Here is a 115343-nt window from a genome sequence, read left to right as displayed (position 1 = left end):
TCGGGCCGAGAGAGGGCCCTGGAGACCGTGGACGTGGCGACGCCGGCGAGCTCGGCGACATCCCGGATGGTGGGCGGACGGTCCCGCCGGGCGTTCGCGTCCCCGGCACCCTGCGGAGCGGCTTCCACCGATGGATTAGCCATAGTTGCCGACCTTTCATCGCTGGCTTGGGGAATCCGCCGGCAGCATTCCGACCGGCGTTTCCCCGACTTTGGATGATCCAATGACACCATTCTTGGCAACTTTTGGCAACCGCTTGCCGCAAGCTTTCCAATTTCCTAGACTGACTCTCGAGTCGCCTGCAGTGATTTCCGCCACAAGACGGATGTGGCCATGCGGGTGTCCTAGAGGAGAAAAAACAATGAGGTTTAAATCGACTACTGGGCTTGCGGCGATCGTCACGGCTGCAGCGCTCGCCTTGACCGGGTGTGGATCGAGCTCCGGCAACGGGGGCGGCTCAACCAGCTCGGACGGCAAAGTGGACGGCACCGGCAAGACGCTGAGCGTCCTGGTGAACGTTTCCAGCCAGTACCCGGAACAGCAGAAGCAGTGGCAGTCCGATATTGCCGCGAAGTTCAAGGCCGAGACCGGCGCCGACGTGAAGTTCGAAACTTTCGCTTCGGCCAACGATGAACTCACGCGCATCCAAACATCCGTGGTCTCCGGCCAGGGCCCGGACGTCTACAGCCTGGGAACCACGTTCACCCCCACGGCATATGCCACCAAGGCCTTCGTGACCCTCTCCGACGACGACTGGAAGAAGGTGGGCGGCAAGGACCGCTTCAACCCGGCAACCCTGGGAATCTCCGGACCGGACAAGGACCACCTTGCCGGCATCCCGTTCGTCAGCCGGCCGTTCGTCATGGCGTACAACAAGGACCTGTTGGCTGCGGCAGGCATCGACAAGCCTGCCACCAACTGGGATGACCTGGCCGCGCAGGCGAAGAAGATGACCAAGGACGGCACTTACGGCATCGCCACGGGATACAAGGACAGCTTCGATCCCTGGAAGTTCATCTGGGCCATGTCCGTCCAGGCCGGAAACCCGCTGGTGGACGGCAACAAGCTGAAGATGGATGACCCCACGGTCAAGAAGGCCTACGAAACGTACTTCGGCTGGCTCACCAACGACAAAGTGGTTGACCCCGCATCGATTGGCTGGAGCAACAGCAACGCCGTGGCCGCCTTCGCCAGCGGCAAGGCCGGATACCTGATGATGACCACGTCCAGCTCGATTCCCACCCTGGACAAGTCAGCCGTCGCCGGCAAGTACGAATACGCCCTGATGCCCACGATCGCTCCGGGCCAGACCCAGTCCAAGTCCGACGGCGACGCCGCCAGCATCCTCTCCGGCGACAACCTGGTGGTGGCCGACTACTCCAAGCAAAAGGACCTGGCCTTCGCCTACATCAAGCTGATCACCTCCAAGGACGAACAGCTGAACTACCAGAAAATCTTCGGTGACCTCCCGGCCAACGCCGAGGCCCTCGCCACCCTGACCGATGCCAAGCTCAAGCCAATGGCCGATGCCGCCGCCAAGTCCAAGGCCACCCCGTTCACGGGCGCCTGGGGCGACATCCAGCTGGGCCTGCTCAACGTCACTGTCCAGTCGATCCCGGACCTGGCCGCCGGCAAGGTGGACGGATCCGCCCTCGATACGCGGATCAAAGACGCCCAAAACAAGGGCCAGGCTTCCCTGGACCGGGCCTCCAAAGGATAAGTTCTGATGTCAACCGACGCCTCTCATGAAGTACGGCCTGCGGTGGAATCCGCCGCAGGCCGGGCGCCCCGGACCGCCAATGACGCCGGGCAGCAGCCCGGCCCCAAGGACGGCCCGCGGCGCAAGGGCCTGAGCGAGCGGAACCGTCCGCTCTGGATGCTGATCCCCGGCGGGGTCCTGATGATCATCATCATCGTGGTGCCGCTGCTGCTGGGCATTTACATGTCCATCCTCAACCTGGACCAGTACACGCTGCGGAAGTGGGTCAGTGCACCAATCATCGGAGTCGAAAACTTCGTTGAAGCCGTCACCAACTCGCCGCTGCTGCACGCCGTGTGGCTCAGCGTCAGCTACTCGCTGCTTGCGATGGTCGTGACCCTGCCGCTGGGCATTGCCGCGGCAGTGGCAACCCAGAATGCATTCAAGGGCCGCGCGCTGATCCGCTCGGTGTTCCTCATCCCGTATGTCCTGCCGTCCTTCGTGGTGGCCACCGTCTGGCGGACCATGCTCCAGCCCGGCGGCATCGTGGACGAGGCCCTGGCCACCGTGGGAATCCACGTGGGACTCTGGCTCAACGGACCACAAACGTTCTGGACGCTGGTCCTGGTCCAGATCTGGGCTTCCTGGCCGTTCATCTACCTGCTGGCGTTGTCCGGCCTGCAGTCAGTGGACCATGAGGTGCACGAGGCCTCAGCCCTGGACGGGGCGCTGTGGTGGAACAAGCTCCGCTACGTGATCTTCCCGTACCTGAAGGGCCCGCTGGCCCTGGCCTTCCTGATCGGAATGCTGCACCACATCAACAACTTCACGCTTCCGTTCGTGCTGTTCGGGGTCCCGGCGCCGTCGGACGTGGAAGTCCTCCCCATCCTGACCTACGTCACCAGCTTCCAGAGCTTCCGCTTTGGCCTGAGTGCTGCGATGGCCTTCATTTCCCTGGTGCTCATCGCCATCCCGCTGTTCGTCTACCTCCGCGCCGTGAAGCTTGACGACGCCGACACCCCAGGAGCGAAGAAATGAGCGCCACCATCGCCGGTCGCCGCAGTGCGCCGACCGCGGACGTCGACCGTCCGGGCTCGCACCGCCAGCACGAGGTGCTGCGGCTCCTGCCCGGCCCCCTGCTGGTCATCATCCTTGTCTTCCTGGGTGCACTCGTCCTGATTCCGGTGCTCTATATCTTCCTGGCCTCGGTGAACTCTGACATCGGCGTTGCCAACGGCGAGTTCTGGCCGTCGTCGGTGACCTTCGAGAACTACTCGAAGATCTGGACCAGCGTAGGCCTGGCCACCGGCCTGACCAACAGTGTCCTGGTGGCCGGATCAACCGCCGTGGTATCCGCGGCCTTGTCCGTTTCCACCGCGTTCGTCCTGGTCCGGTACAGCTTCCGTGGGAGGCTCAGCATCCTGCGCGGCCTGCTGGCACTGCAGTCCGTCCCCGGAACCCTGATGGTGCTGCCGGTGTTCGTGCTCTTTTCCTCCGCGGCAACCTACCTTGGCATCCAGGTGATCGGGACCCAGTGGGGCCTGTTCGTGACCTACCTGACCTTCGCAATGCCGTTCTCCACCTGGGTGATGGTCACCTACCTGCGGGGGCTCCCCAAGGAACTGGAGGAAGCAGCCAAGATCGACGGCGCGTCAAACCTCGGCGTCCTCTTCCGCATCGTGCTGCCCCTGAGCTGGCCCGGCATCGTCGTCTCCGGCATCTTCGCCTTCCTGCTCGGCTGGAACGACGTACTCTTCGCCTCGGTGATGACGCGCCCCGAAAGCCAGACCGCCGCCGTCGCCCTGCAAATCTTTGGTGCCTCGCAGGAAGGCGGCGCCATTCCCTACTACGGCCAGATGATGGCCGCAGCCCTGGTGTGTGCAGCGCCAGTGGTCATTCTCTACCTGATTTTCCAGCGTTACCTAGTAGGCGGGCTGACCGCCGGAGGAGTTAAATAACCATGGTCTCGACCACCCAGGTCACGTGGCAGCTGTCAGGTTTCGGCGACGAAATCGACGACGACCCCGCAGTCCAGATCGCCGTGCTGCAGGCCCTCGGCGCCAACCACATCGAGGTCCGCAGCGCATGGGGAACCAACATTGTGGACCTCAGCGACGAGCAGCTCCAGGCACTTGCCGCCCTGCTGGCAGATAAAGGCATGAAGGTTTCGGCCATTGCCTCGCCCATAGGAAAAGTGGACGTCAGCCTCCCGGTGGAGCATGAGGTGGAGCGGTTGCGCCGTGCGGTCAATGCCGCCAAGGTCCTGGACGCGAATTACATCCGCATCTTCTCCTTCTACTACGGCGAGTCAGTCCAGGTGGACAGCATCCGCGATGACGTCATCGAGCGCATGCGCGCCCTGGCCGGCGTGGCCGAGGAAGCCGGCGTGATCCTCCTGCACGAAAACGAGAAGGACATCTTCGGAGACGTCCCGGACCGCGTCCTGGACATCATCGAGACCGTGGACTCACCTGCCTTGAAGGTGGCCTGGGACGCTGCAAACTTCGTCCAGGTGGGCGTCAAGCCCTTCGACGAGGGATACGCCAAGCTGCGCCCGCACCTGGAATACCTCCAGGTCAAGGATGCCCTCTTTGCCAACGGCCACGTAGTGCCTGCCGGCGAGGGCGACGGGGACGTCCTGAAGACCGTCGAGGCGCTCAAGGCTGACGGCTACGAAGGCTTCGCTTCCCTTGAGCCGCACCTCGCCGGTGCCCACGGCCTGGGCGGATTCTCCGGCCCCACGGCCTTCGGAATCGCAGCCCGCGCCTTCGCCAAAGTCACCGCAGAAGCAGGAGTCCAGACCGCATGACCACCTTGAATGCAGCCATCACCGGGTGCGGCGTCATTGGCCGCACCCACGCCGTAGCCCTCCGCGAATTCCCGGAAGTCCGCATCGTCGCCCTCATCGATGCCATTCCGGCGGCCGCCGAAGCACTCGCGGACTTCATCGAACAGCAGGGCGGTACGCGGCCGGCCCAGTACACCACCCAGGCCGAGGCCTTCGCCGCCGAAGACATCCACCTCGTGGCACTCGCGACTCCCAGCGGCCTGCACATCCAGCAGAGCCTGGAGGTGCTGGCGGCAGGCAAGCACGTGGTCATCGAAAAGCCCCTCGACGTGGACCTCAGCCGGGCCCAGGAAATCGAGGCAGCCGCGAAGGAAGCAGCCGGCAAGGGCATCGTTGCCTCGGTCATCAGCCAGCACCGGTTCGACCAGTCCAGCGTCGCCGTGTCCCGCGCCATCGCCGATGGCCGGTTCGGCAAGCTGACCTCCGCCATCGCCTCGGTGGCATGGTGGCGCAGCCAGGGCTACTACGATTCCGGCGACTGGCGCGGCACGTGGGCGATGGACGGCGGCGGCGCCCTCATGAACCAGGGCGTGCACACCGTGGACCTGCTTTTGTGGTTCATGGGACGGCCGGTGGAAATCTTTGCGCACACCGCCCGCCTCGCCCACGAACGCATCGAAGTGGAGGACACGGCGGTAGCCACCGTGACCTTCGAGAACGGCGGCCTGGCTGTCCTTCACGCCACCACTGCCGCCTACCCGGGGTTGACCGTGCGCGTGCAGCTCATGGGCTCCGAGGGCTCGGCCGTGGTGGACAACGACCGGCTGGAGTACTTCCACAGCAGGGCCGCAGGCGGCGCCTCGGCGGACATGGGACTCCAGGGCGGCGGCAACCAGTCGGAGGAAGAACTGGCCAAGTACCCCGAGGAAGACTACAAAGCAGCCGATCCCACCGTGTACCCGGCCGGCCACGTCCGTCAGTACCGGGACATCCTGGCCGCGATCGCCGGTGGGAAGCAGCCAGGAGTCACGGTCAGCGACGCCGTCAATGCCCTTGCCGCGGTGCGTTCGGTATACGTCTCGGCCACCCTCGGCCAGCCAGTCCTCTTCGAGGATGTTTTGGCAGGCAAGTACAACGACCTCGAAGTCCACACCGGCAGCACGGCAGAAAGCGCCTGACACCATGAAGTTTTCAGTATTTACCGCATCAACCCCCGAGTGGACCCCCGAGGAGGCCGTCCAGCAGCTTGCCGGACAGGGCTGGGACGGCGTCGAATGGCGCATCACGGACCAGGGCGACGCCCCCGAGCCCGGCTTCTGGGCCGGGAACAAAGCAACCGTGCCGCTGGCCGGAATGGAAAACCACCTGGACCGGATCGCCGCCATTACCAGCGACGCCGGCCTGGAGTTCTCCGGCATCGGTGGGTACGCGCGGTGCGACAACCATGACGATGTGGACCGCATGCTCGCCGCCACCGCCAAGCTAGGAGCCGGCCAGGTGCGGGTGACCACGCCGCCGCTCGGAACCGCAGCCTGGGGCAACGAACCGGCCAGCGGCACCCCGTACCCGGAACTCTTCGCCGCTGCCCGCCGCGATTTCGAATGGATCGCCGAGCGGGCGGCGCACCACGGAGTGAAGGCCCTCGTGGAGCTGCACCACCGCACCATCACCGCGTCGGCATCATCGGCGCTGCGGCTCCTGGACGGCCTGGACCCCCGGCACGTCGGCGTCATCCACGACCTGGGCAACCTGCTGATCGAAGGGCAGGAGGACTACCTGCCCGCCTTCGAGCTCCTCGGCGACTACCTGGCGCACGTGCACGTGAAGAACGCGGTGTGGGTGGACAGCGGCGAGACCGACGAGTCAGGGGCAGCCATTTTCAAGAACGAGTGGGCGCCCCTGCGCGCGGGCCAGGGCAGCGTCCTGCAGTACTTCAAGGCGCTCGCCGCCTTCGGATACGACGGCTGGGTGACCGTGGAGGACTTTTCCACTGAGCTCCCGCTGGCCGAACGGACCGTCGGGAACCTCGAATACCTCCGCGCCACGGCCGCCTTGGCTGGCCTCAGTGTCGCAGCCGGGAGGCGTTGAGCCATGGCGCAGACCATAGCGGACCACCCGGACCGGCTCCTGCCCGCCGATCCCGCGGTCCGGGACATTGCCCGCTCGCTCTTCTCCCGGGTGGAAGGGCTCCCCATCATCTCCCCGCACGGGCACGTCGACGCCGCGGTCATCGAACAGAACACGCCGTTCCCTGACCCGGCCGCGCTCCTGGTCACTCCGGACCATTACGTCACCCGCCTGATCCACGCCGGCGGGGTGACCATGGACCAGCTGGGCCTGGGCAACCAGCCCGCAGAGTCGCGGCAGGTCTGGCGGCACTTCTGTGAAGCATGGCCGACTTTCGAGGGAACCGCCTCCGGGTATTGGATCCGGCAGGAGTTCGCCCATGTCTTCGGCCTGGCCGAGGAACCGTCCGGCCAGAACGCCGACCAGCTCTATGATGCCCTGCAGGCCAAACTGTCCGAGCCCGGTTTCCGGCCACGGGAACTGTTCAAGGAATTCAACATCGAGGTGCTCGCCACCACGGATGACCCGCTGGATTCGCTGGACAGCCACGCTGCGCTGCACGCGGACCCCGCGTTCGCCGGCCGGGTGCTGCCCACCTTCCGGCCGGACCAGTACTTGAACATGGCACATCCGTCCTGGCAGGAGAACGTGGAACGCCTCCTCGGCTCTGCGGGGGAGGGTGCCACCGGCTACGCCGGGTACATCAAGGCACTTGAGTCGCGGCGCCGGCACTTCGTGGAGCGCGGCGCCGTCTCCGCCGACCACGGCGTGTTCACGCCTGCCACCCTGAAACTGGACGACGGCGAGGCGGAGCGGCTTTTTGAGCGTGGCAGGACGGGTCAGGCGAGCGCCCGGGACAGGGACGCCTTCGAAGCCCACATGCTGTACCAGATGGCCAGGATGTCGGTGGAGGACGGGCTGGTCATGACCATCCACCCGGGCTCCTTCCGGAACCACCACGCACCCACGTTCGAGGCCTTTGGCGCCGATACCGGGCACGACATCCCGGTGGCGGTGAACTACACCGAAGCCATCCGGCCGCTGCTGCAGGACTTTGGCACGGCAAAGGACTTCCACCTGGTCCTGTTCACCCTGGATGAGACCGTCTTCTCCCGCGAACTGGCGCCGCTGGCCGGGTTCTACCCGTCGGTCTACCTCGGTGCGCCCTGGTGGTTCCTGGACGCCCCGGACGCCATGCTGCGCTTCCGGTCCGCGGTGACGGAGACCGCGGGTTTCTCGCGGTCCTCCGGGTTCATCGATGACACCCGCGCCTTCTGCTCCATTCCGGCCCGCCACGACACGGCCCGGCGGATCGAGGCGTCCTTCCTGGCCCGCCTCGTGGCCGAACACCGGGTCACCGAGGAACGGGCACACGAACTTATCGTGGACATCGTGGACGGGTCGCCACGGAGGGTGTTCAAGCTGTGAACGCCGCGCTGCCTGCACTCAACCGCAGCCTGAAGCCGCTGCCCAAGCCTCCGGTGCGCATCGTGCACCTTGGGCTGGGGGCGTTCCACCGCTCCCACCAGGCCTGGTATACCCAGCACGCCCCGGACGCGGCGGAGTGGGGGATCGCGGCGTTCACGGGCCGCCGGCCCGACGCCGCGGCAGCGCTGTCCCGCCAGGACTGCCTCTACACGCTGGTGGAGCGGTCGGCCCGCGGGGACAGCTTCGAAGTCATCGGCAGCATTGTGGAAGCGGTGGATGGCGCCAACACCGCACGGCTCTGCGAGCTTGTCGCGGCGAAGGAGACAGCGGTGGTCACGCTGACCATCACCGAGGCAGCCTACGGGCTGGCCGCGGATGGAACGTTCGACGCCGGCGCCCCAGGCACGGCGGATGACCTCCGGGCGCTGTCGGCAGCAGCGTCCGGGGAGGCCGGAGTGCCCGGCACTCCGCTGGGCCGCCTGGTGTTGGCCCTTGCCAGGCGCCGGGACAGCGGCGCGGGACCCATCGCCGTCGTCAGCTGCGACAACTTGTCCGCAAACGGTGAAGTTGCCCGCCGGGCCGTCCTGGGACTGGCCTCCGGATGGGGTTCCGGGCTGGCCGGATGGATCGAGGCGAACGTCAGCTTTGTCAGCACGTCCGTGGACAGGATTACGCCGCGGACCACCGAGGCGGACATCGCAGAGGTGGAAGAGCAATGCGGTTACAGCGACAATTCGCCGGTGGTGGCTGAACCTTTCCGGAACTGGGTGCTCAGCGGGGACTTCCCGGCCGGGCGTCCCCGCTGGGAGGAGGCCGGCGCCGTCGTGGTCGGTGACATCGAGCCCTATGAGAACCGGAAGCTGTGGCTCCTCAACGGCTCGCATTCCATCCTTGCCTACGCCGGACAGCTCCGCGGGCATGCCACCGTGGCGGACGCCCTGGCAGACCCCCTCTGCCGGAAAGCGGTGGAGGACTTCTGGGACGAGGCAGCCCGCCACCTGCAGGGGGAAGGGCTGGACATTCCGACGTACCGCCGGGCCCTGCTGGACCGCTTCGGAAACGCGCGTATCGCCCACCGGCTCGCACAGATCGCGGCCGATGCCACCACCAAGCTGCGCATGCGCGCGGTACCCGTGATGGCGGCGGAACGGGCCGACGGCCGCAGTGGCGCAGGCAGCGCTTTGATGCTTGCCGCCTGGATTGACTACGTCACCGCGGGAAACGACTTCCAGGACCCGCTCGCCGCCGACATCCAGGCTGCCGTGGCACTTGACGGAACCAATCGGGTACAGGGTTTGCTTCGCCTCGTCAGCGCTGCCCTCGCAGAGGACCCTGACGTTGTCGACCTTGTTTCCCGGCTGCTCGGATCCTTCGCAGCGGCCCCGGCCGCCACCCCCGCACGTACCTGAATCCCGCTTTTACTTCCGGAAGGAACAGTTAGTCCCATGAAAATCATTGCCGCCGATGTCTTCGTTACCAGCCCCACCCGAAATTTCGTGACCCTCCGGATCACCACGGACGACGGCGTGACGGGTATCGGCGACGCCACCCTGAACGGCCGCGAGCTCGCCGTCGCCGCCTATCTCAAGGAGCACGTCGCGCAGCTGCTGATCGGGAAGGACCCGCACCGGATCGAGGACACCTGGCAGTTCCTGTACCGGAGCGCGTACTGGCGCCGTGGCCCGGTCACCATGGCGGCCATCGCCGCCGTGGACATGGCGCTGTGGGACATCAAGGGCAAGGTTGCCGGGCTTCCCGTGTACCAGCTGCTGGGCGGAGCGTCCCGGAACGGACTGCGCGCCTACGGCCACGCGTCCGGCTCGGACATCGAGTCGCTGTTCGATTCCGTGCGGGAGCACTTGGAGCTCGGCTACAAGTCCATCCGGATCCAGACCGCCATCCCGGGGATCAAAGCCGTCTACGGCGTGGCTGCCCAGGCACAGGCATCGGGGGAGCGGTATGACTACGAGCCCGCCGGCCGGGGAGCGTTCCCGCAGGAAGAGGACTGGGACACCCGCGCCTACCTACGGCACCTGCCCACGGTCTTTGAGGCTGTCCGGAACGAGTTCGGCCCCGAGATCCCGCTGCTGCATGACGGGCACCACCGGATGACGCCCATCCAGGCCGCGAAACTGGGCAAGGCCCTGGAGCCGTATGACCTGTTCTGGCTGGAGGACTGCACTCCGGCGGAGAACCAGGAGGGCCTGCGCCTGGTCCGCCAGCACACCACCACACCGCTGGCGATCGGTGAAATCTTCAACACCGTGTTCGACTTCCAGACGCTGATCAAGGAACAGCTGATCGACTATGTCCGGGCAGCGTCCACGCACTTCGGCGGGATTTCGCCGCTGAAGAAGGTCATGGACTTCGCGGCGCAGTACCAGATCAAGTCCGGTTTCCACGGCCCCACGGATATTTCGCCCGTGGGCTTCGCCGCGCAGCTGCATGTGGGCCTTGCCATCCACAACTACGGCATCCAGGAGTACATGCAGCACTCGGACAAGACCAACGAGGTCTTCGAACAGTCCATGACGTTCACCGACGGCTACCTGCACCCCGGCGACAAGCCCGGCATCGGCGTCGAATTCAACGAGCGAGCAGCCGCCGCCTACCCCTACCAGCAGGCCTACCTGCCCTACAACCGCCTGGTCGACGGCACGGTGCATGACTGGTGAGGCTGGCCACGACTGGTAAGGAAAGCACCCGATGAGCAAGATCCGAATCGTCGTGATGGGCGTCTCCGGCTGCGGCAAGACCACCATCGGCGATCTCGTGGCCCGCGAACTGGGCGTCCCGTTCCTGGACGGCGATTCCTTGCACCCGGTGGAAAACGTCGCCAAGATGGCTGCCGGCACGCCCTTGACGGATGAGGACCGCTGGCCCTGGCTGGCCACCGTGGGCAGCAGGCTTGCCGGCGCGGCCGACGGCGGCCTGGTCCTGGCCTGCTCGGCGCTGCGCCGCACGTACCGCGACGCCATCCGTGCCCAGGCGCCGGACACGGTCTTCCTGCACCTGAACGGCAGCAAGGAAGTCCTGAAGGCGCGGACGGAAGGCCGCAGCGGCCACTTCATGCCGCCCGCGCTGCTGGATTCCCAGCTCGCCACCCTTGAGCCGCTCCAGGACGACGAGGCCGGCGTGGTGGTGGACATTGCCGTGCCCGTCGCCGACGTCGTGGGCCAGGCACTCAAGGGGATCGCCGGCGTCGTACCCCCCGAGCGGACGGCCGGGGGCACCCCGCCGCGGCAGTTCGACGTCGACCTTGCGGCCGCGCCGTTCAACCTCGACGCCGGGGCCATCGCCTGGGTGGAGGGCACCCTTGCGGGGATGACGCTCGAGGAAAAGATCGGGCAACTGTTCATCAACCACAACAACGACTACTCGCCCGGCTACCTCGACGGCGTGCTGGACAACTATCACGTGGGCGGCATGCGCTACCGGCCCGGACCGTCAGCCGCCGTGCAGGAACACATCCGCTACGCCCAGTCCAGGTCCAGGATTCCGCTGCTGGTTGCGTCCAACCCGGAAATGGGCGGTGCAGGCAGCTGCGACGACGGCACGTTCGTCTCCACGCACCTGCAGGCCGGTTCCCACCCGGACAAGGACATTGCCCGGCAAATGGGGCAGGTGGCCGGGGTGGAGACCGCGGCCCTGGGCTGCAACTGGGCCTTCGCGCCGATCGTGGACATCCACTACAACTGGCGGAACACCGTGATCTCCACCCGCTCGTTCGGCAACACCCCGGAGATCGTGGTGGAACGGGCCAAGGAGTACTTCGACGGCATCAGCGAATCACCGACGGCTTGCGCCATGAAGCATTTCCCGGGGGACGGCATCGATGAGCGGGACCAGCATGTGGTCACCTCCTACAACACCCTTGGGTACGAGGAATGGAACCGTACCTACGGGCACGTGTACCGGGAGATGATTGCCCACGGGGTCCAGTCGATCATGGTGGGCCACATTGGAGCGCCGGAAGTTTCGCGGCATTTCCGGCCCGGCCTGGCCGACGCAGAGATCCTGCCGGCCACGTTGTCCCCGGAGCTCCTGCAGGACCTGCTGCGCGGGGAGCTCGGCTTCAACGGGCTGGTCCTCACCGATGCCTCGCAGATGGTGGGCCTCACGCAAGCGAAGAAGCGCAAGGACCTGGTGCCTGCCACGATCGCCGCCGGCTGCGACATGTTCCTCTTCTTCCGGAACCCGGCCGAGGACTTCCAGTACATGCTGGATGGGTACAAGTCCGGGATCATCACCGAGCAGCGGCTGCACGACGCGCTGCGGCGGATCCTCGGCCTGAAGGCATCGCTGGGGCTGCACCTGAAGGCTGCAGGTCAACTGGTGCCGCCTGCCGAGGCGCTTGCCGTCATTGGATCGGCTGCGCACCGTTCGGTGGCGGCGGAGATCGCCGACAAGACCGTGACCCTGGTCAAGGACACCGCGGGGAACCTGCCCATCACACCCGAAACCCATCCGCGGATCCGCCTCTACGGCATCTCCGGCGGTGCCGACTTCACGCGGGCTGATCCGCTGGCCTACCTGGATGTGGTGAAGGAGGAACTCGAGGCTGCCGGCTTCCAGGTGTCCTTGTACCGGACGGCTGAACAGCGCGAGGCGGCCGGGGAGGCCGGGGTCAACTTCATGTCCGTCATCTCCGAGGAGGCCACGGGGGACTATGCGGAGAAGTACGACGCCGCCTTCGTGTTCGCCAACGTGAAGGGTTTCGCGCAGGAGGCCGCCATCCGGATCAAGTGGTCCTCGCCCATGGCGGCGGAAATCCCCTGGTACGTCACCGAGGTGCCCACCGTGTTCGTGTCCCTGAACCAGCCGAACCACCTCATCGACGTGCCCATGGTCAAGACGGCAATCCACGCGCACGCCGGGACCCGGGAGGCCATCCGGGCCACTGTGGAGAAGATCCAAGGCAAGTCCGGCTTCCAGGGCACCTTCAACGAGAACGTTTTCTGCGGGTCCTTCGACACGCGGCTGTAGGGGCTTTGGACTCTGGGGGCCTCGGGGTGTCGGTTTGTAGCCTCGAGGCATCCCTGGAACCAGGAGGAGGAGTGCCATGGGTGGCACAGCGGCGGGTCCCGGTGTCCGTTCCGGTCCACAATCCGGGCCTGGCCCCCGGCGGCTCCGGCTTCGCGGTTTCCTTGCCGCCGCCGTCGCAGCCGGTCTGTCCACGCATGGCCTCTTGCCGCGGGTGCTGCGGACATGGGGTGCCACCGGGCCCGAAAAGACTGCGCCGCTTCCGGGCGACGAACTGATTCCCGACGCCGACGACGTCTGGACCATGGCGGTTACCGTCGCCGCACGCCCCGGCCAGGTCTGGCCATGGCTCGTGCAAATGGGAGTAGACCGGGCCGGCCTGTATTCCTACACGGCGGTGGAGAACGGCTTGCTCCGCCTGGGGGTCACCAACGCGGACCGCATCCATCCCGAGTGGCAGGACCTGAAGGTGGGAGACATCATCGCTTTCACACCTGGTGGCTACCCTGGCGGTAGGCGGGGGCCGCGCGTCGTGGACCTGGCGCAGGACCGCCACCTCGTCCTGGATTCCAGCCCGGGAGCCCCGCCCGGAACAGTGACCGGTACGTGGCAGTTCGTGCTGCACGACGCCGGCCCTTCCGGTACCAGGCTCCTGCTCAGGACGCGGTACGGCGCGGGCCGGCCTGCCGGGCTGCGCGTGATGGACTTCCTGCTCCGGCCCGGCTATCTCGTGATGGACCGGGCAATGCTGCTGGGCATCAAAAAGCGCGCCGAAGGGGGAGCCAACGGGCCGCCGTCGTCCGCCCCACACTGAAGGGAACGGCCCGAATGTTGGCCTCTGCGCTACTTCGCGGCCCTGCTGCCCTGGCCCGACAACCAATCTAGGGCTTCGCCCTCGTTCGTGAAGTACGCGGTGGGAGTCAGCGACCGTTGGGAAAACGCCGCCACGACCTTGCCCATGGGTCCGTCGCCAATGAGGGCCACCGCCGAGAATCCCCGGTAAGCATTCATGCCCGCCCTGGCCTCGGGCGTCAACCCTGCCACTCCGTTCAGGTCAACCAGGAGTGGCAGCACCCACCCGTCGCTGAAGCCTTCCAGGGTCCGCGCCGCCCGAACGGCGATCTCGTACGTTATGTGGACGTCCGGGGCCCAACGCAGCCGCAGAACCCCGCGCTCGCAGGACGCCGCGAAAAACTCGTTCATCCGTGCCCCGCTCCGCTCTTAGGCCTGTTTTCCAGGCGCAGATGCCTGATTGAAACCCTATTCTGCATGAATGTTGCACAACGCACATCTCCTGGCGGTTCGCTTCAGTCGCGGGACGCGTACCGGCCGTTGGGAGGGGGCCACAGGGACCTTTGGCGCAACGATGAAGGCGCGCCGGTTCACCCTCGCCCCCACCTAGACTGGGCTGGACAATCAAACCGAAGGAGAGCCCGTGCGTTCCCTTGTCATGCGCCAGATCGCCGGACCGCTGACCGTCCAGGACGTAGACCAGCCTGAGGCCCCGGTAGGAGGCGTGGTGATCTCCGTCATCGCCACGGGCTTGTGCCGCAGCGACTGGCACGCGTGGGCCGGACACGATGACATCGCCCTGCCGCACGTTCCCGGGCACGAGTTCGCCGGCGTCGTTGTTGAGGTTGGTCCCGGAGTAACCGGCTGGGCGGTGGGTGACCGGGTGACGGCGCCCTTCGTGGAGGGTTGCGGGACCTGCGAGTGGTGCCTGGGCGGCAATGCACAGGTATGCCCGGACCAGCAGCAGCCGGGCTTCACGCATTGGGGGTCGTTCGCTGAGCGCGTGGTGATCCATGCGGCGGACACCAATCTCGTGGCGATCCCCGAGGGGGTCAGCTTTGAAGCGGCGGCCAGCCTGGGCTGTCGTTTTGCCACCGCCTACCGGGCCCTGACAAGCCGGGCACGCCTGGCCGCCGGTGAATGGGTCACCATTGTTGGCGTGGGCGGTGTTGGCCTCAGCGCCGTCATGATCGCCAAGGCACTGGGCGGCAACGTCATTGCCGTGGACCGGAACGCGGCCGCCCTTGATGTGGCGGCTTCCCTCGGGGCCGATCACGTAGTGGTCGCCGATGGTTCTGATATTCCGTCGAAGGTACAGGCCCTGACGGGAGGAAGCCATGTCTCCATCGACGCCGTCGGCAGCGAGCAGACCTGCGCCGACGCGATCCTGAGCCTCCGGCGACGTGGCCGGCACGTCCAGATCGGGCTACTGCCGCCGGTTGAGGGCCACCCGCGCGTTCAGATGGCCCGGGTTATTGCGTGGGAATTGGACGTTTTCGGAAGCCACGGGATGGCCGCGGCGGATTACCCTGGAATGCTCGCCCTGATCGAATCCGGCGCACTCCAGCCGCAGAAGCTTATTGAACGCGTCATCGGGTTGGAAGAGGCCGCAGAGATGCTGCCCCGGCTGGACAGCGCAAACGTCGCGGGCATGACCATGATCGATCCGAGCCGCTGACGCTTTTTCGGGGTGCGGAGCTTCAGCTGCCGGTACGGGTGAGTCGTTCCCGCCGGAGGATTTGAACCCCCTCGCGGCCGGGGCAAGCGAAAGGCCCGGGTTCCATTTTTTCCAGGGAACCCGGGCCTTTTTACGTGGCGGTGACGGTGGGATTTGAACCCTTTAGTGCGCCTTTGCTCGTAAGGAGAGTCTCTAGATTTCGGGGATTTTCATCATTCCACGTAACGCCAAATCAGGGTCGTTGTGGGCAGAGTGTGGGCAAAGTGTGGGCGATTGACCGTGGGCTTAGCGTAGTGGCGGAATAGGGTCTGTGTACCTCTGCTCCACTAGCCCGTTCCTGACGTTGTAAGCGTGTGCCCGACGCCTGGCCATTTGAGTGCCGACATGGGTTGGGCGGGCCTGTTTGGTTGGAGGCGGAGTCTCCGCGTTGAGCTTCTGAATCGCGAGCAGGTTCTCCCGAGAAAACCTGAGTTGGGAACCAAATCGGATGCACGGCCAGCCTTGACGCTTCTTCATCCGAAATGCCGTGCTGCGACTGATCTGAAAGTGATCAGCTACCTCGTCAATCGTCATGAGACGCTCTACTGGTTCATCAGGCCTGTCTGTCATGGCCTAGACATTAATCCGTGCTGCCATGCCCGCAAGGCAACCACGCCGCCAGCATGTACTCGTAGTCCGGTTCCATGTCCTCGAACGGGGAACGCAGCACGGCAGCCTGTCGCTCCTTCTCCCGCTCCTCAACCTTTATGCGTGCCATCATCGCCGCGAACCCTTCCTCGTCAAACTTCACCATGACTGCGACACTAGGACTCACCCCCGACATCAGGAGCAAGGAGCCGAGCAGCGCCCTAGGATGTCCAAGTGAAGATTTTCATAAGCTGGTCGGGGACTCCGAGCCATGAAATGGCGCTACTACTTCGTGAATGGCTAGTAAGGGTACTCCAGTACTCGGAGCCATTCGTGTCGTCCAAGGACATCAGTAAGGGCGCACAGTGGCTCGTTACGATCAGCGAGCAGCTCACTGATACAACAGAAGGCATTGTCTGCGTCACGCCATCAAACGTCGAAGCTCCTTGGTTGAACTACGAGGCCGGGGCACTTGCAAAAACAACAGGGCAAACAGCAGTTCGAACGGTTCTGCTCGGCCTCGGCCCGGGCGATCTTCCTGCCGGAGCTCCTTTATCAAATTTCCAGCACACTGACGGGCTGGACCCCGAAGAGATGTGGAGTCTCGTCGAATCCATCCATTTACGGAGTGAAGCCGCGGGAGCAAGCCTGGAGAGGATCCGCTGGGCATTCGATCAGGCGTGGCCCGAGTTAAAAGCAAGCTTGGAAACGATTGAATTGCACCCCGAAGATAATAAGCCCGATAGGAGCCCTGATGAGCAATCACTCATAAAAGACGTGCTCCAGGAGGTAAAGAGCATCTCAATGGCAGTTGCGGCATTAGGCCAAGCCCAACAGCCTCCGCGGAAGGTCGTCATAGACTCGGCAGAACAGTCGTCCAGAGTCGTGCCCGCGAACGACCGAAAGACGGTTTCACGAGTTACCGTCGGCACTAGGCTGCATCATCAAAGCTTTGGCGAGGGAATCGTTCTGCTCGTTGAAGGGGCAGGTGACAAGAAGATCGCTCACACTCAATTCGACAACGGCGAAAAGAAGAGACTGCTTTTGCGCTACGCCCCAGTCGCAGTACTGGACTGAGATGGATTGGCCAACCATCTGACGGTGGTAAGGATAAGAGATCCGCACGAACACCGGGGCCAACATCACAGGACGGAGGGCCTAGCTTTCTAATGTGACATCCGGTAAAGAAAAGAGGACGTTCGCAGTTGCGAGCGCCCTCTTTCTCCAAACCATTTGCTCTTACTAGGAAACTTCGGCCTCTTCATCCGCCCATAACTCGTCAGGCACGGCAGGCAAAAATGTAGGGCGGAGGCCGAGCCTGGAAGTCATGTCAGAAATGAGTTGACGATGATATGGATAGGAGACACGCATGGCCGCGATCCGAAGTTCATCGTCGAGCTCTGCAACCTGTTCATCTTCTGAAATCGCAAAGTTGATCTTGTAGGTGCATTTTAAGGTCACCGCAGAGTCGCCGTCCGAGTCAAGAAGCTCAACCACAGTTTTAGTGAGTCGAAGCAGCGGAAACTCGTCAGCCGTGGCGCCCGAGAATTGAAAACGTACTCTCTTAGTTTTCGGAATCTCAAAGTCAGATGTTTCGACAGACATGTCGTCCAGAAGCACGCTTGTAACGCGATACTTCAAGTCATCCGGGTCGATCACCCTAGCTGGTTCTTGGTTCTCCAACGCGGGCCTCCTTACGGTCACTCCAAGAGAGACTTCTTACTGGTGCGTCCCAGTCAATCTCTTCCCAGTCAATTTCGAGCTTGTCAGGAGCGGGACGACGCGTCGTGGGATGGAGGCTCTGCACGTCGTAAAACGCTCCGAAGTCTTCTTCGGGAACAATGAAATCAAGGGTGCGAGAGTCAACGCCGGAAGAGCCGCCCCGAGTGACTATGACCGTATCGGTGCGCATCTTCTTTTCGCGTTTGGGGTGCTTTCGCACTCGTCGTTCAGGTAGGGGCGGGACGCTAGGGTCGGCAGGAACAGCCCTTAGCTCGATCTTGTAGCCGAGTCCTCGCATAACCTTTGCAAATGTTGAAATCTGTATATTTCCGTTCCCGCTGAATATCTGCGAGACTCGGCTTTCTCCAACACCCAGTCGATCTGCCAACCCTTTTTGGCTCATGCCGGTTGTCTCCAAACCCTGGTGCAATAGGGCACGGACCTTCATAGCGAGCCTCGCCGCAGCCATGCCCTGCTGCCCAGCAGGTGATGATTCCCGCTCTTGAACGAGGGTCCTGCTACTGGTTCGACTTGTCATGTTGCAGATCCTCCTGCCGTACTTGTCTAGTAAATTTCACGTCTGACTCATTCGCCTGTTTTGACGCCTTACCCCAACAGCTCGCTAGACGTATATTCGCGTCAAAAACGGGAAGCTCGTCCCAGTCCGGGTTTTTCGTAAGGCTATATCGCGTGGTCTTGGCCTCATAACCACCCTTGCCATCTGTGTCGTAGAAAGCCGCCCGGAGCCAACTGGCTCGGAACTCCCAGACTCCATAGGAAAGCTGGTTGATGTCCGGCAAAGCCGGAGGCACGCCGTACTCCGCAAACTCTTCGCAAATCACTAGGATCTCATCGACAAGATCAATCTGGTCCAGGTCAGGCAGCTTCGGCGAATTATCGTTTTCAAAACGGCCCTCCTCTAGAAGCTCTAGAGCGGTCGCGGATGGAGAGGTGACCCCGTCCGAACGAACAGCGCACTGGATGAGGTGGGACTCACCCTCGGCTACTGTCCTCCGTTCTACTTTACACAATTGTAAACCCCCCGCGCGAGAAACCTATAGTTTCACCATTATGGAGTACGTCATTGCTGGAAAGCTCCAGGCTGGGAGCTGAAAATTCGCACAGCGAGGAGGCCCCTCTAGATCGGAGGTGCACTTACCGGGCGCCAAGCCTCAAGGTCTTCTCTGCGGAACATCTCCGGGGAACTGGCCTTCCAATAGCTGCTGCCGGAGCCGCGCCATATCCCCAGCTCCTTCAGCTTGAGGCGGTTAACCCGCCCCCACTGGTCGAGAAAGCCTTCCCGCGTGGCCCAAGCGTCAATGCACCACTGACGCAGACCAGGAGGATGCAAAAAGAACTGGGACGGTGGCTGCCCCAGCCCCTCCCGCTCACACCATTTCTCCACCTTCACCCTCGTATCCCAGAAACCGCCCGACTTCGCATACTCGAGCAGCACCTTTGGAATCTCACCGGAAGCCGTCTTACCGGCACTCCGTGCAAGCCTTCTACTGCTCATGACGGACCACCCAGCCAAGCGCAAGCATCCCAGCCGGGGTAAGCCCAAGCTGCCCGCCTAAGTGCCGCATTTCCTGCGCCTGCCAAGCACTAGCCGTACCCTCATAAACGGCCCTCGCATGGCACACATACGCCGCTACAGCCGGCACAAACGAGTCGTCATACTCATTCGCCTGCGGGCTTTTCCAGATATTTCGCCACAATTTCTTATCTTCTGGCGACCAATTCCCAGACTTTGGAAGCGAAGGAACAGGTAAATCACACCCCTCCGCGGGCAGCTCGATAAGCCCAGAACGCGCACCAGGGCTGCGATGCCGCGAGTTCGGCTTACTAGGGTTTGCTTTAGGTCCAGGCAACGCCGAACCTCCTTCCAGTTGGGTCTATCTGCTTAAGAAACATTCCAGCGCCCTCACCGGCGGTGGTTTGGGTGTGTGGGCCGCGGTGGGGATGGGTGGGAGGGGTCAGGGTCTTCCATTGGTGGCTCTGTTGCATCGTTGGTGTTCTGCGCCTCGGTATTGGGTTCGGTCGTGGTCGTCGTGTCCGAGGTCGAACGGTTCGTCTGGTCTGATGAGTTCGCGGCAGCGCCAGCAGATGAGTGTGCCGGCTTGGTGTTCTGGGATGAAGGCTTTGCGGAGTGATCGGTGTGCGTGGCCGTAGCCTCGTTGTTCTCTTGTGCCTCGTGCTTTGTCGGCTTCACTCGCGTGGGTTGGGCAGAGTGAGGCTGTGGTGATGTTGGGGCACCCGGCGCGGGCACATATCTTCTTTGCTCTGGGCATGTCTCATTCCTATTTGTCAAGCAGTCGCCTTGTTAGGGGCGCGCCCAATTAGTTCTAATAGAAGTTTTTTATTGGCAGATATAAATGATTGGGCCTCTAACATATGTGCCTGTTTACACCAAGATTTGCGGAACTTACCGTTGAATGCATGAATACACTTATTACTTACCGTGGTGGTCAGAAGCACGGACAGAAGGCTCGTGTCGATTTGGGTGCCCTTCCGGAGCGTGGTGAAGGTGGCGAGTACCGCCATCTCTTTTCATTCGGGTTCGGCGCTGGCGACCCTGATGGTCCGTATCCCGACAACGCGAGGCCCTCACTGACCTGGGTCGCTGACTCCTAGCGTTTCTTGATGGCGGGTTAGGGTTATGCGGTGAGTGATGATGTGACGCCGAAGCGCCCGAGGTTCTTGACGACTGAGCAGGTTGCGGATGAGTTGGCTGTTGGTCTGCCGACTGTTCGTCAGTTGTTGAAGACTGGTGAGTTGCGTGGGTTGCAGATTGGTAGTCGTGGTGTGTGGCGCATTGCTGTGACGGATGTTGAGGACTACATCGAGCAGGCGTATCGGGTTACTGCTGAGCGGATAGCAGCCGGCGAAGTGGGTGACGACGAACCGGCCCCCTAGTTCTGGCAGTATGAATCACATGGACAATTCGAAAGAACGTGAAGCGGAACGGCTCAAGAATAAGGAAGTGCTGCGAGACTTTGATTCTGAAGCGCCCCAACGCGCTGATGGATCAATCCGAGGTGAGGAACTGGCGGACAAGCTGGCTGCTAAGAACGCGTCGACATCCCGTCTTGCCGAGATGGCAAGGGAAGATGCCGCAAATAACAGGAAGCCTAAGGATGTCCACACGGAATTGCTGATCTCGCAGGACGGCGAGCTTAACTTCTAGCAGGGTAGGTTCATTACGTGACTATTCATCTTGGCAATCGTCTTTTCCGGGACGTTCAGCGTGCGCCCATTGAATTCCATTATCGTGGGCGTGACTTAAAGCTTGCCCCTTATGGTCCGGACCACGTCCAGATCTTGGAAAACGATGTTCCGTTGGCTTTCCTGACTAGATATTCCGATTCTGAGTCAGGAATACTGCGGCTCGGTAGTCCTAAGAACATCTTGGCCCCGTTGTTCCGGACGCTGGATGAGGCACTGGAGTCACTGCGGCTTGACTAGCCAACGCGTAGTGCCCGTAGCCGTGGTTCTGTAGCTACGGGCACAACTATGCGCCCTGCAAACCGCTAACAAGCAGGGTGCCCTTACGTCACCTAACCGTGTCCTATTGGCCGTCAGATCCAGCCCACTAGAAGGTCACGGCATTTACCGCCGGGGCGATGGCCTTAGCTCCAGTCCCTGACGGGTGTGTTCCATCCACTGTGTATACCCCGATGGCGAGCCGTGAACCCGCTACGGTCGTGCCTGGTGCGCGATCCATGACGGCGGTCATCGCATTCGTTACTCCGGTAATGACGGCGGAGTAGGGTGCCCCTGCTGCGCCGGCACCTGCCATGAGGACTGTCCGCCCGATGTCGGCTGACGTGAATGCTGCTGTGGCTGATGTGATGCTGAGATTCCCGGACGTTCCGGTGCCATCCGTGACGAACCTGTTTGCTGGCTTCCAGAGCCCGGCGTTACGGGACGTCTCGGCCAGGTCGGCAGCCTCGATGTACCCTACCAATGGCGCCGGTGTGGTTCGTATCCAGTCATTGAGTTGGGTGCGGACTGACTCTTCCCCGTAGGTGCCCTGACCTCCCGTGGTGCTCCACAAATCGGTTGAGGTTGTTTTGGGAGTCAATGTTGTTTGCCGGACCTTCATTCCGCGCCGGGCTAGGAGGTTCCAGATGGTTGTAAGGTCTGCCTGGATTTGTGCCAGGGTCCGGCCTGCTGAAACGTCGTTGATGCCGTATTCCACGATGGCGTCGGTGCAGCCGCTCAGGTGGGCGATGCGCCTGTAGTGGCCGTTGAGTGCCGTGAACAGGGCCGCCTGGTCGGAGGGGACGCCGATGTTGATCCACCCGTACTTGGCGGCGAGGCCTCGTACGATATAACCGCCCGCGGGGAGGCCGGTGTCGCTGTAGCCGGTGAAGGCTGATGCCCTGCCGCCGTCGCCGTAGTCGTTAGATCCCACGCCGATGCTGTCTCCTACGATGGCTACCGTGGCCCGGTCCCGTGCGGTAGGGGTGCCGAGGATGGCCCGTACTGTGAATACGTACGCGGCCGACTGTCCGACTGCAGCCGAGCCGGGCGCGGTCAGGTCAGTTGTGACCGTCCATCCGCCGGAGCCGGAGTTGCCGTAGCAGGCGTAGTTAGCCTGCGGCGCCGCTGCGGATGTGCTGTAGGTGCGGACGTAGAACTTTGTACCTTCGGCAATCTCGATCCCTAGGGGGTCTGAGATGAGCTTGCCACCAGGGTCAACGGTGCCGGTTTGGAGCCCGCCGAACGTGACGCGGTAAATGACGCCGTTGACTTCAACGGAGGCTTTGATGGTGACCGGGTTGGCGCCGTCCGTTTCGATGAATGAACCGTTGATGTAGCTGTTGCCGTAGACGAGTCGAAGGTCACAGCAGTCTACCGTGGCGACGTGCGGCGTGCGTGCCGTCCCTGTGGCGCCTGCGGCTGCGGTGACCGTGCCTGCTGCCCAACAGTTGGATGCCACAAGCGGGGCCGGCTGTGTGCGGTCGATGCGTTGGAGCGGGCTGTTTAGGGCTTTGGTAGTAGCGGCTTTCGCCATGCCGAGGGTAACAACGTCCATAAGTGTTTCTCCTGGTTTTGGGTATGAAAAAACCCGCCATGAGCGGGCTCTAATGTGTTGACTTGCACGTGCCGAGGAATCGAGCTTTGTGCCTTATTCTGTCTTCGGTCTTTATTTTCGAATTTGGGGGAACCATGCAGTTCAAACCTTCTGCCGGCATCTTTGTGGCCGGCCTGCTGATGTCGATCATTGGCCCGGTCGTCGGGTTCATCGGCATAGGCATAGCCAACTCCGCCAGCCGCTCTTACTTTTACGACAGCGGCTCGGCAGCAGGGGGTGGTTTCGTCGCGTTCCTTGGGTTTGCCCTGGCCTTGGTCGGGATCCTCTTGGTTTACGTAGGCGCCACTCGTGCACTGCGGATCATTGACGCTTTGCCGCATGTCCTTCACTTCCAGGGCCAGGGGCAGGCATCACCTGTACCTGCCCCTCAGCCTCCCGTGCAGCAACCGCAGCAGGGCTACGCGCAGCAGCCACAGCAGCAGCCTCAACCGCCGGCCTACAACCCGCCGCAAACCCCTCAGCACCTCGTATACAACGAGCAGCGCAACGACCAGCAGCCGCCGATTTAGCGCGAGGCCAATCCGTCGGACACTAAGGATAGGTTGACCAGATGAGCAATTGGGTGTGTAAAAAATGCGGCAATACAGCAGTGCTGGGAGTTGCCATGCGCCATGAAAGTACGCCCGCGCCGGTTGCGATCTTCGAGCCAGTGCCCGAGAGTTGCAGCAACTCGCAGTGCCTCTACTCGGACCCATGGGAGGTGTCGGTGGGAGCCTTCGAGCTCGCCGAGGATTAGGCGTCTGAGGCTGCTACTTGTTCGATGACCGTGTCTGAGGCGTAGGAGCTGATTTCGTCGGGTTTGGGTACGTCGAAGGTCGCTGATTCGGTGATCTGCGCCTGCAACGCGGCAGGGCTTGCCGGGTCAGGATCCTGGAGGCCCCACAGTTCTTCGAGCTGCGCACCCTTGTACGGGTTCGCTTCGATGTAGGCGTTGGCGACGTTCACCCAGCCGGCCTCCAAGGCCCGATTGAGCAGAGCCTTCGTCAGGCTGGTGTCACCCGACAGTTCCGCCCGCTTCAACAGGGTCAGCGCCCGGTCCTCAGCGTTGACGGGGATGCTGTCTGCCCGGTCCTGAGCATCCCTGTACGAGATGGCATCCTGCGCCGACGTGAAGCCTTCCTGCCCGAACAGGCTCTTAGTCAGTTCGTTCCGGCGGGCTGCCTTCGCGGTCTTCTCGGCCGCATATAGTTCCTGGACCTGCCGCTTCGTTTGCAGGTACTCACGGGCGATAGCCGCCTGCTTCGCTTCCGAGGTTAGGCGCTTGTCGTTCCGGATAGCTTCGGTACGGGTGCGGAGGGCGGCGCGGGCTTCTGAAGCTGACTGGCCCGCCACGGTTTCGGGGCCTCTGAACAGTGTTGCCATGATGGTTTCTCCTACGCCGCTTTCGCGGCCTTAAAGTGTTCGATGTCTTCTGGGGTGATGCGCCACCGGCCGTGAAGGTTGGTGGCGTGTAAGCGTTTCTGGGTGATGGCGAGGCGCACGGCGCGGTCTGTGATTCCGAGGGCTGTGGCTGCCTCTTGCGTCCCCATCCACTTTGATTGTGCGGGTTCTTCGGGTGCCGGCGCTTGGTCGCTTCCGGTGTCGGTAGTACGCCAGTAAAGAGCCGCGCGGTGCATGGCCTGCAAGACGTTATCTACTTCCGGGTCGTTTCCGCGGGCACGTACCCGCAGATCATTTAGGCCCGCGTACCGTTCCAACCAGGTCGCCACACGGGCAGGAACGATGACAATCGGGGCGGTCACGCCATGGATGTACGACTCAGGTGGGCGACGAACACTAGCCACTCAGCGGCCCCCCTTCCTGTTCTTCAACTGCGTCCACTATCTCGTTGGAAATGCGTATGGCGTGCTCGGGTGTCAGCAGTCCAAGTAAGGCGCGGTCTCGGAATATGGCAATAGCGTGTTCCCGCCCGTAGGGGCCATCCATGAACGCTGCACGGACGTATGTCCTAGCAGCACCCGCCGTGTTGTCCTCGTATCGTTCGGGACGGCCTACGAACGGCGTGTGGTTGGTGAAAGCCAGTCGCTTCATACGTTGGCTTCGAGTTGGCGGAGGAATAGGCGCAGGCAGTGGTGGGGTCGTGAGTGGAACATGATTAGGGTTGTCCTTTTGATGCATTGAGGTCTATTTCCAAGGTCAGGTAGGGGTCTCCGTCGTCGTTCAGTCCGCCCCTGTCCGGGTTGGCGACGGCTCCCAAGGATTTGAAGACGCTGATAGCTGCGGGGCGGGCTTCTAGGGGCTGGACTATGAGGCCGGGTGTAGTTGCCGGTCTGCCGTAGTGAAGCTACGACAGTGGCGACGAGGAACTTTCCAATGCCGCGGCCTTGCCAGCGTGGATTTTCCGTACCAAAAAGCTTGCATTTCGCCGGGTTCGACGCCCGGGGTTACATGGTTCTTTTCGGCTGAGATTCCAATTGCACCTGTGACCTTGCCGGCGACTTCTGCCACTAGTAGGACGTTGTGCTGGGCGAGGATGGCGACGTTCTGGGGCGTGATGAGGAGGGCTTTGTGAAGTGGTGGGTAGTGGGCGAAGGATGATTCGCCGTAGATCCGTGGCAGTTCTTCGAAGTCGTCATGTTTGGCGATGCGCACCTTGATAGGCACCTCGCCGGCTGTGGTGTTGACGAACATTGCTGTCTGTCCTCAGTTGAAGGAATTGGTGAGTGGAAGGACGTACATCTTTGCTTTGCTGCTTGTCTCTCCCGGTATGGCGCCGAGCTTTTCGTACATGCCCTGGGCTGCTGTCATGTTGTGCAGGCTTGCACCGACGAGCGCCCTTACGCCTTGGTTGCGGCACGATGCGGCTACCGTTTTGAGCATTGCCTTCCCGATGCCTCGCCCCTGGTATTCCGGGCTTACGGCCAACCGTGAGACTTCCATCTGGTCACGGCCTGCCATGCGTCCGTAGTAGCTTCCTGGGCCTGCGGCGGTGAGCGTGGCTACTACCTTCCCCGCTTCCTCCACGACGATCACTAGGGCCTCCTGGGCACGTTCTCTGACCGTGGCAGGGCTTTCGCTGATGATCGCTCCAGCGGGTCCGTAAGCGGCGTTTAGAAGCTGCGCCACAGCCGGGTAATCGGCCTCGGTTGCAGGCCTGATGGCGAGGTCATGCGTGGTCATTCGGTGACTGCTTTCAGGAGTGCTTGAACAGTGTTCTGCGGGAAGACGACCTGTGTGAGTCCGCCGCTGGTCATGACTTCCACTTCGGGCACCTCCGACGCCTTCGCGATGAAAGCCTGTTCGGCGTCGTTTTCGTTGCGTAGCCGGATGAACGCGGCCTGCAGGCGTAGGGATGTCTCGTAGTTCATGGTGTTGCGGTCGTGCCCGTTGATGATGCTGCCGTAGGACTCCGGGGCTATCGCCGTGATGGTTTCGTGCATGTTGATGCAAGAGTCCGTGGTCCGGATCCCTGCGCCTGCCATCGCCGTAAGCAGTGGGTGCAGTTCGGCGTCCACGTCCACCGTGAGGTTTTCAGCAGTGACCAGCGTCAGCGCGGGGTGTACTTCCGTATGACGCTTGCAGACTTCGCAGTCGCACTCACGGGCTTCCGGGAGTACCGCCTGGATGCTGCGTAGAAGCTTGTCGGCTTCAGACTCGGACATCTGCCACTTGACCGAACCGGTGTCGATGACATCGTGCGGGTCAAGGATGTCGTCTTTGTTGATGTGTTCAGAGAACCGGAGTTCAGGGCCTACCTCACCGCGTCTGCGGGCTGAGTAGACCATGATGGCTTTCTTGGACATCCCCAAGGGGCGGGCTTCCTTGTACGCGCTGTAGCTTGGTGCTGCGTCCGCTTCGTCCAGTTCGCGTTCGACCATTGCGACCATGCCGGCGCATTCGATCCGGGAACCTACTTCTGCTGGTTTGTGGTAGCCGGCTTCCTTGACTGTTTCGTCAAAGGGGTGCAGGTCCGCGTCCCACATGTGGCAGCCGAACATGCCGCCGTCCTGGGACACGCCGCGCCAGAGTTTGGCGAACTCGCCGTCTGTGTACTGGATCCCTAAAGGATGTTCGCGGTTGCGGTTCTCCTTGCGGAATGGGCATTCTTTGCAGTTGCTGAGCTTCGCCGGCTCCATTGGCCGTTCGGTGCCGTGAGTGGTGTTGCAGGAGTCGTTCACTGTGCGGGGTCCTCTACCTTGACGGGTACTTTGGCGGCGGCTTCGGCTATGCGCTTCCATCTAGCGGCGTTCTCTGCCTGGTGCATTGCCCTTTCACGCCACAGGGCGCATTGCGCCTCCCAGGACCAGTCGAGCGTGCGGGCATCGGTATAGGGGTCATACGCCATGTCAGTTGCCTCTTTCTCGGTCTACTTTTCGGGCGACTTTGTTTCCCACGGGATCCCTGTGGAGTCCGCGGGTGGTGTCTTTTTCGGGGATGTTCTTGGTTGCCTGTAGCTGGTGGTGCAGCCGGCTGGATAGCTCTTTGTAGTAGCGGAGCTGGTTGGTCAAATACTCGATGCGGTCGGCGTCAGTCATGCCGCCTCCCAAGCCGTCGGTTCGGCGGTTCCGTCAGTCCCGTCGGTTCCAGCGGTGGGTGTCAGATTCATCCGACGGAAGGGAACATCAAACTGGCTCCGGAAGTAGCCGCGCTTCGAATCACCTTGTCGTGTGGAGTGGATCTTGAAGGCCTGAACGAGCATCCTGCCGAAACGCTGAACTGTCAGAACTTTCCCGTAACTACTCATCGGACCCCACATGTGCGGATTATGTTCGACAAGTTCTTCGACAAGTACGGTGCTCGCGATAAACACCCTGTCGGCCGGCCATACCTTGGCAATGTCTTGAAGAAGGATCACTGCCGGTGGCAGATTCGTCATTCCGTCTTCTCGGTCCATCTCTACCTCGGCTATGTCCCGGATTATGAGCTTGTCAGCGATAGCTTCCCATTCTGGTGAAGCTGCCGCGGCAACCCGCTTGAGTGGGTTCCAGCGTTCCTTGATCCGCCCGATGCAGCCTGGTGGGAGCTCGGGGCGGATCGCCTTGACGAAGTCCCGTACGCTGTCGGCGGCGGCGCTGATTCGCTCTGCCAAGGCTTGGGCGCTTTCCTCAATTTCTTCCCAGTCCGAAGTTTCGACCGCTCCGTGCAGGTCGGGCATCAGGAGCACCCGGATGCATCGTGATTTGGTGTCGTCTGGGAGGGCTGGCGCGTTCCCTGCCATCGCAACGGGGCTAAATGTGGACATCTCAGCCACTTGCCAGTCGCCACCCTTGCCGGGTATCAGGACGGGCCTTGTTGCTCCCCGCTTGTAACCAGAGTTCAGGACAGCGATTAGTTCTCCTACGCCTTCCTTTTTCGGATCGAGTGAACGATCAACCTCGTCTATCAGGATTGTGCGCAGTCCGTTGTTTAGCATCCGGGTAAGGAGTGCCGGTGAAGACAAGGATGCTGCCTGAATTGGGTTGAGGCAGTAGCGGGACAGGTGTTCTAGTACGGTCGTTTTGCCCGATCCAGGCATGGTGGAGTCGAGCTGCAAGCGGGGCGTTGAGTAGGTTTCGAATGCTAGGTGGGTGTGGAAGGTCCATAGCGTCAGCAGGTCGAGATCGAGGTCATCGATGACGCAGATGTAGCGCCCAAATTGTGCTCGGAGGTCGCGCAGTACTTCCGCTACCGATTCGGGTGAGGGGGTATCCGACGGAACCGACGGAACCGCCTGAACCGACGAACCGACGGGCTCTAGGATCCCGGGTGATGGACTGTCAGCGGATTTTGATAGAGCTTCAAATAGGGTCACGCCTCGGCTCCTTCTGGGCTTAGAACAGCGATCCACGCATTTATTACGGAAGGATCCGAAGCTTCGACCTGAACAATGAGGTCAGGCCTGCACCAAGATGCCCGCTCGCTGGTCGGCTTGTAGTTGTGGACGATGAGCCGGACATTCGTCCCGGGCGGGACCTGCGGAAGGACGTGGAGCATTTGCCGTTCCAGCTCGAAGCAGTCGTAACCCCAGGAATTGGAACTGTTCTTTGCGGTGTAGTCGGCGAGGTCGATGCGGAACACGGGGTTCGTGAGCATGGTGATTTTCCTCAAAGGTTGTGATGGGTTTCTGTTCGGCGGCGCCGGCCCGGGCCGCTCAACTCCGGGCCGGCAGGTTGTTAGCTCTGCACTTCGAACAGTTCGTGATCTGCCTTGTAACTCAGGCGGAACAACTCGGTCCATGAAGAACTAGGCATTACACGTTTGGGGTTGTCGCTCTTGAGCCAGGCCGTATGTGCGGCATCGGCAAGAACCTTCGGTCGCAGCCTTGAGGCGCGGGCCAAATCAAGGACTGTATTGGCGTACTGGTCGATCGTGACGTGTGCTCGGAACTGTTCGAGTTCGGCCGCCGTGACAATTGCCGTTCCGCGGGTTAAAGTTGAAGTAGACATAACGTAAACGAGACCTATCTGGTTGGTTGGTTTTGTTTCGAGGGCCAGGTTCTGCAAGTGCAAATTGCAGGATTTGGCCCTTTTTTGTTGATTCTTACTGTTGGACCGTGCGCAGGTTTCCAGTCACGCGGCGCCCGTTTGCTGCCGCGTTTGATCCTGTAGCCAAGATTCGACATCGCTCGCCCGGTACCGAACGGCCCTGCCGACTTTTACAAACTTCGGCCCAAGTCCCAGATAGCGCCAGTTCGCAAGTGCTGCTGAGCTTTTGCCCAAGCGCTTTCCTAGTTCGCCAGGATCCATAAGTTCGGACGTCACTCGGATTCTCCTTTCGAGTAATGGGAGATCATCTTGATCTCTCATTACTCACGTTACGTCACGAACGATGAAAGTGCAATACGTACTTCCAGAGATCATTTTGATATGCGACACTTGAGTGCATGAGCGACAAGAAGAACCCCTTGGGTCCCACTGGCGAGATAGTTCGCAAAAATGTCATCCGCCTGCGGGGAGGCATGCAGTACAAGGAACTAGCCGAACGTCTCGTACAGATCGGCAGGCCCATCCCCGCCCTCGGGTTGCGCCGTATTGAGGCAGGGGAGAGGCGTGTTGACGCTGACGACCTGGTCGCCTTGGCGGTGGCATTCGGAGTCTCACCGCTGTCCCTCCTACTGCCGGCGGACGGCGCCTACGAACTGGCGTCACCCATGACTGGCGTTCCGGACAGAGAAGTGGCTCACAACACTCAATGGCTTTGGGGGCTCGGAAGGGAACCGCTGAACATCCCCGGATTCGGCAACACCAGCTATGCGCGCCGAGAGATCCGTGAATTCCAGGTTCGGTCGTTGCCCGATGTGGAACCGAGGTCCACGAGGGTTGCCGAGTGGGGCGCTGACACTGAGGAAGAAGCTGGCAAGTCGTCCAGAGCCTTGGCCCGACTTATGAAGACCCAAGGTATGGACTGGTCGCGAGAAGACATGTCGGATGCTGACTGGGCAGCGCTCCGCGCTGAAACAGAAAAAGACTGGGCGAAATCCGAATCGAGCGATCAGGACGTTTCGGTATCAAAGGACAAAGAGGTGGGGTAGTCGTGGCGACTATTGAGCCGTACGAGACTAATGCTGGGAAACGCTACCGGGTTCGATACCGGAAGCCAGACCGGACGCAGACAGACAAGCGTGGTTTCCGAACTAAGCGGGATGCTGAGCTATTTCTAGCCTCGGTGGAAGTCTCCAAGGCTCGTGGGGAGTTCATTGACGCAACGGCAGCACGGGCGCAAATTGGCCCGTTGGGCGCCGAATGGCTGGCACGGCAGACTCACCTAAAACCATCGGCCTTCCGGCCGCTCGAATCAGCCTGGAGGCTCCACGTGGAGCCGCGCTGGGGTGGAGTTGCCATCGCCGACGTCCGTAAGACGGCGGTTCAGCAGTGGGTGTCAGAAATGTCCGTGGGGGATGCAGCGGCATCGCCGGCCCGGAAGCCCAAGGGGGCCACTCTGGTTATCCGTTCGTACGGGATCTTGGCCGCGATACTTGACGATGCCGTGAGCGATAGGCGGGCTTTGAGTAATCCTGCCCGGGGAGTCTCCCTTCCCCGGAAGGTAAAGAAACCCCACGTGTATCTGAGCCATGAGGAAGTGCATGCCCTGGCCGCTGCCAGTAAGTACCCGGCGCTCGTACTGGTGCTGGCTTACTGCGGCATCCGCTGGGGCGAAGCTACGGCGCTGAGGGTTAAGCATCTGGACATGCTGCGGCGTCGGCTGATGATTGAAGAGAACGCCGTCCAAGTCGGATCCGTAATAGAGGTTGGCACTCCAAAGAACCATAAGAAGCGCACGGTGCCCTTCCCTAGGTTCCTGGGGGAATATCTGTCGCAGCAGTGTCAGGGTAAGAGTCGAGACGACTTGGTGTTCCCGGACGAGAACGGGCACTACCTTCGGGGGGCACGCGTGCACGAAGACAACATGAGCTGGTTTGCCTACGCGATCAAGCGGGCTGGCATCCCCAGGATCACTCCGCATGATCTACGGCACTCGGCTGCGAGCTTCGCCGTTTCCGCTGGCGCTAACGTCAAGGTGGTCCAGAGGATGCTCGGTCACAGCTCCGCGGCAATGACGCTAGACACGTATGCGGACCTGTTCGATGGCGACCTTGACGCCGTTTCCGACGCCCTTGATCACGCTGTCTCACAAACGAGTGTGGGCAAAATGTGGGCAAGCATCTAAGCCAGGACAAAGCAAAGGCCCCTACCTCCCAGCAATCGCGGGGGAGTAGGGGCCTTTCTACGTGGCGGTGACGGTGGGATTTGAACCCACGTTGGCTTTTACACCAAACAACATTTCGAGTGTTGCACCTTCGGCCGCTCGGACACGTCACCAACCTCAATAGGGTACCGGAGCGAGGCCGTCATCCCCAAAACGAAGCCGGATCCGGGCTGTTTGCCGGGTGGCCGGGCTTGTCGGTGGTTGAGCCCGCCGGTGGGTGGGCTTGTCGGTGGCCGGGCCTGCCGGTGGTTTGCTTTGTCGAAACCCAATCTGCCTTCTTTGGGTGACCGGTTGTGGTGGCCGGCCCCTTGAATGTCGTACCCCGTTGCCATGATGGGTTTATGGGGAAAGCGGCGGTGGTGGGGGCGTTGGCGGATATTCGTGCTGCCCTTGCGGTGTTGGTTGCCGAGGTGGACGGGTGTGGTGCGGAGCCGTTTTCGGTTGCTGATCCGTTGGCTGGGTTGGCGGATGGTTGCCTTGATGTTCTGGCCGGTGTCCGTGAGGTGGAGGCCCGGGTCGCTGGTTTGAGGGCGCGGGCTGCGGTGGCGTTTGCGGATGCTGCCGGGGTTGTGGCGGGGCCGGGGGTGCCGGTGGTGGCGCAGGAGATGGCGGTCGCGGCGGAGGTCGGGTGTGTGCTGGCGCTGGGTCCGCGGGCTGCGGGGGCGTTCCTGGCCACCTCGCAGGCTGTGGTCAAGGGGTTGCCGTTGACGCTGGCGGCGTTGCAGGCGGGGATGATCTCCTGGCAGCACGCCACGGTGATGGCCGATGAAACGGCCGGGCTGGATGCTGCGGGGGCGGCGGGGTTGGAGGCCCATTTCCTGGACCCCGATGCACCGGATCCGGTGCGGGGGTGTGCGGTGGGGGAGTTGCCGGCGCACCGGTTCCGGGCCAAGGCCAGGGTTTGGCGGGAACGCCACCATGCCGGGAGCATCGTGCAGCGTCACGCCAAGGGGGTGGTGGACCGGCGGGTTGAGTTCCGGCCGGACCGGGACGGGATGGCCTGGCTGGGTGCGTATCTGCCCGCGGACCAGGCGGCAGCGGGCTGGAACCGGCTGACCGCTGTGGCCCGGGGCGTGCAGGGACCCGGCGAGGCCAGGACCCTCACCCAGCTCCGGGCCGATGTGTTTGCCACGTCCCTTCTGACCGTCGGTCTGAGCACGGGACAGGCTGCCGGGAGGAACGCGGGGCCAGGCGAAGGTTGCACCAGCCCCGATGACCTCGAGAGGCCTGCCGATGTCCCGCCTGATGCGGTCCGGGCGCAGGTGTTGGTGACGGTGCCGGTGTTTTCGCTGTTGGGGTTGACGGATGAGGCGGCGGTGCTGGATGGGCATGGGCCGATCCCGGCCTCGATGGCGCGCCGGTTGGTCGCTGAGGGGGCGGGCTCGTTTTACCGGGTGCTCGTGGATCCGCGGGACGGGGCACCCCTGGAGATCGGCAGGACCAGTTACCGGGTGGGCAAGGCGATGCGGAATTGGCTCCGGCTCCGGGATGGTAAGTGCCCGTTCCCGGGGTGCAGCAACTCCTCCCTGGACACGGAGGCCGATCACATCCTGGCCTGGGCCAATGGCGGGACCACCGGAGTCAGCAACCTGGGACAGCCCTGCCCGAAACACCACCGGCTCCGGCACACCACCGGTTGGAAACCCGCCCCGGCCAGCAAAACCGAACCACCGGGCTGGACCTCACCGTCCGGCCGCCACTACACCAGCGAACACCAGGACTGGCAACCACCCGTGTGGCCACCGGGATTCGTCGACCACGACAGGACGGCGCCGGAGCTGGAAAGAGCAGAGCCAAGGCCTCTGCAAAGAGTGCCCTTCAGCGTCGCGGACCTGAGCAGAATCGACTACTCGCTGGCCGAAGCGTGCCTGGACCGCATTCTCCACCCGCCCTCTGCTTAGGCAGCAAGCGGCCCCACGCCCAAGCTACGTTGCGCACTCGGTCCGCCGGGCCGTTCACCCGCATCTTCCCAAACGGAACGGTGACCGGAAACGCCGCCGGCCGCCATCGGACTTTCCCAGCGCCTGCCCGTCCGGCTAGATTCATCAGCAAGATGATGAATCCACAGCCTCCGATCCACGCAACCGCATACTGGACCACCGCAAAGCAGCACGGCGAGCTCAGGCCCGAAGAAATGCCCGCACCCGGTCCCGGCGAGGTGTTGGTCCGTGCCCTCTACTCCGGCATCAGCAGGGGCACCGAAATGGTGGTCCACGCCGGCGCTGTTCCGCCCCGGGTCGCTGAGCAGATGCGCGCCCCGCACCAGGAAGGAGAGTTCCCCGGGCCCGTAAAATTCGGCTACCTCTCCGTTGGCGTTGTGGAGGAGGGGCCCCAGGACTGGAAGGGCGCACGCGTGTTCTGCCTGAGCCCGCACCAGGACCGTTATGTGGTGCCGGTGGAGTCCCTGACGCGGATCCCGGACGATGTCCCGTCCCGGCGCGCGGTGTTGACGGGCACGGTTGAAACCGCAGTCAACGCCCTGTGGGAGGCTGGGCCGCGCCTGGGGGACCGGGTTGCGGTCGTCGGCGCGGGCCTGGTGGGCGGCATGGTCGCCACCCTGTTGCGCACATTCCCGCTGCAGCGCCTGCAACTGGTGGATCTGGATCCGGGCAGGAAGCAGCTGGCCGATGCGATCGGTGTCGACTTCGCCCACCCCGACGAGGCCCTGGCCGACTGCGACATTGTCATCCACTGCTCGGCCTCGCAGGAAGGGCTGGAACGCAGCCTCCAGCTCGTCGGCGACGACGGTGATGTCATCGAGATGTCCTGGTACGCCAACCGGACGGTGACCATACCGTTGGGCGAGGATTTTCACGCGCGCAGGCTGTCCATCAGGGCCAGCCAGGTAGGCATGGTGGCCCGGTCCCGGCGCCACCGCCGCACCAATGCGGACCGCCTCAACCTTGCCGTATCGCTGCTCAAGGACCCCGTGTTCGATGCGTTCCTGACCGGTTCGTCCCGGTTCGAGGACCTTCCCGAGGTGGTCCAGAGCCTGTCCGACGGCACGCTGGAAGCCCTGTGCCACGTGGTCGAATACCCTTCCGGCAACCCGGCCCCCAGCCAAGCAACCCACAACTCCGAAACGTAAGGTAGCCCATGTTCAGCTTGACCGTCCGCCGCCACTTCATGATCGCCCACAGCCTTCCGCGCGAAGCATTCGGGCCCGCGCAAGCACTGCACGGCGCAACATTCGTCGCTGAGGTGAGCTTCCGGCGTCGTGCCCTGAACACGGACGCGATCGTGCTGGACATTGGAGCCGCCGGAACCATCATCGAGGACGTGCTGGGCGGCCTGAACTACCGAAACCTGGACGAGCACCCGGATTTCGAGGGCAAGCTCACCACCACGGAGGCGCTGGCCGAGTACATCGCCCAGAAGGTGGCGGCCAGGATCAAGGACACGGCAGACGGCCCCGAGCTGGCGGGAATCGACGTCACCCTCCGGGAAAATCCGGACGCCTGGGCCACCTACGCCTTGGACCTGTCCGACTGACCATGCGCCCCCTTCGGCTGCTCGTCCCGGGCAATATCCGCCACAGCTCGGGCGGCAATGTCTACAACGCGCGCCTGGTTGCCGGCCTCCAGGCCTTGGGTGCAGGGGTTGAGGTCATTGCCGTGGAGGGCACCTGGCCGGATGCCGGCGCACACGAACGACGCCGGCTGGGCGCCCTCATCGGGGCGTGGGACCCGGAAACACATCCCGGGCAGCCGGTGGCGATCGTGGATGGACTGGTGGCCGTGGGCGCTCCGGACGAACTGGAATTCGCTGCGAAAGCCGGCCGGCAAACATGGGTCCTGGTGCATATGCCCGTGCCGGAAGATGCAGGCACGCAGGCCCTTGAACGCGAAGCCAGGGCTTTGCGCGCCGCAACCGGGGTCATCTGCACCAGCACGTCGGCGGCAAACGTGCTCCGCAAACGGGGGCTCCCGCAAGCGCGGGTTGTACTCCCCGGCGTGGAGCCGGCACCTTTGGCGGCCGGTTCCACGCCGCCCCACCTGGCGGTCGTTGCGGCGCTCCTGCCCAACAAGGACCAGCTGCTCACGGTCGAGGCCCTGGGCCGGATCAGGGATCTTGACTGGACTGCATCGTTCGTGGGGTCGGACCGGGCCGATCCGGTGTATGCGCAGGCAGTCCAGGCTGCGGTTGCCGGGAACGGTCTGCAGGAGCGGGTGTGGCTGACCGGCGAACTCACCGGCGAGCCGCTGGAAGCACAGTGGGCCCGGACCGACCTGACGTTGCTGGTGTCACGGACGGAAGCGTTTGGGATGGCCGTCACCGAGAGCTTGGCCCGCAGCATCCCAGCGCTGGTCAGGGCAGGCACGGGCGCGGTGGAGGCGCTTACCCTCGCCGGACTGGAAACGTCCGACGGCGGGCCAAGACTTCCGGGGGCAGCGGTTCCCCTGCCCGTCGGGGGCCAGGAGAGTCCCGGCCGGCTGGCTGCGGTCCTGCGGCGGTGGCTCGGGGACGCACGGGTCCGCGAGGGCTGGCGCGCAGCCGCAGCCGAGGCGCGGAGGGACCTCCCCGGCTGGAGCAGCACGGCCCAGGGCCTGCTGGCCGTAGTGGCAGCGGGCGACCGAGGGAACGGGCAGCCGCGGCCTGCCTGAAACGGGCCGCGGACTGCCTGAAACGGGCCGCGGACTGTCCGAAGCCGGCCGCGGTAAAGATGCCCGCCGCCGGACGCGCTAAAGGCTGCTGCGGTGCGCCGCGAAGAACTCGCGCAGCAACCGGGCGCACTCTTCCTCGCGGACGCCCGGGTACACCTCAACCCAATGGTTGAGCCGTCGTTCGCGCAGGATGTCGAACACGGATCCTGCGGCACCGGCTTTCTCGTCCCACGCCCCGAAAACCACCCGGGGGATCCTGGCCAGGACGATCGCGCCCGCGCACATGGCGCAGGGTTCCAGGGTGACCACCAACGTGCAGTCGGAGAGCCGCCAGCCGTCGCCCCGGCCGCCGTCGAGCCTGGGCCGTTCCTGCAACCGGGCGGCAGCTTCCCGGATGGCCACCACCTCGGCGTGGGCTGTTGGGTCACCCAGCTCCTCCCGACGGTTCCGGCCGGAACCCAGCACCCCGCCATCGGGCCCAATGACCACGGCGCCGATGGGCACGTCCTCCGTGGCGAGGGCGCGGTGCGCCTCCGCGATGGCAAGGCCCATCCAGGCGTCGTGTTTCTTTTCGGGCAACGGCATGGCTCAATGATAGTTTCGGGGATACTCAGGTTACTTACCGATGCCGGGAGGCACCATGGATACGCTTCGGGACCGCTTGGGGACCTGGTTCAAACCCTACGCGGCGCTGGTCCTCACCATCCTCGTGGGCGGTGTTGTCATCGTCTCCCTCGCCCTGCTGGGCGCCGAGGTGTATGACGACGTGGTGGACTCCGCCGGGCTGGCCAACCTGGACAAGCCGGCGCTGGCCCTGTCCGAGAGCCTCCGCAGCCCCGGGCTCGACGCGTTCGTTACCGGGTTCACCAATATCGGCGGTGGCATCGGAATGCCCATCCTGGCCAGCATCCTCACCGCGTGGCTGACCTTCCTCAGCCGCAACTGGCGTCCGCTGGTCCTGATCGGCGGAGCCGCTGCCGTGTCCATTACCGCCACCACCTTCGGCAAGAAGCTGGTGGGACGCACGCGCCCGGATCACGCAGACGCCGTTCCGCCGTATGAGGATTCCCCGTCGTTCCCGAGCGGGCACACCCTGAACACCACCGTGGTGATCAGCCTGGTGGTGTACCTGATCTGCCTCCAGTTCCACGCCATGCGCGTCCGGGTCCTGGCCATCACGGCGGGCGCGGTGTTCATCATCGCCATGGGTTTGAGCAGGGTTTTCCTGGGCCACCACTGGCTCACGGATGTCATGGCGGGCTGGCTGCTGGGGCTCACCTGGGTGGGTGTGGTGATTATGGCCCACCGGCTGTTCCACATTGTCCGCAGGCGGGAACACGTGGGTGCGGCGCCGTCGTTCGACCGTCCCATCGTCCGGGACGTGGTGGCCGAGGAGCTGCACGACGGCGAACACTACGGACCCGGCAAAGGCAGCGCCGGATGATAGTTTTAGGGGATGCGCACTCTCGTTGTTGACCACCCCCTGGTCGCCCACAAGCTCACCGTCCTGCGGGACAAAAACACGCCGTCGCCGGTCTTCCGCCAGCTGACGGAGGAGCTGGTGACCCTCCTGGCCTATGAGGCCACGCGGGAGGTCCGCACCGAGCCCGTCACCATCCAAACGCCCGTCAGCACCACGGTCGGCACCGCGTTCACCAAGCCCACGCCGCTGGTAGTTCCCATCCTGCGCGCCGGCCTGGGCATGCTGGAAGGCATGACCAAGCTGGTGCCCACCGCCGAGGTGGGCTTCCTGGGCATGGCCCGGGACGAGGAAACCCTGGACATCATCACGTATGCCGAGCGCCTCCCCGAGGACCTCACCGGCCGCCAGGTCTTCGTCCTGGACCCGATGCTGGCCACCGGCGGAACCCTGCGTGAGGCCATCAAGTTCCTCTTCAAGCGAGGCTCCTCCGACGTCACCTGCATCTGCCTGCTGGCAGCCCCGGAGGGCCTGGCCAAGCTGGAGGAGGAACTGGGCGACGCGAACGTGCACATCGTCCTGGCCTCCATCGACGAGAAGCTCAACGAGAAGTCCTACATTGTTCCCGGCCTCGGCGACGCCGGCGACCGCCTGTACGGGATCGCCGGGTAGGTTCCACCCTTTTTCAAAACCGTTCCCGCCGCTAGCCTGTGCGGATGGACTGGAAACTAGAACTCGTCTTTGTCCCTGTATCCGATGTGGACCGCGCCAAGGATTTCTATGTTAACAAGGTTGGCTTCAACGCCGACTACGACGAACGCCCGTCGGAGGCGATCCGCTTCGTGCAGTTGACGCCACCCGGCTCCGCCTGCTCCATCTGCATCGGCGAAGGGCTCACCGACGCTCCGCCCGGCACAGGATCCAACCTCCAGCTGGTGGTCAGCGACATCGAGGCTGCCCACCGCCAGCTCAAGGGCAACGGCGTGGACGTCAGCGACGTGGATGTACAGCAGTGGGGCCACTTCCTGTACTTCGCCGATCCGGACGGCAACAAGTGGTCTGTCCAGTACATCCCCTGGCGGAACGCCGGGCCGGGCGACGTCCAGGGCGCCGGTTAACGCAAACCGCGGGCCGCATCGACATGATGCGGCCCGCGGTTTGCGTTGCGCCCGGTGCTGGTGGTGCCTAGTACCAGTTGTGTGCCAGGTGGAAGTTCAACGCACCGCAGGGCGAGGCGTAGCTCTTCTTGATGTAGTCCAGGCCCCAGTTGATCTGCGTGCGGTAGTTGGTCAGGTAGTCGGCGCCTGCGCTGGCCATCTTCTCCGCCGGCAGCGACTGGACGATGCCGTACGCGCCGCTGCTGGCGTTGGTGGCGGTGGTGGTCCAATCGGATTCCTTGGTCCACAGCGTCTGCAGGCACTGCATCTGGTCCGGTCCCCAGCCAAAGGAGGACAGCTGGCTGGCGGCGTAGGCCTGGGCGCCCGCGGGATCGTTAACCGCGACGGCGGGAGCAGGCTCAGGCGCGGGGGCCGGCGCAGGTGCGGGTGCTTCAGCCGGCGGGGCGGCGGGAGCGGGCGCGGGGGCCGGCTCCGCGGCCTGCGGTGCCACGCTGATGGCGGAAGGAGCAGGATTTGCGGCCGGGTTGGACCGGATTTCGCTCTTCTCGATGCTCATCTGGGCATCCGCCGCCGACGTGGAAGCGCTTGACCCGGTGGACGACGCCTGGGTCATGCTGTTGGTCGCCTGGCCTGCCGCGCCAACGCCAACCAGCACCGCGCATGATGCAGCGAGGACCGCAACACGCCGGCCCACGGTGGTCTTTTTGGCGGGCTGGGGTTTGGCCCGATGTTTTGCCTTGGTTTGCAGGCATGGTTTTGCCATGGATTTAGACATGATTGATCGCCTCTCACACCTGCGGAGTTAGCTGTCGGGTTCGGATGAGGGCATCCGGCCGCACGGAAAAAACACGTGCTGGCTTAACCCCAAGGGCAATCATTGCCCGGGACGGTGGGTCCCCCGCCTCTGCCGTTGCTCAAGCGGAATCCGGGAAGCGGCAGAGCTTGGCGTCAACCCGGGATATGCGGCCCGAACGGGGACCGCACCCAATCGACGGTACAGGAAGATTGCGCATTAGTCACATTTGGGTAACGGAAGTCACGAATCATGGCGCGTCGATTTGCTGCAGGCGGATCCCCGGCGCCGGGTTATCCCGCCAGGATATAGACCGTGGTCCCGCCAATGTTTTGCGCCGGGAACGTGGACTCCACCCACTGTGCAATCCGGGTGGAGGCGTCAGAGCCGCTGCTGGACATCATGGTCCCGCCGGCAATGAAGTAGTGGATCCGGCCTTGGGAGACCAGCGCTTGGAACTGTTCCAGCGTGGGGGAGGGGTCGGTGCCGTTGAAGCCGCCCACGGCCATCACCGGCAGTTCCGTGGCCAGTTGGTAACCTGCGGCATTGTTCGAACCGACTACTGCCGCTGCCCAGGTGTAGTTTGAGGCACCGTCCTTCAATGCGGCCACGAGCCCGGCCGACGGCGTGGGCGCACCCAGGAGGCCGCCCATCCCGCCGGCGCGGCCACCGGTGGCGCCCTGACCGCCCTGGGCTGCCCCGCCCTGGCCGGCCCTCTGGCCTTGTCCGCCCTGGCCGGCACCCTGGCCTTGTCCGGCCTGGCCGTTGAACTGCCGGGACGTGCCGCCCGCGCCAAACCCGCCGGTCCGGTTTCCGCCGAACCCGCCCGGGCCGCCGAACGACGTCGCCGGTCCGGCGCTGACAATGGCCCCGCTGTGCGCCGTCGCCGCCGTCGACATGGAGAAGGCCAGCGGGCCGGCGAGCGATGCCGCAATGGCGAGCGCCGTCGTCGTCCGTTGCACGGAGCGCAGGCGGATGAACCTGTTCAACCCTGTTCCTGCTGCGGCCGCAAGGCCTGCCGCCAGCACCACCCAGCGCAGCCACGGGCCGTAGGCGGATGTGGTTCCCAGCAGGGTGAATGCCATCAGGGCTGCCGCGGCCACTGCGGCGGCCAGGAAGACCGCCGCGGCGGCCTGCCGCCGGTGCTGCCAGAGAAGTACCGGGCCCAGGCCGGCCAGGGCTGCGATCCCCGGTGCCAATGCCACCGCGTAGTAGGGGTGGATGATGCCCGCCATGAAGCTGAAGACCAGGCCGGTCACCAGGACCCAGGAACCCCAGATGAGCACCGACGCCCGGACGGCGTCAGTCCGCGGCGCCCGGCGTCCCACCCACAGCAGGCCGGCAGCAAGGATCAGTGCGGAGGGCAGCAGCCACGCGATCTGGCCGCCAAATTCGCTGTTGAACATCCGCAGCAGCCCGGGAACGCCCCAGCCGTTGGCGCCGCCCACGCTCCCTGTCTCGTCGCCTGTCAGCCGGCCCAGGCCGTTATAGCCGAGGGTCAGTTCCAGGATGGAATTGTCCTGCGAACCACCAATGAACGGACGGTCCGCAGCCGGGATGAGCTCCACGACGGCCAGCCACCAGCCGGCCGCGGCCAGCATCGCGGCACCGGTGGCGAGCAGGTGCAGCAGCCGCCGGCCCAGCCTGGCGGGCGCCGCGACCAGGTAGGCGAGGGCAAACCCGGGAACCACCAGCAGGACCTGCAGCTGCTTGGCAAGGAACCCGAAGCCCAGGAAAACCCCTGCCAGCAGGAGCCAGCGCAGCCTGTCCTCCTGCACGGAGCGGAGCACCGCATAGGCCGCGGCGGTCATGAGCAGCACCAGCAGGGCGTCCGGGTTGTTGAACCGGAACATCAGCGTGGCCACGGGCGTCAGTGCCAGCGCAACGGCGCCCAGCAGCCCTGCCCGGTGGGCGAGGCGCGGGTCACCGGTGGCCGGTGCCGCGGCCCGCCGGACGGCCAGGTACAGCAGCCAGGCGGTGCCGACGCCCATCAGGGCTTCAGGAACCAGGATGCTCCAGGAGCTCAGGCCGAAAATCCGGACCGACAACCCCATGATCCACAGGGACGCCGGTGGCTTGTCCACCGTGATGGAGTTGGCGGCGTCCGAGGAACCGAAGAACCAGGCCGCCCAGTCCTGCGATCCGGCCTGGGCGGCGGCGGAGTAGAAAGCGTTGGCCCAGCCCGATGCCCCGAGGTTCCACAGGTACAGCACGGCGGTAGCTGCCAGCACGGCTGCCAGTTCCAGGCGGTGCCGGAGGGCCGGGGGCTCCCGCCGCACGCCGGCCGCGGCAGCACGGCTGGAGGCAGCAGGGCCGGGGGCAGCGGGTGCGGAGGGAGCCTGCACCGGAGTGGAGTTAGATCTGGCCATGGGGTCCTACTTGGTGAGTTGGTACACCGTGGAGTTACCCACGGTTTGGGCCTGGAAGTTGGCTTGCACCCAGGCGGCCACCTCGGAGTTGCCGCCCCGGCCGCCCATGCCGCCGCCCATGCCGCCTTCGATGAAGTAGCTGATCTCACCCCTGGCCACCATGGCCTGGAACTCGGCGAGCGTGGGATAGGGGTCGCCGCCGTTCCAGCCGCCCAGGGCAATGACGCTGGTGTTCGTGGCCAGTTCCAGGCTGGCGGCCTGGCTGGCCCCTGAGACAATCGCCGACCACTTCGTGGTGGTGCCGGTGAGCAGTGCGGTCACGGCTGCATCGGCGGTGCCTTCGCCGGGACCACCCGCCCCGCCAGCTCCGGGGGCCCCGGTGAAGCCGCCGGCTCCGTTCGCGGGATCAAAACCGCCGGCACCGGCTGCCGCATCCGTTCCGTCGGTCCGGTCGCCACGGAGCGCGGCGTCGTCCCGGAAGCCGGCAGCCCTGTTGCCGAAACCGCCCGCCGACGAACCTGCGGGCCCCGACGTCGGGATGGATCCCGAATGGGCGGACGCGGCGGTGGCCAAGGTCCAGGCAGCCGTTCCAAGGCCCCCGGCCAGCAAGGAGAGGACGACGACGGCAGCCGTCCCGGAGCGCCGGAACCGTCCCGCAGCGCCCTTGCCGTCAAGGCGGAGGAGGATGGCGGCCGCGGCAAGGACACCAAGGACGATGGTGGCGATGCGCAACCACGGCAGCCACGACGCGTCGCGGCCCAGCAGCACCGAGGACCAGATGGAGGTGCCTAAGACCACGACGGCAAGAGTGGTCCGTGCCGGCCAGTGCGCGCGGCCGCGCCAGAGTTCCGCCGCGCCGATGCCCACCAGCGCGGCGATGGCCGGTGCCAGTGCCACCGAGTAGTAGGGGTGGACGATGCCGCTCATGAAGCTGAAGACGCCCGCGGTGACCAGCAGCCAGCCGCCCCACAGGATCAAGGCCGCGCGGCTCCGGGACGTGCGGACTTCGCGGCGGGTGAACCACAAGCCTGCCACCAGCAGCACCAGGGCGGCAGGCAGCAGCCAGGACACCTCGCCGCCGAAGCTGCTCCCGAACATCCGCAGCAGGCCGGCCGCGCCGCCGAATCCCGCATTTCCGCCGCCGAAGCCGCCCGCCGCACCGCCGCCCGGGCCGCCGGCTCCACCTCCGGGCATCCCTTCACCCGAACCGGTGATGCGGGCCAGGCCGTTGTAGCCGAAGGTCAGTTCCAGGAAGCTGTTGGTGGTGGACCCGGCCATGTACGGCCGTTCGGAGGCCGGCGTCAGCTGGAAAAGGGCAACGTAGCTGCCGGCCACCACGATGATCCCGCCCAGCGCGCCGAGCAAGTGGACCAGCCGGCGTCCCAGCGGTGTGGGGGCAGCCCACAGGTAGGCAAGTCCAAGCGCGGGAACCACCAGGAAGCCTTGCAGCATCTTGCTGAGGAACGCCAGGCCTATCACGGCCCCCGCCGCCACCAGCCACTTCCATCCGGCCCGTTCGATGGCCCGGGTGGTGAAGTACGCCGCCAGCACCAGGCAGAGGGTGAGCATGGCGTCCGGGTTGTTGAATTTGAACATCAGCGCCGCCACGGGCGTCAGTGCGAGGGCGCCGCCGGCCAGGAGGCCTGCCACCGGACCGGAAACCCGCTTCACAGCGAGGTACAGGAAGCCGACGGCGGCCACTCCCATGAGCGCTTCGGGCACCAGCATGCTCAGTGACGAGAAGCCGAAGATACGGCCCGCCAGGGCCGGGATCCAGAGCGCGGCGGGCGGCTTGTCCACGGTGATGGCGTTTCCGGCGTCGAGCGATCCGAAGAGGAGTGCCGTCCAGTCCTTGGTGCCCGCCTGGATGGCAGCGGCATAGAAGGAGTTTCCGAAGCCGGTGGCGGCCAGGTTCCAGAGGTACAGGATTGCCGTGGCCACCAGGAGGCCTGCGGCCGAGGGCCGCACCCAGCGGGGCTGGCCGCCGAAGGCGTAGCGGGCCCAGCGCGATCCAGGCTGTGCGGGGCCGGCAGAGGAAACTGCGGAACCTGACCGGTGCTGTGGACCGGCGGTTGATTCGGTGGTCGATCCGGCGCCTGCCGGGGAAAAGGTGGAGGTCATGATGCTGCCGTTTCTGTGGAGGCGGTGGCGGTCGTGTCGTCGGCGGACGAAGCTGCGGGGGTTCCGGCGGATGGTGTTGCCGGTCCAGGGCCTGTCCAAGGACCGGGGCGCGTGGAGGGTGCTGTACGCGGCGCCCGCTCCCGGAAGACCCAGAGCCGGAACAGCAGGAACCGCACGGCGGTGGCGGCGAGGTTCGCCGCCACGACGGTGAGGATTTCCGCCCACCGGTCCGGCGTCGTCGTCCTGTGCACCAGTGCCAACGCACCCGAGGTGAGCACCAGGCCGATGCCGAACACGATCAGCCCCTCAAAGTGGTGGCGGACCGGGTTGCCGCCCTGGATGCCGAACGTGAAGCGCCGGTTGGCTCCCGTGTTGGCCACGGCCGTGATCAGCAGGGCCAGGAAGTTGGCAAGTTGGGGATCCATGAAGCTGCGGCAGGACACGAAGATCGCCAGGTAGGCCAGGGTCGACGCGGCACCGATGGCGGCGAAGCGCACCAACTGGCCAAACAGGCTGCTGCCGCGGGTTTGCTCGGCCGCCCGGGACGAGGCGGGCAGCGGCCCCCGCGCCAGGGCTGCCCGCAGCTCCGGAACCGGGATGCGGCCGTAGAGCAGGTCGCGGGTGAGCCGTGCCATGCCCCGGACGTCCGCCAGCGCCGTCCGCAGCACGTCAACGCTTGAATCAGGGTCGTCGATCCAGTCAACGGGAACCTCATGGACGCGCAGGCCGCACCGCTCCGCCAAGACCAGGAGCTCGGTGTCGAAGAACCAGGAGTTGTCCACGGTGTACGGAAGGATCTGTTGGGCCACGTCTGCGCGGATCGCCTTGAACCCGCACTGTGCGTCACTGAACCGGGCACCCATGAAGGAGTGCAGCATCAGGTTGTAGCCGCGCGAGATGAATTCCCGCTTGGGTCCGCGGACTACGCGGGAGTTGCGGGTCAGCCGGGTGCCGATGGCAAGGTCCGAATGGCCGGAGATCAGCGGCGCCAACAGTGGTGCCAGGGCCGCAAGGTCGGTGGAGAGGTCCACGTCCATGTAGGCCAGGACCGGCGACGGCGACGCCAGCCACACCTTGCGCAGTGCATTTCCGCGGCCCTTTTCGTCGAGGTGGACCACCGCGAGTTCGGGGAACTCCCGGGCCAGGCGTTCGGCGATCTTCAAGGTGCCGTCCGTGCTGGCGTTGTCGGCCACGGTGATCCGGAAGGAGTGCGGAAAGGAATCGAGCAGGTGGGCGTGGAGCCTGCGGAGGCATTCCTCCAGGTCGCGTTCCTCGTTGAAGACCGGGATGGTCACATCCAGGACCGGCGCGGTGGTGCGGGTGTCCACGGGGGCGCGCCGTCCGGCGCGCCCCCGTGATGGAATGCCCACCGGCGCCACCGCGGCGTCCGGCAGGGTTCCTGAAGTGGAGTCGGTGAGCGTCATGAATCAAGAGTGGCGCCGCCGTATTTGAGGGCTTTAGGCGCAACCTGTGACGTGCCTGTGTAAGTGCGGCCGGCGCTCGCAGTCAGGAGGTGGCGGTTGCCGCTGCCGGCAGGCGGACGGCGAACTCTGTCCTGCCCGGCCGGGAGGCGAGTTCCACGGTGCCGCCATGGGCCGCGACGATGGATTCGACGATCGAAAGCCCCAGCCCGGACGATCCTTCGGAGCCTGAGCGGGAGGCATCGGCCCGGGTGAACCGGGAGAAGATGTTGCCCTGGAACTCGGCGGGAATGCCGGGGCCGTCGTCGGTGACCGTGGCCACCACGCTGCCGTCGGCGGAGCGCATGACCCCGGTGGTGACGGTGGTGCCGGCCGGCGTGTGCTTCCTGGCGTTCGAGAGCAGGTTGGCCAGGACCTGGTGGAGCTGGGTGGTGTCGCCGCGGACGGATACCGGTTCATCGGGCAACGTCAGCTGCCAGGTGTGGTCCGGTGCCATGACCTTTTCGTCGCTGACGGTTTCGATCACCAGCTGGGTGAGGTCCACATCGGTGGTTTCGGTCGCCTTGCCTTCATCCAGCCGGGCCAGCAGCAGCAGGTCCTCCACCAGGGCGGTCATGCGCTCAGACTGGCTTTGCACCCTGCCCAGCGACTTTTGGCCGTCCTCGGTGAGGGTTTCGGTCATGCGCATCAGCTCGGTGTATCCGCGGATGGCGGTCAATGGGGTCCGGAGCTCATGGGAGGCGTCCGCCACGAACTGGCGCACTTTCATCTCACTCCGTTGCCGGGCTTCGAGAGCGCTGGAGACGTTGTCCAGCATGAGGTTCAGCGCGTGCCCCACGCTGCCCACTTCCGTGGTGGGATGCGCTGCCGACGGCGGGACACGCACCGCCAGGGCTACCTCGCCGGCGTCGAGCGGCAGCTTGGAAACCTTGGTGGCGACGTCGGAGAGCTGCTCCAGCGGCCGCATGGTCCGGCGGATCAACGCCGTGCCGGCCAGCCCGATCAGGACGAGGCCGCCCAGTGACACCAGCACCATCGTCAACACCAGCGAGGCCTCGGTGCTTTCCTTGGTTGCCAGCGGCAGCCCGGTGATCACCACGTCGCCATAAGGGGTCTGTGTCGCCATGAGCCGGTAGTCGCCGTTGGACAGTTCCCGGTCAACCGGGCTGCCGTCACGGGGGAGGGCCTGCAGGGTGGCCGTGTCCCGGGAAGTCAGCGGCGTGCGGGTGAAATCCGCGGACAGGAAACCCGCTTCCCGAGTGATCTGGCCACCCACCACCCTGGCGTTGAGTGTTCCCACGCTTTGACCCCGCGCGTCGAGCGGATCCGGTCGGCCCGAGGGATTGCCCTCGGGCGGGCGGCCGCGTGAAGCCATGGTCAGCTGCTCGTCCAACTGCTTGGAGAGGACGACGTCCATCGATGCGTAACTGACCACGCCGATAGCACTCGAGATGGCCACCAGGAGGGCCATGGAGAGCAGGATCAGGCGGGTCCGAAGATGCCAGGTGGCAGGGTTGAACCACGAGCGGCCGGTGGGCCGGGGAACCCCGGAAAGAGACACGCGTTTCCTTTGGCTAGTCTGCGGGTTTGATGACGTAGCCGGCTCCGCGCACGGTATGGATCATGGGCGGATGGTTGGCTTCGAGCTTCTTGCGCAGGTAGGAGATGTACAGCTCCACGATGTTCGCCTGGCCGCCAAAGTCGTAGTCCCACACGTGGTCCAGGATCTGGGCCTTGCTCACCACGCGCTTGGGGTTTTCCATGAGGTAGCGGAGGAGTTCAAACTGCGTGGCCGTCAGTTGGATTTCCTCCCCGGCCCGGGTGACCTCCCGGGTGTCCACATTGAGGACCAGGTCGCCAACCACCAGTTCGGCCGTATCCATGGCGGCCACGCCGGAGCGCTGGACCAGGCGGTGCAGGCGCAGCAGGACTTCCTCCATGCTGAAGGGCTTGGTCACATAGTCGTCGCCGCCGGCTGCCAGCCCCACGATCCGGTCCTGGACATCGTCTTTTGCGGTCAGGAACAGCGCGGGCACCTCCGGCGCGAAGGCGCGGATCCTGCCCAGCAGCTCCACGCCGTCGAACCCCGGCAGCATGACGTCGAGCACCAGGACGTCCGGATGGAAGTCCTTGGCAAGCTTGACGGCCGTGGGCCCGTCCCCGGCTACGGCCACGGACCAGCCCGCCATGCGCAGGCCCATGCTCATCAGCTCCGACAGGCTGGGTTCGTCATCGACCACCAGGGCCCGGATCGGAGAGCCGTCGGGATGGGAGAGCTGGGGCAGGTTGTTGGTCATGGAGTGCGGGGATGCCATGGGACAACTCTCCGATCTACCGGTGTGCCGGTGCTTTGCCGTTGCTGTGTTCCAGCTGTGAGCTCCAGCCTAGCCACCTGGACCCGAGGCCAGGAGCCTGCCCGTGCAGGCGGAAGCGTGCAGGTCACAGGCCGTGGTGGCCTGCTGCACAGCCTCTGCACAGCAATTCGGCAGAGCCTGTTGGAACAGACAGCATCACCACCAGCAGTTTCGACCTTCTTGGAGAATGACAATGGACGAGCACAACACCAAGCCAGCCCCGGGCACATCAGGGCAGAACCGGCAGCCTGCCCCCGTCTGGGGAGGCGCACCAGAGGGCAGCGGCCACGGCGCGGCGGCCCACGACCGGGAGTTCCCGGGCAACCAGGGCGGGGGAGCAGACGAAACGGTCGGGCAGGAGCAGCCTTCGCAGGGTTGGGGAACGCCCGTGGAAGGCCCGCGATCGGCAGGGTGGGGTACTCCGCCGGCAAACGGCCAGGTGCACAGCGGCGGCACTGGTTGGGGCGCACCGCAGCAGTACGCTTCCACCTCGGCGTCCCGCGGGCCGAAAGGTGCGTGGACGGCGAAGAAGGGACTCCTGGTTGGCGGCGCGGCCGTGGTCCTGGGCGCAGCGGCCGGCGCCGGCGCCTACGCTGCCGGAAACGGCTCGGGCTCGGCAGCAAACGCCCAAGGCGCCGGCGCGGTCAGCCAGTTCGGTCCCGGCGGGCAGAACGGCATGGCCGGGCCGGGCAGCCAGGCCGGTACCAACGGCGGCACGGCCGGCGGCATGGGCATGGACGGGGGCCCCGGTGGCTTGGGGATGGGGGCGGCAGGCCTGAACGCTGCCATCCACTCCGAGTATGTGGTCCTGGAAGGTTCCAACTACGTAACCATGGCGGGCCAGGCGGGCACGGTGACGGATGTGTCGGCCACGTCGCTGACGGTCAAGAGCGAGGACGGCTTCTCCCGGACCTATGCCGTGGGCTCCGATGTGCAGGTCACCCAGGGGATGAGGCAGCGCGGGGGCACCTCCACTGGTAGCACGCTCAGCTTGTCCAATGTGACGGCGGGATCCAGCGTTCGGGTGACCGCGCTCAAGGACGGCGACACTTACACCGTCCAAGCCATCCAGCTTGCCACCGCCGGTTCCGGTACCTCGGCAGGTGCCGGAACCAGCAGCAACTGATCCCGGCATGCCGTACCACTCCCAGGCAGGTCCTGCCGCCGGCCCACGCCCGCCGTCCGGGCAAAAAAATCTGCCGCCGGCAGGACCGGGACTGGACATGGGCTCCCGTCGTCCAGCCGATTCTATGTCAAGCGATTGAATTTCAGGGAGATTCGGAGAATTGGCATTCCATCGAATTATCTTCCGAGTGGGCGGCTATCCGGGACTTTCCTCCGGATAACGAACGTTATTATTTCCCCATCTCGAAATAGTGATCTAAAGCACAATCGACGGTTTTGTCTCACCATGTGGACGAATTGGTCCATTGTTACTTGCAAGTTGGCATTGTTACGCTGCACACTTCCAATGTGAACAAGAACTCAACAGCACCTGCAGCCGCAGAATATTGGCCCAGCACATCCGCTGCTGCCGACATGCGCTGTTGTCGAATGCACGCCTGACCTTCGCACCCCTGAAGTTCTTAGGCATTCGCCCCCCAGCCCAGCGTCGGGCGTCCCTCCCCGGTCCGCGTTGACGGGGAATCCAGCATTCGAGCCGCGAGCGCGGCCATTCACATTGAGGTAAGCATTCCATGTCAGTTGCATCCGGATACGTCCACATCTCCGTCCGTAACGCCGCCAAGGCAGGCCAGCCCTCCGGCCTGCGCCCCGGTTTCGGGCCCCGCCCGTCGCTCGCTCCCACCTCCGGAAGCGCCTTCCCCGCGCAGGGCTACGCCCCGCAGGGATACAACCCGAACTCCTACGGCCAGCTCCGCGCCGTCCAGCCTGCCGAGGCCGCTCCCGTCACGGCCCCCACGCCCGTGGTGGCCGGTCCGAATGCTGTCCGCCCGGTGGCCAATGACAATGTGGCCCGCGGGTTCGTCCTGTACATGGGGATCGATGAGGAAACCGCGGCAGCAGCCGGCACCTCCATCGCCAAGCTCGCCCAGGAAATCCGTGCCTACGCCCAGTCGCTGGTTTCCGGTGCCGAGAGCTACGCCGCCGTTGCGGTAGCTCCCGCAGGCACCCCCGGGTCCGCACTCGACGTCGTCCGTTCCACGTTCGGCGACCCCACGGTCAACTCCCGCCAGCGCACCGAGGCCGCCCGTCCTGCGCAACCGCAGGAACCGCGCCCTTCCGGTGTCCTGATCGACCTCGCGCGCCGCGAAGTCCACCTCGATGGTGAATCCCTGAACCTCACCTTCAAGGAATTTGAACTCCTCAACTACCTCGTTGAGAACGGCACCCGCACCGTGGGCCGCGACGAACTGCTCGAAGGGTTGTGGCGCAACGCCGAAGAGGTGCCCAATGAGCGCACCATCGACGTCCACATCCGGCGCCTCCGTTCCAAGCTGGGCCGCCTTGCCAATACCGTCCGCACGGTCCGCGGCCAGGGCTACCGGTTCTACGAGCACCCCGAGGTTGTTGTCTGGGCCGCTCCCGAGTACTCCATCTAGCGTCGGGTTCCACCCGTCCTGCCCCACCGGGCGGGGAGCATTTTGCGGGACCATCTTAGGGGCCACGGGATTGGCTAGGCTTGGGCCATGAGTTCGCACCATGTTCGACGCCTCGTGATCATGCGCCATGCCAAGGCTGACTGGCCGGGCGGGGTGGCCGATCATGAGCGGCCGCTCGAGGAACGCGGACACCGGGAAGCGCCGCTCGCCGGGCGGTGGCTGCTCAAGCACAACATCGTCCCCGACTTCATCCTGTGCTCCAGCGCCCTGCGCACCCGGCAGACGTGCACCTGGGTCTGCTCCGAACTGGGGGACAAGGCGCCCACGCCCAAGCTTGAAGACGGCTTGTATGCGGCCTCGGCGCAGCGGATGCTCACCGTGGTCAACCACGTGCCGGACACCGTGACCACGCTGATGCTGATCGCGCACCTGCCCGGCGTGCAGGACCTGGCAATGCACCTCGCCTCCCGGGACTCCGACCACGACGCTTACATGGATGCCGCCACCCGCTTCCCCACCAATGCGCTGACCGTGCTGGAGACAGAGAAACCCTGGGCGGAACTGGATGGGCAGGACGCCAGGATTACCCGGTTCAAAGTTCCCCGGGCCCACTAGCGGCAACCCTGCGTGCGGCAATCTCCCGCAGCAGGCCCGCGACGTGCCTGATGCCGGGGCTGGCCGTCATGGTCTTGCGATGGATGAGCCCAACCTGGCGGGCCTGGACCGGGTTGACCACCGGAACGGCCACCACATCCCGGGGGAGTGCCGGCCGCCCCAGCCGGGGAACAAGCGCCACCGCCACCGCCTGCTCCACCATCGCAACATGCGTCGCGAAATCGGGATCGTACACCCGGATGTCCGGCACCCGGCCCAAATCCGCGAAAATCCGCAGCAGGGCTTCGTTGCAGATTGCCCCCGCCGGCGTGCTGATCCAGCGTTCGTCAACAAGCTCCGCCGGTGCAACCGCAGGGCGCCCCGCCAGGTGATGGCTGCGGTGCACCAGGACGTCCGCCACATCCTCGCACAGCCACTCCAGCGTCAGATGCTCCGGGATCACCAAGGGCACCGAATTCCAGTTGTGCACCAGGCCGAGGTCCGCCTCCCCGTTGGCCACCCGGGCCACGGCTTCCCGCGGATCCTCGGCCAGCACGGAGATACCCAACGGCACCCCTGACTTTTCGAGCTGTGCCAGCAGCGGGCCCACCAGTCCGCGGCAGGCCGTGGAAAATGACACCACCCGGAGGCTGCCGCTGGGTTTGGCCGGATCTGCCAGGAGCGTGGACTGCAGTTCCTCCAGTTCGGCCAGGATGCGCCGGCCGTACGCCGCCAGGGCCAGTCCGCGCTCCGTGAGCAGGACGCCGCGGCCCCGGCGCTCCAGCACCGCGAAGCCGGCTTCCTTCTCCAGCTTCTTCACCTGTTGGGACACGGCCGATGGGCTGAACCCCATGGCCTCCGAAGCCGCAATGACGGAACCGTGCTGCTCCACCGCTGCGAGGGCCCGCAGGGAGCCACTATCAATCATGAAGCAAAGGTACATGATTAACGGTATAAACCAGCGCTGGTGCTTCATCCGCAGTCCTGTCAGAGTATGGATTGTGAACCTGCGCGATTCCCTGCTTGCCGTCCTTGTCGCCCTGCTGTGGGGCCTGAATTTCGTTGCCATCGACCTCGGGCTGCACGCCGGCGGCCACGACTTCCCGCCGCTGCTGTTCGTCGCCATGCGCTTCGTCCTGGTGGTGTTCCCGTGGATCTTCTTCATCAGGAAACCGGACGTCCGCTGGAAGGCCATCCTCGGCGTCGGACTCTTCATGAGCGCCGGCCAGTTCGGCCTCCTGTACCTGGCCATGGCCTTGGGCATGCCCGCGGGGCTCGCGTCCCTGGTCCTGCAGGCGCAGGTCCTGCTGACCGTCCTCCTTGCCGCGGGCTTCCTGGGCGAACGCCCCAGCCGGCGGCAGCTGGCGGGCGTCGTGCTGGGCGTCGCCGGACTCGCCGTCGTGGCGGCAGGACGCAGCGCTGTGGCGCCGCTGCTCCCGCTGGTCATTGTCCTGGCCGCGGCGTTGTCATGGGCCGCCGGGAATGTCTTGGCCCGGAAGGCCAAAGCCGCCTCCGGCCTGGGGCTGGTGGTCTGGTCCGGGGCTGTGGTCCCGCTTCCGCTGGGCGCATTGTCCGTGCTGGTGGACGGCCCGGATACGGTGTGGCAGTCGCTGGCCACCCTGCAGATGCCCACCGTGCTCAGCGCGTTGTATACGGCAATCTTCGCCTCGCTGGTGGGTTACGGCATTTGGAACCGGCTCCTTGCCAGCCACCCGTCGTCGGCCGTAGTGCCCTTCACGCTCCTGGTCCCGGTGGTGGGCATGAGCACGGCGTGGCTGGTCCTCGCAGAGGTGCCGTCGGCAACGGAGCTGGCGGGCGGACTGCTTCTCCTGGGCGGCGTCGCGACCGCGGTGATCACCGGAACGGGCGGGCGCCGTCAGCGGCGCGGGGCTGAGCCGCTGCCGGGCCGTGGTGCCGGTTTGGGGGCCGGAGACGCGGACGACGACGGGCGCTTGGCTGCCGCCGATGTCCCGCGGGCGGGAGCGCGGGAGGCGGACGTCCGCTGACCGGGGGACGCCTGGACGCCGGATGCGTGGGGCCCGGAGGCCTGGCCGGCCCGTGGTGCGGCACCGCGCGGGCTGCGCGGCGGCCCGGACCGCTGCGATGGGTTGCGCTGCGGTGCGGTGCCCTGCGTTGTGGCCCGGGTGCCCGCCCGTGGTGCGGCCGCCGGGCGCCTGGTGGTGCCGGCCGGCCTGCGGACCGGTGCTGTACGCCGCCGGCCCGGCCAGAGCGCGCCCAGGAAGAGGATTCCGAAAGTCGCGACGGCCGCAACCCCGGCGCCCAGGAAGTAGTTGTCCGGGTCGCGGGTGGGCAGCGGGGTGCCCAGGAAGGAGGACTGGTCGTCGTACGCCAGCGTCCAGGTGCTGAGGAACGCCAGGGAAAAGCCGAGGGCCAGGGCAGTTCCGGTCCCCGCGGCGAGCAGGGCGAAGCGCCGGCGGCGGACCACGATTTCGGCCACCGCAGCCAGGTACGCCAGCGCCAGCACGCCAAAGAACGCGACGAACACCGGCTCCGCAAGGGTCATCCCCGTGAGCACCAGGAGCCCGGCGGCGACGACGCCGCAGATCACCGCAAATTTTCCGCTCTTTCCGGTATGGCGCATGTGCTCCATCATCCCCGAGGAGCGGCCTCCCCCAGGACGTAGCCGCGCATGATGGCCATGATTGCTGCAACACTTTGGTCACGGGTGCGCTCAGGATTGTAGGTCTGCCGGTCCAGGCCCACCACGAAGCAGGCGCCGAAGATGGCTGTCTCCAGGCTGCCCCGGGACACCGAGCCATCCACCGGATACGCCGCGGCCACGCTTTCCACGGCCTGGCCGATGACCTCGAGGAGCTCCCCGCGCAGGACCGCAAAGGTGCCCTGCCATTCACTGGGGATCCGCCAGTTCTCGCTGACCCACAGGCGGGCGAAGGAAGGGTATTCGGCCATGAAGTCCATGGCCTGGCCAATCATCGCTTCCATGGCCAGCAGCGGGTCCCGGCCGCTGCCGCCGTCAGCGGCCTCAAGCAGGCGTGCCTTGAGGATGTCCACCCCGTGCCGCAGCAACTGGGCGATCAGCTCGGATTTGCTGCCGAAGTTGTAATAGACCGTGCCCTTGGACACTCCTGCCGCCGCGGCGATCTCGTCCACCGTGACGTTGGCCGCCCCGCGTTCGCCGATGAGCTCCATGGAGGCGTCGAAGAGTTTCTGGCGGGTGGCGTTGGTCCGGGCAGGCCGGAGCGCTTTTGCCCCGGCCTGGGGTTCGGTGGTCATACGGCAATCTCCGGTTTCAGCGTCTTGAGTGTCCAGTACTTGTTCTTGCGCACCCCCAGGGTGGACAGGGCGGCGCCCAGTACCGTGTACCCGAGCAGGCCAACCAGGGTGGGAACAATCATGGACAGGTCCGCGCCGTAGATCAGGTGCCGCATCCCGGTCACCACGTAGCCCATGGGAAGGACCTGGTGCACAGCATGCAGCGGCTCCGGGGTGGTCTGCCACGGGAACGTGCCGCCGGAGGACACCAGCTGCAGGACCAGCAGGATCAGCACCACGAGCTTGCCCGGGGAGCCCAACAAGGCCACGATCCCCTGGATGAGGGCGCTGAACGCCATCGCCGCGGCCAGCAGGAACAGCCACATCAGGACCGGGTGCGCCGGGTTCAACCCCAGCGCCACATCCACCACCAGGGTCAGCAGGGACGCCTGCACCACCGAGACCAGCAGGAACGGCAGCCAGCCGCCCAGCGCGATCTTCCACGAGGGCGCGTTCGAGGCCAGGGCCCGCTGGGTGATGGGCCGCATCGCCTGGATCAGCATGAAGATCCCGATCCACAGGGCGAGCGTGAGGAAGAACGGTGCCAGCCCTGCGCCGTAGGAACCGGCCTTGGCCTGCGAGACATTGCTGACCGCCACAGGATCGGCCATCACCTGGGAGAGGTTGCTCTTTTGTGTGTCGTCCGGGTTGGGAACCTGGCCGGCACCCTTTCCGATCTCGTCGGCCAGGGTACGGGAGCCGGTGGCGGCCTGGCCCGCACCATCGGCGAGCTGGGCCGCGCCGGCGTCCACTTTCCGCGCCCCGTCCGCAAGGCCGGAGGCGCCGTCGACGGCGGACTGCTCACCGGTTGCCAGCGCTGCGGCCCCTGTGTGCAGCTGGTTCGCCCCGGCCGAAGCCTGCCCGATGGCGTCCTTCAGGGCCGGCATCCCGGCAGCCAGCTGGGCTGCGCCGACGCTGACCGCCTGGGAGCCGTCGGCCAGCTGCTGGACCTGTTCGGCGTCCGTCTGGATCTTGGCCTTGGCTGCTGCCACAGGACTGGACGCTGCGGCGGCATCGAAATCAGCCAGCACCTTGTCAGCCTGTTCCTGGGTCAGGACACCCGAGGCGACCAGCCTGCTGTTGGACTCCACCACCCGGGCGCGCAGCCCTTGGTCGGCTGCTTCCAGCTGGGACGCCACATCCTGGACCTTGGTGTTCAGCTGGGCGTTCCCGGCAGCCACCTGGGCCGCGCCGGAGGCAAGCGTTTGGGTATCGGAGGGCAGCGTGGCGGTCTTGTCCTTCAGCGTCGACAATCCGTTGCTGAGCTGCCCCTCGCCGTCGGTCAGCTGGTTGGCGCCGTCCCGCAGCTTCAGCTGGCCGGCGTACAACTGGTCGGCGCCGCTGCTCAAGGCGGTGGTGCCCTCGTGGAGGGTGACCGTTCCGTCCCTGAGGGTGGCCACTCCGTCGGCCAACTGGGCGGCGCCGTCCGCGGCCTGAACCATCTTGCTGTGGATGGTGCCGAAGCCGGTGAGCAGCTGGTTGGCGGTCTCCTCCCCAACCTCCTTGGCCACCGTGGTGTGGACGGCCGTGGTCAGTTTGTCCACGATGGTGCTCAACAGGTAGTTGTTGGCATCGTTCGTGGTGACGTTCAGCATGGCCTGGCTCGCGGAATCAAAGCTGCCCGGCGAGACCAGGTTTGCCGAGAAATCCTTGGGGATCTTCAGGGCGAAGGCGTACTGGCCGCTGCTGACTCCGGCGTCGGCCTCCGTTGAGCTGGACACCGGAACCCAGTGGAACACGTTGCCCTCCACCAGGCTGTCCGCCACTTTGGTTCCGGCCTCCAGCCGGGTGCCGTCGGCAGCGGTGGCGCCGGAGTCCTCGACCACCAGTGCGGCGTCGAGGCTGTTGAGGTGCCCGTAAGGATCCCAGTTCGCGTACAGGTACACCGCACCGTAGAGCAGCGGGACCATGGTCAGCGCCAGGATGGTCAGCTTGGGCAGCAGACCGCCGGTCATGCGCTTGAGTTCGGAGCGGGCCAGCCGCAGGACAGTCACTTGGCAACCTCGGTTTCGAGTTCGGTTTCCTGGTTTTCCCGGTCAGGCGCGGACTCCGCTGAGTGCTTGCCGGCCGGGGCATCGGCTTCGGTTTCGGGTATCCGTTCCGGCGCGGGTTCGGGTGCATCGTTGCCGATGTGGGCGACCGGTCCGTCCCACGAGGCGGGGACGGCACTGACGGCCGCTACGACGGCGAGGGGGCGCCCGGCGTCGTATGCCAACGCCTGGAGGCGCGGCAGCCAGGTGAGGTCATCCGCGCTGTGCCGGTCAGGGGAGTCGACCACCAGCAGGTCGGTGCCCGGGTTGGCGAGGGCCAGCGCCGTGAGCAGCTCAAGCCGCCGCCGCGGCTCGAGCTGTTCGGTCCACAGGTCCGCGATGTCCTCGAACCGGTTGACCTTGAGCCAGGGCCGGCTGAGCAGGGCGCCACGGTAGCGGCGGGGGATCAGGGCCAGGTCCTCGGTGACCAGGTCGCGGACGCTGAGGTGTTCTTCCGGCTCATTGACGCCGGGGGAGTCCACCAGGGCCGCGGCGAGGCGGAGCTGCTTGGTCCGGGAGTTGCCGTCCCAGCTGAGCTGCCCGCCGCCGGTGGCCTTCATCCTGCCGCTGAGCAGGAGTGCCAGCGCGGTGCGCTGGTCCTGCCGGTCGCCGGCAACGAGCAGCAGCTCGCCACGCGCAACCGTCAGGGAAGTGGGAGGAAGCAGCGGGTCCCGGCGTCCTTTGGCCTGGAGCTGGTGTGCTGAGAGCAAGGCTTGCCTTTCGCAGAAGAAGTCTGCATCAAGACTAACCAAACTGACCGGTCAGTTCAAATAAGACTCACAGGCCATACTTCTCCAGCAGCCGCAGCCAGACCTCACTTATGGTTGGGTAGGAAGGGACCGCGTGCCATAGCCGGTCCAGCGGAACTTCGCCCACTACCGCGATGGTGGCGGCGTGGAGCAGCTCGGCCACATCGGGCCCGGCGAAGGTGGCGCCCAGGAGGACTTTGCGGTCTTCGTCAACCACCAGCTGCGCCCACCCCTCGTAGTTCTCGGAGTGCAGGGAGGAACCAGCCACCTGGATGGGCAGCTCCACGGACGAGGCGTTGTAGCCGTCTTTCCTGGCAGTTTCCAGCGTGCGCCCCACGCTGGCCAGTTCCGGATCCGTGAAGACGACGCTGGGTACGGCGTGCTGGTTGGCCGTCTGGGCGCAGCTGGTCCAGTCGCCCGGGGCTCCCTTGAGCCCGCCCTTGGCCCGGGCGGCGATGGCGTCACCGGTGGCGCGGGCCTCGTATTTGCCCTGGTGGGTGAAGAGGTTCTTCCCGGCGGCGTCCCCTACGGCGTACAGCCAGTCGTCGTCGCCGGGGGTCCCTTCCACTAGTCCGGTGGTGTCCGTGGACAGGCTCAGGTGGCCCGATTCTCCGGGCTCGAAGCCGACACTTTCCAGGCCGAGGCCTTCCAGTGCCGGGTGCCGGCCGGTGGAGACCAGGACCTTTTCTGCCGTGACGGTGGTTCCGTCGCCCAGGCTGACGGTGAGCGTACCGTCCTCGTTTGCGCTGATCCGTTCGGTGGCCGTATGCAGCCGGAGGGTCACGCCGTCTGCCCGCAATCCCGCCGCAACCAGCGCCGCCGCTTCCTCCGGGAAGGTGCCCAGCAGGCCGCTGCGCGCCACCAGGGTAACGCTCGAGCCCAGGCGGGCGAAGGCCTGCGCGAGCTCCGTGCCGGCCACTCCGCCGCCCAGGACCGTGAGGCGTTCGGGGATCTCAGCCGCGGAGGTCGCTTCCCGGGTGCCCCAGACCTGCACGTCCTCCAGCCCCTCGATGGGAGGGTTGTTGGAGGTGGACCCGGTGGCCAGGACCACCGCGTGCCTGGCCCGCAGCAGGTGTTGCGCCCCATCCAGGCCCGCCACTTCAACCGCCTTGGGCCCGGTCAGCCAGCCGTGGCCGCGCACCAGCTCGATGCCGGTGTCCTCCGCCCAGCTGACTTGGCTGTCGTCCTGCCAGTTGGACGTGAAGTAATTGCGGCGGGCCAGGACGGCTGCGGCGTCCAGGGTTCGGGTGACGGCTTCCTTGGCGCCGGGGGTGGTCTGCGCCCCATGCAGGGCGGTGCCGGGCCGGAGCAGTGCCTTGGATGGCATGCATGCCCAGTAGGAGCATTCACCGCCAACAAGTTCCGCTTCCACCATGACGGCGCTCAGGCCCGCCTGGACCACGCGGCCCGCCACGTTTTCACCTACGGCGCCTGCGCCGATAACAACAACATCAAATTCGCGCTCAGCGGCCTCGGGCATCATGTGCACAGCCTAGCCGGGACGCGGCGCCTGGAGGGTACAAAAAAGTCCGCACCGGCGAGCCGGTGCGGACCTTGTTGGTGCGCCCAAAGGGATTCGAACCCCTGACCTTCTGTTCCGTAGACAGACGCTCTATCCAGCTGAGCTATGGGCGCATTCCGTGTCCCGGGAGAAGAACCGCTCTCCCCGAACCTCGAATTACTTTACGCGAGCCGGGGCCGTAGTGCCAAATCGAAACCCTTGTAATCTCGGCAACTAGACCGGTATAGGTGACCTTTGTCACTTAATCCGCGATTCTGCGGCAAAAATTCCTTGGATTTCCGCGGAATTCACTTTTCGTGACCGGAGATGTCAGTCAAGCTCCCAAAAAACTCCAGTGGTCCGGACCATAGCATTTAGCTCACACCGATGAACCCGAGGAAGGGAACTGCAATGGGCGATCTGGCGCAGAAGCCGCTGCTTGAGAAAGCACCCACCACACATGCCGGCTTGCTGGCATGGGTCGAAGAGGTTGCTGAGCTTACGCAGCCGGACCGCATCTACTGGGTTGACGGGTCCGAAGAGGAAAACACCCGCCTGACCGACGAGCTCGTCGCTGCCGGAACGCTCACGCGCCTCAACCAGGACCTGTTCCCCAATTCCTTCGCCGCGTTCTCGGATCCCGCCGACGTTGCCCGCGTCGAGGAGCAGACCTTCATCTGCTCGGAAAACAGGCGTGACGCCGGCTTCACCAACAACTGGATGGACCCGCGCGAGATGAAGGACAAGCTGCGCGGGCTCTTCGCCGGTTCCATGCGCGGCCGCACCATGTACGTCATCCCGTTCGTCATGGGCCACCTGGATGCCGAGGACCCCAAGTTTGGCGTGGAAATCACTGACAGCGCCTACGTTGTTGCCTCCATGCGCATCATGGCCCGCATTGGCACGGATGTCCTGAACCGGATCACCGAGACCAACGCCTTTTTCGTCCCGGCCCTGCATTCCCTGGGCGCGCCCCTGGCACCGGGCCAGGATGACGTCCCGTGGCCGTGCAACCCGGACAAGTGGATCGTCCACTTCCCCGAAGAGCGCTCCATTTGGTCCTTTGGCTCCGGCTACGGTGGAAACGCGCTGCTGGGCAAGAAGTGCTACGCCCTGCGGATCGCCTCCGTCATGGCCCGCGACGAAGGCTGGCTGGCAGAGCACATGCTCATCCTCAAGCTGACCTCCCCCGAGCAGAAGACGTACTACATTTCCGCGGCCTTCCCCTCCGCCTGCGGCAAGACCAACCTCGCCCTGCTGGATCCCACCATCAAGGGCTGGAAGGTTGAAACCCTCGGTGACGACATCACCTGGATGCGGTTCGGCAAGGAAGGCGAGCTGCGCGCCGTCAACCCCGAGGCCGGCCTGTTCGGCGTGGCACCCGGTACCGGCTGGGGCACCAACCCCAACGCCATGCGGGCCATCGCCAAGGGCAGCAGCATCTTCACGAACGTGGCGCTGACCGACGACGGCGGCGTGTGGTGGGAGGGCATGACGGACGAGGTGCCAGCGCACCTTACCGACTGGCAGGGCAACTCCTGGACGCCGGATTCGGACAAGCCCGCGGCCCACCCGAACTCACGCTTCTGCACCCCGATCGACCAGATCGACATGTTGGCCGAGGAGTACTTCAGCCCGGACGGCGTGGAGCTCTCCGCCATCCTGTTCGGCGGGCGCCGGAAGACCACCATTCCCCTGGTCACCGAGGCCCGCAGCTGGTCCAACGGCATCTTCATGGGCTCCACCCTGTCCTCCGAAACCACCGCTGCCGCCGCCGGCGCGGTCGGTGTGGTCCGGCGCGACCCCATGGCCATGCTGCCCTTCATCGGCTACGACGCAGGCGACTACCTGAACCACTGGGTAAACCTGTCCGCCAAGGCAAACCCGGAGCGCCTGCCCAAGATCTTCCTGGTCAACTGGTTCCGCCGGAACTCCGAAGGCGGCTTCGCCTGGCCCGGCTTCGGTGACAACGCCCGCGTCCTCAAGTGGGCCATCGAGCGCCTCGAAGGCACGGCGGACGCCGTCGAAACCCCCATCGGCTACGTGCCAACCGGCGAGGCCATCGACCTCGAAGGCCTGGACATGACAGCTGCGCAGGTTGAGGAGGCCGTCAAGGTCGATCCCGCCGAGTGGGCTACCGAGCTGGCCTCCATTGAAGACTGGTTCGCCAACTTCGGGGGCTCGCTGCCCGAAGCCCTGCAGTCCGAACTGGCAGGCCTCAAGGCCCGCCTGGGCTGAGCTGCCCCCTTATCAGTACGACGACGGCCCCGCACCTTTTCCCCAAAGGTGCGGGGCCGTCGTCGTACTGTGGGCCCGGGAGCGGGCCGTGGGGTGGATTCAGCTCGCGAGCCAGATGTCCGGGCCGAAGACCTCATAGTGGATCCTGGTGGCGGGAATGCCCGCGTTGATGGCTTCGTTGCGGATGTTCTTCATGAACGGCAGCGGGCCGCAGAGGTAGAGGGACGCACCGGCCGGGAGGTCCACTTCGCGCAGGGACATGAAGCCCTGCCTGGTGCCGTCCACCGGCTGCTCCAGCCAGAGTTGCAGTTCTGCGCCGTCCAGGCGCTCGACGTCGCTGGTCATCTGGCTGCGCAGGGCCCAGCTTTCCAGGGTGCTTTCCGCGTGCAGCACCAGCACCTGCCGGTCAGAGCCGGATTCGGCCAGCGACCGCAGGATGGACGCGGTGGGGGTGCAGCCGATGCCTGCGGAGGCCAGGACCACCGGGCCTTCGCCGTCCTTGAGCGTGATCTCACCGTAAGGGTTGGAAATCTCGACGACGTCGCCCACCTGGACGGTGTGGTGCAGCACGGGGGAGACCTCGCCGCCGTCGTCGAGTTTGGTGGTGAAGATGCGGCTGGTGCCGGCATCGCCGGAAAGCGAGTACTGCCGCACCTGCCGCAGTCCGTCGGGGAGCGCCACCTTGACGCTGATGTACTGGCCGGGCAAGGCGGGGGTGACGGGGGTGTCGTCGGCCGGCTCCAGGGTGAAGGTCATGGACCCGGTTCCTGCCGGTGCCTTGGCTGCCACCCGCCAGGGCGTCCACATTTTGTCGTTGGCCTGCGCGGCGTAGAGGCCCTTTTCGAGCTTGATCAGGGCGTCCGCCATCAGCCAGTACACCTCGGTCCAGGCTTCGGCGATCTCGGGGGTGATGACCTCGGCGAGGTCTTCGGCGATGGCCGCGAAGAGGTGCTCGTAGACCACCTGGTACTGCGGTTCGGTGATGCCCAGGGAGGCGTGCCGGTGCGCGATGCGGGAAAGGACCGTCTCCGGCAGGGTGCCCGGATTGTTGACCAAGTGGGTGGCGAAGGCTGCGATGCTCCCGGCGAGGGCCTGCTGCTGGTTCCCGGAGCGCTGGTTGGAGCGGCTGAACAGGCCATCCATCAGTTCGGGGTGCGCCGCGAACAGACGGGCGTAAAAGTTCGGGGTGATGGATCCGATCCTGGAGCCGACCAGCGGCAGGGTGGCCTCAATGACGGGGCGGGACTTGTCCGAGAGCATCTGAACTCCTGAGGTTATGGCCGGGGCCTTCGTCCGGCCGCATTAAAACTTGTATTTCAAATACAAGTATTTCCGCCTCAGTTCTACACTGTGTAGAAGTTGGAAATCAAACTGGCAGGTAATGCCCGGATACGTTGGGCTACAAGCCCGGGCGGAGGCCGATCACCTGGAAAACGGGCGCCATCTGGCGGGCCTGGGGAAGATCCGCGATCACCACGGAGTCGAGCTCAGCGTAGAAGGCTTCGCGTGCGCGGGCCAGGGCGCTGCGGAGCCGGCATTCGGTGATCAGTGGACAATTTCCGGCCGGCGATACGCAATCGGCCGGATCCAGCCGGGAATCGAGCTGCCGCAGGATCTGCCCCACGCTGGCGATGCGTCCGGCATGGCTGAGCTGGGACCCGCCGGAGCGGCCCCGGACAACCTCGATCAGCCCCAGGCTCCGCAGCTTGGCCATCGCCTTGCTGACGTGGTTGTAGGGCGTCCCTACCGAGTCCGCGATGCTCTGGGTGGTCAGCAGGGTGCCGTCCGGGACCGCTGCGAGCACCATGAGTGCCCGCAGGCTGACGTCGGCGAAGGCGTTGATCTTCACGGCTGCCGCTGGTCTAGTCCACCCAGATGGCGGGCTCGCTGGCGTCCGCGCCAAGCTCGCCAAAATCCCAGGACTGGGTGCTGGGGTTGGCGGCATAGGGCAGCACAGCGGCGAACAGGGAACCGTCCCGGTGCTCCGCGGCCACGTGGATGGCGTCGGAATCCTCCTCCACCAGCAGGATGTCGCACACGACGGCGGCGGCGCGGAAGTCGTCCCGGTTCTGCCGCAGGAGCGCCTGGAGGTCCTTGATCATGGCCTCGGCGTCGAAATCCCCGTCCGTGTCCTCCCCGGCTTCCGCCGGGGAGACGGCAACCAGCCGCACCTCGCCGTCGTTTTGGACCGTGAGCGCGAAGGGCAGGAAGCCGCCGTTGCGCTGGAGCTGCTCCTGGGCCGCGCTCACACCCGTGCCCAGGAGGTTCTCCAGGTCGGTTGCCGTGGCTTCCGGAACAGAATCGCGCCAGCTCTCCTGGCCGCCGGGGCCCTCCGTTGCTTGCCCGGTGTGGTCTGCCATTTGCTGCTAGGCCCGTACCAGCGAGAGGACGCGGTCGCGGACGCGCTCCATGGTGGCCCGGTCCGTCGCCTCGGCATTGAGCCGCAGGAACGGTTCGGTGTTGGAGGGGCGGAGGTTGAACCAGTAGCTGCCGTCGTTGGCCGTGAACGTGCTGCCGTCCAGGGTGTCGATGGTGAGGTCCTCGTCCGCGAAAGCCTGGCGTACCCGCTCCACCGCCGCCGGCTTGTCCTCCACCTCGGAGTTGATCTCGCCGGAGCTGACGTAGGGCTCGTATTCGCGTGCCAGGTCGGACAGCGGGCCGTCCTGCTCGCCCAGTGCTGCCAGGACATGCATGGCTGCCAGCATGCCGGTGTCCGCGTTCCAGAAATCGCGGAAGTAGAAGTGCGCGGAGTGTTCGCCGCCGAACACGGCGCCTTCCTCGGCCATGACCGCCTTGATGAACGAGTGGCCAACGCGGGTCCGGACAGCACGTCCGCCGTCGTGCTCCACCAGCTCGGCGACGGCACGGGAGGTCAGGAGGTTGTGGATGATCGTGGGCTTTTCCTCGCCCTGCGCCTTGGCGCGGGCGATCTCGCGGCGCGCCACCATCCCGGTGATGGCGGACGGGGACACGGGCTCGCCCTTCTCGTCGATGACGAAGCAGCGGTCTGCGTCGCCGTCGAAGGCCAGGCCGATGTCCGCACCGTGCTTGATGACCGCCGCCTGGAGGTCGCGGAGGTTCTCCGGCTCTAGGGGGTTGGCGGGGTGGTTGGGGAAGGATCCATCCAGTTCAAAGTAGAGCGGAACAATGTCGAACGGGAGTTTGTGCAGCAATGCGTCGCCCAGCACGGCGGGAGTGGTCAGGCCTGCCATGCCGTTGCCGGCGTCCACCACCACCTTCAGCGGGCGGGAGGCCGAGAGGTCAACCAGCTTGCGCAGGTACTCGGAGTAGTCCTTGAGGACGTCGCGGACGCTGATGCTTCCGGGGGTGCCGGCGGCGGGGATGGACCCGGTGTTGAGGTACTGCTCCGCGAGGGCCTGGATCTCCTTGAGGCCGGTTTCGGAGGAAATCGGGACGGCACCGGCCTTGGACATCTTGATGCCGTTGTAGGCGGCTGGATTGTGGCTGGCGGTGAAGGTTGCGCCGGCGCGGTTGAGGTAACCGCAGGCGAAGTACAGCTCATCGGTGGAAATCAGGTCCAGCAGCTCTACGTTGGCGCCCCTGGTTGCGGCTCCGTTGGCGAAGGCCTTGGTGAACTCGGGGGAGGAGGGGCGCATGTCACCGCCCACCACGATGGTCTGGCCTTCGAGCTTGAGGACATCCACGAACGCGGCCCCCACGGCTTCGACGATTTCGGCGGTGATCGATTCGCCCACAATCCCTCGGACGTCGTAGGCCTTGAAGGATGCCGAGAGATCAAATGTCGTTGTCTGTTCGCTAGTCACGGGCTTTATCTTACGTGGGCGGCGGACGCAGCCAAGCTGGTTCCGGGCGCACTTTCGTAACAGCTGCGCGCATTCGGGTGCACCGGCCGCAGCTTTCCACATAGCAGTCCCGGCCTGTGACCGGTGTCAGGGGGTGCTGGGATACTGAATCAATGGCCGATAACCAGTACACGTCCACCCTTGCCACTACCGCCGTTGCAGACATGGAAGGTCCCGGGACGCCGGGCACCGCCACCCACGCTCAAGCCCTCGAGGTCCTTCGCGGCCTGGTGGGGCATCCCGATGCGGTGTTCCACGACGGGCAGTTTGAAGCCATTGAGGCATTGGTCGACGCCGGGCGGCGGGCTTTGGTGGTCCAGCGCACCGGCTGGGGCAAGTCTGCGGTGTACTTCGTGGCTTCCCTGCTGCTGCGGCGCCGGGGCGCCGGGCCCACGCTGATCGTCTCGCCCTTGCTCGCCCTCATGCGCGACCAAGTGGCCGCCGCTGCGAGGGCCGGGGTGCGCGCCGTGGCCATCAACTCCGCCAACCAGCTGGAGTGGGACACGGTCCGTGAGCAGTTGGCTGCCGACGACGTGGACGTCCTCCTGGTTTCCCCGGAACGGCTGACCAATCCCACCTTCCGTGAAAACCAGTTGCCCGAACTCCTACGTCGGACCGGCCTGCTGGTCATCGACGAAGCCCACTGCATCTCCGACTGGGGCCACGACTTCCGCCCCGACTACCGCCGCATCGCCGACCTCATCACGCGGCTGCCGGATTCCGTGCCGGTCCTGGCCACTACGGCCACGGCCAATTCGCGGGTGGTGCACGATATCGAGGAACAACTCGGGGCAGGGGTCCTGACCATCCGCGGCGCCCTGGGCCGCGATTCGCTCCGGCTCGGCGTCCTGTCACTTCCTGATTCCAAAGCGCGCCTGGGCTGGCTGCTGACGCACCTCGCAGACCTCCCCGGCAGCGGCATCATCTACACCCTGACGGTGTCCGCAGCGGAGGACACCGCCAGGCTGCTGGCCGAGGCCGGGCACCACGTGCTCGCCTACACCGGCCGGACCGATCCGGCCGACCGGGAAAGGGCGGAGCAACTGCTGAAGGACAACGAGGTCAAGGCGCTGGTTGCCACGTCGGCACTGGGTATGGGTTTCGACAAACCGGACCTCGGCTTCGTTGTCCACCTGGGCGCACCGTCGTCACCCGTGGCCTATTACCAGCAGGTGGGACGTGCCGGCCGCGGCGCCGCCAACGCAGACGTCCTGCTGCTGCCCGGCTCCGAGGACCGCGAAATCTGGCAATACTTCGCCACCGCGTCCATGCCGTCCGAGGAGAAGGCCGGGGCCGTCCTGACCGCACTGGCCGAGGCCGGAACGGCCCTGTCAACGGTGGCGCTGGAAGCCAGGGTGGACCTGCGGCGCACCCCGCTTGAGCTGCTGCTGAAGGTGCTTTCCGTGGACGGCGCCGTGGAACGGGTGGGCGGCGGCTGGCGTGCCACCGGGCAACCCTGGACCTACGACGCCGAACGCTACAGCCGGATCGCCGAGGCGCGCGTGGACGAGCAGGACTCCATGGTGATCTACCAGGACACCGCGGGCTGCCGGATGGAGTACATCACCTCGGTCCTGGACGATGAGACGGCCCGGCCCTGCGGCCGGTGCGACAACTGCGCAGGCCAATGGTTCCCCGTCGACGTCGCGGCCGAGGCCACGGCGGCCGCCGGCCAGACCCTGAGCAGGGCGGGCGGAGTCCTGGAACCGCGCCTGCAGTGGCCCAGCGGCATGGACCGCCTGGGGGTTCCGGTGAAGGGCAAGCTCAAGCCCGGGGAAGGCCTTGCGGACGGGCGGGTCCTCGCGCGGCTGACGGACCTGGGCTGGGGCGGGGCCTTGCGGGAGCTGTTCGCCTCCGGCGCGGAGGACCGGGCGGTGGATCCCGGCATGCTCCAGGCCTGCGTGCAGGTGTTGCGCGAATGGGGCACCGGGGATGCCCGGAACCCGGGGTGGAGCGGAGCCGGCAGGCCGGCTGCGATCGTCAGCATCCCTTCCCGGAGCAAACCGCAGCTGGTGGGTTCGCTGGCCCGCGGGATCTCGGATATCGGCCGCATCCCCTACCTTGGCGAGCTGCAGTTGGCGCACGGCGGTCCCACCGGCGGCCGTGGCGGGAACAGTGCGTACCGTCTGGCCGGAGTGTGGGACCGGCTGGTGGTGGGGCCGGAACTTGGGGCCACGCTGCAGTCCGTCCAGGGCCAGCCGGTCATGCTGATTGACGACCTCGTGGACAGCCGGTGGACCCTCACGGTCGCGGGGCGCGCCCTTGGGCAGGCCGGGGCGGGAGCGGTGCTTCCCCTGGTTTTGGCCCAGGCCGGCTGACGGCAGCGCCGGCGTGCCGCGGCAGCAGGAGGCTGTCCGCGGTGCTGGCCAGCATCAGGACGGCCATGGCGAGGAACGCGGCCCGGAATGGCCCGGCGGCGTCCGGGTGCCCGAGGGAAACCCCATCAAACGTCCGGATCAACAGGGCTGCGGCGGCGATTCCCGAGCCCGTCGCAAGCTGCACCAGGGTCGCCGACACCGTGTTGGCGGAGGTGAGTTGGGCCGGCGGGATGTCCGCGTACTGGACGGACGCATATGACGAAAAGCCGATGGAGCGGAACGCCCCGCTGCAGACCAGCAGTGCGAACATCAATGCTTCCGGGGTCTCAGGCGTCAGCAGGGCGCAGGCGGCGAACGTCAGGGCGGACGCCAGCGAGGCAAACACCAGCATCGCCTTGAAGCCAAATTTCCTGATCAACGGCGTGGTGGCCGGCTTGATGCCGATGTTGCCGATGAACACTGCGGCCACGAGTGCTCCGGCATGCAGGGGAGTCCATCCGAATCCGGTCTGGAACATCAGCGGCAACAGGAAGGGGACCGAGCTGATGGTCACCCGGTACACGAAACCGCCGGTAGCCATGGCCCGGAACGTGCGGGCGCGGAAGACTTGCAGGTTGAACAGCGGATGCGGGGTGCGCCGCATCCACAAAACGGCCCCCGTGAGCGCTGCGGCCCCGGCGGCGGCGCTGATCCCGGCCCAGGGCAGTTCGGGGTGGCTGCTGGCAAGTTCCAGGCCGGCCACGAGCGCTCCGACCCCGACCGTGGTCAGTGCCATGCCGGGCCAGTCCAAGCGTCGGCCGGGATCGCCCGGCGCCACCGGGACCAGCCGGAGCGAAGCCAGGAACGCAGCGGCACCGAGCGGAAGGTTGACCAGGAAAATCCAGTGCCACGACAGGTAGGTGGTGAGCGCTCCGCCCACCAGCGGGGCGAGGACCGGTGCCAGGAGCCCGGGCCACACCAGGAACGCGGTGGCGCGCAGCAACTCGGACTTCGGTGTGCCGCGCAGGACCACCAGGGTGCCCACCGGGACCATCATGGCCCCGCCCGCTCCCTGGGCAATACGGCTCAAGGTCAGGGAGGTGAGGTCCTGGCTGAGGGCGCAGGCGAGCGACGCCAGGGTGAAGACGGAGATTGCCAGGCAGAAGATCCGGCGGGCACCAAACCGTTCTGCCAGCCAGCCGCTGAGGGGGATGCCGATGGCGACGGTCAGCAGGTACGCGGTCATGGTGATGTTCACGTCCGCGGCGGCGATGGCGAAGTCCGCGGAAATGCTGGGGATGGCGGTGGTGAGGACCGTTCCGTCCAGGAACTCCATGAAGAAGGTCGCCGCCACCAGGAGTGCCAGGCGAGGATTCCATGCCGTCCGGGTGCCCTCGGGCCGGGGTAAGTTGCTGCGTGCCGCCATGGGCCAATCCTGCCACCGCGCCCGCAGGCACCGCTCGCCACGTCCGGCTGCCGGACAGCGTTTTCCAGACGGGCGGGGCGTAACGTCCGCCGTATCAGAAGAGTGTTCGCGACTTCAACCCCTCAAGGTGCGGATGCGCGAACCGGCTTAGGACTGGCCAGGGGCGCCCCCGAGGCCGGGCCCGGAAACGCAAAAGGCCCCGGTCCAGGGACCGGGGCCAAACGCGGAGACGGGGGGATTTGAACCCCCGGTCGAGTTTAACCCCGACCCTTCATTAGCAGTGAAGTCCATTCGGCCGCTCTGGCACGTCTCCAATTGCTATTCCTAGCCCACCAAGGATACGCAGATACGGCCATGCAGTGCAAAACGGTGCCCGGCCGGGCAAACCCGCCGGCCGCAACGGCGCCACCCCTCGCAGCCGGGCCCGGGATGCCGGTGCAGGGAGGTCCTAGGGGAGGCGTTGCTCGGCGCGGACCATCCGGATTTCCGGCAGGTCCTCCCAGTCCGCCAGGACATCCCGTGCGCCGTCAGGTTCAAAGCCGAAGCGGCGGTAGAAACCGATGGCGTTGCTGTTCGCTGCCGCCACCCAGAGGCTCGCCGCCTGGGTGCCCAGCGCAGTGGTCAGCAGTCGGCCGCCAAGGCCGAGGTGCTGGTGCGAGGCCAGCACATACAACCCCCACAGCTCCAGGTCGCCGGAAGCCGGCGGCGGGTGCCCCTCGGGGGAACCCGGGGCGGGCAGCCGCCGCCGTCCGGCGAAACCGACCACCGTTGCGCCGTCGCAGGCCACCCACGCCTCGGCGGGGTCCGGGCGGTCCAGCAGGTGCCGCCACAGGGCAAGCCGGCCTGCGGGATCCACCGAGGCAAGGAAGGCATCAGTCAACATGCCCCGGTACGTTTCCCGCCAGCAGCGGATGTGTACCTGGGCCAGCTGCTCGATGTCCCCGGCCACAGCCCTGCGGACCGCCACCCCGGCCGCCATTCAGCCCGCCAGCGCCTTCCAGAGGAAATGCTGGCTGCGGGCCTGGAGCGCGGCAGCCTGCCGGTTGTCGGAGGCGCCGGCGTGGCCGCCTTCCAGCGCTTCGTGGAACCACACGTTCGGGATCCCCATTGCCAGCATCCGGGCGGCCATCTTCCGGGCTTGGACCGGGCCCACCCGGTCGTCCGAGGTGGCCGTCCAGATGAAGGTTTCCGGGTACTCCACCGCGTCCTTGAGCAGGTGGTACGGCGAAAAGGTCCTGATGTACTCCCATTGCTCGGGAACATCCGGGTCGCCGTACTCGGCGATCCAGGAGTGCCCGGCGGACAGCTTGGTGTAGCGGCGCATATCCAGCAGCGGCACACCGCAGGAGACTGCCCTGAAAAGTTCCGGATACCGGGTGAGCATGTTCCCCACCAGCAGGCCGCCGTTGGAGCCGCCCACGCAACCGAGCCGCCGCGGAGAGGTCACTCCGCGTGAGATCAGGTCCCGGGCCACCGCTGCGAAGTCCTGGTAGGCCTTATGCCGGTTTTCCTTCAGTGCGGCACGGTGCCAGGCCGGCCCGTACTCGCCGCCGCCGCGGATGTTCGCCACCACGTACACCCCGCCGCGCGAGTGCGGCGCCCTCCCGTCGCTGCCGTCCGACAAGGCCGTCCGCCGCTCCAGCCAGGCCCTGCCGACCGTGCCGCTGTACGCGGGCGTCCGGGAGACCTCAAACCCGCCGTAGCCGGAGAGCTGGGTGGGGTTCTGCCCGTCCAAGGCCAGCCCGCGCGGGGCTACCTGGAAATACGGGACCCGGGTGCCGTCGTCGGACACGGCGAAGTGCTGCTCCACCTCATAGTCGGCGTCAGCGAAGAACGACGGCGAGGCCTTGATGGCGGCGTGCCGGCTCACCACGCCGGTCGCTCCGTCGCCCGCCCTGTCCGGGGCGCTCCGCTCCAGGGTGCCACGCATAAGGGTGGTGGGGGTGGTGAAGCCCGTGGCGATGAGCCAAAAGTCATCGCCTGCGCCGCCGTTGGCCGGTTCGTCGTCCTCGTCGTCCACGGCGTAGGCGTTCACGTCGTGCAGCGGCGGGCACGCGTCCAGGGGCGTGGCCGCCCAGCCGCCGTCGGCCGGCCGGGAGGGATCCAGCACCCGGATCTCGGAGGAAACGTCGCTGAGCAGGTTGAGCAGCAGGAAGTTCCGGGTCCAGCTCCAGGACTGCAGCGAGGTGTGGGCATCGGGCGTGAACAGGACCATGAGTTGCCGGTTGCCCGCGAGGTAGTCCTCGAACCCGGCCGCGAGCAGGGCCCCGGACGGGTACGTGGTGCCGTCCACGGCCCAGTCCTGCTGCGGACGGAAGAGCAGCCATTCGCGGTGGGCGCTCACGTTGACGTCCGTGGGCACGTCGATCGGCACCCACTCGTCGCCCCGCAGCACCAGGTTGGTGCGGTTGAAGAAGTCGATGTAGTCCACCGCGAAGGTGCGCTCAAAGCCGGGGGTGGAATCGTGCGCCACGATGGCCATCATGTGGTCCTCGGGCACCTCGAACAGGCGTGGGGCGCCGGCCAGGGAACCGCCGCGCCTGAGGGTCACCGCGGTCCGGGCGTACGAGGACGCCGTCCTGGGCAGGCCGTCCGCGGTGGAGGCAACCAGCAGGGTGTCCGCGTCCAGCCAGGACACGTTGCCTTTGGCGGTCGGGAGGTCGAATCCGCCCTCCGCCGGATCCACGAAGCCGCGTGCTTCGACGTCGAACTCGCGGTACCGGTTCGCGTCGCCGCCGTCGGGGGAGAGGGCCAGCAGGGCCAGCCGGTAGGGCTCGCCCGCGGCCGGACGCAGGAACGTGGCGCCGTGGAACACCCACTCTTCGCCCTCAGCCTTGGCCAGTGCATCGATGTCCAGCAGGACGTCCCACTCCGGGGAATCGGTGCAGTAGCTCTCCCACGTGGTGCGGCGCCAGAGGCCCTTGGGGTTCTGCCGGTCCTTCCAGAAGTTGTAGTACCAGTCGCCGCGCTTGCCCACCATGGCGATCCGGTCGGTGGAATCCAGGACTTCGAGGATGCCCGCTTCCAAGTCCCTGTAGTCAGCGCCCTCGAGCAGGTCCTCGGTGCGGGAGTTCTGCTCTTTGACCCAGGCCAGCTGCTCCTCGCCGTAGATGTCCTCCAGCCAGACATTCTCGTCGACTGGTTCGGGAGCGGAGCCCGGGGACGGGGTAGCGGTGGTGTCCCGGCCAGGACCGGGAACGGACGCTTGATCAGCTGCTGTGGTGGTCATGCGCCCCATCCAAACAACATCCCCCGAGGCTGGCAAGTCAAGCGTGCGGGGCGCCGGTTGCCTTGAGCCCGTACGCTGGATGGCGTGGAATTATCGCAGAGCACCCGGGCCGTCATCATCGGCGCCGGCCCCCGGGGCACCAGTGTGCTGGAGCGGCTGCTCGCCCACACGGCCGCGGCGGGGCGCCCCGTGCGGCTGCGAATCGACGTCGTGGACCCGTATCCTGCAGGCCCAGGCCATGTCTGGCAGCCGGACCAGTCCCGGCTGTTCCTGATGAATACCCAGTCGTTCTATCCCACGCTGATTCCCCAGGACCCGTCGCTGCCGGCGCCGGTTGCCGGTACCACGTTCGATGAATGGCGGCTGAGGCAGCAGAGGGATCCGCTGCCGTCGCTCACCGATGACGAACGGGCCGAAATCGCGGTGCTGGGTTCGCGGGACTTCCCCAGCCGTGCCCTGTACGGCCGGTATCTTCGCAGCACCCTGGCGGACGTGCTCGCCAAGGCCCCCGACGGCGTCACCATCGAATTCCACGAAACGTCCGCGCTGTGGGCGCGCCCCACCGGGGACGGAATGTTCGACGTCGGACTGGCCACCGGGGAGACCATCAGGGCCAACTCCGTGGTGCTCGCCCTGGGGCACATTTCGTCCCGCCTGAACCCGGAACAGCGCGACCTCCAGGATTCGGCCGCGCGGCTGGGTTTGCAATACTTTCCGCCCGCCGCGCCCGCGGATGTGGACTGGTCCCGGATCCCGGCCGGCGAACCTGTCCTGGTCCGCGGCATGGGACTGAACTTCTTTGACACCATGGGACAGCTCACCGAAGGCCGCGGCGGAAAATTCGTCTCCACCGGCAACCGGCTCGAGTACGAACCCTCCGGCCAGGAGCCTTTGATCATCGCGGCCTCCCGGCGCGGCACCCCGTACCGCGCCAAGGCCGCCCTGGACGGCTACTACGCCCCCTCAGTCAGGCTGCGCTACCTCACCGAGGCCGCGATCGGGCGGTTGGCCAAGGCAGGAATCCGGCCCTCCTTCGACCACGACCTGTGGCCCTTGCTGCACCGTGACACCCTGTGGGCCTACTACTCCACGCTGGTGCGCTCGCAGCCGGGAGCGGTCCCGGACGCGCCGGCATTCCTTGCCGCGCTCGAGGAAGCCCTGCAGCCGCATGCGCACAGCGCCGTGAAATGGGAGGACGGCGTGGACAGCGTCCTTGCCGTCCACGTCGGCCCCAGGCACCGCCTGGACCTGCTGGGACTGGCCGCTCCGCTGGCGGGCCGTTCGTTTGGTTCCCGGGCCGAGCACGACGCCGCCGTGGTGGAATTCCTGCTGGACGACGCGCGCCGTTCCGCGCTCGGCGAGGACGATCCGGTCAAGATGGCCATCGGCGCCCTGCACCATGGACGCGCCGTCCTCAAAACGGCAGTGGCCGACGGCGGCATCACCGACGAATCCTGGGTGGCCGGACTGCGCGGCTGGTTCGAGTCCTTCGTGGAAGGCCTGGCCAGCGGTCCGCCGGCGCTGCGTTCCGAACAACTCGCCGCGCTCGCCCGGGCCGGGGTGGTCAGCTTCGTTGGGCCGGACCCCAAATTCGGCGTGGACCGGAAGGCGGCCCGGTTTGCCGCTTCCTCACCGTGGGTTTCCGGGCCGCCCGCGACGGCGCGGACCATGGTGGAAGCGCTGGCCCCCGGCAACCGGGTGTCAGCCAACGAGTCCCCGGTCCTGGAACAGCTGCTGGCGGACGGGCTGGTCCGGTCCAAACTGATGATGACCGCCGAAGGCGCCCCGGTGGAGTCCACCGGACTGGACGTGGAGCCCCACCCGTATCGGCCGGTGGGGGCCAACGGGTCGGTGACGGAGGGCTTGTTCGTCCTGGGATTGCAGCTGTCGTCGGCACAATGGGGCACCGCCATCGCCGCCGAAGCTTTCCAGGAGGGCGGCCCCGCCTACCGCAGCGGCCAGCGCACCCTCCGCGATGCGGACGAAATCGCGGCGGCCATCCTCAACAGGGGATAACCCGGCCAGGGCTTGAACACCGATGCGCCATCACTTCCGGCCCCCAAACCGTAGGAAGGGAACCGGAAGTGATGGCGCATCCTGGTGTCAGCCGCGCAGGCAGGCCCGGTACGCGGCCATGGCCTGTCCGTAGTTTGCCTGGCCCCTGAGGTCGGCGGGCCGGGTGGGCTTGACCGGCGGGACGCAGACCGGTTGCGACGGAGTGTCCGCCGCAACCAGGACCGCAGTCCGGACCACCGTGCCGGATTCGACGGCGGTGAGCACCAGGGTGCCCGTCCCCGCTGCAGCGCCGGCCGGCACGGCAAGGTTCACGGCGGCGGCGCCGGCGGCGACCGGGACCGTGCCCAGCTGGGTCACCGTGCCGGCGGAGTCCGTGAACGAGGCCGCCAGTGCCGTGTTCACCGGGCTGCCCAGCGACGTCAGGTCAAGCCTGGACACCGTCAGCGTGAGCGGTCCGCCGGGCTTGACCTCAGCGGCAGTGGTGTTGGTGACAGCCACTGAACGCCGGGCGAAGTCCGGGGACACCGGGCTGCTCTTCTGGAGGTACCCGATCCAGGCATCCCGGTCCACCAGCCCGGAATCGCGGGTGTTGGTGCCCGCGGTGAAGATCCGGAAGTTGTCGCCACCGGTGGCCAGGAAGCTGAAGGTTCCCACCCGGTAGGACTTGGCCGGGTCCAGCAGGTCGCCGTTCACCCGCACGGACGTGATCCGTTCACCGGCCGGGCGGGCGGCATCGTAGGTGTAGTTGACGTTCTTTGACAGGCCCAGCTGCAGGTAGGCCCGGCTGGGAACCGTGCCATCCGGGTTGGTCTGCCACTGCTGTTCGAGCAGCGTCTTGAACTGCGCACCGGTCAAGGACGTGGTCCACAGGTTGTTCACGAACGGCAGGACCGCGTTGGCCTCGGCGTAGGTGATGGTGCCGTCCGGTGCGTAGTACAGCTCGTTGCGCAGGCCGCCGGAATTGACGACGCCGATCTCCGCGCCGCCAAGCTCGGCCGGCTGCAGGGAAGAGAGCAGGGAATCGGCCACCAGGTTGCCCAGGGTGGATTCGCTGCCGCGGTCATCGCGCTTGGCAGCACCGGTGGCGTCGGTGGTGAACGCCGTGGTGATGTCCTTGGTGACCGAGCCGATGGGCTGGTTGCCCACCACGGAGGCGTCCGCGAGGGCCTTCTTCACGATCGCGTCCACGGCGGCCACGCGCGGGTAGGCGGCCACCAGCCCTGCTGCGGCGTCGGTGGTGCGCTTGACGTTACCGGCCTTGTACCCGGTCACCTGCTTGGTGGCCGTGTCCACGGTCAGCTGGATCTGGCCCACGTTCTCACCGTAGTTGCCGGTCTGCACGATGGGCCGGGTCTTGCCCGCGGCGCCCGGCACCGGGGCGTCCCAGGCGTACTCCTTGTGGGTGTGGCCCGTAAAGATCGCATCCACTTCGGGGGAGGTTTCTGTGACCAGCTTGGCGAAGGGACCCCCGGCTGCCACTTCCTGCTCCAGGGTGGCGCCCTCCACCACCCCGGAACCGGCGCCGTCGTGGTCCTCAACGATGATCACGTCCGCCAGCTTCTCCGCCGTGATCCTGGCGGCCACCCGGTTGATGGCGTCCACCGGGTCGCCGAAGTCGAGGTCGGCGATGCCGGCGGGAGTCACCAGGGAGGGGACTTCCTGGGTGACGGTGCCGATCACGGCAACCTTGATGCCGTTCAGGTCCAGCACCGTGTACTCCGGCAGGACCGGCTCGGTGGTGCCCTTCTTGTAGACGTTCGCGCCCAGGTAGGGGAACTTCGCGTTGGCGCCGCCCGCGATGACGCGGTCGCGCAGGTCCGCCCAGCCGCCGTCGAACTCGTGGTTGCCCACGGCGGACGCTTTCAGCTCCAAGGCGTTCAAGACGTCGATGGTGGGCTGGTCCTTGGCGACTGCGGACGCGAACAGCGAGGCGCCGATGTTGTCCCCGGCCGACAGGAAGGCCGTGGCACCCGGAGCTGCCGCGGCGCGGAGCTTCTCGATGGTCCCGGCCACCTGCACGGTGTTGGAATCGATCCTCCCGTGGAAGTCGTTGATGTTCAGGAGGTTCAGGTCAACGGTGGCAGGGACTGCCGGGAGGTCCAGGCCCACCACCACGGGGTCGTGGTCGCTGGCGCGGAACTGGTCTGGTGCGTAGTAGTCGGTGACGTTGTTGTTGTAGCGGCTGTACTCCAGCGCCACGGATTCCACCGAGTTGATGTTCCAGATGTCCGCACCGGTGACCACCGCGTTGGCCGCCGGGGAGGCGAGGATGTGGTCCAGGGAGCCCACCAGGCCGCCGAAGAGGTACGAGTGCTTGGCCGTGCCGTCGGCATTCCTGGCCTTGTCGTCCTGGTTGACATACCCTGCGCCGGTGAGGACGTTGATCGGGTCTTCCTTGCCGTACGAGTTGAAGTCGCCGATCAGGAACACCTTGTCGGTGGCCTTGGACTTCTGCAGCTCGTCGGCGAAGGCCAGCAGGGACTGCGCCTGGGCGGTACGGGCGAGGTTTGAATTGCCCTGGCCCTTGTCGGTGTCGTCCGGTGTGGCTGCCGAGCCCTTGGATTTGAAGTGGTTCGCGATCGCGATGAACTTCTTGTCATCAGGCGCGCCTACGGGCTTGAAAACCTGGGCCAGCGGCTTGCGGGCGCTGGCGAAGGCGACCGTGTCGTTGTGGATGATGGATTCGCCCACCGGCTCGGCGGCGGCCTTCTTGAAGATGAACGCTGTGCGGATCATGTCCTCGTCGGCCAGCGGGGGTGCGTTCGCGGGGGTGCGGACGTAGTCCCAGATGCCTGGGGTGGGGATGTTAAGGGCCTCCACCAGCTTGGCCAGGGCGTCGTCCCGGTCCTTGCCGAACTGTGCGGAGTTCTCCACCTCCATCAGGGTGACGACGTCGGCGCCGGACTTGGAGATGGCGGCCACGATCTTGTCCTGCTGGCGTTTGAAGTTCTCGGCGTTGGCGGCGCCGCGGACGTTGCAGCCGCCGCTGACGGTAATGGGGTTGCCTGCGCGGTCGGTGTAGAACTTGCAGCCGGCGATCTGGTCACCGGTGGTGGGGAAGTAGTTCAGCACGTTGAAGGAGGCGAGCTTCAGGTTGCCGCCCACGGCCGCGGGGGCCTCGGTGCGGGTGGCGCCGAAGCGGGCCGGCTGGACGGTGGCCTTGTTCGCCTCCGTCAGGTGGGTCAGCGGCTGGAACTTCCAGGAGTTGTTGGCGTAGCCCAGCACCACGTTGGTGCTGAAGCTGACGGGTGAGCCCACCCGGACCGGATCGGCGGTGGTGAGGTAGGGCAGCACTTCGGCCTTTGTGGTGGCGTCCTTGAGGAAGTTGGTGCTGGACCCGTCGTCGAGCTTGATGCCGCGGGCGGCGTTGTCAGCCACCACGGCGGCGTACTCTGCTGAGCCGTAGGGTGCCACGGCGGTGGGCTGTTCCAGCGCGGTGGTGCCGCCGGCCAAGCCGATCTCGCCGTACTGGTTCAGGCTGTAGTTGTCACTGACGGTCATGGGGCCCTGGGGTGCCAGCAGCATGCCTTCCAGCGACTCGCGGAAGGCCTCGCCGGCCGGAAGCGTGAAGACGGTGGGCTTGACCTCGGGTGCGGCCTCGGACAGTTTGGTGAGGCCGGTGGCCGCCGTGACATTCAGCTGGGTCATTCCGTAGTACTCGGCAACCGTGCCCGTGACCTGGACGTAGTCTCCGGCCTGGACCGATCCCACCGTGGCGGGCGAGTAGACGAAGATGCCGTCGGAGGCGGAGTGGTTGGTGGCGCTCAGGTCGCCTCCCGTGCCGGGGGTCTGGATGTAGTAGCCGTTCAGTCCGCCCGTGGGAAAGGCCGCGGTGACCTTGCCCTTGGTGGTGACGGCGGCTCCGGCCAGCGGGCTTTCGACGCCGGTGCCCTGAATTTCGGCGATGGTTTTGTCGACCGGGTCCGGGACCGGTGTGGGGTCCGGTGCGGTACCGCCGGAGGACGTGGGGGTGATGGCGGCGCTGAGCGTGAAGTCAGCGGCATTGCTGTTGCTGTCCGCGCCTCCGGTCCGGTTCAGGCTCTTCACGTCGGTGTTGGAAGCGGGTGCCGCGGCGGCCTTGGTCTCAAACGTGTTGGAGCTGCCGTAGCCCAGGAGGTCGGCCACGCCTGCGGGCTCCACCGCGGACCCGGTGGGAAGTCCGACGGCGGTGGGCTGCTTGGCGAGCACAATGGTGCCTCCGCTGCCGCCGAAGTTGAGCGCCCCGGCCACGAGGTCCGGTGCGGGCAGGTCTGCACCATTGGCGCCGTTGCTCCCGCCCTGAACCAGGTAGTAGCCCTTGGCGGGAATGGACCCCGACAATGCGGCGACTGCGCTGGGAGCGGCCGTTCCGGTGGCGGAGCGGTACTGTACCGACCAGCCGTCCAGGGAGACGGGCGCGTTGGAGCTGTTGTACAGTTCCACGAATTTGTTCTTGTACGCGGCGCCGCTGCTGCCGCCGCTCAGGTAGGCCTCGTTGATGACAACGGGGGATGTGCCGGCCGCGGCTGAGACCTCCGCGGCCGCCGGAACAGCAGTCAGCGGGGCTGCGATGAGCCCCGCTGACAATGCTGCACCGAGCGCTAACTTCCAGGGTGTTTGATGCATCCGCTCTTACTTTCATTGAGGAGTACCGGGTGGGTGGTCCGGTGGGTGCGTCCATGCTTCATGGATCGGACTGGGCAGGAATGTGCCTGGCCTGTTGGTTGTCCAGGCACATGACAACAGCACTGAATGAACGCAAGGTTGCTGGCGCGTGCATTCGGTGGGGCGTTCCCCAGCGGAGCGCCCCACCGTCCGGCCCGGGCTTTTCCCCAAGCCCGTTCCGGAGATGCTGGTGGCGGGAGTGATGCTCGCCGACAACCCGGGGGTGTGCCGGCAGTCACAAACGATACCCGCCAGTAGCATTGCGTCCAGGTGTTTGCGGCGGCTTTATCCAAAGAATTTACGTACCGGCAACACGGCCGGGCACGGGGACTTAAAGCAAAAAGCCCCTGGCGGCCGGTGCCGGCTGCCAGGGGTTCCCTTGCGGAAGGTAAGAGATTCGAACTCTTGGTACGGGGTTACCGCACACTGGTTTTCAAGACCAGCTCCTTCGGCCGCTCGGACAACCTTCCTCAGCTAGTAGTGTTTCATAGGCACTTGCCTGCAACAAAACAGGCCGCGGGCAGGAGTCCGGTGCACACTGGTTGCAGCCAGGATTTGAATCAGGAACGGGAGAGGTCCATGAAAGCCGTCTACATCTCAGAACCGGGCGGCCCGGAAGTGCTGGAAGTCCGCGACGTGGATGCGCCGGTACCCGGCCAGGGCGAAGTGCTGATCGATGTGGTGGCTGCCGGCTTGAACCGGGCGGACGTGCAGCAGCGCCGCGGCTTCTACCCGCCGCCTCCCGGGGCCTCCGAAATCCCCGGGCTGGAAGTATCGGGCCGGATCTCAGGTTTCGGCCCCGGCGTCAGCAAGCCGTTCTCGGTGGGGGACAAGGTGGTGGCCCTGCTGGCCGGCGGCGGTTACGCCCAGCAGGTGGCGGTCCCGGCCGAACAGGTGCTGCGCGTGCCCGACGGGGTTGACCTGGTCACTGCGGCCTCGCTGCCCGAGGTGGCGGCGACGGTATATTCCAACCTGATCATGACAGCGCAGTTGCAGCCGGGTGAGACGGTCCTGATCCACGGTGCCACGGGCGGAATCGGCACCATGGCCATCCAGTTGGCCAAGGCGTTTGGCGCCAAGGTTGCCGCTACGGCAGGCACGGACGAGAAGGTGGGCACCGCCAAGGCGTTCCTCGGTGCGGACATCGCCATCAACTACAAGGAAGAGGACTTCCCCGAGAGCCTGCGCCGCCAAAATGAGGGCAAGGGTGCCGATGTCATCCTGGACGTCGTGGGGGCCAAGTACCTTTCCCGGAATGTGGATGCCCTGGCCGACTACGGCCGGCTGGTGGTGATCGGCCTGCAGGGCGGCACCAAGGGGGAGCTGGACCTGGGGCTGCTGTTGAAGAAGCGTGCGGCCGTGGTGGCCACGGCGTTGCGGCCCCGGCCCGTGGCGGAGAAGGGGGCCATCATGAGTGCCGTCCGGGACGCCGTGTGGCCGCTGATCGTGGATGGCAGGATCCGCCCGCTCGTTGCCAAGACCTTTCCGCTGGACCAGGTCAGCGCGGCCCACAGCTATTTCGACAGTGGGGACCATGTGGGCAAGGTCCTTCTGGTCATGTAGGGACCTAGATACTCAGTATTGCCATGACCGCGCCCTGCCCGTTAGTGTGGTCCATACGCGGTATGCACGAGTCTTGGGGGCTCGTGCATACCGGTAGATGCCAGCCCGGGGGAGCACAATGTCCATACGCCACAGCCTCCTCGCCCTGCTGCAGGACCAGCCGCGCTACGGCTACCAGCTGCGGGTCGAGTTCGAGAACCGCACAGGGGCCACCTGGCCCTTGAACATCGGGCAGGTGTACACCACGCTGGACCGGCTGGAACGTGATGCGCTGGTGGCCAAGGACGGCGACGACGGCGAGGGCCACGTCGTCTACAGCATCACCCCGGCCGGCCAGGCCGAGGTCCGCAGCTGGTTCGCCGCGCCCGTCGAACGCAGCAACCCGCCCCGCAACGAGCTCGCCATCAAGCTCGCGCTCGCCGTGACGCTGCCCGGCGTGGACGTCCAGGCCATCATCCAGGCCCAGCGCGTGGCATCCATCAGGGCCTTGCAGGATTACACCAAGGCCCGACGCGACACCGCGGCGAACCAGCGCGCGGCGGACACCGCCTGGCTGCTGGTGCTTGACTCGCTGATCTTCCAAACCGAAGCGGAGGTCCGCTGGCTGGACCTCTGCGAGGCCAGGATGGTCCAGCAGGCACAGTCCGCCGCGGCGGCCACTGCCCGGAAGGCATCCAACGGGGCCACGGAAGATTCCCCGCTGAACGCGGACGCCCGCCGGTGAGCGTCCAGGGGCCGCAGCAGGTCCTTGAGCTCGCCAAAGTCGGCAGGACCTTCGGTGCGGGCGCGACGGCGGTCGCCGCGCTTCGCGATGTGGACCTCACCATCGGCGCGGGGGAGTTCGTGGCCGTCATGGGCCCCTCGGGCTCCGGCAAGTCCTCCCTGCTGGCCCTGGCCGGCGGCCTGGACCGCCCGACGTCGGGCGCTGTCTTCGTGGAGTCCACGCCCCTGGCGGGGCTGGGCCTGAACGAGCTGGCCCGGCTGCGCCGCCGCGCAGTGGGGTACGTGTTCCAGGATTTCAACCTGGTTCCCACGCTGACGGCCGAGGAGAACGTGGCACTGCCCCTGGAACTGGACGGGACATCGGCCAGGAAGGCGCGCCGGCAGGCAGCCGACGCGCTCCGGCAGGTGGGGATACCAGAGCTCGCCTCCCGGTACATGGACCAGATGTCCGGCGGCCAGCAGCAGCGCGTAGCCATAGCCCGGGCCATCGTGGGCCAACGGCGGCTGATCCTGGCCGATGAACCCACCGGGGCCCTGGACTCCACCACCGGCCAGGGGGTCATGGAGGTCCTGCGGTCCCGAGCCGACGCCGGTGCCGCCGTCATGCTTGTCACCCATGAAGCGCGGCATGCCGCCTGGGCTGACAGGGTGGTCTTCCTCAGGGATGGCCGGATCATCGACCAGGCCACCGCCATGCACGACCCCACCATGCTCCTCACCCAGGCCGGACTCTGATGCCGTTGGACGTGGCTCCGGCGCCCTATGGCCGCCGGAGCAGCCTTCGCGTTGCCGTGCGGCTCGCGCGCCGCGACATCGCCCGCCACAAGGGACGGTCCCTGCTGATCATCGTGCTGATCATGGTGCCGGTGGCCGGGATGACAGGTGCAGCCACCCTTTACCAGAGCTCCCAGCGGACGCCCGCGGAAATCGTGGACTACGAACTCGGCCGAACGCAGGCCCGGTTCAGCGCCCTCCCGGTTCCCGGCGCCGACTCGCTCCAGGACCCGCTCAACGATGCCATGGTGGCCTCCAGTACCGGCCGCTACGACCCGGACTTCAAGCCGGCCGACCCCCGCGATGTCCTGCCGGCCGGCTACCAGGTCCTGCCACAGCGCCAGCTGCAGCTGACCACAGGGGTTGGGGAAGCCCTGGTAGCACTGCAGGGGCGCGAAGTGGACGCACTTAATCCGGCCTTCGCCGGGAAATTCACGCTCCTGGACGGGCGGGCGCCGCGTGGAGGGGCGGAAGTCCTTGCCTCGCCCGGGCTGATGGCCCGCTTCAACCTCGCATTCGGCCAGGAAATCACGACGTCGGCAGGAACCTTCGTGCCGGTCGGCACCATTCGCGATGCCGGGGCCTCGGACGGCAACAGCTTCCTGTACCTGCAGTCCCGCCAGGTGCCGGCGAATCTCGGCGCCGGACCGCAGACCCACCTGTCGGTGTCGTACTACCTGGTGGGGCCCGAGCCCGTGACCTGGGACTACATCAAGGACGCCAACAGCAAAGGCGTGGCCGTGCTGTCCCGCAGCGTGGTCCTGGACCCGCCGCCCCTCGAACAGCGCGTCGTCCCGGGTTCGCAGCCCCACAACGACTCCTCGGCACTGCTGGCCGTCTACGCCACCTTCGGCCTGGTCGGCGCGCTCGCACTCCTGGAAGTTGGCCTGCTGGCCGGCGCCGCGTTCGCCGTGGGAGCCAAGCAGCAGGTGCGGGAGTTGGCACTCCTGGCATCATCCGGGGCGGAAAGCCCCACCATCCGCGCGGTAGTCACCGCAGGCGGACTGTGGCTTGGCGGCATCGCTGTTGCCGCGGGGGCCGCGGTGGGGCTGGGAGCCGCTGCCGTCGTCGTCCATCTGGTCCGACTGGCCGGATCCGTCCGGCTGGCGGGCGTGCACCCGGACGTCCCCATGACCCTGGCCGCCGCGGCCATGGGCCTGGTGGCCTGCGTTATTGCAGCCCTGGTGCCGGCCCGGCAGGTGTCACGCCAGGCGGTATTTGGCGCGTTGAAATCGGGGCGGGCACCGGCTCCGACGGCGCGGCGGTCCACTGTTGCAGGTGCCGTGGCCCTGGTGGCTGCGGCGGTCCTCCTGCTGGCCGGCTGGGTCCTGGGCACGTCCACCTCCGATCCCGATCAGCGGGCCGCGGAGCTGCCCCTGGTGGTCACTATCCTGATCCTCGGTGCCGTGCTTGGCGTTGCCGGCCTGGTCATGGTCACCGGCTGGCTGGTCCTCAGCCTCACCTCCCGCACGCAGTGGATGACCCTGTCCCTCCGGATGGCGGCACGGGACTCGGCCAGGAACCGGGGACGGAGCGTTCCCGCCGTCGCCGCAGTACTTGCAGCAGCGGCGCTGGCCAGCGCCGCCATGGTGCTCTCGGCCAGCCAACAAGCCGGGATGCGGCAATCGCACTGGTGGGGAGGCCTGGAGAACCAGGCGTCGCTGCCCCTGGTGGTGGACCCGCCGACGGGTGCCGGCGGCAACAGGCAACCGCCTGTGCACGTGGACGCGTCCGCACTTTCCGCTGCCGTGGCCGGGGCTTTGGGCACGGTGGAATGGAGCCACCCCATCACCGCCCCGGAAAGCACCCGCACCTGCATGGACGGCCAGGCCGGCCCCGGGCTGCCGGCCCGGACGTCCTCGTCCAACTGCCTGCAGTATTCGCTGGCCCTGCCAGAGGCCAACGCGTGTCCGCGAACGCCGCAGGGGAGGCTGGCGGATCCGGGTGATTGGCGGTGCCGCGGTTCGATGGCCCTTCGGTCGTCCTACGACGGGACGGTCCTGGTGGGCGGCGAAAAGGATGTTCGCGCCGTGCTCGGCCGGGACGCCACGCCGGAGGTCCTGGCCGTGCTGAACGCCGGCGGGATGGTGGTGACCAACCCGGTTTTCGTCAGCGGCGGACACGTGCTGCTCCAGGCACAGGACGTGCGGACCCATGAGGCGGCGGTGCAAGGGCCCGGCACGGTCCCGTCCACGGTCAGCAGCACGCCGCTCGCCGCGGCAGTGCTCGAGCCGGTGGTTCCCGTCCCCTATTACGGCATCGTGTCACCCGCCACGGCGCAGCGGCTCGATTTGCACCCGGAACCAGCGGCCCTGCTGGTCCAGTTGGCCGGCGCCCCGTCGGAGGCGGAAACGGATGCGGCGTCCGCCGCGGCGGCATCGGTCTACGGGCTGCCGGGCATGACCTTCCGGGCTGAACCGGGCATCTCCCAGGGCAGCCAGTGGACCACCTGGGTCATTGTCGCCGTCAGTGCGCTCATCACCTTCAGCGCTGCGGGGATCACCACCGGCCTGTCAATGGCGGACGCCCGCGCAGACCATGCCACGCTGGCCGGGGTGGGCGCCGCGCCCCGGTTGCGGAAGACGCTGGCCGGGTCCCAAGCACTGTTCACCAGCGGCGTCGGGGTGGTGCTGGGAACACTGGCTGGAACCGTGCCCGCCGTCCTCCTGGCGCTCTCCACGGACCTGCGGACCGCCGTCGAAGTCCCGTGGCTGCACCTGTCCGTCCTCGTGGCGGCGGTGCCGTTGACGGGGGCGGCGCTCGCGTGGGCCCTCACCCGTGCCAGGCTGCCCATGTCCCGGCGCAGCGTGGGTTAGGAACCGGAGCCGGCAGCCGCCCACCCCGTTTCCGGCACATGTTTCCCGCTCGTTCGTCGCCGGTTCGCCGCCGCTCACCGCACAGCCCCAAGGCGCGCCGCGCACCGCCGTTCCTGCCCGACGGAGCCTTGGTAGGGTGCCGGTTAGCAGAAGCGGGAACACTCTCAAGGAGGAGACATGGCCGGAATACCGGACCAGCGGAACTACGGATCCCGGGCGGAGGGCGGGCTGGCGACGGACCCGGACCTTCCCCCGCCCGCCGTGGACCAAGCAACGCTCGAAGCCGAAGACCGGAAATGGACGCCCGGAAAGATCGCGCTCTGGGCGGCGATCGCCCTGCTGGGCGGTGTTGCCTGGTTCATGCTGGCGGTGGTCCGCGGGGAAACCGTCAACGCCATCTGGTTCGTGTTCGCCTCCGTCTGCACCTACCTGATCGGCTACCGCTTCTACTCCAAGGTGATCGAACGCTACATCACCAAGCCTGACGACCGCCGCGCCACCCCCGCCGAGTACAAGGCCGACGGCAAGGACTACGTCCGGACCGACCGCAACGTCCTCTTCGGCCACCACTTCGCCGCCATCGCAGGCGCCGGGCCGTTGGTGGGCCCCGTCATCGCGGCCCAGATGGGCTACCTGCCCGGCACCATCTGGATCATCGTCGGCGTCGTCTTCGCAGGCGCGGTCCAGGACTACCTGGTGATGTTCTTCTCCATGCGCCGTGGCGGCCGGTCACTTGGCCAGATGGCCCGCGAGGAACTCGGCGTCATCGGCGGCACCGCCGCCCTCATTGCCACCCTGCTCATCATGGTGATCATCGTGGCCATCCTGGCACTCGTCGTCGTCAATGCCCTGGGCGAAAGCCCGTGGGGCGTCTTCTCCGTGGGCATGACCATCCCCATCGCCCTGTTCATGGGCGTGTACCTGCGCTACCTCCGGCCCGGCAAGGTCATGGAGGTCTCCATCATCGGCTTCGTCCTGCTGATGGCCGCCATCATCGGCGGCGGCATGGTCGCGCACACCGAATGGGGCGCCGCCGTGTTCCACCTGGACAAGGTGACCATCGCCTGGGGCCTCATCATTTACGGCTTCATCGCCGCGATCCTGCCGGTCTGGCTGCTGCTGGCTCCACGCGACTACCTCTCCACGTTCATGAAGATCGGCGTGATCGTGATGCTCGCGCTGGCCATCGTGGTGGTCCGCCCGGAAATCACCGTCCCTGCCTTCAGCGAGTTCGCCGGCCGCGAGAACGGGCCGGTCTTCTCCGGCGCGCTGTTCCCCTTCCTGTTCGTCACCATCGCCTGCGGTGCGTTGTCCGGTTTCCATGCCCTGATCTCCTCCGGCACCACCCCCAAACTGGTCGAAAAGGAACGGCAAACCCGGTACATCGGGTACGGCGGAATGCTGATGGAATCCTTCGTGGCCATCATGGCGCTCGTTGCGGCCATCTCGATCGACCGCGGCCTCTACTTCGCCATGAATGCACCCGCGGCACTGACCGGCGGCACCGTGGAAACCGCAGCGGCCTGGGTCAACAGCCTGGGCCTGAGCGGGGTGAACATCACCCCCGGGCTGCTGAGCGAAACCGCCGCCAACGTGGGCGAACAAAGCATCGTCTCCCGCACCGGCGGTGCACCCACCCTGGCCGTGGGGCTGGCGCACATCATGCACCAGTTCGTGGGCGGGACGGCCATGATGGCCTTCTGGTACCACTTCGCCATCATGTTCGAGGCGCTCTTCATCCTCACCGCCGTGGATGCCGGCACCCGCGTGGCCCGGTTCATGCTGCAGGACTCAGTCGGCAACTTCGTCCCCAAATTCAAAGAGGCCTCGTGGCGCCCGGGTGCCTGGCTCTGCACCGCCGTCATGGTCGCCGCGTGGGGTGCCGTGCTGCTGATGGGCGTTACCGATCCGCTCGGCGGCATCAACACGCTGTTCCCGCTGTTCGGCATCGCCAACCAGCTCCTGGCGGCCATTGCGCTGGCTGTCTGCCTGGCCATCGTCGCCAAACGCGGCACCTTCAAGTACCTCTGGATCGTTGCCCTGCCGTTGGCCTTCGCCGCGGTGGTCACCATTACGGCCAGCTACCAGAAGATCTTCTCGCCCGTTCCGGCCGTGGGGTACTTCGCGAACAACGCCGCCTTCAGCAAGGCACTGGCAGATGGCAAGACCGAGTTCGGCACCGCCAAGACGGTGGCCGCCATGGAAGCTGTGGTCCGCAACACGGCCATCCAAGGGTGGCTGTCAGTGATCTTCGTGGTGCTGAGCATCATCGTGATCGCCACGGCGGTGCTCGCCACGGTCAAGGCGTTCCGTGACCGTGCGTCCGGGGCTGCCACCACGGACAACGAAGACCCTGCGGTTCCCTCGCGTGTGTTCGCCCCCGCCGGATTGGTACCGACAGCGGCCGAGCGCGCGCTGGGTGCGGAGTGGGACAAGGTGCCCGCCGACGCCCGTCTTGAACGGGGCGGACACTGATGAGCGCCGGAATCACGGCGGTTACGAATGGCTTCCGCGGGTTTGCGCGGTACCTGGGTGGTGTCATGGGTGCGGATGCCTACGCCAAGTACCTGGAGCACCACAAGGCCTCCGGGCACCAGGAACCACCCTTGGGTGAGCGGGAATTCTGGCGGGACCGCACGGACCGCCAGGACCGCAACCCGCAGGGCCGGTGCTGCTGATTGAGCCCGCAGCGGACAAGGCCCCGGAGGCGTTCAGGGAGTGTCCCGGGGCCCGATGGCGCATGAGAGTATGAACGCATGAGCGATCCCAATGACACTCAGGCAGCTGAGGACCTCCCGGTAGAAGGCACCCCCGTCGAGGACGACCCGTCGCCGTTCCAGGCTCCGCGGGCAGCGGACGGAAGGCCGCAGCGCAGCAGCCTGCACGACCTCGTTGACGAGCCGGCCAAGGTGATGCGGATCGGCACCATGATCAGGCAGCTGCTGGAAGAGGTAAAGTCCGCACCCCTGGACGAGGCGGCGAGGGGCCGGCTGGCAGCCATCCACAAGCGTTCCATCAAGGAACTCGAGGACGGCCTCGCCCCCGAACTGGTGGCTGAACTGGACAGGATCAACCTGCCGTTCTCCGACAATGCCACCCCGTCGGATGCTGAACTCCGGATCGCCCAGGCACAGCTGGTGGGCTGGCTGGAGGGCCTGTTCCATGGCATCCAGACGGCCATCGCGGCACAGAACGCTGCCCGGGAACACGCTGCGGCACAGCTGCAGCTACGCCAGCTGCCGCCGGGCACCATGATTGCGCCCGGCGTCGTCATCGGTGAAAACGGGGAGCCCCAGCGGGCGCCGGCCGGGGCGCGGCCGCCGGCGCAGGGCACGCCCAACCAGCGTGAAGACCCGGACCACGGTCCCGGGCAGTACTTGTAGGCTGCGCTTGGGCTTTTTCAGCGCCGCCAGGCAGGGGCGCAAAGATGATGCCGAACTTGGCAAGGGGTTGTGGCGCCGTGCGCACGACCGCTTCCACCGGGGTTTGGACCGCTTCCACCAGGTCCTCGAAGGGGTGGAGGATGACCAGCTGTACGGCGAACTGGTAGAGATTGCCAACGAGCTTGCGGCCCTGTTGCAGCGGGTCAGGGCAGTGTGCATGGAGGCCCAGCGCCGTTCGCCCAGTGATGGCCTGGACATCCCGGCTGAACTGGCGGATGTGCACCGGGCCTTGTCCAAGGCGGGCAACTCGCTGGCCACCACCGCGGAGGCGGCAGCCATGCTTCGGCTGGCTGTGGGGCCGGTGCCGGTTGGGGCGGCGTCCGTCCGTCGCCGGGCTGAGGCGGTCCACGAGCAGGTTGACGACGCCGAACGCCGGCTCCGCGGGGAGTAGTCCCGCCCTGGGCACGAAATTATTCCCGGTCAGACGAACGAATATTGCCGTTACGCGTCTGGCTGACAGGGCGGGAAAAAGGGCCGTGTGGGCCTGCGGCTTTGGCAGGATGAACCTATGACTCTTTCACCTACCTTGACTTTCAACGACGGAAACACGATCCCCCAGCTCGGCTACGGTGTGTGGCAGGTTGAGGACGATGTGGCTGAAAAGGTTGTCCGCCAGGCCTTCGAAGCCGGCTTCCGCCACATCGATACGGCAAAGATCTACGGCAACGAGGCAGGCGTGGGCCGCGCCATCGCCAGCTCAGGCCTCTCGCCCGAGCAGATCTTCATTACCACCAAGCTGTGGAACGCGGACCAGGGATACGAGTCGACCCTCGCCGCCTTTGAGGAGTCCATGGACCGCCTTGGCCTCAACACCCTGGACCTGTACCTCATCCACTGGATGCAGCCCAAGCAGGACAAGTACGTCGATACCTGGAAAGCGCTGATCGAACTGCAAAAGCGCGGCCGGGTCAAGTCCATCGGTGTCTCCAACTTCACGGCCGAAGGCCTGCAGCGCCTTATCGACGAAACCGGAGTGGTTCCGGCCATTCACCAGATCGAGCTGCACCCGTACTTCAGCCAGCGTGAGCTGAGGGCGTTTGGTGCCGACAAGGGCATCCTGACCCAGGCGTGGTCCCCGCTGGGCCAGGGCGGCGAGCTGCTGGAGGACCCTGCCGTGGCGTCCATCGCGGCCAAGCACCAGGCCACCCCGGCGCAGGTTGTCATCGCCTGGCACCTCGCGATCGGCAATGTGGTCATCCCCAAGTCGGTGACCGAGTCCCGCATCAAGGAGAACTTCGCAGCCCTTGAGGTCTCCCTGGACGCCGACGACGTCGAGGCAATCAACGCACTGGACCGGACTGACCGCGGCGAGGGCCGCATCGGACCGGATCCCGCCGTTTCCGACTTCCAGTAAGCCCGCGGGTTCCACAGACCCGCGACGGCGGCCCAGGGCCACACCCGGCCGGTGGACTCCCGCCCCTCCAACGTCAGCCCATGCTGCCGGCAACCGCCAGGCCGCATGGGCTGACGCCTTTAACGCGGCCGGCGGCGCGGTCCCGGGGTCACTGCATGGAGTGTTCCCGCGGCCAGGCGGTCAGGCAGCGATTCTGACGTGCTCCACGGTGACGGCATCCACCACGGCCCAGCTGTCCTCGCCCGTGCACTGCCTGCTGGCAAAACGCTCGGCTTCCACCAGGGTGTCGAAGACCTCGGCGCGGGCACGGCCGCAATCAGCGTCGAAGTAGGTGACGTGAAATTCCTGTACGGCTTGGTTCTCCATGAATCCAGTGTGCAACCGGGGTCTGACATTCTTTGGAATCCGGCCCGCGTGTTGCTGTGAGACGTAGACCTAAGTGGAAGAACCAGTTCCTATTTGGAAGTTTCGGGGCGCTTAGTTGGAAGTCTTCCAACTACGTTGGCATCCCCCTATCGCGGAAGTAGGCGAGTTCTCGAGGACTTCGGGGCGCTGTGCGGGCCATTACAAAGCAGTGGATACTCCTGAGCTAGCGGCACATCGAACTGGCCGCACCGGACGCCGAATCCAAACCTTCCATCCGCCCGCTCGGCCCGGCAGACGAACCGCCCGCATGAACAGGGAAGCGCCGTAGTCGACTTCGCGTTCCTTGCGGTCCTGCTGGTGGTCCCGCTCGTGTACTTCGGAATCACGGTTGCCTTGTCCAGAGTGGTGCAAAGTTAACAATTCTGGGACAAGATTTTCCCGGCCTTAACAATTGTTAATGTGTCCGTGTGAGCTCCTCCTAGGAAGGGGACTTTCATACACAAATGAAGAGGTTCCGGAGGGTGCGCCTGAGGTGTTCAAAGTGCCCCGACCCAAGACCGCTGATCGCGGCGGGTGGTACTCGTAGCTCACCGAACCGGCAGACGACGAGCCTGCCGCATAGACAGGCGGCACCCAGGGCCCCTGCTACAGAGTCGTGCGGTGGACGCCTGGGACCGCAGCCGGTGATGCTCATTGGACGACAAGTACTTGGGACACGAACTTCCACCCCGGTTGCCGGTCCGATAACTGCACGTCCTGCGGTTCAAATTCTGGTCGGGGCCGCAGATAGCGGACGGCGTGGCGGAACGCGTTCCCGCTCCGAACGACGTCGGCAGAGATCTCCACGACCAGCGGTTCGACCCGTGTCAGTGTCACCGGACTTTTGCTCTTGCTGAATCTGTTCAGAGCCGTTTCGGTGATGACATCAGGCCACGGGTGGCTGCTTATGGGCGGTGAAGGTGGAGGGCCAGGCCCTGAGACACCTTGGCCGTCAGCGGGGTGGACCTGCCAACGATCCGAAGACTGCCGCTCATCGGCAGGCCCAGCACGAGGTACTCGGGTCGGTTGGTGGAGCCGATCACCGCGGCGGAGACTAATCGGTGACTTCGCGGCGTTTTACCTTTAGCCTTATCTGCACTAAGTCCTCTGCGCTAGAGCGCTCGTAGGACGAAAGGGAGAGCCGGCACTTGAGGGGAGACGCCCTAAGCCTCGACCTGTAGATCACACCAAACCCAAGGGTCTCGAGGACGTTGGGGAACGTATCGGTTAGGGCACCTTCACCGTGCAAATCATCGTGCGGGGTAAACGTGCACATGGGGGCTAGCAACGGCGCCGAGGGGAAGAATCGTGCCTGGCTGCGCGCTTGGCGACCGGCTTACGGGACGCCTTGGAGGAGCGTCTTCCGTCGGCCCGCATCTACGTTCGCGGCTAGACGTCTCGTGTCGATACCGTCGCCGTAGAGTGCCTCCCTTGAATCTTTTTGCCAGAACTTGCTTTACGTGCTTCGCCGATGTTCTTCACATCCGCTTTTGGAAGTAGGCGACGACTGGTGGCACCGCAATCAGGACCGTGACTACCGCACCAGCTGTCATGTAGAAGATCTCCGGCTCTGGAAAAAGCGCCCGCACGACAAAAGTTACGACAACGCCCGCAACTAGTCCAAGAGCGCAGAGAAGTATTAGCTTTCGAAAGCCTGGTTCGCCCGCCACATTAACTCCGCTCTACGTTTTTCCTGTTCAGTATGTTGAGCGAACCACCTTACTGCGAAGAGGCCCCTAAAAACGGCACCCCTTTTGGTTGACGGCTGCCCATGACCTGACCCTAGCGATGAGGTCAATAGGTGTGGTGGATGAACGAGCGGCATTTCCGCCCGTAGGACGATCCTTTACCGGGCACTTATTGGGCGGCGTATGAGCCATTATTGAAACATGAGTCCTTTCATCGCTGCCTTCCGGCCGATTCATTGACTGCTGCCACGCCTTCCAGGGGGTCAATGACGGCCGATGAGCTAGCGGAAGTCAAAGCACGGATGCTTCGGGAAGACCCCGAGTACCGGGCTAAGGTCGAGGCCGTAGAAGCCGCACGCCGTCAGCAGGTGCAAGCCCTCCGGAGTGCTGAACAGCCGATCATTAGGGATCTTCGGGCCGTGGGCTGTGACGTGAACTCCGTATGGGACCTCGTCAATACGACCGAGCCCTACGAAGATGCGTTACCCGTACTCCTCGGTCACCTTGAATGTGGAGGGTACCCGGATCGGGTTATGGAAAGCCTGGGACGGGCGATGGCGGTCAAGCCAGCCGTAGCATTTTGGGACCAGTTAAAGACTCTTTATCTCAGAGCTGAGAATCCGGGTGAGGAAGAGGGCCTGGCCCTTGCTTTGGCCGCTGCTGCCACAGGAGCCCAGCTCAAGGAGCTGACCGACTTAGTTCAGGACGAATCCCGTGGACCAACGCGTATTCACTTCGTGCGAGCACTGCTCAATATCGGAGGTGCAGAAGGGCGGTCCACAGTGGAAACGCTTCGACATCACCCCACAGTGGGCAAGGAAGCGCGCGCACTTCTGCGTACGAGGCGTGTCAGGTAGGCGCTTAGAGCTGCCCGCCCATCACGTGCCGGAACATAGACGATGGCTTCCGCGGTCCCGGTGAGGGATCCACGAGCAGGCGCTCTGTGGCCGCAAAGTGGGTAGCCGCCGGGGTCTACTCAGGTCGGGCCTCGGGCCGTAGACTCCGGGTATTGCAGGGAGATTGGGGCAGCAACGGTGAACGTCTTTCTAAAGCTTGTCATCTCACTTCTGATCATTGCTGCAGTTACTCTTGGTTCGACCTGGCTTTTCGGGCCCAGTTCTACCGGCGGAGCCCTTCTGATGATTTGCATTATTCTCGGCGGATACTTTGGGGTGGCTGGGGCGGGGCGCAAGCAAAAAAGACGGATCAATACCGACAGGCATGGCTTTCGAGGCGAAAGGAAAACGGCCAAGTGCCTCCCGAAAGTTCCTCAAGTCCGGACGATCTCCACTAGGCAGGATCCTCTGGCGCTACTCTACGCAGCCGGATGGGTAGGAACAGGGGCGGCCGGGGCATGACGAAGTGTCCGTTTAGCGATCCCTTACCGGACGCCTTTTCGGACGATTCGCGAGCGGTCACGGAAGCGGGGGCCACACGGGAACCGACGTCGATGCCCGTTGCCTGAATCGACATTGAAGGTCGAAGCTATTTCGTTCTTCATTCCTGTCCGGCTGAATTCGAGACTGATCGCCGCCTCAGGTAGGTGATCCCAATCGCTGCCAGGATCGGCAGGCTGAACACCACCCCAAACGAACTCGGCACAGGAACGCTCCCGTCAAACCATGACATCAGGATCGATAGGAAGTTCCATGACCGTGAGGACCAATCGGTCCCAGTTGGAGTAATGGCTTCGCTGACGAAAACCGCTGGAAAGAAGACCACCACCGGAAACAAAACCCACTGCATGAGGCCCCAACGACGGCTGCTGGCGGTGTCGCGCTCTGAGGTCACCCGGCCATTCCTCTCAACTAACACGCCCCCGTAACTGTCGCATTCGCTCTTCAGAACAATCGGCGGCCATGGACGCCGGTTGTGGCTTCCCGCCTAGGGTGTCTCTTTCGATTCCGCTCGGGCGCGGGAGACGATCTCTTTGAACCGGTTTGGATCCAGGTATTGTTCGCCGGGTTTCCTGATTACTCGTCCCATGTATGGATCTCGTTGTTCAAGATCTATGTGGTTCGTGGGGATGGTCGTGTACCCCGCCTCGACTTCCGCGCTGTCCCTGTTGAATGCCGCCATGATCAGGTACAGCAGGGGTCCGATCGTGATCATCGTCAATATGGTCAGCGAAGTCATCACCCATTGGATCCACAAATCGAAAAAACTGAGGAGGGCCCCGGTGACAGGGAGGATTAGGAAAGACTTCGTGTATGTCGTTCTGGCATTTGCGAAGGCGTACGCCGAAGGGCCGTCCAGAAGGGTCCCCGGAGCTTCGTGATTCACAAATTTAGAATACTCACGAAGGAGTTTCACATGCTACGGACGACCAAGTTTTCCTGCAGTAGCGAATATCAACAGGTCCCTGGCAAGTCGCACCTACGGGATCTTTGACTTCTCACATCCAAGTCCTGGAATGCGCAGGTATTCGAGTGCGGTGAGGGATCCCCTAGCGGGCCCCTGAAGGGCAGCCCTTCATTCTGACCCTGCGACCAGGCTTTGGGCCAGATGTTCATTCAGGTTGAGCAGCTCCTGAAAGGGCACTGCCTTTCTTGCCGCCGCCGCTATGTCGCGGCCTTCCGCTGTGAAGAGGAACGGGTACACGCTGATGCCTTCCTCGAGGGACAGTGCAGAGACTTCCGCTTCCCATCCTGGCCAGCGAAACTCCTGGTAGAAATCCGCGACTCCGCCATTCAGCAGCCACTCGATGAATTCCGTGTGGCGGACCCCCAAGGGCGTCCACTCCAACGTATCGGGACCCCAGTAGCAAACTTCACCGGCTTGGGCGGGAAGATCATCGTGATTGATGGCGAACACTCCACCCAGGACGTCATACCCGACGACGAGGTGACCCGGTGGCGCTGAGCGATCGTCGGGGTCGCCAAGAGCGTTCACTGTGGCGAGATCCTGGATTCCCTCAGAGCCAGCGCCAAGTATGCGTACCCATCCGTGGTCGAGGACGAGGGTCCCGCAGTTTGATGCGATGGCTCCAAGCGTTGACGCTGACGTCACCTGTAGACGGTAGAGCACGTTCCTTCTGGCGGTGTCGTCCGCTGGCAGCACTCTGGCCTCGAAGGGCGCCTTGGACAAGAGCGCCCTCAGTCGCGGCCACGCGGGGACGTCGACATCGAGAAGCTCATCCGCAGATCGTATTGCAGTCATGGTCAGATGCTGTCATGGATTGCGCATGGCAGAGTGGCCCGGCAAGGGATCCCCTACCGGGCGCACTCCTGTGTCAAAGGCATCTCAAAGGAGCCGACTTTCAAGTTGGCTCCTTCTTACGTCCGCTCCTCTGCAGCCTCCCGCTGCTTCTCGCGCAACTCCTGCGCCCGGATTTCAAGGCGGCTTGGAGGCCCTGGGGGGGACGGCTCGTGAACACGGACCGGAAACAAGTCCAAAGTTTCCAGTCTTGTATGTCCCGACGACTGGACGGGGGCGGCTCCGCTGATCCGCCCCCGCCAGCCAACTATGACTTGCGCCCCACTAGGCGGCACGAGCCAGGCTGTGCGCTGGGACAAGTCCGATGGCTATGCGGGTACCCCGCAAGAGTAGCCGGCGTTGAGGTTATCCAGTGGCGATGGCATCGTCACCATCTCGTGCGAGGCGTAGCTGGTATCCTCGTACACCTGCGTATTTTGAGTCGTACTGCGGACCTCGACGTCCATCGCATAGATACTGGGGCTTCCCGGCACCGTGATTTCGAACCCTGTGATCGTTGTCGTAACCCTTGAAAGCGTCGTGGTCAGAAAGTCGATGATGTCTTGAATCTCAGCGAGGTAGGGGTCGCCGATCGCTCCTTCAAGGAGCGACAGGTCAGGTCGCGGGTAGCCTGCATAGTTGCATCGGACATTAGCGACGGCAGAGTAGACCTGCTGGGTCGCCGCAGCCCTGGAACCGTTCGGAGCCGCCACAGCGGCACTGATCGTCAGATCGAGCTTCTTGTCGACGCTGACGGGCTCGAGGAGGCTCAAAACACCCAGGGAATTTGTATGGAACGTCACACCGGGGGCCGCATTTGAAAGGTTGACTGCCGCGTTCGCGGCTGGCATGCCGTTGCTGTACGTGGCCGTCAAGGTGTAGCGGACATAGGCGGCAACACCAGGATCTTGGCCTGGATCGAACGGGACAACCGTTGCACTTGTTTTCAGAACAAGACTGACGCCCTTTGGAATCAGGGTGCCACGGGCAGCGGTGATCTGCGCCGAACTAAGAACCCCTTCAAGGCTGAAATACGACGTCGCCTGCGGGGCCAGGCCGGCACCACTAAAGTCGACTTCCGCCGCGTCGGGCAAACTGGGATCCGTGACCAGGGTTGTCCCCGGTCCTTCGTAGCCGGTAGGCCCGTTCGGGCAGCTTCCCGCGGCAAAGGTGCACAGGCCGTCACCGTCGAAAAGACTTAGTCCCGTCCCTGGTCCTTTGACTGTAATGGCCGGCACGCTCGTGCGGGAATTGTTGACAACCCCTACGAGCGTGTCGTCGGCGCCATCGTAGGGACCCACGGCCGGGTCGCCCATGACACTTATCGTTCGGTCAGCGTTTATGACCAGCAAGATCTGACAGCTGGGCGCCAGACCTGTCGCCGGACATTGCCTGAACGGCGGGCTGGGTGAGATCGTGGCTGCGGTGGCGGGCGCCGGTATACCCAGCGCGATGAGGAAGAAAGTTGCTGCAAGACCTGCGATGGTACGTGGAATGCGGCCTCGGATCATGGCGGTGCCCTTCGATGAGTTGTTCGACTTCGAACCAAACCAACATCCTGCAGCCACCCAGCAGAGTCTCGGACCGAGTTTTGATTCCTTGCGCGATTGTTCCCGTATCGCTTCGCTAACGGTAGGAACGTGCCCTGCGCTTCACAAGGGGGAGTTTGTACTCGATTTTGATGACGGCTCATACCTGTTGATGCCGCAGATACTCAGTGCAAACCGACGATCCACTCCCTCTATAGGGCCATGCCCGGTCCTCTGGCCACCAAAACTCGGGTGTCACATCGGGCATGCCTTGGCGCGGCATCGACGGCAGAAGGTCACTTAGGTTAAAGGAAAGGGCGCGTCGATGCACGACGCTGTCCACGTCAAGAACGCGCCCAAGAGTTGAATCTGTCACGGTGCACAACGACTTCGCACGGGTTCCCTCTCTGATCATCAACCCGGCACTACTTTTGTAAGCAAGGGGATCTCACCCGCCTTAAGTACCGAGCGTCCTAGCCAGACAACGGGCCTACGCCCTCACTTTCGGCAAGCATGGTCAACCGAGTCAACGACCTTCAGGGCACGTGCGTTTCATGGTGCCAGTTCGCCATCCGTGTCACTGCGGTTTCTGCAGCCTGCCTGCAGCCCCTCCCATCGGGCTGCTACCCAGTGAGGACAAGGAGGCCGGGAGTTTTGAATTGTTAATATGTGGCCAGCAAACAGGGCCGTCCGATTGGCAATGTCGGCTTCAAAAGGCCGTGGGACACAGGGGCTGATTGTTAATCACCGTCCCTGCTGGACATGCATCTTGGTCTATCCAGTATGTCCATAGATTGGCAGCTCCGGCCTTATATCTTCAATACCTTATGAATTGTCTATCTTGAACCAGACAGGCCTTCCGCCAGTCCCTGGGCAGAGCTTCCAAGGGAGCGTAACCGGCGGATCGCCGAGGGCAATGCTGGACTGGTGGAAGTGTCGCACGCATCGGGGTCGCCCGTGAAGACTTCAAACGGTCGACAAGTGCAAACGTAGACAGCAGATGAAAATTCTGCAGGATCAGAAGTGAACATCGGAGGTATCTAGTTTGCATTTATGGATCAAAGACCGTGAGGGGAGAAGGGCAGATGTCCGGGAGCAGGGCTAAGTCTGAACGAAGGAAGCAGCAAAGACCAAGCGTGGAGATGCCAGGACCGAACACTGCGGCTCCGCAAATTTTGCCTCCCCCTTCTAGCGCCCGCGCAATCACCTTTTTCTTTGCCTTACCTGAGGCTCTCAGGACGAAACCAGACATGGAAGTCCAGCTCCTGTTCGTCAAGGCGGGCGACGACGAGGCCCCGGCCGAACACGTGATGACGAAGGATGGCCTGGACCTCTACTGTAGATACACGCTGACGCTCCGACATGTCGACCGTCCCGTTTCCGATTCTGACATTGCATTGACAACGCAGGCGGCGATCCGAAAGCTTCCGTCGCGACAAAGCCGCAACACACCCTTGCCGATGAGGTGCCGGACGACGCTGGCGGAGGTGCGCTGCCTAACCGACGATTCAATGGATGAGCCCCAAGAACACGCACTTGAGCAGGCGCTGAAGATTGTGACCGACTTCCAACAGGCTTACCACTTAGCGAGCAAGGAGGTCATCTCGCTGGTAAGCAGGAAATCCCTTCCCCTCGTGCTTCCAGTGGTTACCGAGTTGAAAAACGGCGAGCTTGAATTCGGCTCGATAGTGGGCAAGTCACAGGGCAACCGTGGCCCAGCTGGACGACAATCAGGGACGGTGGAGGCGTCGACACGGCTACTCACCGATGATGAGGAGGTCACCCTCCGGGGAGCCCTAGCTATGCTGCAGACCGGTGTTTTCGGTGAGTTCATAGACGTTCAGCGAGAGGGGTATGTGGCCTATCGGTCGGGGAATACTATCTTGGCGAGCATCCTCCTCGGCGGGGCCGCGGAACTCCTCGTGAAGGAAACGGTTGGAATGCTCCTCTGGGAGGAGGGCGTAGAACTTGGGGAAGCCAAGAGAGTGCTCGGAGTTCTTCGTACGACTCGATACCTAAACGAGGCCACGCCACGACTCAAAAACGCGTTGGCCGATGCCTGGACGAAGGACATGGAAGCCGCCTATCTAGGGTGGCGAGAGGATGTTGCCAAACTCCGCAACGCTTCCATTCATGATGGTCTCCGGCCCACCAATGATCAAGTAAAAAAGGCAAGTACTTCATACGTCCGCTTTCAAAAAAGTCTTGTCGCGGCCTTTGCTGCAAAGCACGAGGTGTATCCCGTCACAGCCTCCCTCTTGGGTGCTTACAACGTCGTCACCCCCGTCGGGGCGGCACAGTTGCGACTCAAGATCGAGCGATGGAAATTCGAAATATTCCGGCATGGACAGGAATTGTCGGGCGACCTCAGCGATTCAGTCCTACACCTGCTGATTGACGAGGCCAGTAACTTCCAATGGTTTGCGGTTGACGAGCGCCGCGGCGTAGCGGCAAGGCTTCCTGATCAAGAGCCGCCCGTGAACATTTCAGAGTTGATTGCTGACATGGCTGCTACAAAGAAGCCGCCATTCCATGTGCTACTGCAGGATGAGAATGTACCCAAAGGAACCGACAGTTCGATGCTTGCCTGGCTGCCTGCTTATCTGGCATTCCCGGAGAGTCAACCTCTCAACTTTCGCCGGAGCTTGTGATACGAGCTCAGTACAGTGACGCCGCGTCGCCGTCGCAATTAGGCTAAAGCGAATTAAGCCTCCTCCGTAGCTCCCTGCCTGTGACGTAGTGCCGTTGAAGGCCTATACCAAGTACGACCAGCACAATCGCCACGAAGGGGTACACCCAGGAGCGTGTGGCGGCGGGCCAAAATAGTGCGCCCGCACCACCCCCGGAACTAATTAGTGCGAGCAAGCTAGCGCCGCGTGTGTCCTGGCTCAATCTTGTTTTGTAGTATGTGAGGGCGTCGTTGAGTGCGTCGTGATAATCCTCCGTTCGAATCAAGTATTTAGCCCGGCGGATGGCTGCGACGGCCAGAAGACCAAGCAAAGCCATCGAGAAGGACCAGGCTTGCACTACTGACACCTCAGTAGTGAACATGGCAATACTGTGTGTCAGGACGCCGAAAATCATGAACTGCGTCAATCCGATGGCGAGCGGGATCAATAGATCCCAAATACTTGGTATGCCAGATGGAAGTGTGAACCCGCCCGTCATAGTTCCTGCGTACACAGCAACGATGGCGAGTACACCCCCAACCCAGAAGAGCCATAGCAGGAGCCGATCATAAGAGGCTTCAGGCGGCGGTGCAGTCAAGCCTGCAGCGGCGTATCCTGCTGCGGCCAGGGTGACGCTTACCAACGTCGTGTGCAGTTGGAGGTAGTGATTCGCCAAATGCGCCCGCAATCGATCATGGAGTTCTGGTGGCGTTAGCGGGTGCGGCCGAGAATCGTCAGTACCTGAACCACTTTGTATGTCATCGTCCATTGCGCCGCCAGATCCTCGCCGAAGCAAGGCATGCCAATGACCGGCCTACCTTGATTCAGCGATTGTGCTCGTCCGCGCGACTGCGGTCAATGCACTCAACCTGAAAGCCTTGCCACATGCGTGTCACTCGTCGAGCAACTTCGCTCTCTGTCGCTCGAATTGGCTCTGCGTCAGCATCCCCTGATCGCGGAGTTGGGCGAGGTGCGTGATTTCGGCAGCAACGCCCTGCATATGTGCTGCGGGGACAGAACGTACGGACGCGGGTATCGAGGCGATCCGGCGGGCGCGATTCGACAGGACGAACCCGAGGCAGAAAACCACGACGCCGGCAGCGATCACGGCCCACCATAGGACCGCCCACTGCGCGGCGGACGCCTTGCATACGGACTCGTAGTCTGTCTCAGGGAGAACGCTGTAGCCCAGATGCATGTCCAACTTCATTGCATTGCTGTAGGCCCGATCCAGGTCAGCCTTCTCGGCAGAATGTTGGTTGGGCGAGAACGCGCTCTCGCAATATGCCCCGACGGGTACGCTTGACCCGCATATGAACCCAGCGACCGCGATGAGGATACCGAGGATGAACGGCGACAACGGCCCCGAGAGCTTCCCTGGTGTTCCCATATTTGTCCCCCAATTTCTGCGTAGTCAAGTATTTTTGTGAACAACCCCTTCGGCGCGCGAAGCGGCACGATGTGCGGCTCATCCTATATCTGCAGTTCAAAGTCGGAATTGCATCTTTTATCAAGTTTTGCTCAGGATTCCGGCCTGCAGGTTCAGAGACGATCCCTTATCAAGATGCGAGGATCTGCTGGTCAAAACGTTTTAAGGCGGCAAACCCCAGGAGCACCTCGACGGCAGCCTGCAGCGGCCGCGCTCGGTAGTCAGGGTAGGCCGGCCGGATGAGTGGCATGACCGGCAGCACGAGCAGTCCCAGACTGGAGATCGGGTAGGTCCCGCCGTCGGCGGGCAGTGCACCGCCGTCGACGCAAGTTTCGGGCCCAACGCTTCCGACCAGACCGGCTCGGCTTTTCGCATTCTTCCTCAACGTCAACTGCTGAACCGGCCCCCATCAGTGCTCGCCGCCGAGTCGCAGGAGCGGAAGCCTTTGGCAACCTGACGCGTGGTAACGGTGTACTCGTTCACGGCGGCCCAGGTTCGGTTTCGAAGTGGTTACCACTCGACCTCCATCTTCTCCTCGAAAGCCCTGAACAGGGCTTCCGGGTCATAGCCCTCGACCAGATGCGCGGCGATGGAAAGTTCATCGCCCAGGTAGGTCGTTGGACTGACGAGGGAAAAACTACGTCTTCGTCTGTCCAGCTCCTTTCGAGAGCGAGTTTCTTCAGCCGCGAAATGAAGGGCCTGATTCTTTGAGCCCCGGCTCCGCCAACCACCGCCTCGAGTTGAAAACCCGGGAAATGGATCTGTTTGCGATATGGGATCGAGAATAGATCCGGGAACTCGCTCTCCGCTGTCAGCGCGAGGGACCGTCGGACATCGGCTTCCGTGAGAAGTCCATACTCCTTGGCTATTTCTCTCTTCACCAAGACCGTCGCAGCAACTGCTCGCGCGAGTTGGGGAGAGATCTTCGTTTCGAAGCTCTCGATGACGTTGGTAAGTGCTGCCACGACCTCGCGCAGTCCCTGTTCTGAAGCCTCTTGCCTCACCGACTGTCCTCCATTGGACGAATATCCTCAATCTAGCTTTGTTCCCGCTAGCTGACGACCGGGAACAGGGCGGAGGCCCGATGGGGGCATTCCCTGGTGGGGACCTAGTATCACGCGGCCAGTTGGAAGGACTCCAACGGAAATCAGTAGAGCCTCCATTCTTAGGCGGTCAGCGGATCCTCGGGGCCCACTTGAGCGGCTGATTATGTTGCCCGCTAGTTCGGGTCCGGCTCTGGGACATTGGCGTGCTTTCCGGTTCGCTCCACCTCATTGTCAAAGCTGCCGTTTTGCGATTTCCTCTACCCACGAGGGACTGTGAAGGCCCTGCTTCCTGTCGGTTGAGAGCCTGAGCCGGGCCGCGCGAATGGCTACGCGCTCTTCCTGTCGGCTAAACCTGCTTGTTGGCTCGCTATCAGTAGCGGACTCCTTTTGCAGCGCGCCGCCCAATAATTCCTTGTCGCGGAGTGGACTCGCCCACGCTGCGCCAATGATCCGGCTTTCTTCCAAGCCGGATAGGTCGCTGGCATTGAGAAGTTCCAAAGCGGAAAGCCCGATCTCGCGTTTCTTCAGATCGTCATCCAGGCTCGCATCGAGCGCCCATTGCGCCCGATCCCACCAGTCAGTTCCGCGCTCAGGATGTCTCGTGGGTGTACGCTGATGCCGCCTGAGCCCTATGATCACTGCGACGAGGGCGGCCGCGAAGACTGTGACGAGTGGTAAGAGGGCGGCAACTATCTGCCACCACTCTCCGTCGGCAATGGGAGTAGGGACGTCGATAGGGCCCCGTGAAGGTGCGAAGTTCAAGTACCCCGGCATATGCGTTGAGATCATGGCTTTGAAGGACTAGGAGTATCTATCCGCACCACGGGCGAGGTTATTCTCAGGGTAACCACGTGATCGGTGCGTACTTGAATCCAATACCTGGCGGAGGACCCGACGGCACACGACTCAAGTAGGAGCAGTTCCAGTGGGTCGTCATCGCGTCGCAGTTTTGAAGGTTTCACGTCCCGATACTCGACAGCCGGCACAGTGGCAGCCATGGATCGGGTGACGGTCCTGGCTGTTAGATCGAGCAGGTACAGGCTGCCTGTAGCGGTGGTCACAATGTAGCGGCCCACATCGTCATTGCGAAGCTCCTGCACCATCAGCTTTCCCTCCTGTCATCTCTCGCCAGTTGAATCCAAGCCGAACTCATATACGGGGGAGGGTTCCCACAACTTCCTCACTGCGCCCCTACAGCAGGAAGGGAGCAACCAGGCTCGTGGCCAAGTCACGCTCCAGGGACACGCATTGGCCACACCTTCCTCCCCCAACAATCGTAGCTCCAAAGGGCAAGATGCGCATGTTACACGTAGAGATGCGTCGTGTCAACCAAAATTTTGGACTAGGTTCTTGTTTTTTCTCTCGACAGGGTAGATGCTGGTGATGTAGCGCGTTTGAGCCAGACGCTACCTGCCACGGGATCAGCCGTTCTGAGCTGACCTGTTCGAAAAGCATTGAGTACGATGCTTCGATCTCCTGTCAGTGGTGCGAGGAAAATGCCGCCTCCATCGGGTTTCGACGGCAGATTCTGCTTCCCACCACCATCACCTCCTGCACGGACTTATAGAGGCGACGCGCTTGTCCATGCCTTAAGGACCCTACCTTCGGCCACCGTCGTGGACCATTGACTACAGGTCGATTTTCCTAGGTTCTAGCTGCATGAACGGAGCCGTTTTTCCTTGCTGCCATTGCAGTTGGTGTAACTGGCGCGCGTCGATAAGCGCGGCCCGCTAGCCGGACTGAATTTAGGGTGCCTTCATGAATAACGGGCCAACAACTCCTACGCCTCCTAAGCTGAAGGCGACGTCAGCTACATCCTCGAATGTGCCGCTCCAGCCCGAGTGGCCGGGTGGCACAGCACAGCTGCCGCTATTGCTTATTCCCACCGCCTACCGGGGCGAAACGCCCGCCAGCTACTGTGGCCGGATTGACGCCTCGACCGCCGCCCGCCAGGGCCACACCTGGGCCCTTGCCGGTGTACTTGACCGCGAACACCGCCAGCAAACGACTCGACGCAACCTCAGCACCGCCGCGGCTGAGCGGGCGGCCATGCTCTTCTCCGTCGAATTGGTGGGCAGTTGTGCTCAACGCTTGGTCCCGCTTGTAAAAACTTCAACTGTCTCGTGGCATAAGTGCCGGCTCTGTACAGCAGGCGAGATTGTCGCGATCCATCCTGACTACGGTCGTCTAGTATGCCCATCGCACGGGACCTGGACAGGACCGACCGCGGGAAAACCCAAGCAGCGGCCTTGGAACGTCCCACAACCTGCTGTTTCACATTCCGCCAAGATCGACGTGACGAGCACCGAGGCGTCTGCACGGATCTATGCAACCGGGGCAAGCCCGCAATTGGTGATGGACGCGATGCGAGGCGCTGCATCAGCCATACACCACCGGTGGAAGGGGATACCGACGGCCGACACCCTGCAGACAGCTGCAGCAATCCTGGAAAGCGTTCTGGATCCCGACGTCGTCCGAGCCGTCAGCAACTACGGGCGGCCCTACCGTGACGCTTATATTCTGTTGACCGAGAGGATGGCGGAAGCCGGGAACCCATCGGGCTACCCGGCGGTCGACCAAGCATGGCTGATGCTTAGATGGACAGCGGCCGCCGCCAGAAACCGCTGGGTCGGCCAGCAGCTAACCGACGACCCGACGCCTCTTATCGAACCCATCAGGCCGGCTTCTCAGCTGACTGAAGCCATAGCACCATTCAACTCGTATCTTGCGTGCGTGCAGACATCCGACCGCACAGACCTTCTGTGGTGGAAAGACCACTACTTCCACCAAACCGCGTCCGGGCCACTATGCATGTGTCCTGAAGGCCACGTGCAACACCTGCGCGCATCCGATGGCACACGACGTATGACTCGCATTCCCCGCTGCGCCATCTGTACCGGAAGGAAGGTCATGCCGGGCGTAAATACGCCGGCCGACAAGGCGCCGCGGCTCATCGCCGAATGGGACTACGAAGCGGACCAGACATACACCCCGTGGAACGTTTGTGCTGGAAGCGGTAGGACCGGGCACTGGATCTGCCCTAACGGGCACCGATACGACGCCAAATTTGGTAACCGCGTGGGGCGGGAGAGCGGTTGTCCTCTCTGTGCCGGGACCCGCCGCATACCAGGCCTGAATGATCTCGCTACTACCCATCCCGACCTCGCGAAGATGTGGGACTCTGAGGCCGGCAATACCAGAACCTGCAGTGAACTAAGTGCCGGCTCCGAAGCGCGGGTTGGCTGGAAATGCACGGAGGGCCATGCCTTCGTGCGGACGCCACTGAAGCTCGTGCGGACGCAGGGGCAATGCCCGGTGTGCAAGGGAACATTGTTGATCCCAGGGGTCAACGATCTGGCGACGTTGAAACCTGAGGTTGCCGCGCAATGGAACGTCGAACGAAACGGGTTGCTCCGACCCTCCCTGTTTCATCCCCGCTCAGGGGTGAAGGTGTGGTGGATCTGCCCGGAAGGGCACGAATTCCAAATGGCCATCGCCTTCCGTTCTATGGCGCGGAATATCACCTGCCCGATTGACACTGGGCGGCGCTTTCTCCAAGGCACAAACGATCTCGCTACCAAGGAGCCACAGCTGGCCACGGATTGGGACGGTGAACTCAATGGCGCCACTGCTTCTGACGTCCTGGCCGGGGGCAACGCGAAACGCTGGTGGACGTGCCCAGCTGGCCACACCCAGCACCAAACCGTTAATTCCCGACGAAAAGCCAGAGGCTGCGCAAAATGCCCCTCAGGCGACCGGGCAGCTTCATCACGGAAAGACTGAGGAACAAACAATGCACCTGCTTAAGGACAATCCCTTCCGAGATGTCGGCAACAACAGCCTGCACGCCATGTTGCTGGCCCTTGAGCAAGACGGTCGCCGGCAGTGGTGGCACCTGGATGAGCGTATTGATGACCTGGACCCTGCGACATTCAGTCCGTGCCGTCGCAGCAAGTCCTATCAACACCGGCGCAACTACGCGGGCCTTTACCCCTTCGGAGCCCGCTACGACATGGTGGCCTTTGAATCGCTGGTAGAGCTCATCTGCCTCATGGAACTCGACCACGGGGGAGAAGTTGACGCCATTGCTGCGCAGCCTTTCGGCATAATCTTCCCGGACCAAAGCCTTCATTACCCGGACTTCGCGGCTCGCCGACACGATCGGCGGATCGTTGTCATCGACGTCAAACCGCGGAACTTGGCCACCGGCGACGAATTCGTGCGGACAGCGGTCATGACGGAGGAAGTATGCAACACCCAGGGATGGGAGTACCGGGTCATGCACGGGTGCGAGGGCTGGCAGGCGGCCAACCTCCAGTGGATGTGCGCGTTTCGACATGAGGAGTATGTGCCCGCATCTGATCTCGCGCGCAAAGTGCTCTCCTACCTGCTTGAACCGCACACGATGGAAGCGACGGCCCATCAGATAGACCCACGACTCGAACTCGGCATCGGTTATCCCACCCTGTCGAACATGCTGTTCCACCGTCAGGTCGTTCCACTTGAGCCGGGCCCCTTTTACTCCGGGCTAATGATCGCGGCCGCTGAACCAGGAGGGGGTGTTGAAAGTGCCAATTGAGGGAGCCCGGTCTGCACCCCTGTACGTGTTTCGTAAAGGAGACGTCGTCGATTTTGCAGACCAGCGGTGGGAAATCGCTGACGTGGACGGAACCAGGATGGGCCTCAAAGCCGTAGATAGCGATGAGCGCCTGGAAGTCTCCACAGCGGAGATAGCGCAGGAGAACCCTGCCCAAGACCGACTTCCGCGGCGGAATGCGGTGCTGGAGACTGCGGAGCTGACGAAAGGAAACAGTAAGGCAGACCAGCACCAACGGAGCATCCTGAAGGACGTCGATCGCGTGATAGCCGATGTCGAGGAGGTCGCTCTTGGTCGCCCGCAGGGGGCACTTGAGTATCGAGAGGGGTATGGGCCAGGGTCTTCTCAGTGGTCCCGGGCCGGCCTCAAGCAAGCTGAGCTGAAAATCCTGGCCGACCAGTTGGATGCGAGAGACCCCGAACTTGCAAAAAAGCTAAGAAAATCCCGTTCAACGTTGTTCCGACTCGCCAAGGCTTACCTCCAGGAAGGCCCCGCGTGCCTTCTGGACGGCCGCCGGATCCGCAACCACAGGGTGACGGACGGACTTCCCAAGGAAGTGCTGGACATTTGTAAGCGGGTCAACCGTGAACATGCGCACCTTCCCAGGGTAACTAAAGCGCAGAGGAGGGCCATCGCACGGGCAAGGATAGAAAAGCTGCCGGACCGCGACTTCCCCATCCCAAGTAGCCGAAGGCTGGGTCGGGTCATGGACGAACTATCGGCGGGAATGTATCTGGACGGTGATTCTGCCAATCGTTGGTCGGCGGCCAGCGTTCCTAACTGGGTCTTTCATTCCCGTCCTGCCTTTCTGCCAGGTTTACAAATGCAGGTTGATTCAACGCGTCTCGACATCAAGCTCATCTTCCCTGACGGCTCAGTTAAGCGTCCTGACGCTGCTTTTCTCAGCGATGTAGCGACCAGATCTGTGACCGCCTTCGCTTTGGCCCTGAATATCTGCGGGGCAGATCTTGCCTTCATGCTCGCGCAAACACTGACGCCCAGACCCCGCTATGATCTGCCCCCGACCCTGAGAAACGAATGGGAACTCAAGCGTCGGGACCTCCCCTGGGTTGAAATGTTTGACGCGGAAACGCGAGAACACTTGGACGGTATGATTCCGTTGATTCGACCGCGGCTCATTGTTACCGACAACGGGCGGAATTACACTTCCCTCGCAGTGGAGTCAGCGTGTCGACAGCTAGGTATAACCATCGTTCGAACGTCGCCGTACGCGGGCACTGACAAAGGAATCATCGAACGTCTTCACGGTGCCATCAAAACGAAATTTTTGGAAAAGCTGCCGGGTTTCACTGGAGGCTCGGTGTCAAGCAGCGGGGACGAAAAGCCAAAAAAGGAAGACCTGCTGACCGTCGGTGAATTCGCTTGGTTGCTGGACCGTTGGATCGTGCATTGCTGGCAGAACACCCCGACCGAGGGCCTGCGTGACCCGCGTATAGGTGGCGGCCCTCTTCTCAGCCCAAATGCTGAATATGCCGCCATGTTTCCCTACGTCGGCTTTATTCCACGCCCGCTGAGCCGAAATGACTACATCGGACTTCTGCCGAGCCTCAGACGGAAAATCAACAATGACGGGGTTCAACTGCATTACCGGATGTACGACGCCCCGGAATTGGAAGGACTACGCCGTCGGACATCAGGAACACTTCTGGACGACCAATGGGAGGTCCATTACCTTCCAACAGACGACCGCGTGATTTGGGTCTACGACCCCGAGACGGGCAATTACATCGACTGTGAATGGAAAGAGGATCGACTTGATAAGCCCTTCGCCAAGGAGATGCGCGATCTGGCGCATCACATCCTTGAAGAGGGAGGCGTTGATACCAAGGCCACTGCAGATGCGGCCAACCGCAGCTTCATAGAGTCGGCACTTCAGGAGCTCAGAAGTGAACGAAGGAAGGAAGCGGCAAGGGAGCTCGAACGTGAAGTGCAGGACGCCAGGGGCGGCCTCTTACCCAATATTGCGACTCTCCGCGGACACGAGGGTTATGTGTCTCCGGACACCGATCCGATCGATGAATATGACGACAGTCCTGACGACGATGAGGACCTTGAGGGCTATGAGGGTGTGAATGGGGTAGCTCCATGACTGACTTTCCACTTCGTGTGCGCAACGGCCGCGACCTTAAGCATTTCCGCGGGTTCACGGAGGAGTTGCTGGAATTCGGGACGCAACTCCCGCCGGTACATCTAGCGGAGTACAAGGAGATGCCGGCAGAGGACAAATCAGCCTTCAATGAGGCGCGGCGCAGGGTGATCACCCGCGGAGTCATTGTCCGAAACGGTTCCTACCAAAACGTGTCCACCGTGCTCTTCGGCGTGATGCGCGAACACCAGTATGGCAGTGGGGGAGGGCACGGCGTGCTGGTTTCCGGCGAGCCATTCATGGGGAAGACCACGGTTGCCAGAATCCTCATGCTCGAACTCCTCCGACAGCGTCTTCACGCTAATCCGGACTGCTTACGTGCCGGGGAAGTGCCCGTCGCCTACGTCAATCTCCCGTCAACCGGAACCCCCCTCGGGCTATACCGAATGCTCGCGCAGTTCTACGGGCTGCCCATTGGAAAACGCGAGACAGAAGCAACCCTGGAGGGAATGGTCCAAAATGCCGTCAACAAGTGCCGTACCGAGATCCTCGTTATCGATGATGTCCACAACCTCAAATACGGCGGACCTCATTCCCCCAAGGTAAGTGCCGCCATCCGGCGCCTGGGAGACGACATCAACTGCCCCATTCTCCTGCTTGGTATTGCCCTTGAAAAAACAAACCTGCTCATCGGCCAGGAAGGAGCTCAAATCGCGGCACGCTACCGCCAGGCTGAAATGGCCACCTACCAGAAAGCTCACATGAGGACGTGGCGAAACCTAGTCAAGGGGCTGGTCGACTCAATGCCACTGCTGGGTGACAACCGGCACGGCATGGTTGCCCTGGCTGACGAACTATACGTTCTCGCAAAAGGCCGGATAGGTAACTTGAACTCGATCGTCAGCCGCGCGGCCCTCGACCTCATCGAGGCCGCAAACCCTGAGCAGGAGGTACTAACAAGCCACCTCGCCGCGGCCAAGGCAGCAGAGGTAGTCAAGGCGGACAACTTCAAGGCGCGGGTCAACCGGCGGCGTCGATATGCTGCTTGAGCCGACGGCCCGCCTGCCTCTCGCGCTTGTGCCGGCTTCCTTTCCCGGAGAAACAACGGCCAGTTATGCTGCCCGGGTTGACTCAGCCATCGCAGCCAAAGGCGAGCACCACCTTTGGAACTTGGCGGCAGCGACGTATAGGAGACGGACAGGAGCGCCATCTCAAAAACGTGTCGCTGAGCGATGCCTGGAACGCGAAGTCCATGCCCTGTGCAGGGCCATCGCGGGTGACAGATGTGATCGAGTGGTTCTCCTCGGAAAACCCTCCAGGACCATCTGGCACACCTGTCTTCACTGCACAGACGGAGAAATCGTGGCTGTTCATCCCGCCTACGCCCGCCTGACCTGCTCAGTCCATTCCGTATGGACTGGACCAATGATGGCGACTGCAAGACATGTACGACTGTCGACGGTTCCGCATCCGGACCCGACGCACTCCCGTCCCGTAAACCCGGCGATAGTAGAGGCGGCCGGAAGAATTCGTCACAGCGGCGCAAACATGGACCTGATCCAGGAGGCTTTAGTGCGAGCCGCCTCTGCCGTCCGCCACGAACGCACTCACATCCCTGCCCCGGAAGACATCCCGGTCGCAGCAGCGATCATCGCGACAGTAACGGACGCTGACGTTATTCGCGCTGTTTGTGATTCCCACACGGATTATCGCCTCACATACCAGCTGGTGGACCAACGCATGCAGCTTGCCGGGAATCGCATTGGCACCTTGGCCACAGATCAGGCGTGGCTGATGCTGAGATGGACAGCTGCCGCGGCACGCCACCGCTGGGACGGCGAGTGGAACTCGGAAGACCCGAACCCCGTCGTTCGCCCAATTCAGCCCCTATACTCTGGCTTAAACCGGTTGCAGCCCTTCCATACGTATATGGACTGCATCTGTGCGGCCCGTGCGGACGAAGCCTGGTGGGATGACCGCTACTGCCAGATGATCAACGGCCCACGCTACCTCTGCCCTGAAGGGCACGTGAGCCGCCGGCGGCCCGGACAGCGAAGCCGGCATGGAGCGTACGAAAGCTCTTGCTCAGTTTGCTCAGGGTACAGAGTGGTCACCGGCTACAACTCTCTTGCAGATGTCGCGCCGTGGCTGCTTGCCGAATGGGACCCGGACGTCACTTCAGGACCCACGCCGTGGACGGTCCGACCGTATAGCAGGAAAACGGGCCACTGGCTCTGCCCAAATAACCACCACTACCAAGCCACTTTTGTGAACCGCACCCTCCACAAGACCGGCTGTATCTACTGCCGCGGGAGCAGAGTCCTCCCAGGGCAAACCGACATGGCAAGAACACACCCTGCACTTGCCCGTCTGTGGGATCCGGAAGCTGGCAACAACACGACGCCGCAGGAATTCAAAGCAACTAATCAGAAGCTACGGATCGGATGGCGTTGTACAAGAGGGCACACCTTCACTCGCACCCCTGCCAACTTCGTCCGGTCCAACGGACGCTGCGGGACCTGCCAAAGCCTTGCCATCCGTCGGCCTGACGTAGCGGCCCAATGGAATGACCAACGGAACGGCTCTCTCACCCCCGAAGATGTCACGCCGAGAGGTACGAAGACCGTCTGGTGGCGCTGCCCGAAGGGACACGACTTCCCCGCAATGATCGTCAGCAGGTGCAAATATCCCAAGCTGACCTGCTCCGTTGAAACAGGCAAGGTACTCGTTCCCGGGGTTTCCGACATCGCCAGCCGTTTCCCCGCTCTGATGCTGGACTGGGACTTCTCGCGCAACACCTGCCCTCCGAACGAACAGGTTCCCGGCGATCAAAAATACGTGTGGACATGCCCTGCTGGCCACACCCAGGAGGCTACCGTGTCCAACAGGAGGAGAGCAGGTGGCTGCACGCTGTGCCCGCCCGGTAGACGGGCAAGCAACGCCACCGTTGCAAGGGATAGTTGCTAGTAGGTTCACATCAAGTGGCAGGGTCGTTTGGATTACCAACTCCTAGATACTCGCATCAGGGCACCTGCCGGCTTCTCAGGGAGCGGACGAATCGGAAAGCTCAAGCATCGGGGGCGCCCATGATCCAAGCGTTCGGTCAAATGCATCCTCGATAATCCGGTTGTTTGTTGCCAGCTTTGCAGGATCTGCGATTTGCCGTATGGCATGCTCCACGCTGAAGGTGTTGGAATCATTGCCTCCCATGATCACCTGCAGGGTTCGAATCATTTCTTCAGTCCCAAGGTGACATAAGATCTCAAGCTCTTTGAGGGATACAACGAGCGTCGGGCAATTTGTTGGCGGAAGACCTTGGGTGAACATTGTTTCATTGGCGCTGTGGACCGGCTCGGCTGTAACGATAAGACCAATCGCTTGGAAGCCCCGATAACCGGTGAACTCAGGTTGTCCATCCTCGATGAGGGCAAGAGTATTTCGGATCTGATCCCGCGCTTTTCCTATTCGCGATGACAAGAAATCTAGCGCTCCAAGGCCGCCGGAGCGTACGTCAAGGCTTTGCTTGGCCGCTTTGCACTCCACGAGCAGGAGGATGTTCTCGTACGTCAGAATCCAGTCAACAGACTTCTTCTTCTCGGGCCCGTAGACGATCTCAGGGCTGACGTTATCGAACCCTGCGTACTCGAGTTGTCGACCAGTGTATGCCTCTACGCGGTATCCCAACTCCTCTGGGAACAACTTCCACTTCTCTGTAGCTCGGTAGAAGATGTTTTCGACCAGCATTGACCGCAAAAGAAGCAAGTACTGTGGGGCCACCAGCGGGCCAGACCTGAAATCGATAAAAGGAGTGCTGTTCAGCTGATTGAAGGCGAACCTTGCTAGGTGAGGGGCCACTTTTGGTACAGCCTGGCTTTTCTCGCGAAACTCTGTGGGTGTGCAAACCAGCCGTTGGAGACATGCGTCGATTACTTCCTTCGTGAGAACCGGATTCAGGGCCTCCCAGTTGTCCCGTTCAGGAGAATTTGCATCAAAAAGACCGAGTGCGCCCTTTGTTGCTGTGGAAATCGCGAACAATGCCATGAGCCACTGCTCGAGTTCCATTCCCAACACCTCCGTCCAGTCGCGGTCGGGGATTTCCTTGGCCGAAATCTGCGTGTCCTTCAGAAGGAGTAGTGTGCGGGATATGTCATGCAGCGGCGTATCTTGATAGTGTCCCTGCTCATATATGAACGCGGTCATCATCAACCACAGCTCTTGTTCTTGAGGCACACCATTTTCGGCTTGGGCAAATAGCCCGAATATTTTCTTTAGCGCCTTCTCATCGGCTGGTGCCGATCTATGTTCGCTTGCGAACAACAGACTGTCTCGTGCAATGGCTGTGGCAGCCCAGGGTGAGTACAAGTTCCACGCGGGATCGAACTCGTACTCTTTTAGTTGGCTCGCGATGCGTGCCACCTTCGGCAGGAGTTCGGACGGAGCATGACGCCTGATGGCTTGCCGATACTCGCCCAGGCGCACCCGCCGGTTGTCTTCCAGACTCGCTGTCACAACTGTCCTCCCAAGTCTTTTAAACCCCCATTGCTCGTCCAACTAGGCCCGGGCCTCTGCAAAGCGCGGCGCCATCGACTCCATCTGCTCCATGACGAGCTTGATGGCCTCCGGCTGTTTGTCCGGCGGATACCCGAACCGCACCAGCAGCCGCTTGATCGAGGACCGCAGCTTGGCCCGGACGTCATCCCGGACAGTCCAGTCAGTGCGGACATCGCGCCGCATGACAGCAACCAGTTCACGGGCAATGTCTGCCAGAATGCCTTCGCCTTGGACCTCCACCGCCGATTCGTTCTGGGCCACCGCATCATAGAACGCGAGTTCGTCCGAGTTCAGCGGGGGAGTGAACTGCTCCCCACGCTTGCCTTCGGCAGCCACCTCACGCGCCAACTCCACCAGCTCAGCGATAACCTCAGCGGACGTCAGCTGCTGGTTTGTGTACTTCCTCATCAGCTCGGTGATCCGTTCGGAGAACGCTCGCTGCCGGATGACGTTGTTCCGGGTGGATGATGCAGATTCGTCGGCGATAAGCTTCCGCAGTGCTTCGATGGCCAGCTGCGGGTTCCGCGCCCTCTGCGTCTTGGCAATGAACTCGGGCGTCAGGTCATCCAGAGACGGCTTGGGCATGCCGGCGGCATCGTAGATGTCCAGTACTTCGCCGGACGATGTTGCGGAAGCAATGAGATTCCACAGCAGCCGCTGGATCTCCTCAGGTACCGGTTCCCCGCTTGCCTGCCGATCGGCGGCGTCGTATTTCGCCATCCAAACGCGGATTTCCTCGTACACCTGAATCTCGGGACGCAGCTCGGCCAGAGTGTTCGAGCCGGAACACAGTGCCCACGCTCGCGACAGCTGACCGGAAAACTTGCGGTATTTCCCGGCAAGTGACTCTTCCCCGTCCTGAGGCTGATTACCGGGAGTGGCAGGATTCCGCAGGTAACTGACAGCTCCGGTTACGGCGTTCAGGAAGGCCTTCGGCCCACCTTTCATCAGCAGGGATTTCCAGTCGTGGCCCGCCAGCAGGGAGCGCAAGGTCTCCACCAGGGAAACCGTCAGTCCCACAGCCTCGTCGATGTTCTTGCCCACAGGCTTGTTCGCCTGGTCAGACTGCGTGTACTCGCTCAGTGCCTTGGCAAGGTTCTCGGCCAGGGGCGCGTACGCCACCAGCAGGCCGTCTTCCTTGCCGCGGAACGTGCGGTTGACGCGGGCAAGCGTCTGCATCAGCAGCGCGCCCTTCAGCGGCCGGTCCAGGTACAGGGTGTGCAGCGGAGGTGAGTCGTAGCCGGTGAGCATCATGTCCTTGACGATCACCAGCTCCAGCTCGTCGTCGACGTCCTTGAGCCGCTCCTTCACCTGGGCATTCAGCGAATCGCGGCGAACGTGGTCAGACACCGGCGGTACATCGGTCGCGTCGCCTGAGTAGACCACTTTGATCTTGCCCTTCGACAGGTCGTCAGAATGCCATTCGGGCCGCAGTGCCACGATGGCCGAGTAGAGGTTCGCGCAGATCTCCCGTGTGCCACCGACGATCATCGCCTTGCCCGGCGCCTCGATAAACTTGAGCATCCGTTCCCGCCGGTTCTCCCAGTGCGTCACCAAATCCTCGGCCAGAGCAGCGATGCGCTGCGGCGCACCATAAACGGCGTTGACGACGGCGACACTCCTCTCGATTCGCGCACGTTCCGTATCATCGAGCCCCAGAGTCAGTTCATCCGCGGACTCGTCCAGGTCCTCTTCCGTGACGCCTTCGGAGAGTCCCACCTTGATCAGCCGCGGCTCGAAGTACACGGGGACTGTTGCCCCGTCCTCAACTGCCCGGGAGAGGTCGTAAATGTCGATGTAATCGCCGAAGACCTCCTGCGTATTCCGGTCATCAAAAGAGATGGGCGTTCCGGTGAAGGCGATGAGCGTCGCGTAGGGGAGTGCGTCCCTCAGGTGGCGGGCGTAGCCGTCCAGGTCATCGTAGTGAGAGCGGTGCGCCTCATCCACGACCACGATGATGTTGCGACGGTCGGACAGCAGAGGGTGGTCAGCGCCGGCTTCCTTTTCGGACTTGCTGCGGCCGAACTTCTGCAGTGTGGTGAAGTAGATGCCGCCAGTTGTACGGTTAGTCAGCTCATCCCGCAACTCGGACCGCTTCTTGATCTGCTTCGGTTTCTCGGCGAGGAGCATGCTGCGGTCGAAGCCTTCGAACAGCTGGCCGTCCAATTCATTACGGTCGGTGATGACTACGACGGTGGGGTTCTTCAGCTTGGGCTGCCGGGCCACCATGTTGGCGTACAGTTCCATCTCCATGGACTTGCCCGATCCCTGGGTGTGCCAGACGACGCCGGCCTTGCCGTTGCTTTCCAACGCCTGGATGGTGCTGGCAACCGCCTTGGTTACGGCGTAGTACTGGTGCGGCTTGGCGATCCGCTTGGCAAGGCCACCAGCCCCCTGGTCGAACGCGGTGAAGTTGCGGACCAGCTGCAGGAAACGTTCCTGGTTGTAGAGGCCGTCCAGTGCGGTGTCGAGGGCGGTGACAGCATCGCCGTCGACCATGTAGCCCTGTGGGACAGGGACGCCGTCGTCGTCTACATTCCAGGGTGAAAAGTGGTTGAAGGGGGTGAATGGCGTCCCGTACTTGGCCTGGATTCCGTCGCTTGCGAGCGTGAAGACGCAGAAGCGGAAGGCCATGGGGAATTCGCGAAGGTACGTCTGTAGCTGGGCATGCGCGCCGGGAAGGTCCGCGTGGGCATTGCCGGCTTTTTTCAGCTCGATAATGCTGACGGGCATGCCGTTGCAGTAGAGCACGATGTCGAAGCGGCGCTTGTAGTCGCCCTGGATCAGGGTGACCTGGTTGACGGAAAGCCAGTCGTTCTGGTCCGGTGACTGGCTCAGCAGTCGGATGGTCGGATTGGCTTCGCTACCGTCGGAGTCGATGTAGGTCAGCCGGTAGCCGTCCACGAGACAGTTGTGGATGCGGTGGTTCTCAGCGACCGCGTCGTTGGACCTGGGCGAGGCTATTTCCGCCAAGGCCTGCTGGAGGTACTGGCAGGGAACCTCGGGGTTGAGTCGCTGGAGGGCGGCAAGCAAGCGTGGCCGGATCAGCAGCTCCGACCACGACTCGCGTTCCCCGGTGCCAGGAGCGATGGCCTGGCCCTCCACGGGCTTCCAGTCCAACTCCCCAAGCCGCTCCTTCGCGGCGCCCTCCCAGTCGGCCTCTGAAAAGGCAACTGCTGGTGCTGTCACTGTGATTCCCCCACAATCGATTTGTTGTTTAGCATACTCAGGCTCCGAGCGACCATGGCAAGGTGCCCACTCCTACCAGGTTGGGCGTTTACACCCCGGCGTTTTCCAGGACCCGCTCCGCATCCTTGACCCGGAGCTTGCCGGACATCAGC

General features: G+C 64.3%; 95 protein-coding genes, 4 tRNA genes and 1 riboswitch (2 of these 100 cut by a window edge). Of the genes, 48 read left to right on the top strand and 51 right to left on the bottom strand.

Going from position 1 to position 115343, the window contains the following annotated elements; genetic code table 11:
* A protein-coding gene (locus C563_RS0112730) for a LacI family DNA-binding transcriptional regulator (RefSeq protein ID WP_043424119.1) crosses the window boundary here: on the bottom strand, nt 1-143 show its start. Its footprint begins 910 nt before the window's first position; the window shows 143 of its 1053 coding nt (coding positions 1-143); the start codon lies at nt 141-143; its stop codon lies beyond the left edge, outside the window.
* A gap of 218 nt (nt 144-361) precedes the next feature.
* Here C563_RS0112730 and C563_RS0112725 point away from each other — a divergent pair, with 218 nt between their 5' ends.
* From C563_RS0112725 to C563_RS21210, 11 genes are all read left to right on the top strand, one after another.
* Nucleotides 362-1720, top strand: coding sequence for an ABC transporter substrate-binding protein (locus C563_RS0112725; RefSeq protein WP_026264769.1), 1359 nt, complete (start codon nt 362-364; stop codon nt 1718-1720).
* 6 nt (nt 1721-1726) lie between these two features.
* Nucleotides 1727-2737, top strand: coding sequence for a carbohydrate ABC transporter permease (locus tag C563_RS0112720; protein ID WP_018762444.1), 1011 nt, complete (start codon nt 1727-1729; stop codon nt 2735-2737).
* Nucleotides 2734-3657, top strand: coding sequence for a carbohydrate ABC transporter permease (locus C563_RS0112715; protein WP_018762443.1), 924 nt, complete (start codon nt 2734-2736; stop codon nt 3655-3657). Before C563_RS0112720 ends, C563_RS0112715 begins: the two co-directional genes overlap by 4 nt.
* Before the next feature lie 2 nt (nt 3658-3659).
* The gene (locus C563_RS0112710; protein WP_018762442.1) at nt 3660-4508 is read left to right on the top strand and encodes a sugar phosphate isomerase/epimerase family protein; all 849 of its coding nucleotides are present in this window, start codon (nt 3660-3662) and stop codon (nt 4506-4508) included.
* Nucleotides 4505-5665 carry a Gfo/Idh/MocA family protein gene (locus C563_RS0112705; protein WP_018762441.1) on the top strand — a complete coding sequence of 387 codons (1161 nt, stop codon included), beginning with the start codon at nt 4505-4507 and terminating at the stop codon, nt 5663-5665. Before C563_RS0112710 ends, C563_RS0112705 begins: the two co-directional genes overlap by 4 nt.
* A 4-nt stretch (nt 5666-5669) precedes the next feature.
* Nucleotides 5670-6575: a sugar phosphate isomerase/epimerase family protein gene (locus C563_RS0112700; RefSeq protein WP_018762440.1), complete on the top strand. Its 906-nt coding sequence runs from the start codon at nt 5670-5672 to the stop codon at nt 6573-6575.
* Nucleotides 6576-6578: 3 nt separating this feature from the next.
* The gene (uxaC, locus tag C563_RS0112695) at nt 6579-7982 is read left to right on the top strand and encodes a glucuronate isomerase (RefSeq protein WP_018762439.1); all 1404 of its coding nucleotides are present in this window, start codon (nt 6579-6581) and stop codon (nt 7980-7982) included.
* Nucleotides 7979-9391, top strand: coding sequence for a mannitol dehydrogenase family protein (locus C563_RS0112690; RefSeq protein ID WP_018762438.1), 1413 nt, complete (start codon nt 7979-7981; stop codon nt 9389-9391). The genes uxaC and C563_RS0112690 overlap by 4 nt, the downstream gene beginning before the upstream one ends.
* Before the next feature lie 36 nt (nt 9392-9427).
* Entirely contained in the window at nt 9428-10657 is a 1230-nt protein-coding gene (gene manD, locus C563_RS0112685) for a D-mannonate dehydratase ManD (protein ID WP_018762437.1), read from the top strand.
* 31 nt (nt 10658-10688) lie between these two features.
* Complete coding sequence (locus C563_RS0112680) at nt 10689-12968, top strand: gluconokinase, GntK/IdnK-type (RefSeq protein WP_018762436.1); 2280 nt, start codon at nt 10689-10691, stop codon at nt 12966-12968.
* A gap of 76 nt (nt 12969-13044) precedes the next feature.
* Nucleotides 13045-13779, top strand: a complete 735-nt coding sequence (locus C563_RS21210) for a hypothetical protein (protein WP_018762435.1) — start codon at nt 13045-13047, stop codon at nt 13777-13779.
* 29 nt (nt 13780-13808) lie between these two features.
* Here C563_RS21210 and C563_RS0112670 read toward each other — a convergent pair whose 3' ends face one another.
* Nucleotides 13809-14168: a DUF7793 family protein gene (locus tag C563_RS0112670; protein ID WP_018762434.1), complete on the bottom strand. Its 360-nt coding sequence runs from the start codon at nt 14166-14168 to the stop codon at nt 13809-13811.
* A gap of 232 nt (nt 14169-14400) precedes the next feature.
* Here C563_RS0112670 and C563_RS0112665 point away from each other — a divergent pair, with 232 nt between their 5' ends.
* Complete coding sequence (locus C563_RS0112665) at nt 14401-15435, top strand: zinc-binding dehydrogenase (RefSeq protein WP_018762433.1); 1035 nt, start codon at nt 14401-14403, stop codon at nt 15433-15435.
* A gap of 619 nt (nt 15436-16054) precedes the next feature.
* On the opposite strand, the gene C563_RS0112660 is transcribed toward C563_RS0112665, so the two are convergent.
* Nucleotides 16055-16228: a hypothetical protein gene (locus C563_RS0112660; protein ID WP_155845163.1), complete on the bottom strand. Its 174-nt coding sequence runs from the start codon at nt 16226-16228 to the stop codon at nt 16055-16057.
* Between the two features lie 68 nt (nt 16229-16296).
* Here C563_RS0112660 and C563_RS22185 point away from each other — a divergent pair, with 68 nt between their 5' ends.
* Nucleotides 16297-17139: a TIR domain-containing protein gene (locus C563_RS22185; protein WP_081624158.1), complete on the top strand. Its 843-nt coding sequence runs from the start codon at nt 16297-16299 to the stop codon at nt 17137-17139.
* A gap of 165 nt (nt 17140-17304) precedes the next feature.
* On the opposite strand, the gene C563_RS0112650 is transcribed toward C563_RS22185, so the two are convergent.
* From C563_RS0112650 to C563_RS23010, 3 genes are all read right to left on the bottom strand, one after another.
* Nucleotides 17305-17745, bottom strand: coding sequence for a hypothetical protein (locus C563_RS0112650; RefSeq protein WP_018762430.1), 441 nt, complete (start codon nt 17743-17745; stop codon nt 17305-17307).
* On the bottom strand, nt 17723-18187 hold the full coding sequence (locus C563_RS23015) for a helix-turn-helix domain-containing protein (protein WP_196803340.1): 465 nt from the start codon (nt 18185-18187) through the stop codon (nt 17723-17725). Before C563_RS23015 ends, C563_RS0112650 begins: the two co-directional genes overlap by 23 nt.
* Nucleotides 18188-19289: 1102 nt before the next feature.
* Nucleotides 19290-19655 (bottom strand): phage terminase small subunit, encoded by a 366-nt coding sequence (locus C563_RS23010; protein WP_442852940.1) that lies wholly within the window; start codon nt 19653-19655, stop codon nt 19290-19292.
* A gap of 793 nt (nt 19656-20448) precedes the next feature.
* Here C563_RS23010 and C563_RS0112620 point away from each other — a divergent pair.
* Nucleotides 20449-20700 carry a helix-turn-helix domain-containing protein gene (locus C563_RS0112620; RefSeq protein WP_231369886.1) on the top strand — a complete coding sequence of 84 codons (252 nt, stop codon included), beginning with the start codon at nt 20449-20451 and terminating at the stop codon, nt 20698-20700.
* A gap of 19 nt (nt 20701-20719) precedes the next feature.
* Nucleotides 20720-20971 (top strand): hypothetical protein, encoded by a 252-nt coding sequence (locus tag C563_RS0112615; protein WP_018762425.1) that lies wholly within the window; start codon nt 20720-20722, stop codon nt 20969-20971.
* A 405-nt stretch (nt 20972-21376) separates the two neighbouring features.
* Here C563_RS0112615 and C563_RS0112610 read toward each other — a convergent pair whose 3' ends face one another.
* The gene (locus C563_RS0112610) at nt 21377-22825 is read right to left on the bottom strand and encodes an SGNH/GDSL hydrolase family protein (RefSeq protein ID WP_018762424.1); all 1449 of its coding nucleotides are present in this window, start codon (nt 22823-22825) and stop codon (nt 21377-21379) included.
* A gap of 86 nt (nt 22826-22911) precedes the next feature.
* Between C563_RS0112610 and C563_RS0112605 the strand changes: the two genes are divergently transcribed.
* Nucleotides 22912-23394: a hypothetical protein gene (locus C563_RS0112605; RefSeq protein ID WP_018762423.1), complete on the top strand. Its 483-nt coding sequence runs from the start codon at nt 22912-22914 to the stop codon at nt 23392-23394.
* A gap of 223 nt (nt 23395-23617) precedes the next feature.
* On the opposite strand, the gene C563_RS0112600 is transcribed toward C563_RS0112605, so the two are convergent.
* The 10 genes from C563_RS0112600 to C563_RS22955 form a co-directional block, all read right to left on the bottom strand.
* On the bottom strand, nt 23618-24247 hold the full coding sequence (locus C563_RS0112600; RefSeq protein WP_018762422.1) for a hypothetical protein: 630 nt from the start codon (nt 24245-24247) through the stop codon (nt 23618-23620).
* 11 nt (nt 24248-24258) lie between these two features.
* Nucleotides 24259-24627, bottom strand: coding sequence for a helix-turn-helix domain-containing protein (locus tag C563_RS0112595; RefSeq protein ID WP_155845161.1), 369 nt, complete (start codon nt 24625-24627; stop codon nt 24259-24261).
* 502 nt (nt 24628-25129) lie between these two features.
* Nucleotides 25130-25516, bottom strand: coding sequence for a hypothetical protein (locus C563_RS0112590; protein ID WP_018762420.1), 387 nt, complete (start codon nt 25514-25516; stop codon nt 25130-25132).
* 12 nt (nt 25517-25528) lie between these two features.
* On the bottom strand, nt 25529-26005 hold the full coding sequence (locus C563_RS21200; RefSeq protein ID WP_043424116.1) for a GNAT family N-acetyltransferase: 477 nt from the start codon (nt 26003-26005) through the stop codon (nt 25529-25531).
* Complete coding sequence (locus C563_RS0112580; protein ID WP_018762418.1) at nt 26002-27003, bottom strand: hypothetical protein; 1002 nt, start codon at nt 27001-27003, stop codon at nt 26002-26004. Before C563_RS0112580 ends, C563_RS21200 begins: the two co-directional genes overlap by 4 nt.
* A gap of 168 nt (nt 27004-27171) precedes the next feature.
* Nucleotides 27172-27360 (bottom strand): hypothetical protein, encoded by a 189-nt coding sequence (locus tag C563_RS0112570; protein ID WP_018762416.1) that lies wholly within the window; start codon nt 27358-27360, stop codon nt 27172-27174.
* Nucleotides 27357-28616: a DUF3631 domain-containing protein gene (locus C563_RS0112565; RefSeq protein WP_018762415.1), complete on the bottom strand. Its 1260-nt coding sequence runs from the start codon at nt 28614-28616 to the stop codon at nt 27357-27359. The genes C563_RS0112570 and C563_RS0112565 overlap by 4 nt, the downstream gene beginning before the upstream one ends.
* Entirely contained in the window at nt 28613-28897 is a 285-nt protein-coding gene (locus tag C563_RS0112560) for a hypothetical protein (protein ID WP_018762414.1), read from the bottom strand. Before C563_RS0112560 ends, C563_RS0112565 begins: the two co-directional genes overlap by 4 nt.
* Before the next feature lie 80 nt (nt 28898-28977).
* A complete protein-coding gene (locus tag C563_RS22430) occupies nt 28978-29307 on the bottom strand; it encodes a hypothetical protein (protein WP_155845160.1) in 330 nt (109 codons plus the stop codon).
* Nucleotides 29308-29373: 66 nt separating this feature from the next.
* Nucleotides 29374-29550 carry a helix-turn-helix transcriptional regulator gene (locus C563_RS22955; protein ID WP_331271251.1) on the bottom strand — a complete coding sequence of 59 codons (177 nt, stop codon included), beginning with the start codon at nt 29548-29550 and terminating at the stop codon, nt 29374-29376.
* Nucleotides 29551-29687: 137 nt separating this feature from the next.
* On the opposite strand from C563_RS22955, the gene C563_RS21905 reads away from it, so the two are divergent.
* Nucleotides 29688-30335, top strand: coding sequence for a helix-turn-helix domain-containing protein (locus tag C563_RS21905; RefSeq protein WP_018762412.1), 648 nt, complete (start codon nt 29688-29690; stop codon nt 30333-30335).
* A 2-nt stretch (nt 30336-30337) separates the two neighbouring features.
* A complete protein-coding gene (locus C563_RS0112550; RefSeq protein ID WP_026264764.1) occupies nt 30338-31471 on the top strand; it encodes a site-specific integrase in 1134 nt (377 codons plus the stop codon).
* A 62-nt stretch (nt 31472-31533) separates the two neighbouring features.
* On the opposite strand, the gene C563_RS0112545 is transcribed toward C563_RS0112550, so the two are convergent.
* Nucleotides 31534-31623 (bottom strand) — tRNA-Ser (locus C563_RS0112545).
* 228 nt (nt 31624-31851) lie between these two features.
* Here C563_RS0112545 and C563_RS0112540 point away from each other — a divergent pair.
* From C563_RS0112540 to C563_RS21190, 4 genes are all read left to right on the top strand, one after another.
* The gene (locus C563_RS0112540) at nt 31852-33411 is read left to right on the top strand and encodes an HNH endonuclease signature motif containing protein (protein WP_018762410.1); all 1560 of its coding nucleotides are present in this window, start codon (nt 31852-31854) and stop codon (nt 33409-33411) included.
* A 152-nt stretch (nt 33412-33563) separates the two neighbouring features.
* On the top strand, nt 33564-34598 hold the full coding sequence (locus C563_RS0112535) for a zinc-dependent alcohol dehydrogenase (protein WP_043424115.1): 1035 nt from the start codon (nt 33564-33566) through the stop codon (nt 34596-34598).
* Nucleotides 34599-34606: 8 nt separating this feature from the next.
* Complete coding sequence (locus C563_RS0112530) at nt 34607-35002, top strand: 6-pyruvoyl trahydropterin synthase family protein (RefSeq protein WP_018762408.1); 396 nt, start codon at nt 34607-34609, stop codon at nt 35000-35002.
* A gap of 2 nt (nt 35003-35004) precedes the next feature.
* On the top strand, nt 35005-36114 hold the full coding sequence (locus C563_RS21190) for a glycosyltransferase (protein WP_018762407.1): 1110 nt from the start codon (nt 35005-35007) through the stop codon (nt 36112-36114).
* A 78-nt stretch (nt 36115-36192) separates the two neighbouring features.
* On the opposite strand, the gene C563_RS0112520 is transcribed toward C563_RS21190, so the two are convergent.
* Nucleotides 36193-36699 carry a nucleoside deaminase gene (locus C563_RS0112520; RefSeq protein ID WP_018762406.1) on the bottom strand — a complete coding sequence of 169 codons (507 nt, stop codon included), beginning with the start codon at nt 36697-36699 and terminating at the stop codon, nt 36193-36195.
* Nucleotides 36700-36754: 55 nt separating this feature from the next.
* Between C563_RS0112520 and C563_RS0112515 the strand changes: the two genes are divergently transcribed.
* The 3 genes from C563_RS0112515 to C563_RS21185 are packed head-to-tail and all read left to right on the top strand — an operon-like array spanning nt 36755 to nt 38652.
* On the top strand, nt 36755-37558 hold the full coding sequence (locus tag C563_RS0112515; RefSeq protein WP_043424129.1) for a phosphatase PAP2 family protein: 804 nt from the start codon (nt 36755-36757) through the stop codon (nt 37556-37558).
* Nucleotides 37559-37570: 12 nt separating this feature from the next.
* A complete protein-coding gene (upp, locus tag C563_RS0112510) occupies nt 37571-38206 on the top strand; it encodes a uracil phosphoribosyltransferase (RefSeq protein ID WP_018762404.1) in 636 nt (211 codons plus the stop codon).
* Between the two features lie 44 nt (nt 38207-38250).
* Nucleotides 38251-38652 carry a glyoxalase superfamily protein gene (locus C563_RS21185; protein ID WP_043424114.1) on the top strand — a complete coding sequence of 134 codons (402 nt, stop codon included), beginning with the start codon at nt 38251-38253 and terminating at the stop codon, nt 38650-38652.
* Nucleotides 38653-38719: 67 nt separating this feature from the next.
* Here the strand turns inward: C563_RS21185 and C563_RS0112500 are convergent, their stop codons facing one another.
* From C563_RS0112500 to C563_RS0112475, 6 genes are all read right to left on the bottom strand, one after another.
* A complete protein-coding gene (locus tag C563_RS0112500) occupies nt 38720-39427 on the bottom strand; it encodes a hypothetical protein (protein ID WP_026264763.1) in 708 nt (235 codons plus the stop codon).
* 5 nt (nt 39428-39432) lie between these two features.
* A riboswitch (cyclic di-AMP (ydaO/yuaA leader) is annotated at nt 39433-39593 on the bottom strand.
* 145 nt (nt 39594-39738) lie between these two features.
* Nucleotides 39739-41814: a glycosyltransferase family 39 protein gene (locus C563_RS0112495; protein WP_043424112.1), complete on the bottom strand. Its 2076-nt coding sequence runs from the start codon at nt 41812-41814 to the stop codon at nt 39739-39741.
* 6 nt (nt 41815-41820) lie between these two features.
* Nucleotides 41821-43935 (bottom strand): glycosyltransferase family 39 protein, encoded by a 2115-nt coding sequence (locus C563_RS0112490; RefSeq protein WP_018762400.1) that lies wholly within the window; start codon nt 43933-43935, stop codon nt 41821-41823.
* Nucleotides 43932-45359: a bifunctional glycosyltransferase family 2/GtrA family protein gene (locus C563_RS0112485; protein ID WP_018762399.1), complete on the bottom strand. Its 1428-nt coding sequence runs from the start codon at nt 45357-45359 to the stop codon at nt 43932-43934. Before C563_RS0112485 ends, C563_RS0112490 begins: the two co-directional genes overlap by 4 nt.
* Before the next feature lie 82 nt (nt 45360-45441).
* Complete coding sequence (locus tag C563_RS0112480) at nt 45442-46917, bottom strand: sensor histidine kinase (protein ID WP_018762398.1); 1476 nt, start codon at nt 46915-46917, stop codon at nt 45442-45444.
* 13 nt (nt 46918-46930) lie between these two features.
* Nucleotides 46931-47671, bottom strand: a complete 741-nt coding sequence (locus C563_RS0112475; RefSeq protein WP_018762397.1) for a response regulator transcription factor — start codon at nt 47669-47671, stop codon at nt 46931-46933.
* Between the two features lie 232 nt (nt 47672-47903).
* Here C563_RS0112475 and C563_RS0112470 point away from each other — a divergent pair, with 232 nt between their 5' ends.
* The 3 genes from C563_RS0112470 (at nt 47904) to C563_RS0112460 (ending at nt 50886) form a co-directional block, all read left to right on the top strand.
* A complete protein-coding gene (locus C563_RS0112470) occupies nt 47904-48836 on the top strand; it encodes a hypothetical protein (RefSeq protein WP_018762396.1) in 933 nt (310 codons plus the stop codon).
* Between the two features lie 571 nt (nt 48837-49407).
* Complete coding sequence (locus tag C563_RS0112465) at nt 49408-50271, top strand: winged helix-turn-helix domain-containing protein (RefSeq protein ID WP_018762395.1); 864 nt, start codon at nt 49408-49410, stop codon at nt 50269-50271.
* Between the two features lie 87 nt (nt 50272-50358).
* Nucleotides 50359-50886 carry a SixA phosphatase family protein gene (locus tag C563_RS0112460; RefSeq protein WP_026264758.1) on the top strand — a complete coding sequence of 176 codons (528 nt, stop codon included), beginning with the start codon at nt 50359-50361 and terminating at the stop codon, nt 50884-50886.
* Here the strand turns inward: C563_RS0112460 and C563_RS0112455 are convergent.
* Nucleotides 50864-51793: a LysR family transcriptional regulator gene (locus C563_RS0112455; protein WP_043424126.1), complete on the bottom strand. Its 930-nt coding sequence runs from the start codon at nt 51791-51793 to the stop codon at nt 50864-50866. The genes C563_RS0112460 and C563_RS0112455 overlap by 23 nt on opposite strands.
* 73 nt (nt 51794-51866) lie before the next feature.
* Between C563_RS0112455 and C563_RS0112450 the strand changes: the two genes are divergently transcribed.
* On the top strand, nt 51867-52871 hold the full coding sequence (locus C563_RS0112450; RefSeq protein WP_018762392.1) for an EamA family transporter: 1005 nt from the start codon (nt 51867-51869) through the stop codon (nt 52869-52871).
* 604 nt (nt 52872-53475) lie between these two features.
* On the opposite strand, the gene C563_RS0112440 is transcribed toward C563_RS0112450, so the two are convergent.
* The 5 genes from C563_RS0112440 to C563_RS0112420 all read right to left on the bottom strand — a co-directional run bounded on the left by C563_RS0112440 (nt 53476) and on the right by C563_RS0112420 (nt 58573).
* Nucleotides 53476-54120 carry a TetR/AcrR family transcriptional regulator gene (locus C563_RS0112440; RefSeq protein WP_018762391.1) on the bottom strand — a complete coding sequence of 215 codons (645 nt, stop codon included), beginning with the start codon at nt 54118-54120 and terminating at the stop codon, nt 53476-53478.
* Nucleotides 54117-56153, bottom strand: a complete 2037-nt coding sequence (locus tag C563_RS0112435) for a YhgE/Pip family protein (RefSeq protein ID WP_018762390.1) — start codon at nt 56151-56153, stop codon at nt 54117-54119. Before C563_RS0112435 ends, C563_RS0112440 begins: the two co-directional genes overlap by 4 nt.
* Entirely contained in the window at nt 56150-56899 is a 750-nt protein-coding gene (locus C563_RS0112430; RefSeq protein WP_018762389.1) for a hypothetical protein, read from the bottom strand. Before C563_RS0112430 ends, C563_RS0112435 begins: the two co-directional genes overlap by 4 nt.
* Before the next feature lie 67 nt (nt 56900-56966).
* Complete coding sequence (locus C563_RS0112425) at nt 56967-58421, bottom strand: dihydrolipoyl dehydrogenase family protein (protein ID WP_018762388.1); 1455 nt, start codon at nt 58419-58421, stop codon at nt 56967-56969.
* Between the two features lie 75 nt (nt 58422-58496).
* Nucleotides 58497-58573, bottom strand: a tRNA-Arg gene (locus tag C563_RS0112420).
* A 277-nt stretch (nt 58574-58850) separates the two neighbouring features.
* Here C563_RS0112420 and C563_RS0112415 point away from each other — a divergent pair.
* Nucleotides 58851-60677: a phosphoenolpyruvate carboxykinase (GTP) gene (locus tag C563_RS0112415; protein ID WP_018762387.1), complete on the top strand. Its 1827-nt coding sequence runs from the start codon at nt 58851-58853 to the stop codon at nt 60675-60677.
* A 99-nt stretch (nt 60678-60776) separates the two neighbouring features.
* Here the strand turns inward: C563_RS0112415 and C563_RS0112410 are convergent, their stop codons facing one another.
* From C563_RS0112410 to C563_RS0112395, 4 genes are all read right to left on the bottom strand, one after another.
* Nucleotides 60777-61937 carry a globin domain-containing protein gene (locus C563_RS0112410; RefSeq protein ID WP_018762386.1) on the bottom strand — a complete coding sequence of 387 codons (1161 nt, stop codon included), beginning with the start codon at nt 61935-61937 and terminating at the stop codon, nt 60777-60779.
* Nucleotides 61938-62076: 139 nt separating this feature from the next.
* Nucleotides 62077-62526 carry an RrF2 family transcriptional regulator gene (locus tag C563_RS0112405; protein ID WP_018762385.1) on the bottom strand — a complete coding sequence of 150 codons (450 nt, stop codon included), beginning with the start codon at nt 62524-62526 and terminating at the stop codon, nt 62077-62079.
* A 13-nt stretch (nt 62527-62539) separates the two neighbouring features.
* Nucleotides 62540-63037, bottom strand: coding sequence for a hypothetical protein (locus C563_RS0112400; protein ID WP_018762384.1), 498 nt, complete (start codon nt 63035-63037; stop codon nt 62540-62542).
* A gap of 6 nt (nt 63038-63043) precedes the next feature.
* A complete protein-coding gene (locus C563_RS0112395; RefSeq protein WP_026264756.1) occupies nt 63044-64462 on the bottom strand; it encodes a phosphomannomutase/phosphoglucomutase in 1419 nt (472 codons plus the stop codon).
* A 152-nt stretch (nt 64463-64614) separates the two neighbouring features.
* Between C563_RS0112395 and C563_RS0112390 the strand changes: the two genes are divergently transcribed.
* Nucleotides 64615-66819 carry a RecQ family ATP-dependent DNA helicase gene (locus C563_RS0112390; protein WP_018762382.1) on the top strand — a complete coding sequence of 735 codons (2205 nt, stop codon included), beginning with the start codon at nt 64615-64617 and terminating at the stop codon, nt 66817-66819.
* Here the strand turns inward: C563_RS0112390 and C563_RS0112385 are convergent.
* From C563_RS0112385 to C563_RS0112370, 4 genes are all read right to left on the bottom strand, one after another.
* A complete protein-coding gene (locus C563_RS0112385; protein WP_018762381.1) occupies nt 66743-68224 on the bottom strand; it encodes an MFS transporter in 1482 nt (493 codons plus the stop codon). The two genes, C563_RS0112390 and C563_RS0112385, sit on opposite strands and share 77 nt — an antisense overlap.
* A gap of 224 nt (nt 68225-68448) precedes the next feature.
* A tRNA-Ser gene (locus C563_RS0112380) sits at nt 68449-68537 on the bottom strand.
* Nucleotides 68538-68672: 135 nt separating this feature from the next.
* Entirely contained in the window at nt 68673-69203 is a 531-nt protein-coding gene (locus C563_RS0112375) for a GNAT family N-acetyltransferase (RefSeq protein ID WP_018762380.1), read from the bottom strand.
* Entirely contained in the window at nt 69204-71453 is a 2250-nt protein-coding gene (locus C563_RS0112370) for a prolyl oligopeptidase family serine peptidase (RefSeq protein ID WP_018762379.1), read from the bottom strand.
* A gap of 84 nt (nt 71454-71537) precedes the next feature.
* On the opposite strand from C563_RS0112370, the gene C563_RS0112365 reads away from it, so the two are divergent.
* The gene (locus C563_RS0112365; RefSeq protein WP_018762378.1) at nt 71538-73469 is read left to right on the top strand and encodes an FAD/NAD(P)-binding protein; all 1932 of its coding nucleotides are present in this window, start codon (nt 71538-71540) and stop codon (nt 73467-73469) included.
* Nucleotides 73470-73556: 87 nt separating this feature from the next.
* On the opposite strand, the gene C563_RS0112360 is transcribed toward C563_RS0112365, so the two are convergent.
* Both C563_RS0112360 and C563_RS0112355 read right to left on the bottom strand, forming a co-directional pair.
* Entirely contained in the window at nt 73557-78074 is a 4518-nt protein-coding gene (locus C563_RS0112360) for an ExeM/NucH family extracellular endonuclease (RefSeq protein WP_026264755.1), read from the bottom strand.
* A gap of 421 nt (nt 78075-78495) precedes the next feature.
* A tRNA-Ser gene (locus tag C563_RS0112355) sits at nt 78496-78583 on the bottom strand.
* Nucleotides 78584-78692: 109 nt separating this feature from the next.
* Between C563_RS0112355 and C563_RS0112350 the strand changes: the two genes are divergently transcribed.
* The 9 genes from C563_RS0112350 (at nt 78693) to C563_RS0112310 (ending at nt 88786) form a co-directional block, all read left to right on the top strand.
* Nucleotides 78693-79676, top strand: a complete 984-nt coding sequence (locus C563_RS0112350; protein WP_018762376.1) for an NAD(P)H-quinone oxidoreductase — start codon at nt 78693-78695, stop codon at nt 79674-79676.
* Between the two features lie 118 nt (nt 79677-79794).
* A complete protein-coding gene (locus C563_RS0112345) occupies nt 79795-80400 on the top strand; it encodes a PadR family transcriptional regulator (RefSeq protein WP_018762375.1) in 606 nt (201 codons plus the stop codon).
* Nucleotides 80397-81134 carry an ABC transporter ATP-binding protein gene (locus C563_RS0112340; protein WP_018762374.1) on the top strand — a complete coding sequence of 246 codons (738 nt, stop codon included), beginning with the start codon at nt 80397-80399 and terminating at the stop codon, nt 81132-81134. Before C563_RS0112345 ends, C563_RS0112340 begins: the two co-directional genes overlap by 4 nt.
* Nucleotides 81134-83989 (top strand): FtsX-like permease family protein, encoded by a 2856-nt coding sequence (locus tag C563_RS0112335; protein WP_018762373.1) that lies wholly within the window; start codon nt 81134-81136, stop codon nt 83987-83989. Before C563_RS0112340 ends, C563_RS0112335 begins: the two co-directional genes overlap by 1 nt.
* Before the next feature lie 177 nt (nt 83990-84166).
* A complete protein-coding gene (locus C563_RS0112330) occupies nt 84167-86464 on the top strand; it encodes a carbon starvation CstA family protein (protein ID WP_018762372.1) in 2298 nt (765 codons plus the stop codon).
* Nucleotides 86464-86667, top strand: a complete 204-nt coding sequence (locus tag C563_RS0112325; RefSeq protein ID WP_018762371.1) for a YbdD/YjiX family protein — start codon at nt 86464-86466, stop codon at nt 86665-86667. Before C563_RS0112330 ends, C563_RS0112325 begins: the two co-directional genes overlap by 1 nt.
* A gap of 78 nt (nt 86668-86745) precedes the next feature.
* Nucleotides 86746-87372, top strand: a complete 627-nt coding sequence (locus C563_RS0112320; RefSeq protein ID WP_018762370.1) for a bacterial proteasome activator family protein — start codon at nt 86746-86748, stop codon at nt 87370-87372.
* A gap of 7 nt (nt 87373-87379) precedes the next feature.
* Nucleotides 87380-87823: a hypothetical protein gene (locus tag C563_RS0112315; RefSeq protein ID WP_018762369.1), complete on the top strand. Its 444-nt coding sequence runs from the start codon at nt 87380-87382 to the stop codon at nt 87821-87823.
* 117 nt (nt 87824-87940) lie between these two features.
* Nucleotides 87941-88786, top strand: a complete 846-nt coding sequence (locus tag C563_RS0112310; RefSeq protein ID WP_026264754.1) for an aldo/keto reductase — start codon at nt 87941-87943, stop codon at nt 88784-88786.
* A gap of 180 nt (nt 88787-88966) precedes the next feature.
* On the opposite strand, the gene C563_RS0112305 is transcribed toward C563_RS0112310, so the two are convergent.
* Nucleotides 88967-89152 (bottom strand): hypothetical protein, encoded by a 186-nt coding sequence (locus C563_RS0112305; protein WP_018762367.1) that lies wholly within the window; start codon nt 89150-89152, stop codon nt 88967-88969.
* A 1993-nt stretch (nt 89153-91145) separates the two neighbouring features.
* On the opposite strand from C563_RS0112305, the gene C563_RS0112295 reads away from it, so the two are divergent.
* Nucleotides 91146-91736, top strand: a complete 591-nt coding sequence (locus tag C563_RS0112295; RefSeq protein WP_018762365.1) for a hypothetical protein — start codon at nt 91146-91148, stop codon at nt 91734-91736.
* A 640-nt stretch (nt 91737-92376) separates the two neighbouring features.
* Here C563_RS0112295 and C563_RS0112290 read toward each other — a convergent pair.
* From C563_RS0112290 to C563_RS21180, 4 genes are all read right to left on the bottom strand, one after another.
* The gene (locus tag C563_RS0112290) at nt 92377-92670 is read right to left on the bottom strand and encodes a hypothetical protein (RefSeq protein ID WP_018762364.1); all 294 of its coding nucleotides are present in this window, start codon (nt 92668-92670) and stop codon (nt 92377-92379) included.
* Nucleotides 92671-92763: 93 nt separating this feature from the next.
* A complete protein-coding gene (locus tag C563_RS0112285) occupies nt 92764-93162 on the bottom strand; it encodes a hypothetical protein (RefSeq protein ID WP_155845159.1) in 399 nt (132 codons plus the stop codon).
* 189 nt (nt 93163-93351) lie between these two features.
* A complete protein-coding gene (locus tag C563_RS0112280) occupies nt 93352-94038 on the bottom strand; it encodes a DUF2625 family protein (RefSeq protein WP_018762362.1) in 687 nt (228 codons plus the stop codon).
* Nucleotides 94039-94403: 365 nt separating this feature from the next.
* A complete protein-coding gene (locus C563_RS21180; RefSeq protein ID WP_018762361.1) occupies nt 94404-95390 on the bottom strand; it encodes a hypothetical protein in 987 nt (328 codons plus the stop codon).
* 1463 nt (nt 95391-96853) lie between these two features.
* Here C563_RS21180 and C563_RS0112270 point away from each other — a divergent pair.
* On the top strand, nt 96854-98254 hold the full coding sequence (locus C563_RS0112270; protein WP_018762360.1) for a hypothetical protein: 1401 nt from the start codon (nt 96854-96856) through the stop codon (nt 98252-98254).
* A 910-nt stretch (nt 98255-99164) separates the two neighbouring features.
* On the opposite strand, the gene C563_RS22420 is transcribed toward C563_RS0112270, so the two are convergent.
* Both C563_RS22420 and C563_RS22415 read right to left on the bottom strand, forming a co-directional pair.
* The gene (locus C563_RS22420; RefSeq protein WP_155845158.1) at nt 99165-99482 is read right to left on the bottom strand and encodes an SHOCT domain-containing protein; all 318 of its coding nucleotides are present in this window, start codon (nt 99480-99482) and stop codon (nt 99165-99167) included.
* A 698-nt stretch (nt 99483-100180) separates the two neighbouring features.
* Nucleotides 100181-100666 (bottom strand): hypothetical protein, encoded by a 486-nt coding sequence (locus C563_RS22415; RefSeq protein ID WP_155845157.1) that lies wholly within the window; start codon nt 100664-100666, stop codon nt 100181-100183.
* A 2376-nt stretch (nt 100667-103042) separates the two neighbouring features.
* Between C563_RS22415 and C563_RS22160 the strand changes: the two genes are divergently transcribed.
* The 5 genes from C563_RS22160 to C563_RS23005 all read left to right on the top strand — a co-directional run bounded on the left by C563_RS22160 (nt 103043) and on the right by C563_RS23005 (nt 110418).
* Nucleotides 103043-104530 (top strand): zinc-ribbon domain-containing protein, encoded by a 1488-nt coding sequence (locus tag C563_RS22160; RefSeq protein WP_196803339.1) that lies wholly within the window; start codon nt 103043-103045, stop codon nt 104528-104530.
* A gap of 10 nt (nt 104531-104540) precedes the next feature.
* The gene (locus C563_RS0112245; protein ID WP_018762355.1) at nt 104541-105326 is read left to right on the top strand and encodes a TnsA-like heteromeric transposase endonuclease subunit; all 786 of its coding nucleotides are present in this window, start codon (nt 104541-104543) and stop codon (nt 105324-105326) included.
* A 97-nt stretch (nt 105327-105423) separates the two neighbouring features.
* Nucleotides 105424-107454, top strand: a complete 2031-nt coding sequence (locus C563_RS0112240) for a Mu transposase C-terminal domain-containing protein (protein WP_018762354.1) — start codon at nt 105424-105426, stop codon at nt 107452-107454.
* Nucleotides 107451-108500: an ATP-binding protein gene (locus C563_RS0112235; protein WP_018762353.1), complete on the top strand. Its 1050-nt coding sequence runs from the start codon at nt 107451-107453 to the stop codon at nt 108498-108500. Before C563_RS0112240 ends, C563_RS0112235 begins: the two co-directional genes overlap by 4 nt.
* Nucleotides 108490-110418 carry a zinc-ribbon domain-containing protein gene (locus C563_RS23005; RefSeq protein ID WP_081624154.1) on the top strand — a complete coding sequence of 643 codons (1929 nt, stop codon included), beginning with the start codon at nt 108490-108492 and terminating at the stop codon, nt 110416-110418. The genes C563_RS0112235 and C563_RS23005 overlap by 11 nt, the downstream gene beginning before the upstream one ends.
* Nucleotides 110419-110493: 75 nt before the next feature.
* Here C563_RS23005 and C563_RS0112230 read toward each other — a convergent pair whose 3' ends face one another.
* The 3 genes from C563_RS0112230 to C563_RS21900 form a co-directional block, all read right to left on the bottom strand.
* Complete coding sequence (locus C563_RS0112230) at nt 110494-111960, bottom strand: hypothetical protein (RefSeq protein ID WP_231369885.1); 1467 nt, start codon at nt 111958-111960, stop codon at nt 110494-110496.
* A 42-nt stretch (nt 111961-112002) separates the two neighbouring features.
* Nucleotides 112003-115191, bottom strand: a complete 3189-nt coding sequence (locus C563_RS0112225) for a type I restriction endonuclease subunit R (RefSeq protein WP_043424111.1) — start codon at nt 115189-115191, stop codon at nt 112003-112005.
* Nucleotides 115192-115279: 88 nt separating this feature from the next.
* Nucleotides 115280-115343, bottom strand: the 3' portion of a protein-coding gene (locus C563_RS21900; RefSeq protein ID WP_081624153.1) for a restriction endonuclease subunit S. The gene runs 1133 nt beyond the window's last position; only the last 64 of its 1197 coding nucleotides appear in the window; the start codon falls outside the window, past its right edge — the gene reads right to left on this strand; the stop codon is at nt 115280-115282.

This window comes from Arthrobacter sp. 135MFCol5.1 (assembly GCF_000374865.1).
Taxonomy (GTDB): Bacteria; Actinomycetota; Actinomycetes; order Actinomycetales; family Micrococcaceae; genus Arthrobacter.
Note: the sequence above shows the minus strand (reverse complement) of the source record. Positions and strands in the feature narration are given on the sequence as shown.

Coding starts and splice junctions, on each gene's coding strand:
- C563_RS0112705 (WP_018762441.1), top strand. CDS start 4,505: ATGACCACCTTGAATGCAGCCATCACCGGGTGCGGCGTCATTGGCCGC.
- C563_RS0112310 (WP_026264754.1), top strand. CDS start 87,941: ATGACTCTTTCACCTACCTTGACTTTCAACGACGGAAACACGATCCCC.
- C563_RS0112455 (WP_043424126.1), bottom strand. CDS start 51,793: ATGATTGATAGTGGCTCCCTGCGGGCCCTCGCAGCGGTGGAGCAGCAC.
- C563_RS21190 (WP_018762407.1), top strand. CDS start 35,005: ATGCGCCCCCTTCGGCTGCTCGTCCCGGGCAATATCCGCCACAGCTCG.
- C563_RS0112600 (WP_018762422.1), bottom strand. CDS start 24,247: ATGGCAACACTGTTCAGAGGCCCCGAAACCGTGGCGGGCCAGTCAGCT.
- C563_RS0112500 (WP_026264763.1), bottom strand. CDS start 39,427: ATGTCTAAATCCATGGCAAAACCATGCCTGCAAACCAAGGCAAAACAT.
- C563_RS0112590 (WP_018762420.1), bottom strand. CDS start 25,516: ATGTTCGTCAACACCACAGCCGGCGAGGTGCCTATCAAGGTGCGCATC.
- C563_RS0112360 (WP_026264755.1), bottom strand. CDS start 78,074: ATGCATCAAACACCCTGGAAGTTAGCGCTCGGTGCAGCATTGTCAGCG.
- C563_RS0112460 (WP_026264758.1), top strand. CDS start 50,359: ATGAGTTCGCACCATGTTCGACGCCTCGTGATCATGCGCCATGCCAAG.
- C563_RS0112345 (WP_018762375.1), top strand. CDS start 79,795: ATGTCCATACGCCACAGCCTCCTCGCCCTGCTGCAGGACCAGCCGCGC.
- C563_RS0112710 (WP_018762442.1), top strand. CDS start 3,660: ATGGTCTCGACCACCCAGGTCACGTGGCAGCTGTCAGGTTTCGGCGAC.
- upp (WP_018762404.1), top strand. CDS start 37,571: ATGCGCACTCTCGTTGTTGACCACCCCCTGGTCGCCCACAAGCTCACC.
- C563_RS0112535 (WP_043424115.1), top strand. CDS start 33,564: ATGATGAATCCACAGCCTCCGATCCACGCAACCGCATACTGGACCACC.
- C563_RS0112440 (WP_018762391.1), bottom strand. CDS start 54,120: ATGACCACCGAACCCCAGGCCGGGGCAAAAGCGCTCCGGCCTGCCCGG.
- C563_RS0112490 (WP_018762400.1), bottom strand. CDS start 43,935: ATGACCTCCACCTTTTCCCCGGCAGGCGCCGGATCGACCACCGAATCA.
- C563_RS0112530 (WP_018762408.1), top strand. CDS start 34,607: ATGTTCAGCTTGACCGTCCGCCGCCACTTCATGATCGCCCACAGCCTT.
- C563_RS0112400 (WP_018762384.1), bottom strand. CDS start 63,037: ATGGCAGACCACACCGGGCAAGCAACGGAGGGCCCCGGCGGCCAGGAG.
- C563_RS0112485 (WP_018762399.1), bottom strand. CDS start 45,359: ATGACGCTCACCGACTCCACTTCAGGAACCCTGCCGGACGCCGCGGTG.
- C563_RS0112720 (WP_018762444.1), top strand. CDS start 1,727: ATGTCAACCGACGCCTCTCATGAAGTACGGCCTGCGGTGGAATCCGCC.
- C563_RS21905 (WP_018762412.1), top strand. CDS start 29,688: ATGAGCGACAAGAAGAACCCCTTGGGTCCCACTGGCGAGATAGTTCGC.
- C563_RS0112475 (WP_018762397.1), bottom strand. CDS start 47,671: ATGGCATCCCCGCACTCCATGACCAACAACCTGCCCCAGCTCTCCCAT.
- manD (WP_018762437.1), top strand. CDS start 9,428: ATGAAAATCATTGCCGCCGATGTCTTCGTTACCAGCCCCACCCGAAAT.
- C563_RS0112375 (WP_018762380.1), bottom strand. CDS start 69,203: ATGGCGGCCGGGGTGGCGGTCCGCAGGGCTGTGGCCGGGGACATCGAG.
- C563_RS0112465 (WP_018762395.1), top strand. CDS start 49,408: ATGTCAGTTGCATCCGGATACGTCCACATCTCCGTCCGTAACGCCGCC.
- C563_RS0112610 (WP_018762424.1), bottom strand. CDS start 22,825: ATGGACGTTGTTACCCTCGGCATGGCGAAAGCCGCTACTACCAAAGCC.
- C563_RS0112660 (WP_155845163.1), bottom strand. CDS start 16,228: ATGGTGAAGTTTGACGAGGAAGGGTTCGCGGCGATGATGGCACGCATA.
- C563_RS22955 (WP_331271251.1), bottom strand. CDS start 29,550: ATGGATCCTGGCGAACTAGGAAAGCGCTTGGGCAAAAGCTCAGCAGCA.
- C563_RS0112330 (WP_018762372.1), top strand. CDS start 84,167: ATGGCCGGAATACCGGACCAGCGGAACTACGGATCCCGGGCGGAGGGC.
- C563_RS0112680 (WP_018762436.1), top strand. CDS start 10,689: ATGAGCAAGATCCGAATCGTCGTGATGGGCGTCTCCGGCTGCGGCAAG.
- C563_RS0112350 (WP_018762376.1), top strand. CDS start 78,693: ATGAAAGCCGTCTACATCTCAGAACCGGGCGGCCCGGAAGTGCTGGAA.
- C563_RS0112415 (WP_018762387.1), top strand. CDS start 58,851: ATGGGCGATCTGGCGCAGAAGCCGCTGCTTGAGAAAGCACCCACCACA.
- C563_RS0112280 (WP_018762362.1), bottom strand. CDS start 94,038: ATGACTGCAATACGATCTGCGGATGAGCTTCTCGATGTCGACGTCCCC.
- C563_RS0112520 (WP_018762406.1), bottom strand. CDS start 36,699: ATGCCGTTGCCCGAAAAGAAACACGACGCCTGGATGGGCCTTGCCATC.
- C563_RS0112700 (WP_018762440.1), top strand. CDS start 5,670: ATGAAGTTTTCAGTATTTACCGCATCAACCCCCGAGTGGACCCCCGAG.
- C563_RS0112385 (WP_018762381.1), bottom strand. CDS start 68,224: ATGGCGGCACGCAGCAACTTACCCCGGCCCGAGGGCACCCGGACGGCA.
- C563_RS0112560 (WP_018762414.1), bottom strand. CDS start 28,897: ATGCTCACGAACCCCGTGTTCCGCATCGACCTCGCCGACTACACCGCA.
- C563_RS22420 (WP_155845158.1), bottom strand. CDS start 99,482: ATGAAGTTGGACATGCATCTGGGCTACAGCGTTCTCCCTGAGACAGAC.
- C563_RS0112515 (WP_043424129.1), top strand. CDS start 36,755: ATGGATACGCTTCGGGACCGCTTGGGGACCTGGTTCAAACCCTACGCG.
- C563_RS21200 (WP_043424116.1), bottom strand. CDS start 26,005: ATGACCACGCATGACCTCGCCATCAGGCCTGCAACCGAGGCCGATTAC.
- C563_RS21185 (WP_043424114.1), top strand. CDS start 38,251: ATGGACTGGAAACTAGAACTCGTCTTTGTCCCTGTATCCGATGTGGAC.
- C563_RS0112570 (WP_018762416.1), bottom strand. CDS start 27,360: ATGACTGACGCCGACCGCATCGAGTATTTGACCAACCAGCTCCGCTAC.
- C563_RS0112410 (WP_018762386.1), bottom strand. CDS start 61,937: ATGCTCTCGGACAAGTCCCGCCCCGTCATTGAGGCCACCCTGCCGCTG.
- uxaC (WP_018762439.1), top strand. CDS start 6,579: ATGGCGCAGACCATAGCGGACCACCCGGACCGGCTCCTGCCCGCCGAT.
- C563_RS0112615 (WP_018762425.1), top strand. CDS start 20,720: ATGGACAATTCGAAAGAACGTGAAGCGGAACGGCTCAAGAATAAGGAA.
- C563_RS0112335 (WP_018762373.1), top strand. CDS start 81,134: ATGCCGTTGGACGTGGCTCCGGCGCCCTATGGCCGCCGGAGCAGCCTT.
- C563_RS0112495 (WP_043424112.1), bottom strand. CDS start 41,814: ATGGCCAGATCTAACTCCACTCCGGTGCAGGCTCCCTCCGCACCCGCT.
- C563_RS23015 (WP_196803340.1), bottom strand. CDS start 18,187: ATGAGCCAAAAAGGGTTGGCAGATCGACTGGGTGTTGGAGAAAGCCGA.
- C563_RS21210 (WP_018762435.1), top strand. CDS start 13,045: ATGGGTGGCACAGCGGCGGGTCCCGGTGTCCGTTCCGGTCCACAATCC.
- C563_RS0112725 (WP_026264769.1), top strand. CDS start 362: ATGAGGTTTAAATCGACTACTGGGCTTGCGGCGATCGTCACGGCTGCA.
- C563_RS0112715 (WP_018762443.1), top strand. CDS start 2,734: ATGAGCGCCACCATCGCCGGTCGCCGCAGTGCGCCGACCGCGGACGTC.
- C563_RS0112670 (WP_018762434.1), bottom strand. CDS start 14,168: ATGAACGAGTTTTTCGCGGCGTCCTGCGAGCGCGGGGTTCTGCGGCTG.
- C563_RS0112295 (WP_018762365.1), top strand. CDS start 91,146: ATGACGGCCGATGAGCTAGCGGAAGTCAAAGCACGGATGCTTCGGGAA.
- C563_RS0112320 (WP_018762370.1), top strand. CDS start 86,746: ATGAGCGATCCCAATGACACTCAGGCAGCTGAGGACCTCCCGGTAGAA.
- C563_RS0112470 (WP_018762396.1), top strand. CDS start 47,904: ATGGACGAGCACAACACCAAGCCAGCCCCGGGCACATCAGGGCAGAAC.
- C563_RS0112245 (WP_018762355.1), top strand. CDS start 104,541: ATGCACCTGCTTAAGGACAATCCCTTCCGAGATGTCGGCAACAACAGC.
- C563_RS0112305 (WP_018762367.1), bottom strand. CDS start 89,152: ATGGAGAACCAAGCCGTACAGGAATTTCACGTCACCTACTTCGACGCT.
- C563_RS0112370 (WP_018762379.1), bottom strand. CDS start 71,453: ATGACCACCACAGCAGCTGATCAAGCGTCCGTTCCCGGTCCTGGCCGG.
- C563_RS0112425 (WP_018762388.1), bottom strand. CDS start 58,421: ATGATGCCCGAGGCCGCTGAGCGCGAATTTGATGTTGTTGTTATCGGC.
- C563_RS0112235 (WP_018762353.1), top strand. CDS start 107,451: ATGACTGACTTTCCACTTCGTGTGCGCAACGGCCGCGACCTTAAGCAT.
- C563_RS0112240 (WP_018762354.1), top strand. CDS start 105,424: ATGGGCCTCAAAGCCGTAGATAGCGATGAGCGCCTGGAAGTCTCCACA.
- C563_RS0112325 (WP_018762371.1), top strand. CDS start 86,464: ATGAGCGCCGGAATCACGGCGGTTACGAATGGCTTCCGCGGGTTTGCG.
- C563_RS23005 (WP_081624154.1), top strand. CDS start 108,490: ATGCTGCTTGAGCCGACGGCCCGCCTGCCTCTCGCGCTTGTGCCGGCT.
- C563_RS21180 (WP_018762361.1), bottom strand. CDS start 95,390: ATGGGCGACCCGGCCGTGGGTCCCTACGATGGCGCCGACGACACGCTC.
- C563_RS0112540 (WP_018762410.1), top strand. CDS start 31,852: ATGGGGAAAGCGGCGGTGGTGGGGGCGTTGGCGGATATTCGTGCTGCC.
- C563_RS0112390 (WP_018762382.1), top strand. CDS start 64,615: ATGGCCGATAACCAGTACACGTCCACCCTTGCCACTACCGCCGTTGCA.
- C563_RS0112270 (WP_018762360.1), top strand. CDS start 96,854: ATGGAAGTCCAGCTCCTGTTCGTCAAGGCGGGCGACGACGAGGCCCCG.